Annotated in this window: 93 protein-coding genes and 1 pseudogene (1 of these 94 running past the window's edge); 42 read left to right on the top strand and 52 right to left on the bottom strand. The window is 72.8% G+C overall.

From position 1 onward, the window contains the following. Both ACH34S_RS16030 and ACH34S_RS16025 read right to left on the bottom strand, forming a co-directional pair. Positions 1-1,135, bottom strand: partial view of a BTAD domain-containing putative transcriptional regulator gene (locus ACH34S_RS16030; protein ID WP_395953435.1) — the start only. Its footprint begins 1,991 nt before the window's first position; 1,135 of the gene's 3,126 nt are visible here — the first part of the coding sequence; its start codon is at positions 1,133-1,135; its stop codon lies off the left edge, out of view. Between the two features lie 53 nt (positions 1,136-1,188). Beyond that, complete coding sequence (locus tag ACH34S_RS16025) at positions 1,189-5,484, bottom strand: AAA domain-containing protein (protein WP_395953434.1); 4,296 nt, start codon at positions 5,482-5,484, stop codon at positions 1,189-1,191. Positions 5,485-5,670: 186 nt separating this feature from the next. Between ACH34S_RS16025 and ACH34S_RS16020 the strand changes: the two genes are divergently transcribed. Further along, positions 5,671-5,955 carry a hypothetical protein gene (locus ACH34S_RS16020; RefSeq protein ID WP_395953433.1) on the top strand — a complete coding sequence of 95 codons (285 nt, stop codon included), beginning with the start codon at positions 5,671-5,673 and terminating at the stop codon, positions 5,953-5,955. A gap of 75 nt (positions 5,956-6,030) precedes the next feature. On the opposite strand, the gene ACH34S_RS16015 is transcribed toward ACH34S_RS16020, so the two are convergent. Then, the gene (locus tag ACH34S_RS16015) at positions 6,031-6,456 is read right to left on the bottom strand and encodes an ATP-binding protein (protein WP_395953432.1); all 426 of its coding nucleotides are present in this window, start codon (positions 6,454-6,456) and stop codon (positions 6,031-6,033) included. Positions 6,457-6,513: 57 nt separating this feature from the next. Between ACH34S_RS16015 and ACH34S_RS16010 the strand changes: the two genes are divergently transcribed. From ACH34S_RS16010 to ACH34S_RS15995, 4 genes are all read left to right on the top strand, one after another. Then, positions 6,514-7,377: a helix-turn-helix domain-containing protein gene (locus tag ACH34S_RS16010; RefSeq protein WP_395953431.1), complete on the top strand. Its 864-nt coding sequence runs from the start codon at positions 6,514-6,516 to the stop codon at positions 7,375-7,377. Continuing rightward, entirely contained in the window at positions 7,374-7,568 is a 195-nt protein-coding gene (locus ACH34S_RS16005) for a DUF397 domain-containing protein (protein WP_395953430.1), read from the top strand. Before ACH34S_RS16010 ends, ACH34S_RS16005 begins: the two co-directional genes overlap by 4 nt. Before the next feature lie 138 nt (positions 7,569-7,706). After that, positions 7,707-10,172 (top strand): hypothetical protein, encoded by a 2,466-nt coding sequence (locus tag ACH34S_RS16000; RefSeq protein WP_395953429.1) that lies wholly within the window; start codon positions 7,707-7,709, stop codon positions 10,170-10,172. Next, a complete protein-coding gene (locus tag ACH34S_RS15995; protein WP_395953428.1) occupies positions 10,169-11,152 on the top strand; it encodes a phosphotransferase family protein in 984 nt (327 codons plus the stop codon). The genes ACH34S_RS16000 and ACH34S_RS15995 overlap by 4 nt, the downstream gene beginning before the upstream one ends. Before the next feature lie 38 nt (positions 11,153-11,190). Here ACH34S_RS15995 and ACH34S_RS15990 read toward each other — a convergent pair whose 3' ends face one another. After that, positions 11,191-12,357 carry an epoxide hydrolase family protein gene (locus ACH34S_RS15990; RefSeq protein WP_395953427.1) on the bottom strand — a complete coding sequence of 389 codons (1,167 nt, stop codon included), beginning with the start codon at positions 12,355-12,357 and terminating at the stop codon, positions 11,191-11,193. On the opposite strand from ACH34S_RS15990, the pseudogene ACH34S_RS15985 reads away from it, so the two are divergent. The 5 genes and pseudogenes from ACH34S_RS15985 to ACH34S_RS15965 all read left to right on the top strand — a co-directional run. Further along, positions 12,323-12,580, top strand: a pseudogene (locus ACH34S_RS15985) (helix-turn-helix domain-containing protein); the annotation flags it as partial. The gene ACH34S_RS15990 and the pseudogene ACH34S_RS15985 sit on opposite strands and share 35 nt — an antisense overlap. Positions 12,581-13,323: 743 nt before the next feature. After that, positions 13,324-14,439 (top strand): hypothetical protein, encoded by a 1,116-nt coding sequence (locus ACH34S_RS15980; protein WP_395953984.1) that lies wholly within the window; start codon positions 13,324-13,326, stop codon positions 14,437-14,439. 260 nt (positions 14,440-14,699) lie between these two features. Further along, positions 14,700-16,709, top strand: a complete 2,010-nt coding sequence (locus tag ACH34S_RS15975; protein WP_395953426.1) for an N-6 DNA methylase — start codon at positions 14,700-14,702, stop codon at positions 16,707-16,709. A gap of 75 nt (positions 16,710-16,784) precedes the next feature. Continuing rightward, complete coding sequence (locus ACH34S_RS15970) at positions 16,785-17,327, top strand: serine/threonine-protein kinase (protein WP_395953425.1); 543 nt, start codon at positions 16,785-16,787, stop codon at positions 17,325-17,327. Then, a complete protein-coding gene (locus ACH34S_RS15965; protein ID WP_395953424.1) occupies positions 17,308-18,105 on the top strand; it encodes a class I SAM-dependent methyltransferase in 798 nt (265 codons plus the stop codon). Before ACH34S_RS15970 ends, ACH34S_RS15965 begins: the two co-directional genes overlap by 20 nt. A gap of 814 nt (positions 18,106-18,919) precedes the next feature. Here ACH34S_RS15965 and ACH34S_RS15960 read toward each other — a convergent pair. Continuing rightward, complete coding sequence (locus tag ACH34S_RS15960) at positions 18,920-19,462, bottom strand: hypothetical protein (RefSeq protein WP_395953423.1); 543 nt, start codon at positions 19,460-19,462, stop codon at positions 18,920-18,922. 758 nt (positions 19,463-20,220) lie between these two features. Between ACH34S_RS15960 and ACH34S_RS15955 the strand changes: the two genes are divergently transcribed. Next, positions 20,221-20,652: a PaaI family thioesterase gene (locus tag ACH34S_RS15955; protein ID WP_395953966.1), complete on the top strand. Its 432-nt coding sequence runs from the start codon at positions 20,221-20,223 to the stop codon at positions 20,650-20,652. A gap of 21 nt (positions 20,653-20,673) precedes the next feature. On the opposite strand, the gene ACH34S_RS15950 is transcribed toward ACH34S_RS15955, so the two are convergent. The 4 genes from ACH34S_RS15950 to ACH34S_RS15935 all read right to left on the bottom strand — a co-directional run bounded on the left by ACH34S_RS15950 (position 20,674) and on the right by ACH34S_RS15935 (position 23,678). Next, positions 20,674-21,723: a methyltransferase gene (locus ACH34S_RS15950; RefSeq protein ID WP_395953422.1), complete on the bottom strand. Its 1,050-nt coding sequence runs from the start codon at positions 21,721-21,723 to the stop codon at positions 20,674-20,676. Further along, entirely contained in the window at positions 21,716-22,429 is a 714-nt protein-coding gene (locus tag ACH34S_RS15945; protein ID WP_395953421.1) for a hypothetical protein, read from the bottom strand. Before ACH34S_RS15945 ends, ACH34S_RS15950 begins: the two co-directional genes overlap by 8 nt. 32 nt (positions 22,430-22,461) lie before the next feature. Next, the gene (locus tag ACH34S_RS15940; RefSeq protein WP_395953420.1) at positions 22,462-23,121 is read right to left on the bottom strand and encodes an iron-containing redox enzyme family protein; all 660 of its coding nucleotides are present in this window, start codon (positions 23,119-23,121) and stop codon (positions 22,462-22,464) included. A 101-nt stretch (positions 23,122-23,222) separates the two neighbouring features. Continuing rightward, positions 23,223-23,678: a PaaI family thioesterase gene (locus tag ACH34S_RS15935; RefSeq protein ID WP_395953419.1), complete on the bottom strand. Its 456-nt coding sequence runs from the start codon at positions 23,676-23,678 to the stop codon at positions 23,223-23,225. Positions 23,679-24,259: 581 nt separating this feature from the next. On the opposite strand from ACH34S_RS15935, the gene ACH34S_RS15930 reads away from it, so the two are divergent. Further along, complete coding sequence (locus ACH34S_RS15930) at positions 24,260-25,192, top strand: SAM-dependent methyltransferase (protein ID WP_395953418.1); 933 nt, start codon at positions 24,260-24,262, stop codon at positions 25,190-25,192. Positions 25,193-25,233: 41 nt separating this feature from the next. Continuing rightward, positions 25,234-26,472 carry a cytochrome P450 gene (locus ACH34S_RS15925; protein ID WP_395953417.1) on the top strand — a complete coding sequence of 413 codons (1,239 nt, stop codon included), beginning with the start codon at positions 25,234-25,236 and terminating at the stop codon, positions 26,470-26,472. On the opposite strand, the gene ACH34S_RS15920 is transcribed toward ACH34S_RS15925, so the two are convergent. Together ACH34S_RS15920 and ACH34S_RS15915 are read right to left on the bottom strand one after the other, a co-directional pair. After that, positions 26,469-27,086 carry a DUF6461 domain-containing protein gene (locus tag ACH34S_RS15920; RefSeq protein ID WP_395953416.1) on the bottom strand — a complete coding sequence of 206 codons (618 nt, stop codon included), beginning with the start codon at positions 27,084-27,086 and terminating at the stop codon, positions 26,469-26,471. The genes ACH34S_RS15925 and ACH34S_RS15920 overlap by 4 nt on opposite strands. A gap of 123 nt (positions 27,087-27,209) precedes the next feature. After that, positions 27,210-27,611, bottom strand: a complete 402-nt coding sequence (locus ACH34S_RS15915) for a PPOX class F420-dependent oxidoreductase (protein ID WP_395953415.1) — start codon at positions 27,609-27,611, stop codon at positions 27,210-27,212. 153 nt (positions 27,612-27,764) lie between these two features. Here ACH34S_RS15915 and ACH34S_RS15910 point away from each other — a divergent pair, with 153 nt between their 5' ends. Then, complete coding sequence (locus ACH34S_RS15910) at positions 27,765-28,418, top strand: excalibur calcium-binding domain-containing protein (protein ID WP_395953414.1); 654 nt, start codon at positions 27,765-27,767, stop codon at positions 28,416-28,418. Positions 28,419-28,494: 76 nt separating this feature from the next. Beyond that, positions 28,495-29,817 carry an ADP-ribosylglycohydrolase family protein gene (locus tag ACH34S_RS15905; RefSeq protein WP_395953413.1) on the top strand — a complete coding sequence of 441 codons (1,323 nt, stop codon included), beginning with the start codon at positions 28,495-28,497 and terminating at the stop codon, positions 29,815-29,817. 3 nt (positions 29,818-29,820) lie between these two features. On the opposite strand, the gene ACH34S_RS15900 is transcribed toward ACH34S_RS15905, so the two are convergent. The 6 genes from ACH34S_RS15900 to ACH34S_RS15875 all read right to left on the bottom strand — a co-directional run bounded on the left by ACH34S_RS15900 (position 29,821) and on the right by ACH34S_RS15875 (position 34,175). Next, positions 29,821-30,330: an NUDIX domain-containing protein gene (locus tag ACH34S_RS15900; RefSeq protein ID WP_395953412.1), complete on the bottom strand. Its 510-nt coding sequence runs from the start codon at positions 30,328-30,330 to the stop codon at positions 29,821-29,823. A gap of 10 nt (positions 30,331-30,340) precedes the next feature. Beyond that, the gene (locus ACH34S_RS15895) at positions 30,341-30,481 is read right to left on the bottom strand and encodes a hypothetical protein (protein WP_395953411.1); all 141 of its coding nucleotides are present in this window, start codon (positions 30,479-30,481) and stop codon (positions 30,341-30,343) included. 21 nt (positions 30,482-30,502) lie between these two features. Then, entirely contained in the window at positions 30,503-31,174 is a 672-nt protein-coding gene (locus ACH34S_RS15890) for an NUDIX hydrolase (RefSeq protein WP_395953410.1), read from the bottom strand. A 19-nt stretch (positions 31,175-31,193) separates the two neighbouring features. Continuing rightward, positions 31,194-32,711 (bottom strand): hypothetical protein, encoded by a 1,518-nt coding sequence (locus tag ACH34S_RS15885; RefSeq protein WP_395953409.1) that lies wholly within the window; start codon positions 32,709-32,711, stop codon positions 31,194-31,196. 211 nt (positions 32,712-32,922) lie between these two features. Further along, positions 32,923-33,486 carry a carboxymuconolactone decarboxylase family protein gene (locus ACH34S_RS15880; RefSeq protein WP_395953408.1) on the bottom strand — a complete coding sequence of 188 codons (564 nt, stop codon included), beginning with the start codon at positions 33,484-33,486 and terminating at the stop codon, positions 32,923-32,925. 29 nt (positions 33,487-33,515) lie between these two features. Next, complete coding sequence (locus ACH34S_RS15875; protein ID WP_395953407.1) at positions 33,516-34,175, bottom strand: hypothetical protein; 660 nt, start codon at positions 34,173-34,175, stop codon at positions 33,516-33,518. A gap of 125 nt (positions 34,176-34,300) precedes the next feature. On the opposite strand from ACH34S_RS15875, the gene ACH34S_RS15870 reads away from it, so the two are divergent. From ACH34S_RS15870 to ACH34S_RS15850, 5 genes are all read left to right on the top strand, one after another. Beyond that, positions 34,301-35,056: an IclR family transcriptional regulator C-terminal domain-containing protein gene (locus tag ACH34S_RS15870; protein WP_395953406.1), complete on the top strand. Its 756-nt coding sequence runs from the start codon at positions 34,301-34,303 to the stop codon at positions 35,054-35,056. Between the two features lie 147 nt (positions 35,057-35,203). Further along, on the top strand, positions 35,204-36,550 hold the full coding sequence (gene dctA, locus ACH34S_RS15865; RefSeq protein ID WP_395953405.1) for a C4-dicarboxylate transporter DctA: 1,347 nt from the start codon (positions 35,204-35,206) through the stop codon (positions 36,548-36,550). A gap of 254 nt (positions 36,551-36,804) precedes the next feature. After that, complete coding sequence (locus ACH34S_RS15860) at positions 36,805-42,714, top strand: hypothetical protein (protein WP_395953404.1); 5,910 nt, start codon at positions 36,805-36,807, stop codon at positions 42,712-42,714. Then, on the top strand, positions 42,711-44,720 hold the full coding sequence (locus tag ACH34S_RS15855) for an MBL fold metallo-hydrolase (protein ID WP_395953403.1): 2,010 nt from the start codon (positions 42,711-42,713) through the stop codon (positions 44,718-44,720). Before ACH34S_RS15860 ends, ACH34S_RS15855 begins: the two co-directional genes overlap by 4 nt. A gap of 347 nt (positions 44,721-45,067) precedes the next feature. Next, positions 45,068-45,880 (top strand): SGNH/GDSL hydrolase family protein, encoded by an 813-nt coding sequence (locus ACH34S_RS15850; protein ID WP_395953402.1) that lies wholly within the window; start codon positions 45,068-45,070, stop codon positions 45,878-45,880. A gap of 38 nt (positions 45,881-45,918) precedes the next feature. Here ACH34S_RS15850 and ACH34S_RS15845 read toward each other — a convergent pair whose 3' ends face one another. Then, positions 45,919-46,977 (bottom strand): YbhN family protein, encoded by a 1,059-nt coding sequence (locus ACH34S_RS15845; RefSeq protein ID WP_395953401.1) that lies wholly within the window; start codon positions 46,975-46,977, stop codon positions 45,919-45,921. A 242-nt stretch (positions 46,978-47,219) separates the two neighbouring features. Here ACH34S_RS15845 and ACH34S_RS15840 point away from each other — a divergent pair, with 242 nt between their 5' ends. After that, the gene (locus ACH34S_RS15840; protein ID WP_395953400.1) at positions 47,220-48,416 is read left to right on the top strand and encodes an aminotransferase class I/II-fold pyridoxal phosphate-dependent enzyme; all 1,197 of its coding nucleotides are present in this window, start codon (positions 47,220-47,222) and stop codon (positions 48,414-48,416) included. Between the two features lie 11 nt (positions 48,417-48,427). Here the strand turns inward: ACH34S_RS15840 and ACH34S_RS15835 are convergent, their stop codons facing one another. From ACH34S_RS15835 to ACH34S_RS15825, 3 genes are all read right to left on the bottom strand, one after another. Continuing rightward, on the bottom strand, positions 48,428-49,345 hold the full coding sequence (locus tag ACH34S_RS15835) for an oxygenase MpaB family protein (protein WP_395953399.1): 918 nt from the start codon (positions 49,343-49,345) through the stop codon (positions 48,428-48,430). Between the two features lie 117 nt (positions 49,346-49,462). Then, positions 49,463-50,539 (bottom strand): threonine aldolase family protein, encoded by a 1,077-nt coding sequence (locus ACH34S_RS15830; RefSeq protein WP_395953398.1) that lies wholly within the window; start codon positions 50,537-50,539, stop codon positions 49,463-49,465. A 43-nt stretch (positions 50,540-50,582) separates the two neighbouring features. After that, positions 50,583-51,146 carry a hypothetical protein gene (locus ACH34S_RS15825; RefSeq protein ID WP_395953397.1) on the bottom strand — a complete coding sequence of 188 codons (564 nt, stop codon included), beginning with the start codon at positions 51,144-51,146 and terminating at the stop codon, positions 50,583-50,585. Positions 51,147-51,774: 628 nt separating this feature from the next. Between ACH34S_RS15825 and ACH34S_RS15820 the strand changes: the two genes are divergently transcribed. Next, the gene (locus ACH34S_RS15820; RefSeq protein ID WP_395953396.1) at positions 51,775-53,262 is read left to right on the top strand and encodes a GAF domain-containing protein; all 1,488 of its coding nucleotides are present in this window, start codon (positions 51,775-51,777) and stop codon (positions 53,260-53,262) included. Positions 53,263-53,277: 15 nt separating this feature from the next. Here ACH34S_RS15820 and ACH34S_RS15815 read toward each other — a convergent pair whose 3' ends face one another. Continuing rightward, complete coding sequence (locus tag ACH34S_RS15815; RefSeq protein WP_395953395.1) at positions 53,278-54,009, bottom strand: histidine phosphatase family protein; 732 nt, start codon at positions 54,007-54,009, stop codon at positions 53,278-53,280. A 55-nt stretch (positions 54,010-54,064) separates the two neighbouring features. Here ACH34S_RS15815 and ACH34S_RS15810 point away from each other — a divergent pair, with 55 nt between their 5' ends. Together ACH34S_RS15810 and ACH34S_RS15805 are read left to right on the top strand one after the other, a co-directional pair. Then, positions 54,065-54,427, top strand: coding sequence for a hypothetical protein (locus ACH34S_RS15810; RefSeq protein WP_395953394.1), 363 nt, complete (start codon positions 54,065-54,067; stop codon positions 54,425-54,427). A 127-nt stretch (positions 54,428-54,554) separates the two neighbouring features. Next, positions 54,555-55,025 carry a hypothetical protein gene (locus tag ACH34S_RS15805; protein ID WP_395953965.1) on the top strand — a complete coding sequence of 157 codons (471 nt, stop codon included), beginning with the start codon at positions 54,555-54,557 and terminating at the stop codon, positions 55,023-55,025. A 35-nt stretch (positions 55,026-55,060) separates the two neighbouring features. Here the strand turns inward: ACH34S_RS15805 and ACH34S_RS15800 are convergent, their stop codons facing one another. Next, on the bottom strand, positions 55,061-55,714 hold the full coding sequence (locus ACH34S_RS15800) for a nuclease-related domain-containing protein (RefSeq protein WP_395953393.1): 654 nt from the start codon (positions 55,712-55,714) through the stop codon (positions 55,061-55,063). 387 nt (positions 55,715-56,101) lie between these two features. On the opposite strand from ACH34S_RS15800, the gene hrpB reads away from it, so the two are divergent. Continuing rightward, entirely contained in the window at positions 56,102-58,717 is a 2,616-nt protein-coding gene (hrpB, locus tag ACH34S_RS15795) for an ATP-dependent helicase HrpB (protein WP_395953392.1), read from the top strand. On the opposite strand, the gene ACH34S_RS15790 is transcribed toward hrpB, so the two are convergent. Beyond that, the gene (locus tag ACH34S_RS15790; protein ID WP_395953390.1) at positions 58,701-59,453 is read right to left on the bottom strand and encodes a TetR/AcrR family transcriptional regulator; all 753 of its coding nucleotides are present in this window, start codon (positions 59,451-59,453) and stop codon (positions 58,701-58,703) included. The two genes, hrpB and ACH34S_RS15790, sit on opposite strands and share 17 nt — an antisense overlap. A gap of 94 nt (positions 59,454-59,547) precedes the next feature. Here ACH34S_RS15790 and ACH34S_RS15785 point away from each other — a divergent pair, with 94 nt between their 5' ends. Both ACH34S_RS15785 and ACH34S_RS15780 read left to right on the top strand, forming a co-directional pair. Beyond that, positions 59,548-60,516, top strand: coding sequence for an ATP-binding cassette domain-containing protein (locus ACH34S_RS15785; RefSeq protein ID WP_395953388.1), 969 nt, complete (start codon positions 59,548-59,550; stop codon positions 60,514-60,516). Further along, complete coding sequence (locus ACH34S_RS15780; protein WP_395953387.1) at positions 60,513-61,307, top strand: ABC transporter permease; 795 nt, start codon at positions 60,513-60,515, stop codon at positions 61,305-61,307. Before ACH34S_RS15785 ends, ACH34S_RS15780 begins: the two co-directional genes overlap by 4 nt. Here the strand turns inward: ACH34S_RS15780 and ACH34S_RS15775 are convergent. The 3 genes from ACH34S_RS15775 to ACH34S_RS15765 all read right to left on the bottom strand — a co-directional run bounded on the left by ACH34S_RS15775 (position 61,304) and on the right by ACH34S_RS15765 (position 63,375). Continuing rightward, positions 61,304-62,056, bottom strand: coding sequence for a hypothetical protein (locus tag ACH34S_RS15775; RefSeq protein WP_395953386.1), 753 nt, complete (start codon positions 62,054-62,056; stop codon positions 61,304-61,306). The two genes, ACH34S_RS15780 and ACH34S_RS15775, sit on opposite strands and share 4 nt — an antisense overlap. 78 nt (positions 62,057-62,134) lie before the next feature. After that, positions 62,135-62,890 (bottom strand): anti-sigma factor family protein, encoded by a 756-nt coding sequence (locus ACH34S_RS15770; protein WP_395953385.1) that lies wholly within the window; start codon positions 62,888-62,890, stop codon positions 62,135-62,137. Next, positions 62,887-63,375, bottom strand: coding sequence for a sigma-70 family RNA polymerase sigma factor (locus ACH34S_RS15765; RefSeq protein WP_205717773.1), 489 nt, complete (start codon positions 63,373-63,375; stop codon positions 62,887-62,889). Before ACH34S_RS15765 ends, ACH34S_RS15770 begins: the two co-directional genes overlap by 4 nt. 478 nt (positions 63,376-63,853) lie before the next feature. Here ACH34S_RS15765 and ACH34S_RS15760 point away from each other — a divergent pair, with 478 nt between their 5' ends. Both ACH34S_RS15760 and ACH34S_RS15755 read left to right on the top strand, forming a co-directional pair. Continuing rightward, positions 63,854-64,549 (top strand): hypothetical protein, encoded by a 696-nt coding sequence (locus ACH34S_RS15760; RefSeq protein ID WP_395953384.1) that lies wholly within the window; start codon positions 63,854-63,856, stop codon positions 64,547-64,549. 94 nt (positions 64,550-64,643) lie between these two features. Then, positions 64,644-65,072: a PPOX class F420-dependent oxidoreductase gene (locus tag ACH34S_RS15755; RefSeq protein WP_395953383.1), complete on the top strand. Its 429-nt coding sequence runs from the start codon at positions 64,644-64,646 to the stop codon at positions 65,070-65,072. Between the two features lie 169 nt (positions 65,073-65,241). Here the strand turns inward: ACH34S_RS15755 and ACH34S_RS15750 are convergent, their stop codons facing one another. From ACH34S_RS15750 to ACH34S_RS15715, 8 genes are all read right to left on the bottom strand, one after another. Beyond that, complete coding sequence (locus tag ACH34S_RS15750; RefSeq protein WP_395953382.1) at positions 65,242-67,821, bottom strand: GMC oxidoreductase; 2,580 nt, start codon at positions 67,819-67,821, stop codon at positions 65,242-65,244. Positions 67,822-67,825: 4 nt separating this feature from the next. Further along, positions 67,826-68,920 (bottom strand): alpha/beta hydrolase, encoded by a 1,095-nt coding sequence (locus ACH34S_RS15745; protein ID WP_395953381.1) that lies wholly within the window; start codon positions 68,918-68,920, stop codon positions 67,826-67,828. Between the two features lie 162 nt (positions 68,921-69,082). Further along, positions 69,083-72,169: an AAA family ATPase gene (locus ACH34S_RS15740; RefSeq protein ID WP_395953380.1), complete on the bottom strand. Its 3,087-nt coding sequence runs from the start codon at positions 72,167-72,169 to the stop codon at positions 69,083-69,085. 320 nt (positions 72,170-72,489) lie between these two features. Then, positions 72,490-73,110 (bottom strand): lactate utilization protein C, encoded by a 621-nt coding sequence (locus ACH34S_RS15735; RefSeq protein WP_395953379.1) that lies wholly within the window; start codon positions 73,108-73,110, stop codon positions 72,490-72,492. Next, positions 73,107-74,546, bottom strand: coding sequence for a LutB/LldF family L-lactate oxidation iron-sulfur protein (locus tag ACH34S_RS15730; protein ID WP_395953378.1), 1,440 nt, complete (start codon positions 74,544-74,546; stop codon positions 73,107-73,109). Before ACH34S_RS15730 ends, ACH34S_RS15735 begins: the two co-directional genes overlap by 4 nt. Positions 74,547-74,599: 53 nt before the next feature. Next, positions 74,600-75,316 carry a (Fe-S)-binding protein gene (locus ACH34S_RS15725; RefSeq protein ID WP_395953377.1) on the bottom strand — a complete coding sequence of 239 codons (717 nt, stop codon included), beginning with the start codon at positions 75,314-75,316 and terminating at the stop codon, positions 74,600-74,602. Positions 75,317-75,338: 22 nt separating this feature from the next. Then, positions 75,339-76,247, bottom strand: coding sequence for an acetamidase/formamidase family protein (locus ACH34S_RS15720; protein ID WP_395953376.1), 909 nt, complete (start codon positions 76,245-76,247; stop codon positions 75,339-75,341). Between the two features lie 39 nt (positions 76,248-76,286). Beyond that, entirely contained in the window at positions 76,287-76,634 is a 348-nt protein-coding gene (locus ACH34S_RS15715) for a DUF1801 domain-containing protein (RefSeq protein ID WP_395953375.1), read from the bottom strand. A 108-nt stretch (positions 76,635-76,742) separates the two neighbouring features. Here ACH34S_RS15715 and ACH34S_RS15710 point away from each other — a divergent pair, with 108 nt between their 5' ends. Both ACH34S_RS15710 and ACH34S_RS15705 read left to right on the top strand, forming a co-directional pair. Continuing rightward, on the top strand, positions 76,743-77,207 hold the full coding sequence (locus tag ACH34S_RS15710; protein ID WP_395953374.1) for a MarR family winged helix-turn-helix transcriptional regulator: 465 nt from the start codon (positions 76,743-76,745) through the stop codon (positions 77,205-77,207). A 91-nt stretch (positions 77,208-77,298) separates the two neighbouring features. Next, positions 77,299-77,511: a hypothetical protein gene (locus tag ACH34S_RS15705; RefSeq protein WP_395953373.1), complete on the top strand. Its 213-nt coding sequence runs from the start codon at positions 77,299-77,301 to the stop codon at positions 77,509-77,511. A gap of 6 nt (positions 77,512-77,517) precedes the next feature. On the opposite strand, the gene ACH34S_RS15700 is transcribed toward ACH34S_RS15705, so the two are convergent. Then, a complete protein-coding gene (locus ACH34S_RS15700; protein ID WP_395953372.1) occupies positions 77,518-78,129 on the bottom strand; it encodes a TetR/AcrR family transcriptional regulator in 612 nt (203 codons plus the stop codon). An 87-nt stretch (positions 78,130-78,216) separates the two neighbouring features. Between ACH34S_RS15700 and ACH34S_RS15695 the strand changes: the two genes are divergently transcribed. Genes ACH34S_RS15695 through ACH34S_RS15685 form a run of 3 tightly spaced genes read left to right on the top strand, consistent with a single transcriptional unit; the run spans position 78,217 to position 80,810 of the window. Next, complete coding sequence (locus ACH34S_RS15695; protein WP_395953371.1) at positions 78,217-79,608, top strand: MFS transporter; 1,392 nt, start codon at positions 78,217-78,219, stop codon at positions 79,606-79,608. Between the two features lie 10 nt (positions 79,609-79,618). Continuing rightward, the gene (locus ACH34S_RS15690) at positions 79,619-79,837 is read left to right on the top strand and encodes a hypothetical protein (protein WP_395953370.1); all 219 of its coding nucleotides are present in this window, start codon (positions 79,619-79,621) and stop codon (positions 79,835-79,837) included. Between the two features lie 58 nt (positions 79,838-79,895). Next, positions 79,896-80,810, top strand: coding sequence for a ribokinase (locus tag ACH34S_RS15685; protein WP_395953369.1), 915 nt, complete (start codon positions 79,896-79,898; stop codon positions 80,808-80,810). A 7-nt stretch (positions 80,811-80,817) separates the two neighbouring features. On the opposite strand, the gene ACH34S_RS15680 is transcribed toward ACH34S_RS15685, so the two are convergent. Beyond that, a complete protein-coding gene (locus tag ACH34S_RS15680) occupies positions 80,818-81,246 on the bottom strand; it encodes a PH domain-containing protein (protein ID WP_395953368.1) in 429 nt (142 codons plus the stop codon). Positions 81,247-81,427: 181 nt separating this feature from the next. Here ACH34S_RS15680 and ACH34S_RS15675 point away from each other — a divergent pair, with 181 nt between their 5' ends. Next, complete coding sequence (locus tag ACH34S_RS15675; protein ID WP_395953367.1) at positions 81,428-82,360, top strand: Ppx/GppA family phosphatase; 933 nt, start codon at positions 81,428-81,430, stop codon at positions 82,358-82,360. 84 nt (positions 82,361-82,444) lie between these two features. Beyond that, a complete protein-coding gene (locus tag ACH34S_RS15670) occupies positions 82,445-84,694 on the top strand; it encodes an MMPL family transporter (RefSeq protein WP_395953366.1) in 2,250 nt (749 codons plus the stop codon). Between the two features lie 22 nt (positions 84,695-84,716). Here ACH34S_RS15670 and ACH34S_RS15665 read toward each other — a convergent pair whose 3' ends face one another. The 4 genes from ACH34S_RS15665 to ACH34S_RS15650 form a co-directional block, all read right to left on the bottom strand. Then, the gene (locus tag ACH34S_RS15665; protein ID WP_395953365.1) at positions 84,717-86,720 is read right to left on the bottom strand and encodes a protein kinase; all 2,004 of its coding nucleotides are present in this window, start codon (positions 86,718-86,720) and stop codon (positions 84,717-84,719) included. A 126-nt stretch (positions 86,721-86,846) separates the two neighbouring features. Further along, a complete protein-coding gene (locus tag ACH34S_RS15660; protein ID WP_395953364.1) occupies positions 86,847-90,122 on the bottom strand; it encodes an error-prone DNA polymerase in 3,276 nt (1,091 codons plus the stop codon). Beyond that, positions 90,115-91,626 carry a DNA polymerase Y family protein gene (locus ACH34S_RS15655; protein ID WP_395953363.1) on the bottom strand — a complete coding sequence of 504 codons (1,512 nt, stop codon included), beginning with the start codon at positions 91,624-91,626 and terminating at the stop codon, positions 90,115-90,117. Before ACH34S_RS15655 ends, ACH34S_RS15660 begins: the two co-directional genes overlap by 8 nt. Continuing rightward, on the bottom strand, positions 91,623-92,333 hold the full coding sequence (locus ACH34S_RS15650) for a hypothetical protein (RefSeq protein ID WP_395953362.1): 711 nt from the start codon (positions 92,331-92,333) through the stop codon (positions 91,623-91,625). Before ACH34S_RS15650 ends, ACH34S_RS15655 begins: the two co-directional genes overlap by 4 nt. Before the next feature lie 146 nt (positions 92,334-92,479). Between ACH34S_RS15650 and mtnA the strand changes: the two genes are divergently transcribed. Further along, positions 92,480-93,535 (top strand): S-methyl-5-thioribose-1-phosphate isomerase, encoded by a 1,056-nt coding sequence (gene mtnA / locus ACH34S_RS15645; protein ID WP_395953361.1) that lies wholly within the window; start codon positions 92,480-92,482, stop codon positions 93,533-93,535. Here mtnA and ACH34S_RS15640 read toward each other — a convergent pair. Continuing rightward, a complete protein-coding gene (locus ACH34S_RS15640; protein WP_395953360.1) occupies positions 93,512-95,650 on the bottom strand; it encodes a M28 family peptidase in 2,139 nt (712 codons plus the stop codon). The two genes, mtnA and ACH34S_RS15640, sit on opposite strands and share 24 nt — an antisense overlap. A gap of 123 nt (positions 95,651-95,773) precedes the next feature. Between ACH34S_RS15640 and ACH34S_RS15635 the strand changes: the two genes are divergently transcribed. Together ACH34S_RS15635 and ACH34S_RS15630 are read left to right on the top strand one after the other, a co-directional pair. After that, a complete protein-coding gene (locus ACH34S_RS15635) occupies positions 95,774-98,005 on the top strand; it encodes an ATP-dependent RecD-like DNA helicase (RefSeq protein WP_395953358.1) in 2,232 nt (743 codons plus the stop codon). Positions 98,006-98,207: 202 nt separating this feature from the next. Continuing rightward, positions 98,208-98,951 carry a polysaccharide deacetylase family protein gene (locus ACH34S_RS15630; protein WP_395953357.1) on the top strand — a complete coding sequence of 248 codons (744 nt, stop codon included), beginning with the start codon at positions 98,208-98,210 and terminating at the stop codon, positions 98,949-98,951. Here ACH34S_RS15630 and ACH34S_RS15625 read toward each other — a convergent pair. Beyond that, on the bottom strand, positions 98,941-100,467 hold the full coding sequence (locus ACH34S_RS15625; RefSeq protein ID WP_395953356.1) for an ABC transporter substrate-binding protein: 1,527 nt from the start codon (positions 100,465-100,467) through the stop codon (positions 98,941-98,943). The genes ACH34S_RS15630 and ACH34S_RS15625 overlap by 11 nt on opposite strands. Positions 100,468-100,633: 166 nt before the next feature. Here ACH34S_RS15625 and ACH34S_RS15620 point away from each other — a divergent pair, with 166 nt between their 5' ends. Next, the gene (locus ACH34S_RS15620) at positions 100,634-102,073 is read left to right on the top strand and encodes an LVIVD repeat-containing protein (protein WP_395953355.1); all 1,440 of its coding nucleotides are present in this window, start codon (positions 100,634-100,636) and stop codon (positions 102,071-102,073) included. A gap of 113 nt (positions 102,074-102,186) precedes the next feature. On the opposite strand, the gene ACH34S_RS15615 is transcribed toward ACH34S_RS15620, so the two are convergent. The 3 genes from ACH34S_RS15615 to ACH34S_RS15605 form a co-directional block, all read right to left on the bottom strand. Next, positions 102,187-103,518: an aromatic acid exporter family protein gene (locus tag ACH34S_RS15615; protein ID WP_395953354.1), complete on the bottom strand. Its 1,332-nt coding sequence runs from the start codon at positions 103,516-103,518 to the stop codon at positions 102,187-102,189. Between the two features lie 74 nt (positions 103,519-103,592). Continuing rightward, positions 103,593-104,126 (bottom strand): CGNR zinc finger domain-containing protein, encoded by a 534-nt coding sequence (locus tag ACH34S_RS15610; RefSeq protein ID WP_395953353.1) that lies wholly within the window; start codon positions 104,124-104,126, stop codon positions 103,593-103,595. A 253-nt stretch (positions 104,127-104,379) separates the two neighbouring features. Beyond that, positions 104,380-105,825, bottom strand: coding sequence for a glutamine synthetase family protein (locus ACH34S_RS15605; protein ID WP_395953352.1), 1,446 nt, complete (start codon positions 105,823-105,825; stop codon positions 104,380-104,382). A gap of 104 nt (positions 105,826-105,929) precedes the next feature. Here ACH34S_RS15605 and ACH34S_RS15600 point away from each other — a divergent pair, with 104 nt between their 5' ends. Beyond that, the gene (locus tag ACH34S_RS15600; protein ID WP_395953350.1) at positions 105,930-107,027 is read left to right on the top strand and encodes an amidohydrolase family protein; all 1,098 of its coding nucleotides are present in this window, start codon (positions 105,930-105,932) and stop codon (positions 107,025-107,027) included. 20 nt (positions 107,028-107,047) lie between these two features. Next, positions 107,048-108,430: an FAD-dependent oxidoreductase gene (locus ACH34S_RS15595; protein WP_395953349.1), complete on the top strand. Its 1,383-nt coding sequence runs from the start codon at positions 107,048-107,050 to the stop codon at positions 108,428-108,430. A 19-nt stretch (positions 108,431-108,449) separates the two neighbouring features. On the opposite strand, the gene ACH34S_RS15590 is transcribed toward ACH34S_RS15595, so the two are convergent. From ACH34S_RS15590 to ACH34S_RS15565, 6 genes are all read right to left on the bottom strand, one after another. Continuing rightward, positions 108,450-109,703, bottom strand: a complete 1,254-nt coding sequence (locus ACH34S_RS15590) for a tetratricopeptide repeat protein (protein ID WP_395953348.1) — start codon at positions 109,701-109,703, stop codon at positions 108,450-108,452. A gap of 46 nt (positions 109,704-109,749) precedes the next feature. After that, positions 109,750-110,685 carry an MBL fold metallo-hydrolase gene (locus ACH34S_RS15585; RefSeq protein ID WP_395953347.1) on the bottom strand — a complete coding sequence of 312 codons (936 nt, stop codon included), beginning with the start codon at positions 110,683-110,685 and terminating at the stop codon, positions 109,750-109,752. A 17-nt stretch (positions 110,686-110,702) separates the two neighbouring features. After that, the gene (locus ACH34S_RS15580; protein ID WP_395953345.1) at positions 110,703-111,767 is read right to left on the bottom strand and encodes a rod shape-determining protein; all 1,065 of its coding nucleotides are present in this window, start codon (positions 111,765-111,767) and stop codon (positions 110,703-110,705) included. A gap of 695 nt (positions 111,768-112,462) precedes the next feature. Next, positions 112,463-113,281, bottom strand: a complete 819-nt coding sequence (locus tag ACH34S_RS15575; RefSeq protein ID WP_395953344.1) for an NlpC/P60 family protein — start codon at positions 113,279-113,281, stop codon at positions 112,463-112,465. 245 nt (positions 113,282-113,526) lie between these two features. Then, entirely contained in the window at positions 113,527-114,954 is a 1,428-nt protein-coding gene (locus ACH34S_RS15570; RefSeq protein ID WP_395953343.1) for an aminoglycoside phosphotransferase, read from the bottom strand. Positions 114,955-114,956: 2 nt separating this feature from the next. Further along, the coding region (locus ACH34S_RS15565; RefSeq protein ID WP_395953341.1) for an alpha-glucosidase C-terminal domain-containing protein at positions 114,957-115,343 on the bottom strand (387 nt) is incomplete at its 5' end.

Raw genomic sequence — 115,343 nt, 5'->3', positions numbered from 1 at the left:
GGTGCGCGAGGTTCGCCACCGGGACGACGATGTGCTCGCAGTTGTCGAGGACGAGCAGCATCCGCCGCCCGTCCAGGGCCGTGACCAGCCGCTCCAGCGCGTCCGGCGGACCGCCGGGCACCGGCCGCATGCCGCCTTCCCGGAGCCCGAGCGCCGCGAGCAGCGCCTTCGCGACCTCGTCGCCGCCGACCGGCGCGAGGTCCACGAAGCAGACGTCGCCGCCCTCCCGCCCCGCCGCCTCGACCGCCAGCCGCGTCTTGCCCGCGCCGCCGGGGCCGAGCAGCGTGACGAGCCGCCCGTCCGCGAGCATCTTCCCGACCCGGCGCAGCTCCTCGTCCCGCCCGACGAAGCTGGTGAGCTGCGCGGGCAGGTTCGCCCGGACGGCCTCCGGCGCGGCGCCGCCGCCGGCCTCGCCGCGCAGGATCGCCAGGTGCACCTCGGCCAGCTCCCGCGACGGGTCGGCGCCCAGCTCCTCGGCCAGCACCCGCCGCCCGTCCTCGAACACGGCGAGGGCCTCGGCCTGCCGCCCGCAGCCGTGCAGCGCCCGCATCAGCAGCGCCCGCGCCCGTTCCCGCAGCGGCTGCGCGTCCACCAGGCCGCGCAGCTCCGCGACCACCGCCCCGGCGTCCCCGGCCGCGAGCCGCGCCTCCGCGAGATCTTCGACGACCGCCGCCCGCGCCTCCTCCAGCCGCGCCGCCCGCGCCTCCGCGAACGGGGCGCTCACATCGGCCAGCGCGGGCCCGCGCCAGAGCGCGAGCGCCTCCGCGAAGGCCCCGGCCGCCGCGCGGTGCCGGCCGTCCGCCAGCGCCCGCCGCCCGTCGCGGGCCAGCCGCTCGAACCGGTGGACGTCGACGTCATCGGCGTCGACCGCGATCCGGTACCCGGCCGGGAGGTGCTCGACCAGGGCCGCGTCGCCCAGCCCGCGCCGGAGCCGCGACACCTGCGACTGGAGCGCGTTGGCGGCCCCGACCGGCGGCTCGTCCCCGTACAGCCCGTCGATGAGCCGCCCGGACGGGACGATCCGGCCCGCCTCCAGCAGCAGCATCGCCAGCACGGCCCGCACCGAGGGACCGCCCACCGGCACGGGCGCCCCGTCGATACGGGCCTCCACCGGACCCAGGACGCCGAACCGCATGCCCCGATTCTCCCGCATCACGATGGTTCCGGAGCCTGCGGCGTACGTCCCGTTCAGGGCACGAGCCGGGCCGGGTCGCCGGGCGTGATGCCGAGCCTGCCGAGCAGAGGCCACAGCGAGGACATCGCGGCGTCCGGGTCGCGGTAGAAGACGCTGCCGCGCACGCGCCAGAACCGCCAGCCGAGCCGCTCCAGGACGGCCTGGCGGCGCAGATCGTCCTCCCACTGGCCGGGGCCGTGGAACTTGTCGCCGTCGCACTCGATCGCGAGCTTGTGCCCGCCGCCGCGCACCACCAGGTCGATGCGCAGGTTCCCCACGGGATGCTGCGGCGTGACGAGATACCCGCGGCCGAGCAGCATGCGCAGGACGCGGCGCTCGAACTCCGAATCGCAGCGGGACTCCAGGTCGCGGGCGAGGTCGGTGGAGCGCTGCCCGTCGGCGGCGTAGCGGATGAGCCGGGCCCGCTGGTCCTCGGGGTGCAGCCGGTGCGGCTGGACGCTGTGGAACACCCACATCTGGTCGCGGGCGCGGCTGGCGGCCACGTTGATCCGCTGCTCGTAGCGCCGGGACGTGAACGGCGCGCCGTCCCCGTCCGACACCACGCTGATGAACACCACGTCGCGCTCGTCGCCCTGGAAGCTGTAGGAGTCGCCGCAGCGCAGCAGGCGCCGCTCGTACTCCTCGGGGCCGAGCTTGCCGAGCAGCCGCTCGTCGATGAGCTGTGCCTGGCGGCTCGTCCCGAGCAGCGAGATGACACCCATCGAACGGCCGTCGTAGGCGGGGTCGGAGCAGCACTGGACGACCTGGTCGACGACCGCATCCGCCTCCGCCTCGTTGACGTTCCCGATCGCCAGGTCGCGGCGGACGCCGTCCGGGACGTGCACCGCGCGGACGGCGGGCCCCGGCGGCCGGTCGGCGGACTCCTCCCGCAGCGGCTGGATCTCCCCGCCGTAGTAGTGCTGCGAGGAGAACTCGATGATGCGGGGCAGGCAGCGGAAGTGCTCCCGCAGCCGCACCACGCCCGGGAAGAGCCGCGCGGACGCGTCGTAGAGGCTCGACTCCATGTCCAGCAGCAGCGCGTTGGGGAAGCCCGGCAGGTGGGTGCGGATCAGCTCGTCCACGCGGTCTCGCCGGACGCCGACGGCGGACGGGCTGATCTGCTTGTCGTCGCCCACGACCACGACCTTGTGCCCGAGGCCGAGCAGCCCGATGGCGAACACGTCGCACTGGCTGCTCTCGTCCACGATGACGACGTCGAACGGGGGAGCGGCGGCGGGATCGAACGACTCGGCCACCCGGTAGTACGGCATGATCCACACCGGGACCGCGCCCATCGCCTCCGGCAGCAGCCGCTGCGCCTCGGCGCGCCACTTGTTCGCGTTGACGCCCGTGCCCTTGCCGATCTTCCGGAGCGTCTGCAGCCAGCCCACCAGAGCCTGCCGCTGCGTGTGCCCGAGGCCCCGCTTCATCGCGAGCCACGCGGACCGCCGCGTCAGCTCCAGGGTGAGGCGGCGCTGCTCCTCCTGTGCCTCGTCCAGGCGCCGCTGCACCTGACCGAGGTCGTCGGCGTCGATGATCGCGCGGAGCCAGGTCTCGGCCTGCCGCCACCGCCACAGCGCGTCGAGCCGCGAGGGGTCACCGCAGACCCCGATGTCGCCACCGGACTCCAGAATGAGCCGCGCCCACCCGGGCGCGACGGCGGCCAGCCGCCCGTGCAGCTCGTTCAGCCGTTCCACCTGAGGCCGCAACGCCGCCAGCCGTGCCGCGGTCGCGAGCGCCGCGTCCCAGGCGTCGGCGTCATGACGTTCCAGCGCGGAAACCAGATCGGTCCAGAGAGGACTGGCGCCGTCCCGCGCCCGCCCTTCCCCGAGAAAGGCGGCCAGTGAGTCGAAGTCCGCATGCACCTGCCGCTGCCGGACCCGCGCCTGCAACCCGCCGAGCACGGTCGCGAACCGGTGCAGATCGTCCGGGACGGGACGCGCCGGAACCGCCTCATCGGCGATCACCCGCGCCAGCCGCGCACGCAGCCGCGGCCACCGCTCGGTCTCCCAGTCCAGCGCGGCATGGATCTTCTGGGCCTCCGCGTCGATCCAGACCTCCACCGCTCCCGCGCCCTGCGGGACGGGTGCGCCGAGCGTCGCGACCAGTTCCTCGTGCCACAGCCGCGCGGCCGTCTCGCGCCGCCTGCGCAGCTCCGCGAACGCGGCGATCTTGTCGATGTCGGCGGCGGTGCGGGGCGGCTCGCCGTCCAGCAGCGTCGTCCTGAGGAACTGGGCGAGCCCGCGCTGCACCAGCGGCGACACCCGCTTGCCCTGCGCGAACCGTGCCCGCGCCTGCTCCAGCAGCGCGAGCGTGTCCCGGTAGGGCGCGGCCGACAGCTCGATCAGCGACCCGGCGATCGTGGCCCGCAGCCGCCCGCACTCGGCGGCGTCCTCGGACAGCCGCCGCGCATGCCCGGCCCACAGCTCGCGCCACCCGGGATTCTGCACGACCTGCCCCCGCAGCCGCGTCACCCACGGCTCCTGCAACCCGCCGAGCGCGCGCGCCGCGTGCCCGCACTCCTCGGCCAGCGCCGCCACCTCCTCCGGGGCGACGCCGTCGACACGTCCGAGGTCGGCGCCGTGCTCCTGGAGCCCGGCGAGGATCTCGCCGAGCCTGCGCAGCTCCTCCCACCGGGCGGTGAGCCCGGCACCGGCGGGGAGCCGCCGGGCGGGCGGCAGGTCCAGGGTCGCGCCGACCGCGTCCTGCCGCCCGATCCCGGCGGCGAGCGTGTAGAACTCGGTGATCTCCCGCACGTCCAGCGGGCACTCGGACGCGGTCGTCAGGGGATCCGGGACACAGCCAGTCTCACCCTCATGCTCGGCCAGCCACTCGGCGACCTCGGCCGCCGTCCGCCGGAACCCGCCGGCCTCCAGGCTCTCCTGCTCGCGCTCCAGCGACTCGCGCAGCCGCTTGCGCAGCAGCGCCACGTCCCCCTGCACCCGGTCGAGCCGGTCCCGGAGCGCGGCCGCCGCCCGCTCCTCCCGCTCCTCGTCGACGCCGTCGGCCGCCGCCGTGATCGCCTGGACGGACCGCTGCAGCTCCGTGATCTCCGCTGACGACGACCCCAGCACGGCCATCGACAGGTCCCGCAGCTCCGCCGGGATTTTGTCGCGCAGCACGGCGAGCGCCTGGTCCTTGTGCGCCGTGACCAGCACCCGCTTGCCGTGCGCGACCAGATGCGAGACGAGGTTGGCGATGGTGTGGCTCTTGCCGGTCCCGGGCGGGCCCTGCACGGTCACGCCGCTGTGCCGGGCGAGTTTGCGGGCGATCTGTTCCTGCTCGTCGTTAGCGGCGAGCGGCAGCAGCAGCCGCTCGGCGACCGGAGCCCAGTCGGCATCCCCTTCCGCGACGGTCTGCCGCGCCGCGTCCTCCCCGGCGGCGAGCGCGACCATCGGCGCGGGCAGCCGCTCCCCGTCGGCGACCGCGGCCTTGAGCTGCTCGAAGAACCGCAGGAACATCACCCTGCGCTTGCAGACGAACAACCGCCAGGTCATCGCGATGACCGGCGCCTTCCCGGCCTCCGGCAGCGCGGGCCCGTCATCGAGCCTGTCGTCGAGCCCGAGCGGCGCGAGGATCCGCCGGTACAAGGCCCGAGTCTCGTCCGGCGCCCAGGGATTCACGGACTCGTCCCGCACATGCTCAACGATCCCGTTGAGCTGGTCGAGCCCGGCGACGCCGAGGCCCTGGAGGCAGTCGAGCTCCAGCGCGGGCAGCCCGTCCGGGACGATCGAGATCTCGCCGGACCGCTCGTCGAACGCGATCCGCGCCCGCGTGATCAGCAGCGGGTGGCACACGCGCTGCCCGCCCTGCTTCCAGCCGAGGACCCCGTGGCCCCACACCAGCTCGTGCGTGGCCCCGTCCGTGCGCATCCGCTGCCGGAGCCGGAACAACGTCTCGTAAAGCCGCCGCGCGGCGAGGACGTCCCGAGCCGCCTCCGCCCAGGGCACCCAGACGCTCTCCCGCCACCGCTGGAACGACGCGTGATCGTCGTCTGGGAGAAGCTCGTCCGGAGCCTCCGGCGGCACGTACGGATCGTCCCGCACCACACCGCGGAACCGTTCGCGCAGCTCAAGGGGAAGCCCAGGCGCCAGCGGCTTCGACACCTTCCCGACGCGCAGCCACGCGTCCCCGGCCGCCGCCCCGACGCGCACCGCGGGATGCGTGGGCAGCTCGTCCGGCGAAACGGCGACGTCGTGCTCCCCGACATGCCGGACGGGCTTGGCGTAGATCTCCTGAGCGAGCGCGCCCAGGTAGTCGTAGAGATGCCCGATCCGCTCCCGCGTCATCGCGTCCCCGGTCACCGGCACCCCCACAATCCTCTCGTTTCTCCCCATATACCCACGAACTAGACCTAGATGGGACGCACCACACCGCCTTCCGGTTGCCGTCGCGGTCACATCCCCCGATTTGGCCTATGTAGGTCATCGCCAGTAGCGCCATTCCCCTCCGGCTATGATCGTCCAGTTTTAATCCCGAACACCCGGAGAGGCATCGTGAATATCGATTTCAGTGCCGACGCCACTTTCTCGTGGTACGTCGTATTACTGGGCGTGTGCAGCATCGCCATGCTCGTCATGGCGGCCATCGGACTCGGTCAAGACGTCGTCTCGAGGCTGCTCAACGCCGCGTTCGGCATCGGCTTCCTCGGATACGCCATCTATCTCGGCTTCATCTTCGATGGCACCGAATACACCCTGTTCTTCTACGTGTTCATCCTGCCGGTGCTGATGCTCTTCCGATTCGCGAGAGCCCTATTCGGCCGACGCGAAAGCACCTGAGAAACAAGCCGCGGGAGCGGCCCCTCCCCGCGGCTGCCCATGTACGCCGACCTGGCCACCGGCTCGCCGACCCGGTCACGGTTTGAGGCGGGCCCAGACCCATTTGCCGCTGGACGGGTCGGGGGTGTGGCCGTACTCGACGGCGAGAGCCGCGACGATGGGGAGCCCACGCCCGCCGTTGTCGTCCCACCCCTCTTCGGAGACGTCGAGCGTGTCGATCGTCATCTCGGGCACGGGCCGCGGCTGCGGAACGTCCGGGCTGGAGTCCCACACGGCGATGAGGACACCGGCGGCGTCACGGCTGCACTGGTAACGGATCTCCTTGCCGGGCGTGGCGGCCACGGCGTTGGTGAGCAGTTCCGAGGCGATGAGGAACGCATCGTCTGAAATGTGCTCATAGCCCCACATGTACAGCCGCGTTTGGGTGAGCTGGCGTGCCATACCCGGCGCGGCCTTCGTGCCCGGCAGCGGCATCAGCAGACAGTCCGGCTTCGCGATCATCGCTCGTCCGTCCCTTCCTGGGAGTTTTCACGATTCGTGTCCCCAGGATCACCATCGGTGATTAGAGTGAGTTGTATTCGTAAACATCTCAAACCTCGGGAGATGTCGATGAGTGCTGCGGACGAAATCGATCCAGGGTCCTCGCTCTACGCGTGGCTGGCGTATGACCTGCGGTTTTACCGTCAGAAACGAGGGCTCACCGGTACCGAGGTCGGCAGGATCATCAACTGCGTCCGATCCCACGTTTCGAACCTGGAGGCGGGCCGATCCTGCATCGACCTGGACCAGGCCAGGGCCCTCGACAAGGCGTGGCAGACGGGCGGGCACTTCGAGCGCCTGCTCGGATTCGCCCGGTCGCTGCACAGCCCGGACTGGTTCCGCCAGAGCGTCGAGTACGAGGTGAAGGCCAAGATCCTCCGTATCTACCAGGGCCAGATCATTCCCGTTCCGTTCCAGACGGAGGACTACGCCCGCGCTGGCCTTTCGATGGCACGCGTCAACGACGTCGAGAAGGCGCTAGCGGGCCGCATGGCGCGACAAGAACTGATCATCGGCAGGGAAGACCACCCCCTGATCATGGTTCTCCTCGACCAAGGCGCGCTGGACCGTCCGGTGGGAGGGCCTGTGGTCATGAAGGCCCAGCTCCAGCGATTGCTGGAGCTAGGGGAACGCCCGGACGTAAGCATCCAGGTCATCGCCCGATCGGCCGGATGGCACATCGGGCTGGACGGGTCCTTCCAGGTCATGAGCCTGGAGCGCAGGGACGTCGCCTACACGGGCGCGTTCCATGGCGGCCGGTTGGTTCAGGACGCTGCCGAGGTCAGGGAGATCGCCATAGACTTCGAGTTGATCGGGACGAAAGCCTCATCTGTGGGCGAATCCCGTGCCCTGATCGAGAAGATCATGAAGGAGTTCGCGTGACGATCAACTGGCGCAAGAGCTCGTACAGCGGTGGCTCCACAGACGAGATGTGCGTCGAGGTCGGCGATCTGATCAACGGGGTGGGAATCAGAGACTCCAAGGATCCGGCTGGTGAGCGCCTCGATGTGAGCACCGCGGCGTTCGCCATCTTGATCGACCGGATCAAGCAGGGAGAACACGACCGGGCGTAATCGTGTCAAGGCCGGTCCTGACGCGGTCGACACAACGTCCGCCTTGAGAACCGGCGATGAATTATCGTCGGTCCGGGACTTGTTGCCGTCCGTCCCCGCCGGGCGGAGAGATTCAACCTCGGCCACGGGAGTCGTGTCATGCCCCTCGAACCTCGTTTCCGGCGGGTGGCCGCATTGCACCGGCCGTTCGTGGACCGGGAACAGGTGATGGACGCGTTCGACGAACTGCTCGACGACCACCGCGAAGCCCCTCGCGTGTTCAATCTGGTGGGCGTCGGCGGCATCGGCAAATCACGGTTGCTGCAGGAGCTGAGGCAGCGCTGCGCCGCGACGTGCCGGACGGCGACGATCGACCTCCAGGTTCCCGCGATGCGGCAGCAGGAGGACGCCCTCGCGGTCCTGCGCGTGGAACTCGGGCGGCAGGGCGTCAGGTTCGACCGTTTCGATATCGCCTACGCCGTGCTGTGGCAGCGGCTGCACCCGCACCTGCGGCTGTCCTCGCGGGACCTGCCGTTCGTGGACCAGAGCGAGGCGCTCTCCCAGATCCTCGACGGCGCGGCGGGCGTGCCGGTCTTCGGCACCGGCGTCGGGCTGCTGCGGCTGCTCGGCAAGGCGACGACCGGGATGCGGCAGCGGCACCGGATCAAGGCCGACGACACGCTGAGCCGGCTGGACGACCTGACCAACGCCGAGCTGGCCGACGCGGTGACGTACCTGTTCGCCGAGGACCTGCGGGAAGGCTCCGACCGTCCCTACGCCATCTTCGTGGACGCCTACGAGGCGCTGGTCCCCGCCCCGGCGCGGAGCGGACGGTCCGCCGTGCAGGACGTCTGGCTCCGGGATCTGATCGTCCAGCTCGACCGCGGGGTCGTGGTCGTCGCCAGCCGCGAGCCGCTCGGCTGGGCGTCGCACGACCCCGGCTGGGCGGAGGTGATCCGCGACCAGCGGGTGGACGGGCTGCCGATGGCGGCCCGGCTGGAGCTCCTCGCCGGCGGTGGCATCGCGGACGAGACGGCGCGCCACGCCATCGCGGCCGCCAGCCAGGGGCTCCCGTTCTACCTGCACCTGGCCGTCGACACCCGGACGACCGCGCGGCAATCCGCCGCGGTGTCGTCGGAGGAGATCCTGAACCGTTTCCTCGCCCATGTCGCCGCCGACGAGATCCGCACCCTGGAACTGCTGAGCGTCACCCGCGTCTTCGACTTCGAGATCTTCCAGGCGGTGGCGGACGCCTTCGACCTGCCCCGGCACCGGATGGCATGGGAGTCGTTGACGGCGTACTCCTTCGTCTATCCGGCCGGGACCCGTGGCAACCGCCTGCACCAGCTCATGAAGGCGGCGTTGTATCGGCGGCTGTCGCTGGAGACCGTCCGGGACGTCCAGGCCCTTCTCAAGGACGTGTGGGACGACCGTGCCGCACAGGACCAGATCGCCGAGGACGCTGTCGCCACGAAAGTGCAGGCCGTCCGGGAGGCGGCGTTCTGCGGCCTGCACGGCGACGCCTTCACCGGCGCCGACGTCCTGTCGTACGCGGACCGCGCCATGCTCTACGGCGGCAAGCAGGGTGTGGACGGCCTGGCCCGCGACCTGCGCGAGTACCTGGACGCCGGGAAGGGAAGCGCCGAGCTCGCCCAGACGGCCCGCTGCCTTGACGCCGAGTCGGCGGTCCTGCTCGGGGATGCGGAGGCGGCCACGCGGCTCACCCCGTCCATCGACTGGTCCTTGGACGACACGCCAGGAGCGCGTCTGGCGCTCGCGGGCGCGCACGGACGGCGGATCGCGGGCGCCACCGGCGAAGCCCAGGAACTCTTCCGCCGGATCTGGAACGAGCATGCCGGTCCCGTGCGCCTGCGGGCCGGTTTCTGCGTGGCCGACCTGGACATGTGTCAGGGCCGTTTCGACGACTCGCTGTCCATCACCGAGCAGATCCTCGGCGAAGCCCCGGACGACGACTTCGTGCTCCGCGGCGACGTCGCCCGGCTCCAGCATCTCGGGCACCGGTTCGCGTTCGACCTCGACGCGTCCGGCCGCGCCCTGGAGACCGCGTCCGCCCTCTACGAGCGGGCGGGCGCATTGATCGAGCAGGCCAACATCAAGACCAACAGGGCGGAGCTGCTGGCCTGGACCGACCCGCCGAGCGCTGTCGATTCCGCCGCCGAGGCCATCAAGACGCAGACCGAGCTGGGCGCCCACCATGAGATCGGCAAGGCCTACACCGCGCTGGCCATCGCCCAGCTCCGCCTAGGGCAGTACGCCCCTTCCGCGGCGTCGTTCCAGACCGCCGCCGAAGCGCTGGACCGGGCGCGGTACCGCTCGGGCCGGGCCCGCGCGGAACTCTTCCGCGCCTTCCTGTACGCCCGCACCGGCGACTCCGGCCGGGCGGCCGCGTCCGCGCGCTGGGCTGTCGCCGAACTCGTCGGCGCCGAGGTCTACCCGACCTTGATCATGGTCGCGGGCCGGCTGCTGGAGGTCCTGGACGCCGCCGGCGACGACATCGGCGAGGTGGCCGGTCGCGCTCGCGCCCAGATCCGGCCGCCCGGCCTGCTGGCAGCGTTGGAGATCCGGGCGGGGGAACTCGTGGCGACACTGCTGGAGGGTGCGTGACCTGGCGGGAACTGTACGAGCGGGCGCGCGCGCACGGCGACTCCGCGACCGGGTATTACAACGACAACATCCGCGTCGACACCCCGGACGGGCCGGTCATCGTCCGGATCCCGATCCGCGGCGCCGACATGATGGATCTGCGGCCGTGGCGTGAGGACCGGGTCCTCGCCGCCATCTCCCCGCACGTCCGGCATGCCCCGCGCGTCCTGCACGTCTCCGCCGACCCGCCGTTTCAGGTGCACGAGTTCATCGCCGGGGACGTTCTCAACGACGTGGCGCCGCGCGGCGTCGCCGTCCCCGCTCACGTGCTGGACGACGTCGTCCGGCTCTTCGCCCAGCTCGCCGGCGTTCCCCGGCTGCCGGACGTCCCCGAGTCCTGGCCCGCGGACGGCGACACGACCGCGTTCGCGCGGCGCCTGTCCGCCCTGACGCAGCGCGTGTACGACACCTACAGCGCTCAGTACTCCGATCTTTTCACCGCGCTGGCCATTCCCGCCGATCCCCTCGCCCCGGTGGACGACCTATGGCGCGGCCTCACCGCACGCCCCTTCACCTGCGTCCATGCCGACGTCCACCGCCGGAACATGATCGTGGGCGGTGGCACGACGACGTTCCTCGACTGGGAGCTGGCACTCTGGGGCGATCCCGTCTACGACCTCGCCGTGCATCTCCACAAGATGGGGTATCTCCCGGACGAGCAGCAGGCGCTCATCGACCGCTGGGCCCCCGTTCTGGCGCCCGAGCACACCGCCGGGTGGAGGCGGGACCTTCCCGCCTACCTCACCCACGAGCGGATCAAGTCGGCGATCGTCGACGCGGTCCGCTACTCGCAGCTCTTCGCGCGGAACGGCCCCTACCCGTATCCGGAGCAGCAGCTCATCAGGACGATGGCCGCCAAGCTCAACGCGGCAAGGCGGCACTGGGGCCGGCCCGACCTCATTGATGACCGGACCGTCGAGGCCGCTCTGCGTGCGCGCTGAGCAGCGGGCACGCGGAGCGGCCTTGGATGACGCGGGGGTCAGCGGAGGGGACGGAAGAAGGTGCGGACGTCCTCGGTGAGCAGGTCGGGGCGTTCCATGGCGGCGAAGTGGCCGCCCTCGTCGAAGTCGGACCAGTGGACGATGTTGTTGCCCTGCTCGGCGTACCGCCGGATCGCGATGTCCTCGGCGAACGCGGCGACGCCGGTCGGGGTCGTCGGGGGCTCGGGGTTCCAGTCGCCGGACATGTGCATGTTCTCGTAGTAGATGTTGGCGGCCGAGCCGAAGGTGTCGGTGACCCAGTAGAGCATCACGTCGGTGAGCATCCGGTCCCGGTCGATCGCGGTCTCCGGAAGGTCGCCGGACGGGTACGTCCACTCCTTGAACTTCTCGACGATCCAGGCGAGCTGCCCGGCGGGGGAGTCGGTGAGCCCGTAGGCGAGGGTCTGCGGGCGGGACGCCTGGATGTGGAAGTACCCGCTGCCGTCCGCGGTCCAGTTCGCGAGCCGGTCCAGCCGGGCGCGCTCGCGGTCGTCCAGCGAGGCCCTCTCCTCGTCGGAGACCTCGCCGAACGGGATGAAGCCGTAGGTGGCGGCGTTCACGTGGACGCCGACGACGTGCTCCGCGTCGATGCGGCCCAGGTCCGGTGCGACGAACGCGCCCATGTCGCCGCCCTGCGTCCCGTAGCGCTCGTAGCCCAGCCGGTTCATCAGCGTGGCGTACGCGCCGGCGATGCGGCTGGAGTTCCATCCGGCCTCGCGGGGCGGGCCGGAGAACCCGAAGCCCGGCATTGACGGGATGACGACGTGGAAGGCGTCGGCGGGGTCGCCGCCGTGCGCGCGGGGATCGGTGAGCGGGCCGATCATGTCGAGGAACTCGACGACCGAGCCGGGCCAGCCGTGGCACAGCAGCAGCGGCAGCGCGTCCGGCTCGGGGGAGCGGACATGCAGGAAGTGGACGGTCTGCCCCTCGATCTCGGTGACGAACTGCGGGAACTCGTTGAGCGCCGCCTCCTGGGCGCGCCAGTCGTAGGACGTGCGCCAGTACTCGGCGAGCTCGCGCAGGTAGTCGACGGGGACGCCGCGCTCCCACGCCGCGCCGGGTAGGGGCGCACCCCAGCGGGTGCGGGCGAGCCGGTCGCGGAGGTCCTGCAGCTCGGCCTCGGGAACGTCGATGCGGAACGGACGGATCTCGCTGGAGCCGGTCATGGCGTCTCCTTCGGGAGTATGCGGAACGGATCGTTCTGTTCTCAGTCTAGCAGAACGGAATCATCCATTCCACTACTCAGTCCTCCCGAGGCGGGTCGGGGCGGAGTCCGCCATGGACCAACAGCAGGTTCGGGGTGGGCAGCTCAGGTACCGGTGCCGGCTCTACCCGGACGTCGGTCGGCAGCAGTCACTGGCGCGGGCGTTCGGGTGCGCGCGGGTGGTGTTCGACGACGCCTCCGTCGCTGGCCAGGAAGCGCACGCAGGCACTGCCCGATCTGAACACCGTGTGCCGCGACCTCTTCGCCTCGGTGCCGGGAAGTGGAGAGAGCGCCCGATCGCACCGTCTCGCAACTGGTCCCGCAAGGACGACCGGCAGGCGATCCGGTTCACCCGCAACGCCCGCTTGACGGTCACGGCGGGCGGGAAGCCGTGTCTGTCGAAGGCCGGGGATGTGCGGGTGCGATGGTCCCGTCCGCTGCCGCTCGAGCCGTCGCCGGTGACCGTGATCAAGGACGCGGCGGGCCGGTACTTCGCGTCGTTCATCCTGGACGTCCCGTGCGAGCCGCTGCCGGAGACGGCGGCCGAGGTCGGTATCGACCCGGGGGCGACGTGTTTTGTGATGCCGCCGGACGGCCGGAAGATCAGCCAGCCCGAGGTGTGCCCGATGGGGGACTGTGCTTGCGGGCAAGGGTGTCGGATCGAACGGACAGGAAAAGGGGCACATCTCGCGCTCTCGGGCGAGGGTCGCTTGTGTCGTGCTCTTCAGGGCCGACAGGATGATGGCCTGCCCCATGCAGGATTTATGGACGCTCTGTCAGAACTCGATGGCCATGACGAAGTGAAGGGCGCGCGGGAATGCGGCATGTCAGGGAATCCGATCAGCGGAGTGCCGACCGGTACGGAACGGTCCGCCCCTCTAGATCCGACGGCTCCTCGGAAGGGGCGGCGCCCTCTTCTTTTGGGGTCATGGAATTGCAGAGGCTGGCGGGGAACGCCGCGGTCACCCGGGCGATCCAGGCGGGCCGCGGCGACCGGCCCGCCGCGTCCGCCGCGTCCGCCGTCGCCGTTCAGCGGTACCACGTGGTCGCATCAGACGCCGAGAATTACCCCGCCAAACAGAAGAAGAAGTTCTTTGGCGCTGATGAGGATCTGTCCGCGGACGACAGGTTCTTCGTGCGCCAGGACGCCGACCAGGACGGCGGCTTCTATGCCGAGAAGGATCCGCCCACCGCCAGGCTGGCCTACTCCGGGCGAGTCCCGCTGACGGTATCCGACAACGCCGATCTGGCCGTGGAGGGCGGCGCGCAGCCGAAGCACTTCTTCGCCACCGAGGAGAAGATCAAAGAGTCCGTGGAGCTGCTCAAGGGCAGGGTGAAACTGGTGAAGACCAAGAGGTACCTGCGCATCGAGAGCGAGGGCCGGGAAAGACGCCTGTTCGAAGTCGTTCCCCAGACCACCCTCCTCGAGAATGAACAGCGCGGGGTTGAAGCCCGCACACCCCAGTTGTGCAATGAAATGGCGGAGTACGTCACCGGGAGCCGCAATATCCACTCCGCCTCGACCAAATACTGGTACATCGCCGGTTCGGTGGTCGACGAACTTCGTCCCGGTCGCGATTATGCGAGCAGAATAAAAAGGGCACTTGAGGGGAATGACAGAGACGCATTCGATCAACTAGGGTACACGATCAGCCGGAACTTTCAGGATTTGATGGCACAACATTCCGGTCTGATGGAGGAAATGCTCCAGCAGTTGGGATTCAACCAGTACGCGTCGGCGCCCGGCATCGGCTACTCGATGACCACGATGGGATACGGCGACGAAGCCCAGGAGGCGGCGGAGCGGGCAAGGAGAACCCACTTTGACTATCACTACGGCGCAGTAGTCGCGAGAAGCGGTTCGGACTTCATCACCATGGAGAACTATGCCCGCGACAAAAACGTCCCGACGCAGAGCTCTGGCGACCCCCTCTGGTACTTCCGGATGTACGGCACTGCGCAACCGGAGCAGAGCTGGCACCGGCAGTGGGCCGGAAGCGGGTCGTTCAGGGGGGCCGTCGTGAGCTTCAGCGTCAATCCCTGAGCCCCGGCCAAACGGCGGCGCGGCGGACGGGGGCGCGTGCGCGTCGGGCGGCTGCCGTGGTGGGCACCATCGGACTCTCGCGGGGGCCGGTCGGCACGTGCATTGCCCTAGGAGACCTCAGCGTGCGGGCTAGGGGACGTGAACCAGATCAACCGGTGTAATGGTCGTGGTGGGCGCTAGGGTGAGATCGTCCGCACGGCCCCCCGGCCGGGCGGAGCTCGTCGTTTGAACGGTGGGTGGGGCAGGAGGGCGGTACGGAAGTGCAGGCGTCGAACGACGCGACGGTCACCGCGGCCGACATCGCGCGGCTGGCCGCGGTCGGCCGCGCCGCGGTGAGCAACTGGCGCCGCCGCCACGACGACTTCCCGCAGCCCATCGGCGGGACGGCGGTCAGCCCGACCTTCTCCCTCGCCGAGGTGGAGGACTGGCTCCGCGGCCAGGGCAAGCTGTCCGGATCGCCCGTCCGCGAGCGCGTGTGGCAGACCCTCCGCCAGGCGACCGCCGGCGGCGCCGAACTCGCCGACGTGCTCACCTACGCGGGCGCGTTCCTCCTCGACCTCCGTGCGGACGAAGCCCGCCAGATCGATGTTCCCCCCGGAGTGCGGGCCGACGTTCCGGCCGGCGTCCCGGGCGACGTCTCGATCGCGGACGCGCTCGCCGACCTGGTGGACGAACGCGGCGTCGCGGAGGCGTTCGAGTTCCTCCGCACCCGCTACCTGGAGCACCACAGCCGCCGCGTCTACCTCACGCCCGAGCCGGTCGTCCGGCTGATGCTCGAACTCGGAGCCGCCGCCCCCGCCGGGCCCGTGCGGACCGTCCTCGACCCGGCGTGCGGCACCGGCGCGTACCTGAGCACGGCGAAAGACCTGTTCAAGGGCGTCGAGCGGCTCCTCGGCCAGGAGATCGACGACACGACCGCCCGCATGACCGCGATCCAGCTCGCGCTGCGCGGCGCCCCCGCCGAAATCCATCCGGGCGACTCGCTCCGCACCGACGCCTTCCCCGGACGGACGGCCGACCTCGTCGTCACCAACCCGCCGTTCAACGACCGCGGCTGGGGCTACGAGGAACTGACCGGCGACCCGCGCTGGGAGTACGGCCTGCCGCCGCGCATGGAGTCGGAGCTGGCGTGGCTGCAGCACGGCCTCGCGCACGCGTGCCCCGGCGGGACGGTCGTCGTCCTCATGCCCCCGGCCGTCGCGAACCGCCGTTCGGGCCGCCGCGTCCGCGCGGAACTGCTCCGCCGCGGGACGCTCCGCGCCGTCATCGGCCTGCCCCCCGGCGCGGTGCCGAACATGGCCGTCGCGCTGGCCGTGTGGGTGCTGCGCCGTCCGTCCCCAGGCGACCAGCCCGCGGACGACGTCCTGATGGTCGACACCTCTGCCGACCCGGAGAACTTCCACGACATCGCCCTGAACGCGTACCGCCGCTACCTCAAGGGCAAGGGCGACGGGACGGATTCCAGCGCCGTCGTCCGCATCATCGACCTGCTGGACGACGAGGTCGACCTCACCCCGGCCCGGTACCTCCCGCAGCGCAGCGCTCCCGCATCGGAGGGCTCGTTCACCGCCGCCCGCGAAGCCCTGGAGAGGAAGGCGGCGGAACTGCCGCGGACGGTCGCCGAACTGTCGTCCCTCACCGGGGCGCGGGCGCGCGACGACGTCCCGATGACGACGGTCGGCGAGCTCGCCAAGGCGGGCGTGGTGCAAATACTCCGTCCACCGGTCAGGGTGCGGATGGGCGAGGGAACCGTGCCCGTCCTGACCCTCGACGACATCGCCGTGGGGCGGGGCGCCACGGGAACCGCCGGACCCGACGCCGACCACGTGTGGATCTCCGCCGGGGACGTCGTCGTCTCCATCGCCGCCCGCCACCCAGTCGCGCGCGTCATGACGGAGGACGCCCTGCCGAGCGGAGCTCGCCCGACGAACGGCGGTGAGCGGGGGCCGGAGGACGGTATGGCCCTCGGCCCCGGCCTCGCCCTGGTGCGGGTCGATCCGTCCCGCACCGACCCCGACTTCGTCGCCGGATGGCTGCTGCTCGGCGCGCAGGGCGCCCGGCTCCGCAGCTCCACCTCCTCGGCCCGCTTCGACGTCCGCCGCGCCCGCCTGCCCCGCCTCACGCTGGCCGAACAGGCCGAGCTAGGGAAGGCGTTCCGCAAGCTCACCGAGCTGGAGACCGCACTCCGCGAGACCCACACGCTCGGCGCGGAGGTCCTGCGCCTGGGCCTGGAAGGGCTGGGCGCAGGCGCCCTGCGCCCGTCCGTTTGACCTGCGGCCCCGCCATCCGCCCGGCCGCGGCTGCCTGCGGGACGGCGGCCGGAGGGTGGTGGGCGTTGCGGCGGGATGGGCGAGGTGTGGCGTGCCTACGACCGGTTCCTCGACCGGCGGGTGGCCGTCAAGTTCACCCGGGTCATGGACGAGTCGCTCGTCGAGCGGTTCGAGCAGGAGGCCCGCAGCACCGCGTGGTTCGAGCATCCGGGCGTCCCCACCGTTTACGACTTCGGTAGCCACGACGGCTGCTTCTACCTGGTGATGCAGTACGTCGAGGGCATGACGGTCGATCATGTCCTCGACGCTCAGGAGAGGCTGCCGGTTTCGTGGGCCGCGCTGATAGCCGCCCAGGTGTGCGCGGTGCTGAACGTCGCGCACCGGCGCCCGCTCGTCCACCGGGACCTGAAGCCCAGCAACCTGATGCTCTGCCCTGACGGATCGGTGAAGGTTCTCGATTTCGGTGCGACCACGTCCGGAGACGAATCAGCGCCGCCAGATCGGACACCCGCATGTCTACACTGTGAAATTCCGATGTTTCACATGCCCGGCCTTTCGGGGCCGGCTCCGACATCCTGGCCGGACGGATGCCGAACCGATGAGCGACGACCCCTCTGACCTGCTGGCCCGCGGCTGGGACGGCGCGGCCGAAGGCTATGACCGGTACTTCGTCCCCAGGTTCGCGCCGTGGGTCGCCACGGCCGCCTCGGCACTCCACGCGCGGACGCTCCCACCCGGCCCCATCCTCGTTCCCTGCTGCGGCACGTTCCCCGAACTCCCGGCGATCGCCGCCACCCACCCCGACCGCGAGATCGTCGGGATCGACCTCTCTCCCGGAATGCTCGCCCGCGCGCGCCGCCGCGTCGCCGCCCACCCGCGGGCCCGCCTGGTGCGCGGCGACGCCGTCGACCTCGCGTCCCGCTGGCCGGGCGAGGCGGCCGCCGTCGTGTCGGTGTTCGGCCTCCAGCAGCTCCCCGACCCGGCCGCCGCGATCGCCGGCTGGGCGTCCGCGCTGCGGCCGGGCGGCGTCCTGTCGGTTGTGTCGTGGCCGGACGAGACCGAGACCGACGGCCCGTTCGCGCTGCTCAGCGCGGTACGCGCGGAGGCCCAGCCGGACGGCGCGGACGGCTCTGCCCGGCACCTCCGGCTCGCCGAACGAGCCGCCTCGGCGGGCGCCCTGGTCGAGCGCGACGAGCCCGTGTCCCACCCCATCGACCACCCAGACGCGGAGTCGTTCTGGACGGCCATGGTCGGCGGCGGGCCGCTCCACAAACTCGTCCTCTCCCACGGCGAGGCGTTTATGGCCGAACTCCGCGAACAGTTCCTGAGCCGCGCCCCGTCCGGCCCCTGGCGCCACCGTCCGACCGCCCACTGGATCGTGGCCCGCGCCACCTGACACCGAACGACGGCCCAGCCGAAGGGTCCGCGGCCCGGCGTCACTGCTTCTTGGCCGCCTTCTTTCGCCGTGATGCCCAACGCGGCGAGGACGGGCAGTCGCCGGGATGCGGGCCATGCCGGAGCAGGATGAATGCCCGTCCACCCACTGCAGCAGTTCGGTGAACTTCCGGTACGCGGGTCCAGGGCCAGGACGGCGCCGGGATCGGCGGATGGGACACGATGAGCCGCCCGCGTGGAAACCCACCGGAACCAGCGCGACCGTCCGTCCGCCGCGCCGAGCGCCTGCACCACGCCGGACGAGCCGCCCCGCACGGAACGCGTTGATCCCCTCGTTTTGCCGCTGCACCGCTGCCACACCGTCTTCCCTTGCTCGACGTCAACGACCTGAACGCGATCGCACTTGTCGCCCCCGCCGCCATGCAGAACGGCGACTCGGTTTCGGCTTGCGCGTTCGCGGGCCGGCGGTCTCGGGGTGTTGGGGTGCCGGTGTCTTTGGGCTCGGCCGGTTGGGAGTTGTCGTCCTGCTGTTCGCCGCGTGCGCGGGCACGACTCTCCGGGCGGGACGGCTGGCCGGGGGCGCCGGGGTTGTTGGGCAGGAAGCGGCGGGGGTTTGCCGTCGGTCTCCGTGCGGGTGTCGGTTCGCCTGGGGGAGAACCGGGCGTGCACTCGACGCGCAGGGCCTACATCGGCACGCAAACCAGCGGACGAGCCCTCCGGTGCGTCACGCGATACGACGATGCGGCGTTTGTTCGACTTGGCGTGGACGGCCCTATGGCCGGCCGCCGGACCCATCGGGCGTCGGCCGGGTGGCGTCAGGGGCGGTGTGCCGTGTGCGCCTCGTCGGGGCTGTCGTTGAGCAAGTAGGTCGGTGGTGTCGGGCGCTGTGCGGCGAGCCAATCCCTGGTGTAGGCCGCCACGTCTTCGACGAACTGCTCCAGGTCCGCCCTCGTGAAGCCGGCTTCGGCGACGAGATGGAGGAGGACGTAGACCTTGGTGTTCAGGACGGTGGTCAGCTCGTCGTCCGACTCGGAGTCCTTCATCAGCGGCGGGGCGTCGACGGCGCGGCGGATGGCGTCCTCGGTGAGGAGCAGGTCGAGGGGGACCGCTTCCTCCTCGGCCTTGATCCGCAGCTCGTCGACGAAGCGGGCGATGTCGTCCAGCGTGTAGGCCGTCGAGAACTTGCGGCGTACGGCGACGCTGAAGGCTCCCAGGAGCAGCGACACGTACCCTGCGGCGGTCTCGTCGTCTTTCTGCAGTTCGTATTTCAACGGCACCCAGGCTTGCGGCCCCTCCAGCAGGAAGTGCCGCAGCGCTAAGACGTTGTTCTCGCGGATATCAACCAGTAAGTAGTTCATTGCTCAATGAGATATCGGAGGTGGACTGCATGATCGGCACCGGATGGCGGTGCCTGCCTTCTCGTCATTGAGTCGGCTCTGCGTTGGCGGGGCGGCCCCGATCTTGAGACTTTCTTACCACGGTAGCCGTCCGGAGTATCGTAGCTTGCGTGAGTTTCTACCGGTTCAGGGTTACGGGCCGGAGTTATCTCACACCGTGCGGACGGGGCGGGCCCCTGGCCCCTGACCGTGGCTTCGATCGGAGCGGCGACGTCGCCGGGGTCCCGCAAGGTGGCCGATCCTGGACGCATGTCGCGGATCCCGGTGGCGGGCCGGTCGGCTCCTTCGGTCCGAGGAACCCACGGGTCCGCCAGCGGCTGCGTCGTGGCGATATCGTTCGGTGGACGAGGCATTCCTCCTGATCAGAGAGGTTCGGCGTGGAGCCACCAACGTGCCTGGTCTGCAGGCGGACTCTTGGCGACCTCCCGTTTTCCTCGTTCACGCTCGTTCAGTTCGCGATCAGCGCGGAGGAGGAGGCGCTGCAACGGGAACTGGATCGCGAGGGCTGGACCGGTCATCACCCGTGGCATGTGTGGTTCTGCGACGAGCACACGGCACCGGCGGAGGAAGTCGCGCACTTGCACTGGCGTGAGGCCATGACGCGCTTGCAAACCTCCCGGAAGTAGACGTTGAAGGTCAGGTGCTCGCTTGGCGTATTCACGCGTCGTTGTGGGGCTTTGTTCCTTTCTCAGGTGGGGGCTTAGGGTCTGGGCGTGACCATGGATCGGCAGAGGCGCGGGGTTTTCTGGGACGTGCTGGCGGGCCGGGTTCCCGCCCCTGCGGCGGCGGTGACGCTGGGGTGGGAACTGATCGAGGTCGATCCCGAGGCGGGCACCATCGAGGTCGCCTTCGCCGCAGACGAGCGGTTCCTGAATCCGACGGGCGTGATCCAGGGCGGGTTTCTGGCCGCGATGCTCGATGACACGCTGGGGCCGGCCTTGGTCGCGACGCTGGACGAGGGACAGTTCGCGCCGACATTGGATCTGCATGTGCAGTTCTTGCGGCCCGCGCTCCCCGGCCGTCTGGTCGGTCGTGGACGCATCGTCAAGCGCGGGGCCGATGTCTGTTTTCTCGCCGGTGAGCTCCTCGGCCCCGATGGACGGGCGGTGGCCGTGGCGTCGGCCACCGCGCGGATCAAGTCCCTCGGATGAAGGGCGCAGAGGCGTCGCGGGTCAGGCCGGTGAGGCTTCTATCAGGCGGTAGCCGAATGGTGGGAACGGCTCGGAGACCCGGTCCGCGTTGAAACCGGCGGCCTTGAGCAGCAGCCGGAACTCGTTCTCGGTGCGTTCGCGTCCACCTGTCACGACCAGCATCAGCAGGTCGCGGAGGTACCAATGGGTCTCGTCGAACCCGGCGACGGCCTTCTCCGGAAGCGTTCGTTCGACTAGGAGCACCCGGCCGTCCGGCGGAATGGCGGCGCGGACGCTGCGGAGGATCGCCATGGACTGCTCGTCGTCCCAGTCGTGCAGGATCTCCTTCAGCAGGTAGGCGTCGGCCCCGTCCGGAACCTTGGTGAAGAAGTCGCCCGCGACGACGCGGCAGCGCTCCCTGACGCCCGCGGCGGCCAGGGTGGCGTCGGCGTCGGCGAGGCCGGTGCGGACGTCGAAGAGCACGCCGTTGAGGTCGTCGTGGGCGCGCAGGATGTGGGTGAGGAGGGTGCCGTCCCCGCCGCCGATGTCGACGACCTCACGGAATCTCTTGAGGTCCGCTGCCGCGAGGATGCCGGGCGCCGCATCGCGGGTGTGCTCCGCCTGCGACCGGTTGAAGATCATCGCGCGGCCGGGATTGCGCGCGTAGTACTCGGTCCAGCTCATGCCGTGCGCCAGGTCCCAGCCCGGGGTTCCGGTCCGCAGGCTGGGTACGAGCCGGTCCCAGCTCCGGGAGGTCTCCGGGCCGCAGGCCATCAGCAGCGTGCTCCGGATCGAGTCGGGCGCGTCCGTGCGGAGCGGCTGCCCGGATTCGGTGAGCGCGTAGCGGTCGGTCCCGGTCTGGGTGAGGATGCCCTGCCCGGTGAGGGCGTGGAGGAGCCGTCGCAGGGACGGCGCGTCGGTGCCGGTCCGCTCCGCGAGTTCGGCGGTGCTGCGCGGGCGGGTGGCGAGCAGGTCGGCGATTCCGAGTTCGGCCGCCGCGTACAGCGTCTTCGCCGCCATCATCTGGAGCAGCGGTGCCAGGAGCAGCACGGACGGGGGGAAGGCGGCGGCGTCGGCCGCTGGGTCAGCCATGGAGCGCCAGCTCTCCGTCGGCGGCGCGCCGGCGGGCGCGCTTCATATCGGCCTTGATGTTTCTCATCGTCACCTTCCGATGGAAGTAGTGGTATCCCCGGGTTATCGCGTAGTCGACGTATTCCCTGCTGTCGGTTCTGAAATAGGTGACGAAGTCGTTGACGGTGTCGTCTCCGAGGAGGTGCAGCGGCTCATGCCGGACCGGAATCGTCCCGAAGTCGGTGAACCACGAGAGGATCTCCTCCCTGATCACACCGGCGACGAAGTCGAAGCCCATCGTGTGGGATAGCACGGCGCAGTTGCGGAGGATGATGCCCAGCAGGAGATCACCGCGGAACGCCTTGTCGACCGCGATGTTGTTCACTTCGAGGACGCTCTTCCCCGTGGCGCCGGGAATGATGTGGTGCAGGGTCGAGTCCGGTGCCATTGGGGTGAGGCGGAAGATGGCGACTAGCTCGCTGTCGAACGTCACCCGGTAGCAGGTGGACGCGATGTCGGGGAGAAACTCGTCGCTGTAGAGGCCGAGCGGTCTCAGGGCGTTCTTCAAGAAGTCGCGGTATTCGTCGAGTTCTTGCGCTTCCGCGACTTCGTGGGTCTGGTACTGGCGCAGTTCCCGTAAGACCTCGTCGTCTTCGGGGGCCGCGGCGTAGGTGGTCGTGGTCGTCGGGTTGCCACCGTCAAGGACGGCGATGGGTTCGAGTGGCAAGAGCCTCTCCCTTGTGTCCGTGGCGGTGGGGTTCAGGCGCTGGCGAGGACGTCGCGGAACATCTGGGCGTAGTAGTAAATGGTCATCCGGCGGCCGTGGACGACCTCGTCCAGGTCGGAGTCCTTGAGCAGGAGGTCGTTGACGGCGAGCTTCACGTCCTCGATATGCCGTGCGTCGAAGCCGGCGTGGCTCTTGATGAAAGTGACCTGGTTCTTCTCCAGGCCGTACGTCTCCCGCAGCAGCTGCGCCATCGACTTGCCGAGGTCCGCGCCGAGCCCTTCGGTCAGGCTCGCGACGCCGAGAATTCCGAGCGGGTTCCCGTAGGTCGCCATGTAGTAGTTCTGTGCGACCAGGCCCCACGATCCCTGCTTCGGCGGAATCGCCAGGACCTCCGTGGCGTTCTCGCCCAGATTCTCCAGGTCCTTGATGCAGAAGAGGTCGTGGTTGTTCTCTTCTTGGACCTGCTCGAAGAACCAGTCGCGCAACCCGCGGTAGTCGTCGCCGAGCCTGGCCCCGGCCAGCGACAGCATGCGGGAGGTGTGGCGGACCATGTGGTAGGTCTCGCGCAGATAGGCGACGTAGTGCTCCCGCTTCATCTGGCCGCCGGCGACGGTCTCGATGAGCGGGTTCTGCCCGATCTCGCTGTCGAACTCGGTCTGGGTCGCGGCGAGGAGCTTCTCGAAGTTGGTCATGGCGATGGGTCCTTTCGGTTGGGTTTCCGGAATGGTGGTGTGGACGGCGGCGTCCAGCGGTGGCAGGTGGCAGGTGGCAGGTGGTCGGCGGCCGGCGGCTGTCAGGCGGGTGTGGGGCGCAGGTGCTCTGGCCAGGGCAGCAGGCGGTAGACGCCCGTCGCGCGGGCCAAGGTCTGGCCTTGCGCATCCGTCAGGCACGCTTCGAGAAAGGCCGACTTGCCGAGCATCGCCGTGATGCGGCCTTGGCTGAAGACCTTTCCGACGGGAACCGGCCTGATGAAATCCGTGCTCATGGAGACGGTGACGGGCAGGAACTGCGCCTCATGGAGCCCGACGACCGCCGACCCCATGCATTCGTCCAGCATGGCGGTGATGAATCCGCCGTGAACCGTGCCGTGGGGGTTGACGAATTCGGCCGCGGGCTCGAAGGAGAGGTGAACGGCCTGGGCTTCCCTGTCGAGCCTCAGCAGGGTCCAGCCGATCATTCTCGGCACGGGAGGAACCTCGCCGGGCAGCCGGTCGTACACCGTTTCTTCGCCGCTCTTCAGCTCGACCAATACGGGTGCTCCTTGTCTCTTGTCTCCGGGCATGCCGCACGCTCAGGAGTGCGGGGGTGGGGGAGGGTAATGCCGTATCCGAGTAGCTGGTCCGGATACAAAACGGATCATCGATTGCGGCTGTTGGTCATGTCAATGGATTCGGCTGGGCGTCTTTCGGCTGAGGACGAGCTGAGCGAATTATCGGCAGGTGGCAGTGGTGCACCTTCTGTGTGCGGATTTTGGCACCTTGACCCCAGTGGCGACGGCTGCTAGCGAACCGGTCTTATGCGTGCAGGTTCCGGCACTTTGTCTCGTCAGGCCGTGGGGCCGCGCCGCGCGAAAGTATGGGGGCCAATACCAATGGCCACGAATTGCCTCCCGTGCGGCCGCGAGCCCGAGAGCGATCCGGTCGGTCTCGTGGGAAGGGCTCGGGTGCAATCGGCTCCGCTTGCCATTGTGGCTCTGACCTGGCGGAGGTGACTCCACGCCCGATTCCGGCGACAAGGCGTGATCATCTGCGCGTTTGTCGTGCGGTGACAACCCCTGTCATGATGAGTTGATCAGTGTCGGCCGCTCTGTTCGGACGAAGGGTTCCGTCCATGGGGGAAGTCAGCCCGCCGTCGGGCGTTGACGTCACCATGCCGAATGTCGCCCGTATGTACGACTACTACCTGGGCGGAAAGGACAACTACGCCGCCGACAGGGAGGCGGCGGAACAGGTCATCGCGGTGATGCCGGGGTCGCAGGCCGGTGCGCGGGCCAACCGGGCGTTTCTCGTGCGGGCGGTGCGATATCTGGCCGCGGAGGCCGGAATCACGCAGTTCCTCGACCTGGGCGCGGGGCTGCCCACCCAGAACAACGTGCACGAGGTCGCCCTTTCGGTGAACCCGGACGCCCGCGTCGTCTACGTCGACTGGGACCCGGTGGTCTGCGCCCACAGCCGCGCGCTGGTGCGGACGCCGCACAATGTCGGCGTGGTCGAGGCGGATCTGCGGCGTCCGGACGCGATCCTGCGGCATGAGACGACCCGGGCGCTTCTCGACTTCGACCGTCCGGTGGCGGTGATGATGGTGTCGATCCTGCATTTCGTCGACGGTTCCGACGACCCGCAGGGCGTCATCGCGCAGTACCGTGACGCGACCGCGGCGGGAAGTCACCTGGTCGTTACCCATCTGACCGGGGACCTGCTGGAGAAGGCCCGGCCAGAGGAGACCGAGCGGGCCAAGGAGATCTACCGCCGCACGGCGACCCCCGTCCATCTGCGGGCACGCCAGCAGATCCACGAGCTCTTCAAGGGTTACGACCTGGTGGATCCAGGGCTGGTGTGGCTGACCGACTGGCGCCCCGACGAGCCCGGCCTGTACGGCCACGACGGTTACGACGGCCACGACGGCGACGGTCACGACGGCGCGGACGCCTCGGGCGGCCCGACTTTGCTGCGTCCTGATGGCCCGCGCAGCGGGGTCGTGGAGGAGGCGCCCGGTTACGGTGGTCGTATCCCGGCGTACGCGGGTGTGGGCCGCAAGCTCTGAGCGTGCGGGCAAGCAGCAGGAGGCGGGAGGCAGGAGGCGGAGTGCCCGGATCGGCCGGCATCGACCTGTCCACGGGGGCCTTCTGGGCCGCGCCCTACGCCGAGCGCGCCGCGGCGTTCGCGGCGCTGCGGCGTGAGAAGCCGATCGGGTTCTTCGCGGAACCGCGCGTCCGGTGGGCGAAGCGAGGCCCCGGCTTCTACGCGGTGACCCGCCACGCGGACGTGGCCGAGGCGAGCCGCAGGCCGGAGGACTTCTCCAGCGCCGAGGGCGTGATGGTGTTCGACCGGCCGCCGGAGTCGATCGAGTTCTTCGACTCGATGATCAACATGGACGACCCGCGGCACGCGCGGCTGCGCCGGATCGTGTCCCGGGCGTTCACGCCGGGCATGATCGAGCGGCTGGACGGCGAGATCCGGCGGGTGGCGGCCGAGATCGTCGCCGGGCTCCCGGCGCGCGGCACGTTCGACTTCGTCACCGAGGTCGCCGAGCGGCTGCCGCTGACCATCATCTGCCGGATGATGGGCGTCCCGGAAAGCCGGCACCGGTTCGTCGCCGAACGCACCAACATCATTCTCGGTGCGGGCGATCCCGAGTTCACCCCGGACAGGACCGAGACCGAACCCGTCACCCTCCTCACCGCCGCGGCGGAGCTCGCGGGAATGGTCAAGGAGCTGGCCGCGGAACGCGCGGGTGTTCCCGGCGACGACCTGACGTCCAAGCTCGTCAACGCCAATATCGACGGCGAGAAACTGTCCGCCCGGGAACTCGGCTCGTTCTTCGGCATCCTGCTGCAGGCGGGCAACGAGACCACCCGAACGGCGATCTCGCACGGCCTGATGCTCCTCACCGAGCACCCCGAGCAGAGGCGGCGGTGGGCCGAGGACTTCGAGCGCTACGCGGCCACCGCGACGGACGAGATCGTCCGCGTCGCCTCGCCCATCATCTACATGAGGCGCACCGCGACCCGCGACTGCGAACTGAACGGCCACCATTTCCGCAAGGGCGACAAGCTGCTGCTGTACTACTGGTCGGCCAACCGCGACGAGACCGTCTTCGACGACCCCGAACGGTTCGACATCACCCGCTCGCCCAATCCGCACCTCGGCTTCGGAGCGCCCGGCCCGCACTACTGCCTGGGCGCGCATCTGGCCCGCAGCGAGATCACCGCCCTGTTCAGGGAACTGCTCGCCCGCGCGCCCGGCGTCCGCGCCGCCGGAGCCCCGGATCGGCTCCGCTCGAACTTCCTCAACGGGATCAAACATCTCCCGTGCGCCTTCTAACCGGGCTTCACCTTCGCGAATGTCTGCGGGCGGGCGAACCAGCCGGCATCGAGGCTCACGCCCGTCAGCGACTCCAGGGTGGCCATCGCGGTCTCCCAGTCCGGGGCGGGGCCGGAAAGGGTGCCCGCCACCACGCCGGCGCGGAGATCGCACATCGCGCCGAGGCGATCGGTCAGCGCCTCCGGATCGGTGCCCCGCCGGTTCTGCGGGGCCAGCGTCTCCACCTCGGTGATCAGCTCGCCGTCCGCCAGGTAGGAGAGCATGCTGAAATTGTTGATCAGCCAGAACAGCGAGTGAACCGTGGCGTCCCGGCTGAGCAGGCGCAACACGTGCGGCTCGGCGGTGGCGCTGCCGTACGCCACGATGACGACCGCGTCGCCGCGCTGTTCTAGGAAGACCTCGTCATCGTCGTAGTCGACGTCGGCCGGCCGGCGGGTGGTCAGCGCCTCCGGGTCCCCACCCAATCGGCGTACCACGTCGTGCACCGACAGCCCTGCCTTATGCGGACGGATCACCGTCCAGCACAGGTTCTCCGGGTAGTACACCGAAGTGCGCCGCAGGTGGTCGATCAATCGCACATAGTGCTCGATCCGCTCCGGTTCCGGGCCCGCCATGGTCGGCTCCTCTCGCGGTCAAGGATCGCCAGACCCTACCGCCGAGATCAGCCGGGCGTGCTCCAGTTCGTCCGAGCGCTAGGGCGCGGACATGTTCATCTCGCCTTCTGCCCGCCCCGGTGCTCAGGCGGCGGTTCGCTTGGTCATGCCCTGGGCGCCGGGGTCCAGGCCCCACGTGAAGATCGTGTGCGGGTGGATGCGGATCAGGTCGACGCCGGAGCCGGTGCCCCGGGGATCGTCCACGACGACCGTCTCGGCGCGGCCGCGGATCTCGATGCCGCGCACGTGCCACGGCCGGACGGACGCCAGGTCGTCGATGACGAGCGCCACCTGATCGTTGCCCTGGACATTGCGGTACTTGCGGGATTTCGCGAGGTTCCAGCCGCTGATGTCGAACGTGCCGGTGTCGGCGTTGTAGGCGTACCCGACGGGATTGTTCTGCGGGTCGCCCTTGGGTCCGACCGTGGCGAGCCGGGCGAGGCGCTGCGTGGCCAGGTACTCGCGTTCGCTGTCAGTCAGGATCATGGCCCCAGCTTGCAACCTCGACTCATCTTGAGGTCAAGTGCGCCATTTGGCGGAAAGTTGGGTCCCGCGATAGGTGCCGATTCTGTTCTTATCGGGGAGTTTGCGGTGGACTGAAGTTCTGGTGCGACGGACGCCACTCGCGAAGGTCGTGCCATGCCAGAACCATCCCGTCCACCGCCTGACCGCGCCGGGCGCCGGCGCCGGGGCCTCCTCCCGGTGCTCGCGGCCCTGGCCGCGGTGCTGCTCTTCGGCCTCGTGACGTCGTGCGGGTCTGGCTCCGGGGAGTCCGAGCAGGTCGCCCCGCGCGATACGAGCTCGCCGCCCGTCACCGTCCCGCCGAGGACGCCGGAGACGCCGCCGCCCCGTGAGCCGTCGACGCCGGAACCGGGCGCGGCGGACGGCGTCGATCCGCATTTCGCCACGTGCGCGCAGGCCAACGCCCACGGGTACGGCCCCTACTACAAGGGCTGGGACCCCGAGTACTGGTGGTACGAGGACCGTGACAACGACGGTGTCGACTGCGAGCCCTGGTGGCCGTGGGAGCCGCCTCCGACCTGGAGCCCCGACCCCGAGCAGAGCGAGCCGCCGTCGCCACCGCCGTTGCCGTCGCCGCCGTCCGAGCCGCCGTCCGAGCCGCCGACGGACGTTCCGCCGCCGTCCGAGCCGGGTGACGAGCCCACCGATCAGGAGCCGAGCACGGAACCGGCCCCGCCGCCGAGCGAGGAGCCGTCGGCGCCGGAGCCCGAGCCGCCGCCGGAGCAGGATTCCGGCGAGCCCTCGGCCCCGGGTTCCGGCGAGCGGCCATAGGCCGTCGGCCGGACGTGCCGTTCGGCCATTGCGTCCGCCCCCTTCCCGAGCGGTGTCCCGCGCATAATGGGGCATTGTGGATCTCGACACCGCCCAGCTGGATCGTGCGTGCGGGGTTCTGCTCGCCGCTGCCGCCGGTAACGCGCTCGGCGCCGGACACGAAGCCGGTGCGTCACCTCAGAGCATTCCCGTCCAACGGAGTGGTGGCCGGATCGACGGCACCTTGAGAATGCTCGCGGTCGCGGAGGTGGCCGCGTCCGGCGCTGATCTGCGCGCCGCGTCCGCCCACGAGGTGATCCGCGCCCGTTGGGCGAACCGGGGGAAGGGCGTTGGTGGGCCCCTCGTGTGGACGGTCCCCGTCGCGCTTGCGTATCTCGACGATCCCGGCGGCCTCACCGAGGCGGCGACCGCGATCAGTGCCCTCACGCACGACACCCCCGAGGCGGGCGAGGCCTGCGTGCTGTGGTGCCACGCCATCCGGCACGCCGTCCTCACCGGCTTCCTCGACGCCCGCGCCGGCCTGAAGCGCCTGCCCGAACCGGCCCGTGCCCGGTGGGCCGACCGCCTGAGGAGCGCCGAGCGCGCCCGGACACGGGACTTCGCCGCGGCGGAGGCGCTGCAGGCGGCGTGGTGCGCCATCACCACGACCGAGGTCCCGCTGGACGAACCCGTCACCGGCACCTTCCGGGTCGATCATCTGCGTCTGGCGCTGGAGGACGCGGCGCGCGGTGGCCGGGAAACCGCCGCGATCGCCGGAGGTCTGCTCGGCGCGGCCTATGGGGCGTCGGCCGTCCCCGCGCGCTGGCGGCTGGAGCTCAGCGACCGGCCAGACCCGCGCTCGCCGGACCCGGTCGCCCTGGCGGCCGCGATCGCCACCGGCGGGACGTACGCGCGCCCGGTCTACGGCGGCGGGGACCGTCCGGCGGTCGCCGTGCCGCATCCCGACGACCCCGGTGTCGTGCTCGGCGACCTGGACGCCGTGCGCGACCTGCCCGAGGGAGTGACCGCGGTGGTGTCGCTGTGCCCGGTCGGCGAGACGGAGCGGCGGGCGATCCTGGCGGGGACGCGGCACTGGATCGAGGTCCGGCTCGCCGACCGCGATGAGCCGGAGGAGAACCCGAACCTGGACTTCGTCCTGCACGACACCGTCACCGCCGTCGAACGGCTGCGCGCAAGCGGGCACGTGGTGCTCGTGCACTGCGTTGGCGCCTACAGCAGAACCCCCACCATCGGCGCCCTGTACGCCATGCGCCGCACCGGCGCCGACCCGGACCAGGCCATCGCCGCGATCGAACTTGCGCTGCCCGAGGCCGACCCCACCGACGCCTTCCGGGACGCCCTGCGGCGAGGACGGCCGGACCACGGGCCGCGCCCCAGACGGCCGGACACCGTGGGCTGAGTCCTACGCGGCCGGACGCCGTGGGCCGAGTGAGGTGATCAGGTCGCGGAGTGGCCGGGACATCTCGCCCGGCAGGTCGTCCAGCGGATACCAGCGCGCCTCAAGGATCTCCGCGGGGTCGAGGGCGAGGCGCCCGCCGATCACGCGGGCCTCGTAGTACGCCTCGACGCGGTGCCGGAAGCCGCTGGCGAGCGCCACCGGCGGGCCGCTGACCTCCACATCGAGGGACGTCTCCTCCCGCACCTCGCGGGCGACGCCGTCCTCCAGCCGCTCACCGGCCTCGACGTAGCCGCCCGGCAGGCCCCACGCGCGGTAGGCGGGCCAGAGCCGGTGCCGCAGCAGCAGGATCCGGCCCTGATCGTCCCGGACGATCCCGCCCGCGTACACCAGGAACGTCCGGTGCCGGAGCCGGGCGAGCCGCCACTGCACCCGCCCGCCGAGCCGCATCCAGGCCCGCGCGCTCAGCCGGTGCACCACCGGGCGCGCCCGCAGCGCGGCGAACCGGATCTTCATCACCGAGATGCTAGCCCCGGCCACCGCCCCGCCCGGCCGCCGCCCCGCCCGGTGCGCCGTCCCGCCCGGCACGCCGCCGCCCCGCCCGGTGCGCCGTCCCGCCCGGCACGCCGCCGTCCCGTCCGGTGCGCCGCACCACACCGTCTGGCACGCCGCTCCGTCCGGCGCAGGGTCAGGACGAGAACGGGGCGAGGCCGCGCAGCCTGGCGTGCAGCAGGGCCGCCAGGGTGAACGAGTCGGTGATCTCGCCGCCGGCCAGCATCCGGTCGAGCCGCCGCGGGGGCACCAGCTCGATCCGGTCGATGCCCTCGTCGAGGTGGGCGGCGTGCGGGTGGTCGACGTCCGCCCAGAAGAGAGCGGCCTTGCTTCCCGCGACTCCGGTGTCGGCGTAGAAGTCGCCGAGGAACTCGATCGACCGTGCGGGCACGCCGATCTCCTCCTGCGTTTCCCGGCGGGCCGTCTGCTCCGGCGTCTCGCCCGGTTCCGGGGAGCCGCGGGGAATCTCCCAGTGCCACAGCCGGGTGGCGTGCCTGAAGTGCCGCATCAGGACGACCCGGCCGTCGCACACGGGGAGGACGGCGGCCCCCGCCTGCCCGTTGGCGTGGAGCGTCCGCATGTAGCCGCCGGTCTGGCCGTTCGGGAACATGACCGGGTCGCGCAGCAGCATGACGTACCGGTCGCGGTAGCAGATGCCGTACGGGCCCCCTTCGGCCGGGAACTCCTCCAGGATCGGGGTCCACGCGCCCGGCGGGTTGGCGAACAGCTCCGGGCGGTCCCGGCGGAGCCGTTCGTACTCCTCTTGCGGCGACTCGCCGGGGGACGTCTCCTCGTGCCGCGCGGTCATGGGCCCTCGCTCGACGCGGTCATGGGCCCTCGTTCGACAGGTCCATGCCGTCATCGTCGCCGTCGCGCGCCAATGCCTGCTTCGACAGATACTCGATCAGTTTCTTCGCCTCCCGGTACGGATCGTCCATCCGCATCTCGAGGAGCTGTGCGGTCGTCTCGATCCGGTGTTGCGTCCTGTTCGCCAGAAACCGGCCGAGGCCCAGCCGGAGCGTGACCCGCGCCGCCCGTTTCCCGGCCAGGTCGGCGACATCACCGAGAACCTCGTACCCGATCTCATTGTCGGGCATGTAGAGGACGTTGAGGGTGAGCGCGCCGATTTCGATGGCTATCTCGGTCAGGGCCCGGAACCGCTCGGGGGAGCGGTCGTTGCGGATCTGCTCCGCCTTGTTGAGCATCGTGAGATAAGCCCTGCTGATCTCGACGATTCCGGCGACGGGGTCGATCAGGGCGTCGATGGACGGCGCGTTGACGACGCGGGCGAACGCGGTGTTGTACGCCTGCCATTCCTCCTCGTTGCGGACCTGCCAGATGTCGGCGAGGGAGAGACGGTCCAGCGTGGGCACCGCTTCGAGCAGGGCCTGGACGTTCTCGAAGGCCAGATTCCGCAGCAGCCTGATCAGCTCGTCGGCGTCCGTCGATTCGGCGGCCTCCCCCTGCCGCTGCCGGAACCGGATGTCCTCCTGCAGCGCGGTGCGCCGCGGCGAAAGGCTCGGCGTCAGGGTGAAGACGTCGATCGCGTCCGCGACGTTCGTCGCGTACTTCAGGTCGATCAGCTGCTTCACGACGGCCATGTGCGGACGGCCGGGGTCGTACTGCCGCTTCGCGACGTCCCCGCCCTCACCGACCACGAACTTCTCGTAGAGACCCTGCCGTACCACCGGACGCCCGGCGTCCAGTTCGTCGTACACCCACCGTCCGACCTCCTTGAGCCGGGCGAGCGTGCTGAGCGCCTCCTCCTCGCCGAGGCGGAAGTCCCGCTCCAGCGCGGGCGCCTCGAACTGGACGAATCTCGTGAAGAACAGGCCGAACGTCTTGTACACGTTCTTGGTGAGCATCGTGTTCTCGTCGTCGTCCCAGGACATGCGCAGGCACGACATCATGGTGTTCTCCGCCACCTCGCGCCATGCCGCGAGCCCCTCGGTGACCTGGAAGTCCGGATCCGTGGCGGGAAGCGGGCCGTCCTCCGTCAGGAGCAGCGGGATGATCACGCCGTTCTCCAGCATCCGGCGGAAGGCGTCGTGGTCGCGCCCGCGCTTCGCGTAGTCCTGGTAGACCTGCGGGTTGTTGTACAGGAAAGCGCGGTTGATCAGTACTTTCTCGGCGTTGAGGAGGGCGCGCAGATACTCGCGCCGCGACCTTGCGGCCTGCTCCCGAAGAATGGCCTTGCCGATCCCGCCCTCCCGCTGCGCCCGCTCGAGCAGCTCCCGGTCGAACCACTGGTTGTCGAGCGACTGCGGCACCGCGGTGATCGTCTGGCGCAGATCCCCGGCCATCAATCTGTTGAAGCTGACATTCCCGGCATGGGCGACGGACATCAACCGCTCCTGGCTTTTGGGGAAACATCGCCTGATAACCCTAATTCGCCGGGGTCCCGCTTCGTCCGCATTCGCGGCCGGCGACCGACCGTGGCCAACCGGACGCGGCCCGCACCGAACCCCGAGCAGTTCGCATATATAGGTAGGTGGGCAGGCCGGTCTCCGCCCCGGGGCTCCATGGAACAGGCGGCGCGGAATTGGGTGACGCTGGTCAGTCGGTCACGCGGAGGACGCGGAGCTGGTCGGCGACCATGCGGTAGTAGCCGACGAGGGTGACCAGCTCGTACAGGCGGGTGAGACCGAGGGTGCCGGTGGCCTCGGTGAAGCTGTCGTCCGTGAGGTCGCCGCTGGCGACCAGCTCGCGGGCGGCGGCGAGGACGGTGGCCTCCAGCCGGTCGTCGAGGCGGCAGTCGGCGCCCGTGCGGACGGCGGCGATCTGCTCCTCGGTGAGCCCGGCCTCGAGAGCCGCGTGGCTGTGGACGGCCCACTCGTACTCCGACCGCTCGTGCGCCGCGACCGCGAGGATCGCCAGTTCCTTCTGCCGCGGGGTGAAGCCCGTCCCGTAGCGGACGACGGTGCCGAGCTCCTGGAGGGCGTTGCCGAGTTCCGGGCTGAGCAGCATGCCGTTGAACGGCCCGCGCAGCCGTCCCTCCGCGTCGGCGAGCGGGAACGGGCGGCTGCCGCTGGCGCGGGCGCTGTCCAGGAGGCGGTCGTAGAGCTCGCGCTGTTCGGCGGTCAGGTCGGCGGGCCGGAACGCGTCGACGCGGGCAGGCATGGATGTCCCCCGATGAGTGCGGTGGCGGGTCATTGAGCGGTGGCGGGCGCGCCGCTCGTCCGGAAGGTGCTGTGGTGGGTGAAGGCGCGGCGCTCCTCGGCGGTCACCGTGCGCATGACCTCGGCGCGCCACGGGGTGCTGGTCGCGGCGCGGTAGGCGGCGGTCTCGAAGACGCCGGGGTCGTCGATCTCGTGCAGGGCGAGGAAGCGGGGCGCGTCGCCGTCGACGAGGACGTAGCGGCGGGTCCGGCGCCAGCCGGGAAGCGCGTGCAGGGACGGGATGTGCTCCTCCTCGTACCAGGAGTGGAAGCCGGGTTCGCCGGCGGGCTCGACCGTCATGCCCCGCGCCACCAGGAGCGGTGGCGGCGCGGCGGCGGGCGTGCCGTGGTCGTCCAGCAGCCGGTAGATGCGGCGGTCGAGGGTCTCCAGCGCGGCCATGACGGCGGTCTCCCGCGCGCTGCGCTCCGCGCGCAGCCGCCGGTAGCCGGGCGTGTGGAGAACCTCCAGGTCGAGGTCGTACCATGCGAGCCAGGACGGCGCCTCGCCGTCCGCGGCGCGGTACCGGTGACCTTGGCGGACGCCCGGCAGGGCGAGCCTGGCGGGGCCGTGCTCGTTGTCGTACCAGTCGTGGAACCCGGCCTCGTCGCCGTCGCGCGGTTGCGACAGGACGTAGAGCAGACCTTCCGTCACGATGGGCCTTCCGTGTGCCGGAGACTAGGAGCCGTCCGCCGGGATTTGTTCTACTGACGAACGTTCGTGCGTCGGTAGTTTACTTTGGAGTCGGGAGTCAAGGAATGTCAAGGCAGGATCCGGATGTGATCGACTCGGTCGAGAAGGCGTTCCGCGTGCTGGAGGCCTTCTCGGCGGACCATCCGACGCTGACCGTGAGCGAGGCCGCCGACCTCACCGGCCTGTCCCGGGCCACCGCCCGGCGCATCCTGCTGACCTGCGTCCGGCTCGGGTTCGCCGAGGTGGACGACCGGCGGTTCCGGCTCCTGCCGCGCGTCCTGCGCCTCGGTTACGGGTACCTCGCCTCGCTGCCGATCTGGGAGCGGGCCCAGCCGCACATGCGCCGGCTGGCGGAGGAGGTGCGGGAGTCGTGCTCGGCGGCCACGCTCGACGGCGAGGAGATCGTCTACGTCGCCCGCGTGCCGGCCAAGCGCAGCATGTCGATCGTCCTGAACGTGGGCTCGCGGCTGCCGGCGCACCCGACGTCCATGGGCCGGGTCCTGCTCGCCGCGCTCCCTCCGGACCGCCTGCGTGAACGCCTCGGCGAGATGCGGCTCGACCGGCTCACCCCGCACACGATCACCGACCCGGACGCGCTCGCGGCGGAGCTCGCCAAGGTGCGCGAGCAGGGCTTCGCGGTCGTGGACGGCGAGCGCGAGGAGGGCGTGCGCTCGGCCGCGGCGCCGGTGCGCGACGGGTCGGGCGCGGTGATCGCGGCCATCAACGTGTCGGCCAACGCGGGCCGGGTCTCGGTCGCCGAGCTGCACGAGCGGTTCGTCCCGCTGGTCGTCCAGGCGGCCGACGCAATCTCCCGCGACATCGATTTCGTCCCGTCGAGCTGACGCCCGCGCACCCTCGCAGGGCCCGTTCACGCTCGCAGCCCAGGTTCAAAGTCGTGACCTGCCCGGCTCTTGACCGGTGGTGGCGTGTCGGTCACACTCGCTCTCTAACCGGCGTACATCTGTGCGACAGACGAACAGAGGTGACCGATGTCCAGTGCCATGTCCGCCCTGCGGACCGCCTTCACCAAGAAACTCTGGCTCACGGTGCTGATCGCCCTCGCCCTCGGCGCCCTGCTCGGGCTCGTCGCGCCGGACACCGGAGCATCGATGCAGCCCCTCGGCGACGGCTTCATCTCGCTGATCCGGATGCTCGTCGGCCCGGTGATCTTCTGCACCATCGTGACCGGCATCGCCTCCGCCGGCGCGCTCGCCGGGATGGGCCGCGTCGGCGTCAAGGCCCTCGTCTACTTCGAGATCATCACCACGATCGCGCTGGTCATGGGCCTGGTGGTGATGAACGTGCTGCGCCCGGGCGACGGCGTGCACGCCGATCCGGACGCGATCAAGCTGACGGGCAAGGCGAGCCAGTACGCCGCCGAGGGCCAGCATCAGCACTGGTACGACTTCCTGGTCAACATCATCCCGGAGAGCGTGGTCAGCGCCTTCGTGGACGGCAACGTCCTGCAGATCCTGCTCGTGTCCGTGCTGTTCGCCATCGCGCTCAAGATGATGGGCGAGCGCGGCGCCCCGATCGCGCGCGGCGTGGAGCGGGTCGGCGAGGCCGTGTTCGGGATCGTCCGGCTGATCATGTACCTGGCCCCGATCGGCGCGTTCGGCGCGATGGCCTACACCACCGGCAAGTTCGGCACCAAGACGCTGACCAGCCTCGGCACCTTCGTCGGGCTGTTCTGGGCCACCGGCATCGTGTTCTGCCTGCTCGTCCTCGGCGCCGTCGCCAGGCTGTGCGGCATCCGCATCATCCCGCTCTACCGCTACTTCAAGGACGAGCTGCTCATCACCCTCGGCACCGCCAACTACGAGGCGGTCATGCCGCAGCTGATCGAGAAGCTGGAGCGGCTCGGCTGCCCGCGGCCCATCGTCGGGCTGGTCGTCCCGTCCGGGTACGCGTTCAACTCCGACGGCGTCTGCCTCTACATGGGGTTCGCCGGCCTCTACATCGCGCAGGCCTTCGACATCGGCATGTCGTTCTGGCAGCAGCTCGGACTGCTCGCCGTCTTCCTGATCACCTCGAAGGGCGGCGCGGGCATCGCGGGCGCCGGCTTCGTCCTGCTCGCCGCCAGCCTCTCCACCACCGGCGCCATCCCCATCGCCGGGATCATGCTCATCTTCGGCGTCGACCGGTTCCTGTCCATGGCGCGCGGCCTCGTGAGCCTGTGCGGGCAGATGCTGGCCAGCATCGTCGTCAGCAAGTGGGAGGGCGTCTTCGACCGCGACCGCGCCAGGCTGGTCCTCGCGGGCGGCACCCCGGCCGACGACTCCGCACCGCCCACCGACGCCGTCCCGGCCCCCGCCCCCGCCACCGGAAAGGCGTGACGGAACCGAGCCAGAGTGATGTGAACTCGATCAACATCAACTTTGCGTATTGATGGCTATGACTTTGACTCTGCGTTAGGCTCGCGTCACTGGGCGCCTCGGATGGGGCGTGGAGGCGGCGGTGAGAGAGGGCGGGGTCGGTCGGGATGGGGCACGGCTCTCGGTGTGAAGGGTGTCATGAAGGGACCGCTCCGTTCGGGTCTCTTGGGGAACTGGACGGGCTGGCGGAGCTGGAAGACGCGGCGCTGGCGGCGGTGTCAGCCGATGACGTGCGGGAATACCTGCGGCTCAGCCCGCCCGAGCTGGTCCGGGCCGTGCTCGACATCGTGCGGCTCGGCGGCAAGAAGAAGACGTCCCCGGCGGCGGCCGGCCTGGTCCTGCGCACGATGCGGCACGGCGAACCCCGGCGGCGGCACGATCTGCGGTTCCTCCTCGGCGGCGTGTACGTGCACGGGTTCCGGAACGTCGACGGCCTGGACGCCGACGACTGCGTGAGACTGCTCGGCACGTCCACGGCCGCGGGCGTGCTGAAGCGGGCGCCGGGTCTGCGGGTCCTGCTGAACTGGGACGCGCCCGAGACGCTCGCGCGGTGGGGGCTGGTGCGCGTCGTCCAGGACGATCGTCCGCTCGCGGCGGTGGCGCTCGGCCTGCTGGCGGCCGAACCCGAGGAGCGGGCGCCCGGGGCGCGGGCCATGTGGGAGGCGGTCAGGGAACGCCATCCGGAACTGCCAGCCCGGCCCGCGAGCCTGCTTGAGGTGAGAGAGCTCGCCGGGCGGGGGCCGGGGGAGGGGCCGCCCGCCCCCGAGCTGCTCGCCGCCGAGCTTGACGAGCTCGGCGGACGCTTCCACGACGCGGCCGGAGCGAGTGACCGCATCGCCGGGCACCTGCGCGCCGGGCACCGTCCCGGCGACGCCGACCTGGCGCTCGTCCAGCGGGTCGTGGCCGACTTCGACGGCGTCCGGACGCGGATCGACGCCCTGCTCCCGGGCGAGCGTCCCGCCGAGCTGCCCGCGCTCGCGGAGGCCGTCCAGACCGCGATGGAAGCGGGCCGGAAGGACGACCGCGTGCGCGCGCTGCGGCGCGTCGAGGGCCCGGAGGTCGTGGCCGGGCTGCTGGAGGAGGTCCGCCAAGCCGCCGGGCAAGCGGCCGGTTCGGACGAGGCGGGCGAAGGGCTGGCCGTGCTCGCCGAGCTCATCGAGGCCCGCCTGGAGGAGCCGCCGCTGCGCGCCCTGGAACTGGCCGAGCGGGCGCGCGGCGCATTGCCGGCGGCCTGGCACCTCCTTGTCGACATGGCGCTGATCGGGCAGCTCGCGATCGCCGACGAGGCAGACGAGGCCGAGGAAGAGCCCACCGATGCTCCAGAGCCCGAAGCGGTGAAGGTGCCCGCTCCCCGGGAGGCGCCGCCGGAAGAGAACGTGCCGGACGAGAGCGGTGGCGACGAGCCTCCCCCGCCACCGTCGGACCAGTCCGAGCTGTCCGAACTCGACGCCTTCATCGAGCAGGCCGTCCCCGAGAAGGCGGAGCCCCCGCCCGCTCCGGCTCAAGCTCCGGTCCGGGCGGCTCGGGAGCAGAACCATGATGAGGCGGCCGAGGCGGAGACGCCCGTCCAGGAGGCTCAGACTTCGGAACAAGAGGAGTCGCCGGCCTGCCGGGTGCCGGGGGTGGCCGAGGCGGAGGTCGGCGCGCTGCGGGCGGGCCGGTTCGGGCTTGCCGGGTGGCTGCGGCGGGCGGCGGGCCGTCCGGACGCGGAGGTGAACGCGCGGTGGTGCGCGGCGCTCGCGGCGGAGATGGCGGTGTTCGCCGGGCCGCTATCCGCCGAGTTCGCCGCCGCTTCCCGCGACCTGGACGCCAAGGCGCTCGCCGACGATCCGGCGGGCGGGGTGCTGGCGTGGGCCGCCGCGATCCGGGCCGGGCTGGTGTTCCCGGAGGCGACACGGCTGGTGGACGCCCTGAACGTCGTCGTGTCCGGCCATCCCGTCCTGAAGGAGTGCGGGGAGGCGTTCGCGCAGGCGGCGCGGGCCGGGGTGTACCTGAGCCCCGGCATGGACGGCTGGATCCGCGGCGCGGCGGGGCTCGCGGAGGCCCGCCGCGAGGCGTCCGGGGAGGCGGCGCGGCTGCTGGCGGAGGCGCCGCACCGCACGATCAAGCTGGCCCGCGCCACCGAGGTGTGGAAGGCGCTGCTGCTCAACGACGGCGCGGTCCGCCGGCTGCTGGAACCGGCGGCGGGCGACGATCCGGCGCGGGTGGACGCGGCCGTCGCCCGGATCGTCCGGCTGCGCGCCGGGACGGAGATCGACCGCCTGATCGACGAGACCGACAATCGGGTCAACGGCCCGAAGAAGGGCAAGCCGATCATCGCGGGCGCGCGGGCGAAGCTGCACGCCTTGATCGGCGATGCGCTCGACACGGCCTGGCGGTGGGCGATGGCCGTCAAGGAGGCCAACGGGGCGGAAGGAGCGGCCAAGGACAACGCGGACGCGGCCGGGAACCGTGACTGGCGGGTCGGGCCGCTCCGCCAGCTCCGCGACACCGTCAGCGGCCGGCGCCGGGAGGCCGAGGCCGCGCTCGCCGAGATGGCGGGCACCGCGGGGGAGGCGGCCGCGCAGGCCGCGTGCACCCTGCTCGGTGCCGCGTTCGCGCTGCTGGACGGGGCGAAGCTGGCCGAGACCGAGCCGCCCGCCGCCCGCGTCCTCAACCGGGACCTGCTGCCCGCCGCCGAGATCCCGCTCGACCCGCACACGCTGCGGCCGTGCGGCGCGGTCCGGCCGGAGGCGCTCGCGGCCGTGGCGCTCGCCGGGCCGCCCGACTGGGCCGCGGTGTTCGAGGCGCGGGCCGCGCGGCTCGACCACGAGGGCACGGGGGCGGTCGTCTCCGTCCTGCGGGCGCTCGACCCCGAGGCCGCCGCGCGGCTCGGGGCCCGCCGCGACGACCTGGTCCGGGCCGCCCGCGCCGCCCGCGACGAGCGGGTCGAGCACGTCCGCGACCTGATCGCCAAGTCCCGGCGGGACGGGCTGCTCACCGAGGGCCAGGAGCGGGAGGCGGAGGAGACGGTGCGGCTGCGCACCACCGACCGCCACGACTTCGACCGGATCGGACGCGACATCGACGCGCTCCTCGCCCGCATCGAGGAGTGGTGCGCGGCGAGCGTCGCGGCCGAGCGCGCCGCGCTCGCCGCCCGGGCCGGTGACTTCCGCCCGGCGGACGTGCGCCGCGTCGAGCGGCACATCGCCGACGGCGACCTCACGACCGCCCGCGAGTTCCTGGCGCAGCTGAAGGCGGGCAAGCAGCTCCCCGAGAAGTCGGAGGACACCGATTTCGCCCGGTTCTTCCCCGCGTTCCCCGACACGTTCCACCGCCGGTCGCTGCTGACCGGTAAGCGTGCCCGCAAGCAGGAGACCAGCGGCTACATCGACGAGCTCAAGGACGCGCTGATCGCCGGCCGCGATGTCGCCGAGCCGGAGCTGGACGCGCTGCTGACCGGCGCGGGCATCGACATCGCCTCGATGCGGGAGGCGAACCGGCGGGTCGCGGGGGAGGGGCTGCGCAAGTGGCTGAACCTGCGCGAGGGCCGGACGAAGACCGCCGGGAACATGCGGTCGCTGATCGGCGCGATCCTGAAGATGGTCGGGCTGGAGGGCACGCAGGGCGACACCGACACCGGCCCGGACCGGATGTGGATCGGGCTGGAGGACGTCCGGCACGTCGGGTCGGTGGACGGGGCGCTGCTGCCGGCGTTCGGGTCGCAGAAGAGCCCGTCGGGGCGGCGGCTGCGGCTGCTGCTCTTGTGGGGGCGGCCCGGCGGCGAGCAGCTGATCGACCTGCTGTCCGGGCAGCCGGAGGGCGAGACGGTGCTGGTGTTGTACTTCGGCGTCCTGTCGGCCGACGACCGCGAGCGCCTCGGCCGCGCCGCGCGGGGCCGTCCCGCGCCGGTCGCCGGGGTCCTCGACGACGCCGCGGTCGCCTACCTGGCGTGCCGCCCGCAGGACTGGACGGTCACGGTCGCGCTGATGGCGCCGTTCACCGCCACCGACCCCTACACCCCGGCGGGCGACGTCCCGGAGGAGATGTTCTACGGGCGGTCCGAGCAGATCCGCAAGGTCACCGACCGGATGGGGCCCTCGTTCGTGTTCGGCGGCCGGCAGCTGGGCAAGTCGGCGCTGCTGCGCAAGGCCGAGCGGTCCCTGGAGAGCGACCCGAACCGCACGGTGATCCTGCTGAACGTCCAGACGGTCGGGAAGGTGCGGTCGATCTCGCTGTGGCCCAAGCTCGGCGACCGGCTCGCGAAGGCGGGCGTGATCCGGGCGGGGCAGGTGCGGCGCGAGCAGGTGATCGAGGCGGTGCGCGCGTGGGCGGACGCCGATGTGAACCGGCAGCTGCTGATCCTGCTGGACGAGGCCGACGGCTTCCTCAACATGGACGCCGACCGGGGCCGCTTCGAGGACGTCACCGCGCTGCGCACCCTCATGGAGGACACCGGCCGCCGCGTGAAGGTGGTGTGGGCGGGCCTGCACCAGACCGCCCGCTTCCACGGCCTGCCCAACCAGCCGCTGGCCCAGCTCGGCGACCCGGTCGCGATCGGGCCGCTGGAGCCGCAGGACGCCTTCGACCTGCTGGTGCGGCCGCTGGCCACGCTCGGGTTCGTGTTCCCCGAGACGCTCGCCGCCCGCGTGATCGCCGAGGCCAACAACGCCCCGGCGCTGGTCCAGCTGTTCGCGGCCAAGCTCCTGGCGCGGCTGCGGGAGAGCCCGCGCAGGCTCCCGTACGAGATCACTCGTGAGGACGTCGCGGAGGTGTGGCGCGACCACCGGCTCGTCCGCGGGTTCCAGCGCTGGTTCGAGCTGACGCTCAACCTCGACAAGCGCTACACCGTCATCGCCTACACCGTCGCGTTGCACGCGCTCGGCGACGGCGCCGACGAGACCCTCACCGTCAAGCAACTGCGCGAGGAGTGCCGGTACTGGTGGGCGAAGGGCTTTGAGGACTGCGGCGGCGACGACTTCCGCAGCCTGCTCGCCGAGTGCGTCAACCTCGGCGTCCTGGGCGTGGACGAGGGCCGCTACCGGCTGCGCACCCCGCACATCCTGCGGCTGCTCGGCGGGGTCCGCGAGGTCGAGAACGCGCTGGAGAACGCCGGCGACTTTGAGGACCCCGACCATTTCGACGCGCACTCCTACCGGATGCCGCACCGCGAGGGCCCCGAGCGCGCACCACTGAGCATCGGGCAGATCACCGGGCTGCTGCGGCCGGGACGGCTCGTCCACGTGGTGGCCGGGTCGGCGGCGCTGCACGCCGAGCGGGTCGTCGCGGCGCTGCAGGCGATGCCGTCCGACCGCCCCGACCTGGAGGTCCAGACCGTCCTCCAGCCCCCACCCACCGCCATTCAACGGACGAGCTCCGCTCGGCGCTCCGTCTGGCCAGGGGACGGGACGTTCGGCGCCGCGGTGCTGCGCGCCCGCCGCCACCCCGGGCACGACGTGATCGTCGTCGACGTGCACGCCGCCCGCGACCGCGGCCAGTTCGAGCGGCGGTTCGCCGAGGCGCGCGCGGCCGTCGCCGACACCTCCGGCGAGGGGACCCTCGCCGTCGTGCTCGTCGCGGGCCCGGCGTCGGCGGCGGGCTGGCTCCACGGCACCGAGGCCGCGGATGTGGAGCTGGTGCCGCTGCGGCGCTTCGACCCGCCCGCGATCCGGCAGTGGATGCTGGAGGACGCGCTCGGCTTCCCCGACGACGCCGGGCAGCGTGACCTCGTCCGCCGTACCGGCGGCTGGCCGGTGCTCGTCGGCCGCGTCGTCACCGGCCTCGCCGGTCCAGGCCGCGACCGCGACCAGGTGCTGGAGAGCGTCCTGCGGCACGTGCGCGACAAGCCCGGCATCCTCCTGGACGACGCCGGCGTCCGCGCCGACCCGTGCCTGGCCGCCGCGTGGCGCACGCTCGTCGCCGAGGACGCCCGCGAAACCGCCGAAGACCTCGCCGCCCTCCTCGCCCTCTTCGGCGAAGAAGACACCCCCGGCCTCACGCCCCCGGACCTGCGTGAACACGGTTACACCGGAACCCACGACCTGGTCGAGGCGCTGCGGATACTCGGCGCGCTCGACTCCACCGGCGGCGCGCTGGCCTGCGAACCAGTCCTCGCCGCCGCGGCCCGATGGGAGGCGGGCGCATGACCGCCGCGCCCCCGGCCCCGATGCAGGACGCGGTCGCGCCCGTGCTGCGCGCGGTCGCGCTCGCGGTGCTCGACCGGCCCTCCGCCGGGCGGCTCCCGTCCGACCCGGACGTGCTCGTCAAGGAGCACACCGAGATGCTGCTGTCGGCGCTCATCCGGTTCCCAGCGCTGCGCCGCCGCGCCGAAGACCACCTGGCCGAGGCGGAGAGCGGGACGCGCGCGCTCGCCGCCGTCCTGCTGAACCCCGACGACGGGATCGTCCGGGCCGGGCTCGCGTGGATCGCGCCCGGCCCCGACCGGACGGCGGAACGCGCGCACCGCGACGCCGAACGCGCCGCCCGCAAGATCGACCGGCTGAAGGCGCGGCTCAGGACGGCCCAGGGACGGCTCGACTACGCGCAGCGGGACGCGCAGGAGGCGACGCGGCTGCTCGCCGGAACCCGCGAGGCGCTCGCGGAGCAGCAGGAGCGGGCCGACGGCCTGACCCGCCGCCTCGCGATCGAGCACCGCAGGTGGCGGGACCCGCGGGCGCTCGCCGCCGCCCTCCTCGGCGTCCTCGAACGGGCGGGCGCGGCCGGCGGCGAGCACGTGCGCGCCGCCGCCCGCGCCGCCGGCACGAGCCCCGAGGAGGTCCTGTCCGTCGTGCGCGCCGTCGTGGACCCGGCACCGCCGCCCGCCGCCGTCACCGCCGAGCCCGGGCTGCGGGTCGTCCCGCTCGGCGGCGACGACCACATCGGCGGGTCGTGCCTGCTGGTCGAGGCGGGCGGCACCCGCGTCCTGGTCGACGCGGGCCTGCGGCCCGGCGACCGCGCCGAACCGCCCCGCGACATCGCGCAGGCGCTCGACGGCCCGCTGGACGCGGTGATCGTCACCCACGCCCACAACGACCACTGCGGCTACATCCCGGCCCTGGTCGCCGGACGTCCCGGGCTTCGCGTGCTCGCGACGCCCGAGACCACGGTGCTGATGCCGGTCATGTGGGCCGACACCGCCAAGGTGATGGCCGCCAGGGCGCGGGGACGGGCGCGGTGGGGCGGCAGCGGCGGCGTCCTCTACGGGCCGCGGGACGTCGACGTCGCGGCCCGGCGCTGCGAGGAGCTCGCGTTCGGCGTGCCGCGCCGGATCGGCGCGCTGACCGTGGAGCTGTTCCCGGCCGGGCACATCCTCGGCGCCGCCGGTGTCGTCGTCCGCGCGGGCGACCGGCGCGTCGCCGTCTCGGGCGACATCTCCGGGTTCCGGCAGGAGACCGTCGGCGGCTGCGCCGTCCCGGAGTCCGCGCGCGGCGCTGACCTGCTCGTCATGGAGTCGACCTGCTGCGCCGAAGACCACGACGCCCGCGACCTGCGCGTGGACGGGCTCGTCCGCGCCGTCGCCGGGATCTGCGGGGACGGCGGCCGGGTGCTGATCCCCGCGTTCGCGCTCGGCCGCGCGCAGGAGATCGCGCTGATCCTGCGGCGGCACCTGCCCGAGGTGCCCGTCCGGATCGACGGCATGGCCGCCGACCTCGCCGCCGTGTACGAGTCGCTGGACCCGGGCCTGCGGGTGCTCGAGGGCGCCGCCGCGGTCACCGACCGTTCCGCCGAGCTGGACGCGTTCCGCACCGGCGTCGTGATCTCCACGTCCGGGATGCTGGCCGGCGGGCCCGCCGTCGAGTGGGCGCGGCGGATCCTGCCCGAGCCGGGCGGCGCGGTGTTCCTGTCCGGCTACCAGGACGAGGAGTCCCCCGGCCGCGCGCTGCTCGACGTCGCGGGCCGGGGCGGCGACTTCACCTTCCGCGACCACGACGCCGAGGTCACCGTCCCGGTCCGCGCCCGGGTGGACACGGTGCGCCTGTCGGCGCACGCCGACCGCCGGGGCCTGCTCGGCATCGCCGACGAGATCGCGGCGCGGGAGATCATGCTCGTGCACGGGATGCCGGGACGCCAGCACACCTTCGCCGAGACCCTTCGCGTCCGCGGCCACCGGACGGCCGGCACCCGCGCCTGGCACGCGGGCACGCCCGCGTGATCGGGCACCGGAAAGCGCCGCGGCCGGACGCCTGCAAAACCGCACGGCACCCCAAAAGCAATTTGATCTTCGATTTCGCCCGGCGGCGCTCTGCCGCCACCACAATCTGCTAAGGGCGAGGTCGTCACCCCAAGGCAGGCCAGAACGGCCGTGCGAGCACAAAGGAGCAGGTGAGCGACCTGTTGCCGGTGGTGCTCCCGGCGGCGGACGAGTCAGTACGGACCGCTCTAAACCAGGTTTCAATGGCGAATAGTGCCCAAAACGTATTGATCAGATCGTCGATTCGGAGAATTGTGTCGCGGGTATTATGCCCGCGACACAATTCGATACTTCGCTCCGGAGTGCAGATGCGCCTCTCCCGCTCTTATCTCGTCGCTTTCGGTGCGGTGACCTTCGCCGCCGGTTCCATCGCCTGGCCCGCGTCCGCCTCGGCGGCCGCGACGAACTATGTCGCGCTCGGTGACTCCTACTCCTCCGGCACCGGTGCCGGTAGCTACCACCCTGACAGTGGAGCGTGCAAGCGCAGCGCCAACGCCTACGCGCAGCTGTGGGCGGCGGCCAACAAGGCCTCGTTCAAGTTCGCCGCGTGCTCCGGCGCGACGACCACGACCGTCATCAGCGGCCAGCTCGGCTCGCTCAGCTCCTCGACCACGCTCGTCAGCATCACGGTCGGCGGCAACGACGCCGGGTTCTCCGACGTCATGCAGACCTGCGTGCTGAAGTCGGAGTCGACCTGCAAGACCAGGGCCGCGCAGGCCGAGACCTACATGAAGGACACCCTGCCCGGACGCCTCGACTCGGTGTACTCGAAGATCCGCGCCAAGTCGCCGTCCGCCCGCGTGGTGGTCCTCGGCTACCCCCGCCTCTACAAGATCGTCAACGTGTGCGCGGGGCTGAGCAACGGCAAGCGCACCGCGCTCAACCACGCCGCCGACACCCTCGACGGCGTGATCGCCAAGGCCGCGGGCCGGGCCGGGTTCACCTGGTCGGACGTCCGGGACGAGTTCAGCGGCCACGAGCTGTGCTCCGGCGACGACTGGCTCAACGCCGTGACGATCCCGATCGAGTCGTCCTACCACCCGACCGCGCGCGGCCACCGCCTCGGCTACCTCCCCGCCCTGACCGGCTCCGCCCGCACCGCCGTCAAGCAGGACGCCTGACCCGGCCCGCCCATTAGTGATCTACAACGTAAAGGTGCTCACCTGCGGAGCGTTCTGCAGGTGAGCAGGCCGACCGGGACCGGCGCCCAGAACGTGATGCCACGGAACAGCAGCACGGCCTGCAGCGCCGGTCCGGCGGCGATGCCCAGGGAGGCGAGCGCGGCCACGAGCGCGGCCTCCGTGGAGCCGACGCCGCCGGGCGAGGGGATCGCCGCGCCCGCGGCGGCTCCCACCAGGTAGGCGGCGACGAGCGCGAGGACGTCGCCGGGCCCCGCGCCCGTCCCGGGCACGGCGAGCACGCTGAGCGCGAACGCCAGGCCGAGCACGAGCGTGGTCGCGGCGGACGCGGCGAGCGTGACCGCCAGGTCGCGGGGGCGGCGGCACAGGTCGGCGAACCCGGCGACGGCCCGTCCGACCACGGCGGACCGGGCGGCGCGGCGCCCCCACAGCGCGGCGGCGGGCAGCAGGACGCCCACGGCGATGAGCAGCGGGACGGGCGGGACGAGCCCCGCGGCCTGGGCGGCGTGGTGGCCGAGGGCGTCCATGACGCGTCCGTCGCCTGCGCCGAGGACGAGGACGACGCCGAGGAGCAGCAGGTCGGCGGGGAGGCCCGCGACCTGCAGCACCGCGACGGCGATCGCCGCCCGCGACAGCGGCAGCCCCTGGCACACCAGGTAGCGCGTGTTGACGGCGACGGCGCCGAGCCCGCCGGGCGTGACGCGGTTGGCCGCGGCTGCGGTGAACTGCGTCAGCGTCGTCTCGTAGAGGGGGATGGGCCGCCCGGACGCCCCGCGCAGCGCGACCGCCGAGCAGACGTAGTGCAGCACGGACAGCATGACGAGCGCGGGCAGGAACTCCCAGCGCATGTGCGCCAGTGCCGAGGCGGCGCCGTCGAGGTTGGACGGGCGCGGCACGGCGCCGGTCAGCAGCGCCGTCACCGCGGCGGCGATCAGTAGAACCCCGAGGAAGGCCCAGCGGGACCCGCGAACCCGTCGGACCGGGGAGGGTGTCGCGGCGGGCCCGTCTCGGCCCCGCTCGCCAAAGCCGGGGAGTTCGGCGGGCGCCGCGCGTTCAGCGCCGGCGGCGATCGTCTCCACACCTCAGTGATCGGCTATTTGATTGAAGGGTACGCGACCGTCAGGTCTGCGCGACGCGAACGATGGGGGACGTTCGTGTCCCCCGCGGGCGCCCGGGCCGGACATCCGGCCGGAAGATTTCTTGTCGGGCACGCCTCTTTGGTCTGCGCAATAGATTCTTTTCACCCTATGATTAGGATTCGCTACAGGAAGTGACGGCCGATGGAGGCCGGAGAGTGCAGGACCGGGGGAGAGTGACCACCATGAGCAGCGCTCACCAGCGGCTGGGCGAACGCATCAGGGACTTCCGGGTCAGCCGGGGCGTGCGGCGACCGTGGCCGGCCAAGGCGCCGGGCGGCCGTGCGATCGTGCTGACCTGTAGCGACTATCTCGCGATCGCCGAGCATCCGGCGATCGCCGACGCCATGATCGCCAGCCTCCGGTCGGCGGAGGGCGCGCCGCCGGTGCCCGGGCCGTGCCTGCCCGACGACCATCCGCAGTTCCTTCTCGGCGCGGAGTTCGCCCGGCACATGGGCGCCCGCGCCGGGGTGCTGTGCCCGTCGGGCTGGGCGGCCAACACCGGGCTGCTGCAGGTGGTCGCCGGTCCGGACGTGCCCGTCTACCTGGACGTCCTGGCGCACATGTCGCTGTGGGAGGGGGCGCGCGCGGCGGGCGCCGAGCTGGCGTACTTCCGCCACAACGACCTCGCCCACCTGCGCCGCCGGATCGAGGTGGGCGGCTCCGGGGTGATCGTCGCCGACGCCGTCTACAGCACCGACGGGACGGTGGCCCCGCTGCACGGCCTGGTGGAGATCGCCGAGGAGTTCGGCTGCCTCCTGGTCGTGGACGAGTCGCATTCGCTCGGCACGCACGGCGGGCAGGGCGAGGGCCTCGTCGCGGCGCTCGGCCTGACCGGGCGGGTCGACTTCCGCACCGCGAGCCTGGCGAAGGCGCTGCCCGGACGTGCCGGGCTGATCGCCTGCGACCGTCCCGGCTTCGCCGACTACTTCACCCACACCGCGCTCCCGGCCGTGTTCAGCTCGACGCTGCTGCCGCACGACATCGCGGGCCTCGGCGCGGCGCTCAAGGTCGTCCGGGAGGAGAACCGCCGCCGCGACCGCCTGCACGCCGTCACCCGCCGCCTCCGGGACGGCCTTACCGACCTCGGGCACCGGCTCGTGGAGTCGGACACGCCGATCATCGCGCTGGAGAAGGGTTCGGAGGCCGAGGCGACGCTCCTGCGGGACGCGCTCGTCACGCGCGGCATCTACAGCGCGGCCCTGTTCCCGCCGACGGCGTCGGTGGGTCGGACGCTGGTGCGCCTGTCCGCGCACGCGGGGCTCAGCGACGGTGACGTCCGCCGGGTCCTTTCGGTGTTCGCGCAGCTCCGCGGTTCGGTGGCGGCCCCGTCCCGGACGGGCCGGGCCGGCCGTTCCCGCCACAACGCGAGCCGCTCCTGACCGGGGCGGGGTCAGGCGGCGGGCTGGTAGCGGTCCTGGCGGGTCTGGGCGCCGATGTAGCGGAGCATGCTGCGCAGGGCCCAGTGGTTGATGCCGGTGGGCATCATGCGGTAGCCGTGCCGGTGGGCCATCGCGAGGGCGCTGAACCGGGCCTGGTCGAGGACGCTCCAGGGGATGTCGAAGCGGTCCCGGACGATCGCGGGCAGGCAGCCGAAGGTGATGAGCCGCAGTGGCCGTTCGATGACGAGCCGTCCGGCGCGGTCGAGGCGGGGTCCGCCGACGGGCAGGAGCGTGACCGTGTCGGACCCGTGCCTGGCGATCTCCAGTGCGCGGGCGGCGGCGGGGGTGAGTTCGAGGCGTTCGGCGCAGACATGCCAGAACTTGGACTGGAACGCGGCGTAGTCGGCGGGGACGGGGCGCATGCTGACGCCGTAGCGGGAGTACCAGGTGACGGTCTCGGCGTACATCCGCTCGTGGTCCTCGGCGGTGAGGGTGCCGGGGTGGAAGGTCTCCGCGGCCTTGAAGATCTCCCAGGTGAAGGTGGCGTGCGCCCACCAGAACGTCTCGGGTTCGAGGGCGTGGTAGCGGCGGGCGTGCTCGTCCGCGCCGCCGATGGTGCGGTGCAGGTCGCGGATGGTGCGGGCGCGGGGCCCGCCGTCGGGGGCGAGGATCGTCGCCCAGATCTGCGGGACGGACCGGTGGATCCGGTCGAACGGCGCGTCGAAGAACGCGGAGTGCTCGGCGACGCCGGCGCCGATGGCGGGGTGCATGAGCTGCATGAGCCCGGCGGCGGCGCCCGGGAGCAGCGAGCGCAGGTCGGCGGCGTGCCGCCAGAGGAGCGTGCCGGGGCCTAGCGGGGCGCGGGCGGCGCCGCGGGGGGCGTCGGGGTCAGCGGTGACGATCGCCGGGGGCGGTGAGGGGGCGGGCATCGCACCTCCTGGAAGTGACCACTTACGTCCAGCCTAGCCGCGCTGAGACAAGAGTCAACATTTGTCGCACGACTCGCCCGGGTCGTGTCCGGGGGTTCCAGGGGTCGCCCCTCTGGGTCAACCAGCCATCTCTTCGGCGAGGGCGGTGGTGAAGGCGTCGACGTCGGTCTCGGTGGTGTCGAAGGAGCACACCCAGCGGACCTCGCCGGTCCGGTCGTCCCAGGTGTAGAAGGGGAACCGCTTGCGCAGCCGCTCCGCGGCGCTCCTCGGGATGATCGCGAACACCGCGTTGGCCTCCACGGCCTGCGTGACCTCGACGCCGGGGACGGTGCGGGCGGCGGCCGCCAGGCGGCGGGCCATGGCGTTGGCGTGGGCGGCGTTGCGCAGCCACAGGTCGCCGTCCAGCAGCGCGGCGAGCTGCGCGGACACGTACCGCATCTTGGACGCCAGCTGCATGCTCGACTTGCGCAGGTAGTCCACCCCGCGCACCGCGTCCGGGTTCAGGACGACGATCGCCTCGCCGAGCAGCAGCCCGTTCTTGGTGCCGCCGAACGACAGGACGTCCACGCCCGCGTCGGTGGTGAGGGCGCGCAGCGGCACGCCGAGCGAGGCCGCGGCGTTGGCGATCCGCGCGCCGTCCATGTGCACGGACATGCCGCGCTCGTGGGCCGCGGCGGCGACCGCCGCGGTCTCCTGCGGGGTGTAGACGGTGCCGAGCTCGGTGCTCTGGGTGATCGACACGACGGCGGGCTGCCGCCGCTGGACGTTGCCGAACCCGGTGGCGTGCGCCTCGACCAGCTCGGGCGTCAGCTTGCCGTCCGGGGCCGGGACCGTGACCAGCTTCAGGCCCGCGATCTTCTCGGCCGCGCCGCACTCGTCGGTGTTGATGTGCGCGGACTCCGGGCAGACGACCGAGCTCCACCGCTCCGACATGGCCTGCAGCGACACGACGTTCGCGCCCGTCCCGTTGAACGTGGGGAACACTTCGGCGCGCTCGCCGAAGTGCCGGCGGACGATCTCGCGGAGCCGGGCGGTGACGGCGTCGGCGCCGTAGGCGGGCTGGTGACCGTCGTTGACGGCGGCGAGCGCCGCGAGGATGTCGGGGTGGACGCTCGCCTGGTTGTCGCTCGCGAACGCCCTCGCGGCGGTGGGCCGGGGGGTGCCGGTGGTGCTGTCGTTCGGCGGCTGGGTCATGCGGCCATTGTCCAGGACGTCCGGGCGCCGGGCCCGGGCCGGGTCACGCGGGCCGGTCGGTGATGTTCTGCACCGGCGCGGGCGCGCTCTCGGACGGCGGTTCGGCGGCGCGGAGGGGGATGCGGGAGCGCATGGCGTCCAGGTCGTCGCCGAGCCGGGCCATGTTGGACTGCAGGTCGCGCCACAGCCCGGATCGCTGCTCCAGCTGCGCGATCTTGGTGCGCAGGTCGCCGATGCGGCGTTCGGCGGCCTCCAGCCGGGCGCCGTTGCCCGCGGTGTCGCGGCCGGTGCGGATCAGGCTGGTGGCGACGGCGGCCAGGTCGCGTTCGGTGTCGTCCATCCGCTCGTCGATGCGGGGCAGCAGCCGGTCGTTGAGCTGGCCGACCAGCGAGTCGAGGTCGGCGCGCACCCGGCGCAGCTCGGCGTCCTGGTCGCGGACGGTCTCCTCTAGTATCTTGAGGCGTTCGGTGAGGGCGGGAAGGAGCCGCCCGAGTTCCGCCGACCGTTCCAGATCCCGCCCGAGTCTGACGAGAAGGCCCACGCCCTCGCGCAGCTGGCGCTCCGCCTCGGCGGCGGCGCGGCGGACGAGACCCGGGATCACGGTCATGGCGCTCCCTCCAAGGGGACCGGTTCGGTTGGAATCTCCCTAAACTCTAGGCGAACCGCCCATGAACATTTTGTGGACTCAGGTGTTTATTTCGGCGCGCCGGCCGGTTTTCGATCAGCTTCCGTCCGGGTCCGCTCGGCGGGTTCCGGCGCGCTGCAGGTGCACAGGCCGCGGCTGACGATGAGCAGGGCCCGTTCGGCGGTGTAGTCCGCCCGGTCGAGGGCCGGCCGGACACGGTGACAGGTCAGGCAGAGCATGCGTTCTTCGTCCTCCCCGTAAAGCCAGGGGGGTCCGGTGGCCGTGCGGCCCCGTCCGGGAGACGCCCCCCGCGTCCCCCGGACGATGGTGGCCGCACGCGAGCCGCCACGGCGTGCGGCCCCGGTTCCGCGCCCGGCGCGCGTTCCCCCCGGACACGCGCGCCGGACAGCGGAACCCCTGGAACAGCCACTTCGGCCTCCAGCGCCGATTACAGTAAGCGCTCCCACGTTGCATGCACGTTGCGATCACTCTGTCACTCACCGTGCCGGAAATGATCGCGAGAGAATCTCAGGAAAACGGTTGCGCCGCCCCGCGGATCGGCCGATCCTCAGACAACGCCAGGTTCTCTCCGGGGGAAAGGACTACTGGTATGCGGAACCTGTTGGCCGTCCGGCCGGCGATCTCCGAGTCATGGCGCCGGTCCGAGAACGCGGGCGTCGACTCGGGCGTGCAGGAGGCACCACTGGTGTTCGACCGCGACGTGCTCGCCGACGCCCGGCTGGCCCACCCGCTCGATCCGCATCTGCCGATGCTGGAGGGCCTGCTGCGCAACGTCGCCGACGAGACCGAGCACCTGATGGTGATCACCGACGACGCCGGGCACGTGCTGTGGACGCAGGGTCCGCCCGGCGCGCGCCGCGACGCCGACCAGATCGGGCTGACCGAGGGGTTCCGCTGGTCGGAGGACACCGTCGGCACCAACGGGATCGGCCTCGCCCTCGCCACCGGGCGGCCCGAGTTCGTGTACGCGGCCGAGCACGTCGCGCACGTCCTGCACCGCTGGTCGTGCGCCGCCGCCCCGATCACCGACCCCGACTCGGGCGGGGTGATCGGCTGCATCGACGTGAGCGCGACCGTGGAGGCGCTGCATCCGGCGACCGTCGCGCTCGTCGGCGCGGCGGCCCGGCTGGCCGAGTCGCGGCTGGAGAACGAGATGCGCCAGCGCGACGAGCTGATCCGCGAGCGGCTCCTGCCGCACCTGAGGGGGCTGCGCGAGCCCGGCCTCCTGGTCACCGCGACCGGCCGGATCATCGGCGCCGGTCCCGGCGAGCCGGGCCTGGCCGGCTGGCGCGGGCGGCGCGTGCCCGTGCCCGAGTCCGGCGGGACGGTCGCGCTGCCCGACGGCCGCGCCGCCGTCGCCGAACCGCTCGGCGAGGCGTTCCTGCTGCGCCCGCCCGCCGTCCGCGCGCGGCGCGGCCAGAGCGCCCCGCGCTCGGGAACCCGCTCGCCGGGATGCGCCCCCGCCGCGGCCGGTGCCCCGCCCGCCGCAGGTGAGGGGCCGCTGCTGGCGCTGTCGTTCCTCGGCGACGGCCGCCCGCACGCCCGCCTCGACGGCGGGCCGCTGACGCTGTCGCTGCGGCACGCCGAGATCCTCGCCCTGCTCGCCCTGCACCCGCGCGGCCTGACCGGCGACCGGCTGGCGTTCTACCTCTACGGCGACGACGGCAGCCCCGCGACGGTCCGGCCGGAGATCCACCGGCTCCGCCAGCAGTTCGGCGGCATCGTCCGCGCACGGCCCTACCGGCTCGAATGCGCGGTCGAGGCCGACTTCATCACCGTCCGGCGGCTGCTGGACGACGGCGACGTCGCCGGGGCCGTTCGGCTCTACACCGGGGAGCTGCTGCCCGGCTCGGACGCGCCCGCCATCAGCGCCGAACGCGACGAGCTGGCCGTGCGGGTCCGGCGGCAGGCGCTCGACCGTGGCGGCGCCGACGCGTTGTGGACCTACGCGCAGACCGAGCCCGGCCGCTCCGACCTGGAGGCCCTGGAGCGGCTCAGCGCGGTCCTGCCGCCCGGCGACTCGCGGCTCGCGGCCGTCGCGTCCCGCAGCGACCGCCTCCTCAACGACGACTTCTAGCGGTCCGGCGGCAGCTCAGGGGGAGACGCCCGCGTTGATGAGGTGTTCGCGGTCGTTGTAGGTGACGGCCCGCAGGCCGGAGGAGCCGTCGTGCCGCCACCGGGTCACCGACGCGTTCGCGATCGGCGTCTTCTCGATCTCCAGGATCTCCCGCTCCGACAGGCCCTCCACCAGGTAGCGGGTCATCACCACGATCGCGTCATGGGTGACGACCAACACCCGGCCGCCGGGCGCCTCGGCCTCCAGGTCGCGGTAGAAGCTGCGCAGCCGCAGCGCGAGGTCGGCCCACGACTCGCCGCCGGGCGGCCGGTAGTAGAACTTTCCGAGGCGGCGCAGCAGTTCGGCCTCGGCGGGGAAGCGGCGGCGGACGCCGAGTTCGGTGAGGCCCTGCAGCGAGCCCTGCTCGCGGTCGCGGATCCGCTCGTCCACCCGCAGGCGCAGGCCGTCCGGGTCCTGCGGCGCCGCGTAGGACGTCTCCGCGAGCGCGATCTTCGCGGTGTCGAGGGTGCGCAGGTAGGGGGACGCGACGACCATCGTCGGGCGCTCGTCCTCGGGGAGCGCGGCGAGCCAGCGGCCGAACGCCGCCGCCTGCGTGCGGCCCACGTCCGACAGGGGCACGTCGGCGTCCCGCTCCGGGATCCCGGCCTCCTCGGCGTCGGTGCCGAGCACCTTCTGGTACGCGACGTTGCCGGTGCTCTCACCGTGCCGGGTCAGGATCAGCCACTGCAGCGCGTTCACCCCCGCCATGCTGCCACGCCACCGCCGTGCGCCGTGCTCTACAGCCGGTAGTACTCTTTTGCCCGTGACGGACGTGCTGACCATCGCGATCATCGTGGTGGCGCTGCTGGTCGCCGCGTACTCCGTGGTGACGGCGCTGCGCAACCGGGCGATGGACGCCGCCCATCTCGCCGCGCTCGGCGTCCTGGAACTGCTGCTGATCGCGCAGGCCGTCACCGGGTTCGTGAAGCTCTCCGGCGACGAGGGCCCGGACGGATCCGTGACCTTCGTCGGCTACCTGCTCGGCATCCTGCTGATCCCCCTCGCGGGCGCGGGCTGGGGACTGCTGGAGCGCACCCGGTGGGGCTCGGCCGTGATCGTCGTCGCCGGGGTGGCCGTCGCGGTCATGGTCGTCCGGCTCGATCAACTGTGGAGCGCGAATGGCTGACGGCCGCGCTCACGACGACGCCCGCGCCGACGACGCTCCCGTTGCGGGCGACGCCTCCATCGCCGACGACGCCTCCGTCGCGGACGGCCGGGCCCGTGCGGACGACGGCGCCCGCGCCGGCGCCGAGATCCGCACGGGCGGCGCGGGCCGTCCCGGCACCGGCTCCAGCACCGGCGGCGGGCCGGGACGGCTTCTGGTCGCCGTCTACGCGATCTTCGCGCTCGCGGCCGGCGCGCGGGCGGGCGTCCAGATCGCCACCCGGTTCTCCGACGCGCCGGTCGCGTACGCGCTGTCGGCGTTCGCCGCGGTCGTCTATGTCCTGGCGACGGTCGCGCTGGCGCGGGGCGGGCGGACGTCGTTCAGGGTCGCCGTCGCCGCGTGCTCCGTCGAGCTGGCCGGGGTGCTGGTGGTGGGCACGCTCAGCGTCGCCGACTCCGCGGCGTTCCCCGACGAGACCGTCTGGTCCGGGTTCGGGCGCGGCTACTGGTTCGTGCCGCTGGTGCTGCCGGTCGCGGGACTGCTGTGGTTGCGCCGCACCGCCCGCCAGGGTGGCGGGCCCGTAGCGGGCGGTGGGCGCCCTGTGGGCGGCGGCGTGTGAGCCCTCCGGCCACAGGTGTCGGATGACCGTCACGGTCAGGCGGCCGTGACGCCGGCCGCGGGCGGGGTGAGCCGGCCGCCGATCGGCAGCGCGTGGACGGCGGCCCTGGCGATCGCCTCGATCTCGTCGGGGGAGTAGTCGGCGGACGGGTTGCGGCTCATCCAGCGGACCAGCCGCAGCGGCGGAGCGAACACGATGCCGTCCGCGGTGAACGGCGTGCGGACGAGGTGGCCGCCGTGCACGGCCAGCACCGGCGTCACCTTCACGGGCACCTCCGCGACCCGTGAGATCAGCTCGGCGGCGGCGCCGGCCTGCGCGGTCAGCCCGCCCACCAGCTTCGACCGGGTCCGCCCGTCGATGAACAGCCGGCCGCCGTGGTGGGAGATCTCCGCGTCGGGATGCCAGGCCTCGTTGTGCACCAGCCACACGCCGCCCGGCCCGATCACGAGCTGGTCGGCCGGCCCGTGCTCGGGGACGACGCGCCCGTACAGCACCCGGTACCCGCGCCGCTCCAGCGTGTGACGCAGCACCCGGGTCATCCGCTCCTCGCCGCGCAGCCCGCGCCGCCACACGCTGGACGCGTGATGCACTCGCCAATGCACGAACGTGTCCGCGGCAGCGATCAGCAACGCCATCACGATTCCGAATGCGGCGTTGACCAGCAGCCCGCACAGGATCAGCGCCGCCACCGCCAGAATTGCGCGGGTCCGCAATCTACCCTTTCGGCCGCGCTGCCACAGCTCTTCGTATACCGCCTGAGGTGAACCGCCGGTGAACGCCGCCCTGTCCCTCAGATAGATGGAGCTGCCGATCATGACGAAACCCTCCCGGCACGCTGCGATGACGTCCTCATTATGTGGATACCCACCCTATTGCCGCTACAGTTCACACGGTGACGTAAATCAAACGCGGAAGCAACTTTCAGTCTTGAAAGCATTGCCTACCTGGTCTTTTGGCGAGGTTGTCCGGTCGAATCCCGGGAAAACATCTGAAGACCTCATGAGAATGGCTGAAAGGCTCGGTGCAACTATCACCGCAACGCGCAGAGCCCTTTTCGTGTAGATGGCATTTCCCGCATGGCCGATTACGCAACGGCACGGCCCGCCCCCGGGTGCGGGCAGACTGGGGCGGTGCACATCGACGCCGCCGAGAGCCTTCCCGCCGGCCGTGCCGTCCCCGCCCTCCGCGCGGCCCTGGACGGTCCCGGCGCGGCGGTGCTGGCGGCCCCGCCCGGCACCGGGAAGACCACCCTCGTCCCGCTCGCCCTCGCCGGCCTCGCGCTCGGCGGGCCCGCGCCGGCCGCCGGGAAGGTGCTGGTCCTGGAGCCGCGGCGGCTCGCCGCGCGGGCCGCCGCCCGCCGCATGGCCTGGCTGCTCGGCGAGCGCGTCGGCGGCCGGGTCGGCGTGACCGTCCGCGGCGAGACGCGTCCCGGCAGCCGCGTCGACGTCGTCACGACCGGTGTCGTCCTGCAGCGCCTCCTGGCGGATCCGTCGAGCGGAGCTCGTCCGTTGAATGGCGGTGGGTGGGGGCTGGAGGACGGTCCCGACCTCGACGGCGTCGGCACCGTGATCCTGGACGAATGCCACGAGCGGCACCTGGACGCCGACACCGCGCTGGCGTTCCTCCTCGACGTCCGCGCGACGCTGCGGCCCGACCTTCGCCTGGTCGCCGCGTCCGCCACCGCCGACACCGGCCCGTGGGCACGCCTGCTGGGTGACGCCCCGGTCGTCGAGACCGATGCCGCGCTGCACCCGGTGGAGACGGTCTGGGCGCCGCCGCGGCGTCCCGTCCCGCCGCCGCACGGCATGCGCGTCGACCCGGCGTTCCTCGCGCACGTCGCCGCGACCGCCCGCCGTGCCCTGGCCGAGCGCGACGGCGACGTCCTGTGCTTCCTGCCCGGCGTCGGCGAGATCGCCCGCGTGGCCGGGCTGCTCGGCGATGTGCCCGCCGACGTGCTGCAGGTCCACGGGCAGGCGCCGCGGGCGGTGCAGGACGCGGTGCTGGCGCCCGCGTCCCGGCGGCGGATCGTGCTCGCCACGTCCGTCGCCGAGTCGAGCCTCACCGTCCCCGGCGTCCGGACGGTCGTGGACTCCGGCCTCGCCCGCGAGCCCCGCACCGACCACGCCCGCGGGCTCGGCGCGCTCACCACCGTCCGGGCGTCGCGCGCCACCGCCGCCCAGCGCGCGGGCCGCGCCGGACGGGAGGCGCCCGGCGCGGTCTACCGCTGCTGGACGCAGGCCGAGCACGACCGGCTGCCCGCCCGGCCCCGTCCCGAGATCGAGCTGGCCGACCTCACCGGCTTCGCGCTCCAGGCCGCCTGCTGGGGCGACCCTGACGCGTCCGGCCTCGCCCTGCCCGACCCGCCCCCGCGCGCCGCGCTCGACGCCGCCCGCACCACTCTCGACGCCCTAGGCGCCGTGAGCGGCGGGCACGTCACCGACCGGGGCCGCCGCCTCGCCCGCGTCGGCCTGCATCCCCGGCTGGCCCGCGCGCTGATCGACGGTGCGCCCGAGGTCGGCGCCCGGCGCGCCGCCGAGATCGTCGCGCTGCTGTCCGAGCCGCCGCCGCGCGCGTCCGGCGACGACCTCACCGCCGCCTGGCGGGCCCTGCGCGGCCCCGGCCGTCCCGCAGACGGCCACGCGGCGCGCTGGCGCGACGAGGCCCGCCGCCTGCAGAAATCCCTCCCCGGGGCGGCCGAAGACCCGGCGCGGCGCGGAGACGACCACGCGGCCGGGCTGGTGGTGGCGCTGGCGTTCCCGGAGCGGGTGGCGCGGGCGCGGCGGGGGAGCGGATACCTGATGGCGTCCGGGACGGGCGCGGCCCTCGCCGACGGCTCCGCGCTCGCCGGGGCGCGGGCGGAGTGGCTGGCCATCGCGGCGGCGGACCGGCCGGCCGGGGCCGCGTCGGCGCGCGTCCGGCAGGCCGTGGTGATCGACGAGGACATGGCACGGCTCGCCGCCGCGCCGCTGCTGGAGACTGTCGAGGAGGTCGCCTGGCGGGACGGGGACGTCGTCGCGCGGCGCGTCGAACGCCTCGGCGCCATCGAGCTGGACGCGCGCCCCCTCCGCGACCCCGACCCCGGCCTGGTGCGGGCGGCGCTCCTGGACGGCGTCCGCGCCGAAGGGCTCGGCCTGCTGACCTGGACGCCGGCCGCCCGCGCCCTCCGCGACCGGCTCGCGTTCCTCCACGCCGCGCTCGGCGAGCCGTGGCCCGCGGTCGACGACGCGGCGCTGCTGGAACGCGTCCCGGAATGGCTCGCGGGCGCGCGGCGCCGCGCCGACCTCAGCAGGATCGACGTCACCGCCATGCTGCGCGGCCTCCTGCCCTGGGAGCAGGCGAGCAGGCTGGACGCGTACGCGCCCGAGCGGATCGAGGTGCCGTCCGGGTCGCGGATCCGGGTCGACTACGCGCAGGAACGGCCCGTCCTGGCGGTGAAGCTGCAGGAGCTGTTCGGGTGGGACGCGGCGCCGCGCCTCGCGGGCGGACGGGTCCCGCTGGTCGTGCACCTGCTGTCCCCGGCCGGACGCCCGGCGGCGGTCACGGCCGACCTCGCCTCGTTCTGGCGCGAGGGCTACAAGGCGGTCAGGGCGGAGCTGCGCGGACGCTACCCCAAGCACCCGTGGCCAGAAGACCCGGCGCAGGCCGTGCCGACCAAACGCACGAACGCGCGCCGGTCTAGCGGGAGTCGATGAGGACCTGGATGCCGTCCAGGATGCGGGCCAGCCCGAACTCGAAGGCGCGGCGCGGGGCGACGGCCGAGTTGTACTCCTGCCCGGCGGCGGTGCCGACGCGCGTCCCGATGGGGTAGTCGGCCTCGTTGACGTAGGTGTCGAGGAAGGGGGCGGTGGCCTCCCACCACTGCGCGTCGCTGATGCCGCTGCGCCGCTCGGCCTCGGCGGCGTTGACCGACACGCGGGCGGCGCTCTCGGCGAAGCCGGTGATGAGCGCGGCGACCGAGTCCATCTCCAGGTCGGTGAGGCCGACGCCGTCCACGGCGCGCAGCTCCTCCTCGTACTTGGCGATCGTGTTGGGGCCCATCGGCGGCCGGACCACCGTGATCTGCAGCAGCCACGGATGGCGGTGGAACAGCGCCCAGTTCTCGCGGGCGATGTGCTCCAGCCGGGCGCGCCAGGTGTCCTGGCCGGGGGGCGCCAGCTCGCCGTACGCGCGGTCGAGCATGACGTCGACCAGCTCGGCCTTGCCCGGCACGTAGGTGTAGATCGACATGGGGGAGACGCCGAGCTCGTCGGCGATGCGGCGGATGGACAGCGCGTCCAGGCCGTCGGCGTCGGCGATCTCGATCGCGGCCGTGACGATCTGGCCGGCGGTCAGCCGCGGCTTCGGGCCGCGCTTGGGCCGCTCCCGCACGCCCCACAGGAGTTCCAGGCTGCGCCTGGGGTCGCCGCCCCCGCTGTACTCGGTCGTCACATCGCCGATCCTCTCAGGGATGAAACTCTGTACGTCGTACGTTATATTGTCCGTGATGGTAAATCCGTACGGCGTACATAATTTTGGAGGGCGCGTGACGGAACCACGGTTCGCGGTCGTCGCCGAAGGGCTGCGCAAGCGATACGGCGGCACCGAGGCGCTGGCCGGGCTCGACCTGCGCGTGCCCGCGGGCACCGTGCACGGGCTGCTCGGGCCGAACGGGGCGGGCAAGACCACCGCCGTCCGCGTGCTGGCCACGCTGGCCAGACCGGACGGCGGCACGGCCCGCGTCGCCGGGCACGACGTCGTCCGCGCGGCGGCCGAGGTGCGCACCAGGATCGGGCTCGTCGGGCAGCACGCGGCGGTCGACGAGGTGCTCGGCGGGCGGCAGAACCTCGTCATGTTCGGCCGCCTCTACCACCTGGGCGCGAAGGACGCGCGGCGGCGGGCGGACGAGCTGCTGGAACGCTTCCGGCTGACCGACGCCGCCGCCAGGCCCGCGGGGGAGTACTCCGGCGGCATGCGGCGGCGCCTCGACCTGGCCGCGTCCATGATCCTCGCACCGCCCGTGCTGTTCCTGGACGAGCCCACCACCGGCCTCGACCCGCGCGGCCGGAACGAGGTCTGGGACGCGATCCGCACCCTCGTCGGCGGCGGCACGACCGTCCTGCTCACCACCCAGTACCTGGAGGAGGCCGACCGGCTCGCCGACGGCATCTCGGTGATCGACCACGGCCGCGTCATCGCCGAGGGCACCCCGGACGCCCTCAAGACCCGGCTCGGCGGCGACCGCATCGAGGTCGTCCTGGACGACCCCGCCGCGCTGCCCGCCGCCGCCGAGATCGTCGGCCGGGTCGCGTCCGGCGAGGTCGACGTGGACGCCGAGACCCTGCGCGTCGGCGCCCCCGTCACCGGGCGTGCCCCCGTCCTCACCGAGGCGGTCCGGGCCCTGGACGACGCGGGCCTGCGGGTCGCCGACATCGGCCTGCGCCGCCCCACCCTGGACGAGGTGTTCCTGCACCTCACCGGTAAGGACGACGAGAAAGAGGAGGTGCGCTCGTGAGCGTTCAGACACTGCGCTGGGCCGTCGCCGACGCCCGGGTCCTGACCGCGCGCGCCCTCGCCCACTGGGCGCGGCGGCCCGGCGAGGTCGCCATGGCGCTGCTGTTCCCCGTGATGGTCGTGCTGATGATGGGCTACCTGTTCGGCGGCCAGATGGACGTCCCCGGCGGCGGGAACTACCGGGAGTTCATCGTCCCCGGCATGTTCGCGCTGACGATGGCGTTCGGCGTCGAGACGACGTTCACCGCGATCGCGAGCGACGCCGCCAAGGGGGTCGCCGACCGGTTCCGCGCGATGCCGATGTCCTCGTCCGCCGTCGTCGTGGGCCGCGCCACGGCCGACATGCTGCACTCGGTCGTCGCGCTGGCCGTGATGGCGGTGTGCGGGGTCCTGATCGGGTGGCGCGTCCACGACGGCGCGGCCAAGGCGCTCGCCGGGCTCGGGCTCCTGCTGCTCCTGCGGTTCTCGCTGATCTGGCTCGGCATCTACCTGGGCCTGATGGCGAAGGGGCCCGAGTCGGTCGCGGCCGTCCAGGTGCTGGTGTGGCCGATCGGGTTCCTGTCCAGCGCGCTGATCGCGCCCAGCACCATGCCGGGCTGGCTCGGCGCGATCGCCGAATGGAACCCGATGTCGGCGACCGTGACGGCGTGCCGCGAACTGTTCGGCGACCCGGTCTCCGGCGGATCGTGGGCGGCGCAGCACAGCGTCCTGATGGCGGTGGTGTGGCCGCTGGTCATCGCCGCGGTGTTCATCCCGCTGTCGGTGCGCCGCTACCGCGCCCTCGGCCGCTAGGGCAGCAGGCCGGCGCGGTGGCGGGCGAGCGCCACCGCCGGATAGCACGCCTCGGGCAGGGGCTCCGAGCCTGTTTCCTTGTGGGGGGACGACCCCCCACGCCCTCCGGGCTCCGCGTTGTTGAGCGCGGCGCGGAGCCTCCGCCCGACGGCGGCCGGATCGTAGGGCTGGACGACGCACAGCTCCGCCCGCATCGCCTGCCGCGCCGCCGCCATCAGCGCCGGGACGTCGCCGACGATCACGACCTCGGACGGCACGTCGCCGTGGCCGAGCCGCACCGCCGTCGCGTGCAGGCCCCGGGTGCCGGCGTCCTCGTAGCGGAACTCGCAGATCAGGCGGTCGCCGTCCAGCGGGCCCTCCTGGATGAGCCATGCCTGGCCTGGGACGGCCCGTCCGAGCGACCCCTCCCACGGCGCCGCCGCGGCATCGCCGAGACCTTCGGCCGCCCGGCCCGCCGCGCCGCGTCCCTCCACGGGGCCGATCGCGGCGAGCGCCGCCAGGAACGCCCGCGCGCCCGGCGTCGCGGCGGCCCGCAGGCAGGTGATCAGGTCGGCGAGCGCCGCCCGCCGGGCCTGCGCGTGCGGGGCCGCCGACTCCAGCGCGCCGAGCCGCGCGGACGTCCACACCTCCGCCTCCAGCGGTCCCGGCAGCGCCGGAAGGGCGTCCGCCTCCCGGACGAACGCCGCGTACACCTCGCGGAGGCCCGGCAGCATCAGCCCCGGCCCCGCGGACGGCCGCGTCGCACTCATCGCCCCAGCGTATGAGACGGGGGGAGCGGCGCGTCCCCGCCGCCGGTGCGGCCGGGCCGCGGGGACACGCCGCGGGCCCTACGAGGGGACGGCCAGCAGGGTGCGGGCCCCGCCCGGCGCCCGCCCGGTCGTGCGGACCTCGAACCGGCTGATCTCCCCGGGCCGCAGCGCGGTCCCGCCCTGCAGCGCGAGCCGCGGCTGCGCCGACCCCGGCAGCCCGTACCCCGCCGCCGGGACGGCCCAGCCCGCCACCGTGTGGGCACGGCCCGCGCGGTCCACGGCGACCAGCTCGCACTCCAGCGGCCCGCGGACCTTGCTCAGCTCCAGCGCGATCCGGCTGCCCCACGCCTTGTCCTGCATCGCGACCGTGCCGGTGACGCCGCTGCCCGCGTCGGTGGCGGACACGCGCCGCCCGTCGCGCAGCAGCGCGGCCGTCCCGCCGTCCGCCTCGGCCGAGGCCGCCGTCCCGCCGCCTTCGGTGCGGTCGGCGCCCAGCGTGTAGCCGGTGCCGACCGCCCCGCCGAGCAGCACGATCCCGGCGGCGGCCGCGGCCAGCGCCCGCGTGGAGCGGTGCCGCCGCTCCCGGCGGATCCGGTGCCGCAGCAGGTCCGACACCACCGCGGGCTCGGGCGGCGGCGGCGCGGCGGGCGCGTCCGCCGGTTCGGCGATGGGGCCGATGCCGTCGAGCGTCGCGGCGATGCCGCGCAGCTCGCCCAGCTCCGCCCGGCACGCCGCGCAGCCCGGCAGGTGGGCCTCGAACGCGCGCCGGTCCGGGGCCTCCAGGAGGCCGAGGGCGTAGGCGCCGACGTCGATGTGCAGCATGTCCGCGCTCATGGCGTCACGCCCCTCTCCTCCAGGGCGACGCGCAGCGCCCTGAGCGCGTAGTAGACCCGGGACTTCACCGTGCCGACGGGGATGCCGAGCTGCTTGGCGGCCTCGTTCACCGACCGGTCCCGGAAGAAGGTCTCGTTGAGGATCTCGCGGTGGGCCGGGGACAGCGCGAGGAGTGCTTCGGACACGACGACGGAGCGCAGCAGATCCTCCAACCCGTCGGGGACGCGCATGTTCTCCAGCGGGCCCTCGCCCGCCTCCTGCGGCCGGGCGTTCTTGCGGCGCTGGTCGTCGATGACGATCCGGCGGGCGACCGTCGCCAGCCACGGCAGCAGCGAGGTCGCGTTCTCGTCGAGCTGGTGCGCGCTGCGCCACGCGCGGATCATGGTCTCCTGCACGACGTCCTCGGCCCAGTGCCGGTCACCGCCGGTCAGGCGCAGCACGAACGACAGCAGCGGACGGCCGTACACGCGGTACAGCTCGGTCACGATCACCTGGTCGTCCACGGCGCCCGGTGGCCGCGGGCCGCGGAACCAGCTCCACGGGCCGGCGGCGGGACGTTCTCGCGGGGCCGGTACGGCGGTCGGTGATCTGTGGGCCATCGGGGGTCTCCGGCGGAAGCGGGGGCGGACGGCGCGGTGACCGTGAGCCAGGTGTCACGTCGGGAGGCAGTACGCGGCCCGGGTCGCCGGAGGTTCAACCGGGCCGCCGCCGGGACGGATTTTCCAGCCCTACCCTTACCGGTTCGACACCGTTTCCTTACCCCCGGCGCGGACGGCGCGCGGGCCGCGTCCTAGTTCCCGAAGTCGGCATGGGACCACGCCGCGCCGGTCCCCAGAAGGGCAACGCTCACTCCACGCATTGGAGCGAATGCGGGCATCGGGCCCATTTGCCCAGCTAAGGACCGAGGGGCGGATCGGCATAGTGAAAGGGAACGGCGACAACAGACTGAGCTACCGCCTTCTGATGGCGGTGGACATCCAGGGCTACAGCAAGCGCGACACCCGCGAGCAGCTGCTCGCGCAGCGCGACCTGTGCGCGGCGCTCGACCGCGCCGCGCGCGGCACCGGCCTTGACCGCGGCCACTGGGAGAAACAGGTCGGCGGCGACGGGGAGCTCGCCACGCTGCCGGACGGGACCGACCCGGCCATGGTGGCCGGCGAGTTCGTCATCGGCCTCGCCGAGGCGCTGCGCGACCTCAACCACGAGGTCGAGGGCGGCACCGCCGGCGGGGAGGCCGGCCGGCACCGGTTGCGGGTGCGGCTCTCGCTGCACCACGGCACGCTGACGGCCGGGCCGTTCGGGCCCGCCGGCGACGCGCCGATCGTCGTCCAGCGGCTGCTGGACGCCGCGCCGCTGCGCCGGCTGCTGGCCCGCGACGCGGGCCGCGACCTCGCCTACGTCGTCTCCGACTCGCTGTTCGAGGACGTCGTGCGGACCGGGTTCTGCGCGCTGCCGCCGGAGGCGTTCCAGGCCATCAAGGTGACCGCGAAGGGCGCGATCTTCCGCGGCCACATCCTCACCGGCCGCGCGGTCCGGCGCGGCGGCCTGCCGGACGGGCGGGGACGGGGCGAGGACGGGGGCGAGCGGGGCGGTCCGCCGGGCGACGCGGCGGGCCCGGACGCCCGCGTCCTCGACTTCCCGGCCCTCGCCTTCCGGTAGTCCAGGCCTGGCCCGGCCGTCTCGTCCCGGCGGGAAGTGATCGGGGCGGCGCGCGGTTGACGCCTGGAAACCGGACTTTCTGCGGAGGCGGACGATGGCGGACGACGCTGCACTGGCCAAGCTGGTGGCGGGGCACGACCTCGGGGTGCTGATCACCCTCAAGCGGGACGGGCGGCCCCAGTCGTCCAACATCAACTACCACTTCGACCCGGACCGGCGGCTCGTCCGGATCTCGGTCACCGCGGACCGGGCCAAGGCCCGCAACCTGGCCCGGGACCCGCGGGCGAGCCTGCACGTCAGCACCGGCGACGGCTGGTCGTACGCGGTCGCCGAGGGCACCGCCGAGCTGTCGGCCGTCGCCGCCGACCCCGGCGACGCCGCCGTGGCCGAGCTCGTCGAGGTGTACCGGGACATCCGCGGCGAGCACCCCGACTGGGACGAGTACCGGCGCGTCATGGCCGAGGACGGCCGCCTCGTCGTCCGCCTCCACGTCGAGCGCCTCTACGGCCACGTCCGCGACTGACGCTCCGCCCGCCCGTTGCCCCCGCTGCCTCCGCTTCCGCGCCGTGAAGACGGCGCGGGGCCGGAGGCCGCGCGACCCCCCGCGCGGCCCCCGGCGAAAAGGGTGCAGGCCGAGAGCACCCCGCAGTTCCCTCGGCCTGCACGTTCTGGTGGCCCCGATGGACCTCCGCCTACACGGGGTCCGGGCCATAGACCTCCCACAGCTCGCCCGCGAAGAACCTGCCGAAGTTCAGCAGCGACTCCGCGCCGGCCGGGCCCTTCGTCCGGAACGTCGTGAGCTGCCGCGCGAAGTCCGTCAGCCGGATGTGCAGCACGCCCGCCGCGACGACCTGCGCGCCGTCCTCCCCGTCCTCGCCGACGTGCCCGTCCAGCAGCCGCACGTAGAGCGTCGAGGTCTCCGGCCAGATCCGCGTCGGCGGCCCGTGCTTGACGTTCTTCACGCCGCTGAGCGTGCGGGCGTTGCCGTCGCCGTCGGTGTAGAACAGGCGGTACTTCATCAGCCGCCGGTCCTCGTCGTCGACGCCCGGCGTGGGGTCGACGAACAGGTTGAACGTGCCGTGCTCGACGACCCGCCGGCCCCCGTGACCGGACGCGTCGACCCACCCCTCGGCACGCGCCTGGTGGCCCGGCTCGCGGACGAACCGGTCGGTGTCGTCGGCCGTGATCGTCAGGCGGAACGACAGCGGCCGCCGCCCCTCCGCCTTCTCACCGGCGCGCGGATCGGTCTCGCCGTAGGTGACCGACCCCTTCATCTCTTCGGTGAAGGACAGCGACGTACGGTCCGGAGTCACCGCGGAGGGTCCCCGCGACCCGCCGTGGTCCCCCGAGACCGGACCGTACGCCACCGCACCGTTCCCCGCGGAGCCGTTCCCCGTCGAACCGTGCCCCGCGGAGCCGTTCCCGGCCGGGCCCTGTCCTGCCGGACCGGGACCCGCCGGAACCTGCCCCCCGCTGCCATGCCCCGCCCCGTCTGGCGAGCCGGATCCCCCGGCCGGCTCGGCCCCCGTGGCAGACGGGGCGGTGACGGCCGGGCCGCCCGCGCCCCCGCGCGCGGACGCCTTCTCCAGCAGCCGCGTCGCCAGCCGGTCGGCCTGCGCGGCGATGGTGAGCGAAGGGTTCGGGCCCACCGGCCCCGGCATCGCCGCCCCGTCGGCGATGTAGAGACCAGGGAACCCGAACACCTCGCCGAAGGCGTCGCAGACGCCCTCGCCTGGGTGGGCGCCCATCGGGGCGCCGCCGAGTGGATGGACGGTGATGATGCGCTTGCGGAACCACATCGGGTTGTCGGCGTAGTCGGCGCCGAGCACGTCCGCGATGCCCCGCATCGTCTTGCGGACGCGGTTGAACAGCTCCTCGCTGGTCTCCGTCGTCCAGTCCGCGGAGAGCCGGCCGTCCTTGAGCCGCAGCCGCCCGTCGGCGGTGTCGCGGCCCATGCCGAGCAGCGGCAGCGAGCTGACCGTGAGCGCGCCGTCGCCGATCAGGTCCGAGATCTCCTTGGACAGGTTGGTGTCGGGCGCCTCCCGGAACAGCGCGGTGAACCGGTCCCACAGGAACTTCACCGCGCGTTCGAGGTCGTTGCCGACGTCGAAGCCGTCGACGATCCAGTCCGTGAAGCCGGGGTAGCCGCCGTCCTGGATGTAGGCGCCGCGGCCCGCGCCGGGCACGCCGTCCAGGTCATCGGGCAGCCGGATCGCGGTCGTGATCACCGGGCCGCGGCTGGCGTTTAGCGGCCGGACGCGGTTGCGGTCGGTGGCGCGCATCAGGAACGTCAGCAGGTCGCCGTTGCCGCTGAAGCGGGTGCCGAGCGCGTCGCTCAGGCCCGGGAACGCCTCCCGCGACTTCAGCAGCAGGAACGTCGTGCCGTAGGTGCCCGCGCCGAGGATCAGCCGGTCGCAGGTGATCGTCCGGACGCGCGGGCGGCGCCGCTTCTTCAGCGACACCCCGGGCGGCGGCGGCTCGTGGTGGACGTAGTCGACCTCGTACCCGCCCTCCGGCCGCGGCCGCAGCGCCTTCACCTCGTGGGAGGTGCGGATGTCGGCGCCGTGGTGCGCCGCCGCCGACAGGTAGGTGTGGTCGAGGCTGTTCTTGGCGCCCTCGTTGCAGCCGATGTCGCACTCGCCGCACAGCCGGCACGTCCGCCGCGGGACGCCGTGGATGTTGCCGTAGCCGCCGGTGTCCACGATCGGCAGGCTCATCGCGGGCTTGCCGCCCGGGTGGGCGGCGAAGCTGACCGCGAGCGGCGGCAGCGTGCACTGCAGGCCGAGCTCGGCCGCCGCGTCCTGCATCGCGTGCGTCTTCGGGGTGTCGTCGAACGGCACCTGGTCGAGCGGGTAGGGCGTCGCGCCCATCATCTTCTCGACCTTGTCGTAGTGCGGGTCGAGGTCGGCGCGGGAGATCGGCCACGGGTCCTGCGAGCCGTCCGGGCCGTCGGTGACGAACCAGTGCTCGTCCTTGCGCAGCAGCACGTTCGCGTAGATCAGCGAGCCGCCGCCGAGCCCGGCGGACACGACCGAGTCGCAGCCCTTGAAGCTCCACACGTCGAACATGCCGTGCAGCCCGGCGGCCGGGTCCCAGAACGCGCGGCCCATCTCGGCGGGCGAGCGGGGGAAGGACCCCGGCGGGTAGGGCTGCCCGCGCTCCAGCAGGACGACCGAGCGCCCGGCCTCCGCCAGCCGGTACGCCGTGACGGACCCGCCGAACCCGGACCCGACGACGACCGCGTCCACATGTTCCATGGCGTCGTGTTCCATGACCTCAGCCCGCCTTCCGCTTCAAGAAGTCCAGAATCTGCGGGAACACCTCGGTGTCGGCGTGCGCGCCCATGAGGGCGTCCTGGTGGCCGTAGCCGGGCAGGATCGCCAGCTCGTGCAGGCCGGGCGTCGTCGATTCCAGCAGGCGGTGGCAGGCGATGTTGGAGTCGGTGAACACGTGGTTGCGGTCTCCGGTGAGGAACAGGATCGGGGTCGTGACGTCCGCCGCGTTCGCGAGGTAGTCGTCCGGCAGATCGGCGTGCCGCTCGTCGCGCCGGTCGAACTTCACGGCGCGGCCGGCCCGGACCATCTTCAGGATGTGCCGGTAGTAGTTGACGTTGGCCGCGCCGAACAGGTCGGGCAGCCGGGCGTGGGTGACCGGCGACATCTTCTCGTGGGAGAAGATCGGCTTGCCGCCGCCCCACATGAAGCTGAGCATGTGGCAGGCGGGATCGTCGCACGCGCGGTGGAACGGCCCGACGGCCTTGGCGAGCAGCCAGCCGCGGGTCAGCGGCGGGGCGTTCCCGTAGCGCGGGTCGAGGTGGCACGGCCCGACGAGGTACTCCATCAGCGGCGGCCCGTAGGCCAGCTTCACCTTCGACCATCGCGGCGTCCGCGGCACCATCGAGACGCTGTTGCACGTCAGGCTGGTGATGCCGGTGACCGTCCCGGCGAACACGGCCATCGAGAACGACACCGCGCCCAGGCAGTGCGTGATCACGTGGACCCGCCGGTCGCCGATGTGCCGGCGCAGCTCGGCGAGCGCGGCCGGGTGGTCGTAGTGCGCGACGTCGTCGAGGGTGTACCGCTGGGTCTCGGCGTTGTAGGGGTAGCGGCCGCTCAGCCGGTAGTCCAGCGTCCACACGTCGCCGAACCCGGCGTCGAGCAGGGCGGTCGTCAGATTGGTGTGCTCCGGCATGATGAACATGTCGCTGGAGGTCGTCAGCCCGTGCACCAGCAGGACCACGTCGTCGCAGTCACCGCGGCGGAACCGGGTGAGGGCGAGGCCCAGCCCGTCCTCGGTGGTGAAGGGATGCGCGGAGACCTCGGCGTCGGCGACGCCCGCGAGCGTGAAGCGCGCGATCCGCTGCTGGTCCATGGCATCCCTCCGGGTTCTCTGACGCCCCAACCCTGCCAAGCGCGGCGGTCCGCGCGGCATCGTGGAGAACTCGTACTTATGTGAACGTCAAGGCCACGCGTCCGTGCGGGACCTACGTGAAGTGAGAGTCGGAATCAGCCCAGGTGGTTCGCGATGTCCGATTTATTCGGTTTGTTGGGCGCGGTTCATCGCCGTCGCGACCCCGACCCTGGAGGTGACGTCGATCTTGGCGAAGACCCGTGAGAGGTGTGTTTCGACGGTCCGGACGCTGAGGAACAGCCGCTCGGCGATCTGCTGGTTGCTGCATTCCTCGGCGACGAGCAAGGCGATCTCGTGCTCGCGCGGGGACAGCCCGAACGGCAGGTCCTTGCGCGGGCGCTTGGCCGGAGCGGTGCCCCCGGACGGCACCCGCACCCCGAGCCGCCGCTGCTCCCGGACGGCCTGGGCGTGCAGCCCGCGCATCCCGCACGCCTCGAAGACGTCGGCCGCGGCGCGGATCCGCTCGCGGGCGGCGGTGCGGTCGCCGGCGGCGGCGTGCGCGAGCCCGGCGGCCAGCTCGGCGCGCCCGGCGTCGGGCCGGCGGCCCGCCTTGGTGAGCAGCCCGGCGGCCTCGGCGGCCAGCGCGGCCGAGGCGGCCGGGTCGCCGGCGCGCAGGGCGTGCGCGCGGGCGAGGCGGGCCATGCCGACGTCGCCGGTCAGCGCGGGGTTGGCGATCGCGTCGGCGATGTCGGCCCAATAACCGGCGTCGTTGTCGTCCTTGCGCGGCGCGGTGTCCTTCTTGCGTGGTGCGGGAACCTTCTTGCGCGGGGCGGTGTCGTTCTTGCCCGGTGCGGCGTCGGCCTGTGCGGCACGGACGTACGCCAGCGTCTCCGCGCACATCACGAGGGTGCCGAAGTCGAGCCCGAGGGTGCCGTCGCCGCACGCGGCGATCAGCGCCTGCGCGCCCTCGTCCGGGCGGCCCGCGTTGATGATCGCGATGGCGCGGGCGACGTGGGCCATGTGCGTCCACCACTCGCCCGAGCCGGTGTCGTTGGCGACCGCCTCCTCGCCCGCGCGCAGCGCGCGGTCGTGGTCGCCCATCCAGCTGGCGGTCAGGCACTGCTGCGTCAGCCCGTAGGCGAGCACTTCCTGCGAGCGCAGCTCGCGGGCGACCGCGGTCGCCTCGTCGGCCAGCGCGGCGGCCTCGGCCATCCGGCCCTGCTGGGCCAGGATCCGGGACTGCCCGGCCAGGAAGTAGCCGAGGATGTAGGTCTGGCCCGTCGTCCGGGTGATCGACACCAGCCGCTCGACGTGCCGCAGCGCGCTGTCGTACATGCCCAGGAACGCCTCGGCGAAGATCAGCCAGGCGAAGCTGTCCAGGCAGTCGGTGAAGTCGGTGTCGGACGCGGCGGAGATCAGCCGGTCGGCCTTCTCGGCGTAGGCGATCGCCTCGTCCACCTCGCCGCGCCCGTAGGACACCATCGGCCGCATCGACACGACCGCGGCCGTCAGCCCGGGGCTCCAGCCGGGGGCGCTGTCGGGGATGGTGTTCAGCACGGCCTGGGAGCCGCGGGTGTCGATCCGCTGGATCCGGTCGGCGACCAGCCGGATCCGCAGCAGCACCGCCTCGGGGGTCTGCCGGTCGGTGATGCGGCGCAGCTCGTCCAGGACCAGCGCGCGGGCCTCGTGGATCCGGCCGAGCTGGCGTTCCATGATCGCGCAGAACAGCACGGCGCGGGCGCGGCGGACGGTGTCGTCCAGCGGCAGCAGCCCGAGCAGCGTGCGGGCGGTCTCGCGGCCCGCCTCCGCGTGCCCGCTGACCGCCTGCACCTCGGCCAGCTCCAGCAGCAGTTCGACCCGGTCGGGAAACCCGCCCGCCCCGGCCTCCGCGCCGTCGGGCATCAGCTCGAGCGCGGCCTCCAGCCAGTACGCGGCGGTGCCGGGCGCCTGGTAGGCGATGCCCCGGGCGGCCTCCACCAGCGTGCGGATCGCCTCCCCGTCGCCGAAGCGCGCCGAGCGCACCACGTGGTGGGCGCGGACGGCCGCCGGCGCGCCGAGCTCGGCCAGCCGCGACGACACCCGCGAGTGCGCGGCGATCCGCCAGCCCGCGGCCGTCGAGGCGTAGGCGACGTGCCGCACCAGCGGATGCCGGAACCTGAACCGCCCGCCCGGCGCGGCGCGCACCACGTCGTGGCCGGTCAGCACGTCCAGCGCGGTGAGCGCGGCGGCCTGCTCCATCTCGGCGGCGACGGCGGCGAGCGCGGGCTCGAACACGTCCGCGGCGACGGCGGCGCCGCGCGCCATCCGCAGCGCCTCGGGCGGCAGCGCGCTCAGCTCCACCTGCAGCGCGGCCCGCACCGCCGGGGGCAGCTCGGTCAGGTTCGCCACGCCCCGGCTCCAGTCCTTGCGGTCGGCGCCGCCGACGACGGGCGCGGCCCCGGCGCCCATCTTGGCCAGGGCCTCCAGGTAGAACGGGTTGCCGCCGCTGGCCTTGAACAGCGCCTCGCACCGGGCCCGGCTCACCTCGGGGCCGAGGAACTCCGCCACCTCGCGCTGGGTGAGCGGGCCGACCGTGACCCGCAGGCCCTGCGGGCCGGCCGCGTCCACCAGCGCCGCGAGCCGCGGCGAGGCCTGCGCCGGCCGGTAGGCGACCGCGACCAGCACCCGGGCGCGCGGCGGGTGCCGGACGAGATGGTCCAGCAGCTCGATGGTCGCGTCGTCGGCCCAGTGCAGGTCGTCCAGGATCAGGACGAGGCCGTCCGGGCCGGCGAGCGCGTCCAGCAGATGCCGGACGGTGCGGTGCAGCTGGTACCGCGCGACCTGCGAATCGGGTGAGGCGGCCGGGGGATGGTCGCTGATGTCGGCGAGCGCGGGGAACACCGTGCCGAGGAGGCGCAGCGCGGCCGGGGGAAGGTCAGGCTTGTGCTCTTCGAGGTGGTCGTCGAGGGAGTCGACGACGGCGCCGAACGGCATCTCCTGCTCGAACTCGGCGGCGCGCCCGGCCAGCGGGCGGAGCTTGCGGGACTCCGCGGCGGCCCACAGCTCGTTGAGCAGCCGGGACTTGCCGGCGCCCGGCTCGCCGGTCAGCGCCAGGAAGCGGAACGCGTCGGTCGCGGTGGCGTCCAGGGCCTCGTCGAACGCGCGGAGGACGTCGTGCCGTCCGACGAGCGGGACGCCGTCCGGCGAGGCGTTGCCGTGGGACGCCGCAGTGCCGTGGGACGGCAGGTTGCCGTGGGACACCGCGTCGCCGCGGCCGGTACGACCCTCCATGTCCACACCCCAACAGTGACAGGCGGTCGATTCGCCGTGATCGTACTTCTCGGTTGTGGTTACGAGAATTGGCGGGTTTCACCCTATAGGCTCGAACGTCAATAAGCAGGGGCAACACGCGTCCGCCCTGCGGCACCCCGCGGACGGCGCTTCTTCGTCACCCTGACGTTCCACCCTGTTCTTCAGCGTGTCGTCTCCTTGCTATCAAGAGTCCTGGCGAGCGCGCTGTCAACCTCGCGGGCATAAATCGTTCCGCCGTCGTGACATCCGCGCTGATCTGCGGGCGGACGTCCGGCCGGGGCCACAGGTGGACACCGCGCTCACTCGGCGAGCAGGACCTCCAGCGTCCGCGGACCGTGCACGCCCTCCACGCGGGACAGCTCGATGTCGCTCGTCGCCGACGGCCCGGAGACGAACGTCAGCGGCCGGTGCGGGTCGAGCCGCTCCAGCGCCTCGGGCACGTCCGCGGCGACCTGCGCGGCGCGCACCACGATCAGGAGGAAGTCGGGGACGAGCGACAGCGCGCGGCGCCCCTGGCCGGTGCCGTGGTCGAGGACGATCGTGCCGGTCTCGGCGATCGCGGCGGCGCAGCCGGTGACCGCGCCCGCGAGCCCGTCGAGCGCGCCGGTGGACGGGTCGCGGACGAACGCGGCGTCCGACGCGGCGAGCCATTCCGGAGGCAGATCGCCGGGGACTCCGTAAGAGCCGGGCAGGGCCGCGAGCCGCTCCGCGACCGTCCCCGGCACCCCGGACTCCGGTACGCGCAGCACCGTCGCGCGGTAGTCGGCCACGCGCTCGGCGAACAGGTCCAGGACGCCGGTGTCGTGATGGCGGCGCAGGTAGCGGCGGTCGATCCGGTCGTAGGCGGCGGCGACCTCGGCGGCCGGGCGGGCCGGCATCACCCGGTCGACGCGGCGGAGGATCTCGTCGCGGGCGCTCATTCGCCGCCCTCCTCACGGCCGCCGTTCGTGCGGGACCACCAGGCGCGGAACGACTCCGGCGGCGGCGCGGGCGCGTCGCGCGTCTCCGTCCAGGCGCCGAGCGGGCCGGGGAGCCGGCGGATCCGGCCCCGGCGCGCGACGGCGCGGCGGGACGCGGACGCGGCGCGCTGCGCGAGCGCGAGCCGGGTGGGGGAGCGCAGCGTCCAGCCGGCGGCGGCCATCGCGACCCGTTCCAGCGGGTGCCGCGGCCCCTCCTCCACCGCGCGGGCCCGCAGGTGGACCAGCACCTCCGGGATGTCGATCGCGACGGGGCACGCCTCGAAGCACGCCCCGCACAGCGTCGACGCGTACGGCAGCGAGGCGTCCACGTCCGACCCGATGCCCCTGATCTGCGGCGACAGGATCGCGCCGATCGGCCCCGGGTACGGCGACCCGTAGGCGTGGCCGCCGGCGCGCTGGTAGACCGGGCACACGTTCAGGCACGCGGAGCAGCGGATGCAGCGCAGCGCCTGCCGCCCCACGTCGTCGGCGAGGGTGGCGGTGCGGCCGTTGTCGAGCAGGACGAGATGGAAGTCGCGCGGCCCGTCGCCCGGATGCACGCCCGTCCAGGCGGAGGTGTAGGGGTTCATCCGCTCCGCCGTGGACGAGCGCGGCAGCAGCTGCAGGAACACCTCCAGGTCCCGCCAGGACGGCACGATCTTCTCCACGCCCATGACCGAGATCAGCGTCTCGGGGAGCGTCAGGCACATCCGGCCGTTGCCCTCCGACTCCAGGACGACGAGCGTGCCGGTGCCGGCGACGGCGAAGTTCGCCCCCGACACCGCGACCTTCGCCGACAGGAACTTGGTGCGCAGATGCCGCCGCGCCGCCTCCGCCAGCGCGGCGGGGGAGTCGGTCAGGCCGGGCGGCGCGTCGTCCATGGCGCGCAGGAAGATGTCGCGGATGTCGGACCGGTTGTGGTGGATGGCGGGCACGAGGATGTGCGACGGGCGATCGTTCCCCAGCTGGACGATCAGCTCCGCGAGGTCGGTCTCGTAGGCGGTGATCCCCTGCTCGGCGAGGAACTCGTTGAGCCCGATCTCCTGCGTCGCCATCGACTTGACCTTGACGACCTCGGTCTCGCCGGTCGCCTTCACCAGGTCCGCGACGATGCGGTTCGCCTCGGCGGCGTCCCGCGCCCAGTGGACCGTTCCGCCCGCCTCGGTGACCTTCTCCTCCAGCAGCCGCAGGTAGTGCCCGAGGTTCGCCAGGACGTGGTCCTTGATCTGCTTGCCCGACTCGCGCAGCGCGGCCCAGTCGTCCAGCTCCGCGACGGCCCTCGCGCGGCGGTCCCGGATCGTGGTGGTCGCGTGCGCGAGGTTGCCGCGCAGCCGCGCGTCCGACACCGCGCGGCGCGCCGCGTCCGGGAACGACGGCATCCCGACGTAGGTCGGCATGGCACCGCTGTCCCGTGGGGGGACGGCCCCCCACACCCCCCGGTTCGCTTCGCTCATTCTTGGGGGACCTCCTCGGTCGAGGCGAGGATCTCGGCGAGGTGGACGGTCCGCACCCCGGCCCGCGTGCGGGTGAGCGCGCCGCCGATGTGCATCAGGCACGAGTTGTCGGCCGCGCACAGCGCCTCCGCCCTCGTCTCGCGGACTGCGGTGACCTTGTCCGCGCACATCGCGGCCGAAACCTCGGAGTTCTTCAGCGCGAACGTGCCGCCGAACCCGCAGCACTCGGCGGCGTCGGGCAGCTCGGCCAGGTCGATGCCGCGGACCTCGCGCAGCAGCCGCAGCGGGCGGTCGCCGATGCGCAGCATCCGCAGCGAGTGGCATGTCGGGTGGTAGGTGACGCGGTGCGGGTAGTAGGCGCCGACGTCGGTGACGCCGAGCACGTCGACCAGGAACTCCGACAGCTCGTACACGCGGGACGCCACCCCGGCCGACCGCGGCGCGAGCCGCGGATGCCAGTCGCGGATCATCGCGCCGCACGACGCGGACGGCGTCACGATCGCGTCGTACGGCTCGAACGTCTCCGCGAACCCCTTCACCAGCGGCAGCGCCTGCCGCCGGTAGCCGGTGTTGAGGTGCATCTGCCCGCAGCACGTCTGCCCGGCGGGGAACTCGACGTCGTGGCCGAGCCGCCGCAGCAGCCGCACCGCCGCCTTCCCCGTCCCCGGGAACATCGTGTCGTTCACGCAGGTCAGGAACAGCGCCAACCTCATCGGAGGCCTCCAGGGTCTTCCCTCACGACAGGTAGGACAGCTCCAGGTGGGCCGAGACGATCCAGTTGGGGACGTCCACCACCTCGGAGATCTTCAGGTCGGCGGCGATGCTGGCCAGAAGGTAGGCGTCCACGGGGGCCATGCCGGTGCGCGCGGCGACCTCGTCGATGAGGGCGCGGGCGGCGTCCTTGGCCGCCTGCATGAGGTCGGGCCCGACGCCGGTGGTCGCGAGTGCCGCGCCGGTCCGGTGGGTGCGGGGGTGGGTCTCGATCATCGGGGTGGGCGGGGCCGCGCCCTTGCGGACGTCCACGCGGAGCCGCACGACGCCGTCGGTCTCGACGCCGGTGCCGCACACCTCGCCGTCGCCCATCGCGGCGTGCGCGTCGCCGAGGGACAGCAGGGCGCCGTCCACGCCGACCGGCAGGACGAGCCGCGCTCCCGGGCCGATGTGCCGGACGTCCATGTTCCCGCCCCAGCGGCGCGGCGGGACGATCGAGTGCGGGCCGGGCTCCGGCGGCGCCACCCCGATCGTGCCGACCATCGGGACGACCGGGACGCGCAGCCCGGGCAGCGGCTCGGCGAACCCGTCGGAGATCTTGGAGATGCGCAGGTGCGCGTCGGGGAAGTCGTCGGCGAGCAGGCCGAAGCCGGGGATGCAGGCCGTCCAGCCCCACTCGCCGGTCTCCATCTCCAGGACGTCGATCACCAGCGCGTCGCCGGGAGCGGCGCCCTCGACCAGGAACGGCCCGGTGACGGGGTTGACGCGGCCGAAGTCGAGGGCGGCGACCTCGGCCGTGCCGGACCCGGCGCCGAGCTGGCCGCCGCTCGCCTCGGTGGTCTCGACGGTGAGCTCCTCGCCCGGTGCGACGGTCGCGATCGGCGGGATCGCGTTGTCCCAGGCGTGGTGCGCGCTCGTGCGGCGGATGTGCATCGCTCCTCCAGCGGGTGTCGGCCTACCCCGAGCCTATGATCACCCTTGGTCGAGGCGGACGGCCTGGGCGATGTATCCGCGCAGGGCCTCCTCATTCATCCCGTCCAGCGTCTTGATCTTGACGTGGCGGGTCTTCTTGCCGACGCCCTCCAGCAGCCCGTGCTCGTCGTCGAACTCGGCGCCGCGCTCGAAGGCGAAGGTCAAGTGCGTCTTGCTCTGGCTGATCACCGCGAGGATCTTCGTGCCGCGCCAGGCGGGCGAGCCGTAGGTGAGGCATTCGGTGGCGTCCGGCGCGGCTTCGGCCATGAGCTTGCGGAGCGCGGTGAGGATCTCGGCGTACTTGGGGTCGAGCTTGGTCGCGGCGTAGGTGTCGATCTCGTTCGCCATGGTGGGCTCCCTTTCGCGGTGCGCCGGAGGCTCCGGTGCGGATGGGGAGTACGCTATAGTCACAAGTCTTGATAGTCAAGATCCGTGACTAAAAAAAAGGAGGCGGGCATGGACGCGGCGTCCACGGGAGCCGGCCGAGCGGCCCCCGACCTGGGCATGCTGGCCGGGCAGCTGATGCGGGCCCTGCAGGAGGAGCTGTTCCAGCGGCTGGCCGAGCAGGGCCACCCGGACGTCCGGCCGCGGCACGGGACCGTCCTGGCGTTCCTCGACCGGGACGGGCTGCGCGCCACCGAGCTCGCCACCCGGTCCGGCCAGCACAAGCAGATCGTCGGGACGATCGTCGACGAGCTCGTCGCGCTCGGCTACGTCCGGCGCGAGCCCGACCCCGTCGACCGCCGCGCCAAGCGCGTCGTCCCGACCGAGCACGGCCTCGACGAGATCGCCAAGGCCCGCGCCATCCTCGCCGCCATCGAGCGGCGGCACCGCGAGGAGCTGGGGGAGGAGCGCTTCACCGCCTTCAAGGACGCCTTCCAGGAGGTCGCCCGCGGCCAGCGCCGGTGGAACCGGTCCTGACCTGGGCTCCCGCCACCGCGCGAGCCCGGTTCGGACGCCCCTTCCCGGGGCAGGATCGCCCGCGTGCCATGGCAGGCCGAGAGGGGGAACCGTGACCGTACCCAACGTTGATCTCATCGACGGGGCCGCGATGCCGCAGGTCGGCTTCGGGGTCTTCCAGGTGCCGGGCGACGAGGCGGAGCGCGCGGTGACGGCGGCGCTGCACCCCTACCTCCAGCAGGACGGCCTGCGCGCGTTCCACCGCGACCACGGCATCCGCACCGAGGCGTGGGCACCCGACCCCGCCACCTTCGGCGTCGCCTGAGCGTGTTCACTTCTTGACGAACGTCCCCTCGTAGAGGGCGACGAGGTGGTCGGCCAGGGCTTCGGGCGTCCAGCCGCGGCCGGAGAGCAGGCGCTCGAAGATGTCGGTGGCGATGAGGCCCCACAGCATGTCGGCGGCGGTCTCGACCGTCCAGTGCGAGGCGAGGCGGCCCTCGTCGTGGAGCCGCTCGGCGAGGCGGCGGCAGGTGCGGAACTGGTTCTCGTCGACGGTGGCGCGGTGCCGGGCGGCGTCGGGGTCGGCGTGCCGGACGCGGTCGATCGCGCGGTCGACGGTCATCAGGCGCGGGTGGTAGGCGGCCAGGTGCCGGGCCCAGGCGCGCAGCGCGGACACCGAGTCGGGCGCGGCCCAGACGGGGGCGAGCGAGTCGCGCAGGCCCTCCTGCTCGGCGATGAAGCCGAACAGCGCGGTCACGAGCTCGGTGCGCGAGGCGAAGTGCAGGTAGACGCCCTGCCGTGACACCCCGGCGTGCCTGGCGACCTCGGTCATGGTGAGCGCCTCGAAGCCGTCGCGCTCCAGGATCTCGCGGGTGGCGGCCAGCAGCGCGTCCCGGGTGCGCCTGCTGCGGGCGTTGCGCGGATCCTCGATCGACCTGGTCATTGATCACCACTTGCCTGGAACTTGTCAGCGTGTCTATGTTAGCGGGCGAGAAGAAGTAGACATGCTGTCAAGTTTTGGTGGTGGATCATGAACCGCTGGCGGCTGGTGGCGGCGACCGGGATCGCCGTGTTCATGGCGCAGCTCGACGTGACCGTGGTGAACGTCGTGCTCCCGACCATCGAGGACGAGTTCGGCGCCGGCCCGAGCGTCGCCGAATGGGTGGTGCTCGGGTACGTCCTGCCGCTGATCGCGCTGACCCTGCCCGCCGGGCGGTGGCTCGACCAGGTGGGGCGGCGCGAGGCCCTCGCCGTCTCGGTCGCCGGGTTCGCGGCGGCGAGCGTCGCGGTCGGGCTGGCGCCCGGGATCGGCTGGATGATCGCCGCGCGGGTCGTCCAGGGGGCGTTCGCGGCGGTGCTGCTCGCGCTCGTCCCGGTGCTGACCACGATCGCGGTCCGGCCTGAGGTGCGCGGCCGGGCGATGGCCGTGGTGATGACGCTCGGCCCGCTCGGCGGGGTCACCGGGCCCGCCCTCGGCGGCCTGCTCATCGAGCGGGTGGGCTGGCCCTGGATCTTCATCCTGAACGTGCCGGTGAGCGTGCTCGTCATCGCGCTCGGCTGGTCGTCGCTGGCCGCCGGGGACAGGCCCGCCCCGGCGCAGGCCGGCGACCCCGCCAAGAGCTGGGTTCCCGGACGGGCACGGCTGGTGGAGACCGCGCTGCTCGGCGGCGCCGCGATCGCGCTCATGCTGGCGCTGTCGCTCGGCGCGGGGCACGGGCCCGGCTGGCTGGCGCTGGCCGCGGCCGCCGTGCCGCTCACCCTGGCCTGGTGGCGGCTCCCGGACGGCCGTCCGGTGCGCGAGCTGCTGCGGGCGCCCGGCATGTCCGGGCCGCACCTGGCGCTGCTGGCGGAGATGGCGGCCGTGATGAGCGTGCAGTTCCTGATCCCGTTCCAGCTGCAGCGCTCCGGGACGGCCACGCCCGCCGAGATCGGCCTGACCATGCTCGCGTTCCCGGCGGCGGTGATGGTCACCGGCCCGATCGGCGGCGCGCTCGCCGACCGGTTCAACGGGCGCGCGGTCGCGATCGGCGGCGCGGCGGCCGTCACCGCCGGGCTCGTCCTGCTCGTCCCGGTCGGGGCGGGCTGGGGCCCCGCCGACCTGGCGTGGCGGCTGGCCGTCGCGGGCGCGGGGGCGGGGCTGTTCGCCGGCCCGAACCAGACCATCGCCATGGGCCGGGCACCGCGCCACCTGCTCGGCACCACCGGCGCCACGACCAGCCTCGCCCGCCAGCTCGGCGTCGCGCTCGGTCCGGCCCTGGCCGTCACGACCTGGTCGCTGACCGGCTACGGCATCGAGGGGATGCGCGCGGCGCTGGGCCTCGCGGCCCTGCTGGGGGCGGCGAGCGTGCTCGTCCAGGTGCGCGGTGTTCGGTCCCGTCCCGTCGTCGAGGCCGCTCACGTCACGGAAAGTAACAGAGCGTAACGTTCTGTGCATGGGGGATGATCAGCGGAGCTGGACCGGGCCGGGCGGCCTGCGGGTGACCGCCGTCCGGCTCAGCGGGGCGCACCGGGTATGGGCGGAGTTCGCGGGGGTGCACGGCGACAGCGCGCTGCTGGTGACGCGGGACGGCGCGTTCGTCGGCCGCGGCTACTACCCGTCGGTGGCGGAGCTGGGCGAGGTGGTCGACCTGGCCGAGCTGCACATGCGATGACCGGGCGGAACGCCGGAACGGTTGCGCGAGCGCGCCCGCCGGGGTAGTCGGTTGAACCGTGCGCTCACAGGACTGGGACGTCGTCGTGGTCGGATCGGTCAACGCGGACCTGGTGGTCGGCGTCGGCCGCCGGCCCGCGCCGGGGGAGACCGTCCTCGGCTCCGACCTCGCCACGCATCCGGGCGGCAAGGGCGCCAACCAGGCGGTCGCCGCCGCCCGGCTCGGCGGCCGGGCCGGGCTCGTCGGCAGGGTCGGCGACGACGGCCACGGCGAGCTGCTGCGCGGCGCCCTCGCGGCGGACGGCGTCGAGCTCACCCACCTGACCACCACGCCGGGTGTGCCGACCGGCGTCGCGCTGATCACGGTCGGTCCGGACGGCGACAACAGCATCATCGTCTCGCCCGGCGCCAACGCCCGGCTATGCCCGGACGACGTCACGGCCGCCCGCGCGATGATCGCCGCCGCTGCTGTCGTGTCGTTCCAGCTGGAGGTGCCGCTGCCCGCCGTGCAGGCCGCCGCCCGCGTCGCGGCGGAGGCGGGCGGGCGGATCGTCCTCAACCTCTCGCCGCCCGCGCCCGTCCCGGACGAGCTGCTCGCCCGCTGCGATCCCCTCGTCGTCAACGAGCACGAGGCCGCCTATCTCCTGGGCGGGACCGGTGATCCGGAGGCCATGGCGGCCGGGCTCGCCCGCTCCGGGCCCCGGTCCGCCGTCGTCACGCTCGGCGCGGACGGCGTCGTGGTCGCGGACGGCGCCGCGGCACCGGTCCGGATCGCCTCACCGGAGGTGGCGGCGGTCGACACCACGGGCGCGGGCGACGCGTTCACCGCCGCGTTGTGCCTGCGGCTCGCGCGCGGCGACTCGCCGCCGGACGCGGCCCGCTACGCCGCCCGCGCGGGCGCCGCCGCCGTCCGCAAGGCGGGCGCGCAGAGTTCGTTCCCCACACCTGATGAGCTGCCCCCGGCGGCCCCGTGAGAGCGGGTCAGGGGCCGGTGCGGGCGCGGAGCCGGTACAGCTCGTCGGCCACGTCGTGGACGTCCGCGCCCAGATCGAACGCGCTGAGCAGGTGCAGATCGTCCGCGGTCTCGATCTCCAGTATCCGGGTCTGCAGCAGGAGGCGGCGCCGCTCGTCCACCCGCATGGCGGTCACCGCGTCCCACGGCACGCGGCGGCGGCTCGCGTACCCGGTCACGATGGTGACGCCGTCGCCGTCGGCGGCGAGCCGCACCGGCGCGAGCAGATCGCGCAGCGCGAGCGCGTTCAGCCCGACGGCCGCCGCGATCGCGAGGAACAGGAACTGGGGGTCGTGCCTGTAGAAGACGGCGAACGCCGTGACCACCGCCGCCCCGGCGCACTTCGCCGCCACCTGGGCGTGCGGCACCCGCCATCGCCGTTCCGGTCCCGCCGCCATGCCGGCACCCCCTCCTGCCCGACACCGTAGCCGCAGCCCGGTGCCGCCCCACCCGCGGGGGACCCGAGCCGTCACACTTTGGTGTCCGGTCCGTCACCCCGCGTGGAGAATATGCCGGTCGGCGTCGTTTTGCCGCCGGGCGGCCCTGGCATCCCGGGGACCGTCCGCTAGCTTCGTAGGCATGCGACTCGGCGTGCTGGACGTGGGCTCGAACACCGTGCACCTGCTGGTTGTGGACGCTCACGAGGGGGCCCGTCCGCTGGCCGCGTTCTCCCACAAGGCCGACATGCGCCTCGCCGACCATCTGGACGACGACGACCGCCTGTCCAAGGGGGGCGAGACGCTGCTGCGCGACTTCGTCGACGACGCGCTGCAGATCGCGGAGGACAAGGGCGTCGAAGACCTCGTCGCGTTCGCGACCTCCGCCGTCCGCGAGGCGGCCAACGGCGAGAAGATCCTGGAGCGGATCCGCGCCGACAAGAACATCGACATCAAGGCGCTGTCCGGCGAGGAGGAGGCGCGGCTGACGTTCCTCGCGGTGCGGCGCTGGTTCGGCTGGTCGTCGGGACGGCTGCTCGTCGTCGACATCGGCGGCGGGTCGCTGGAGATCGCCTCCGGCCTCGACGAGGAGCCGGACGTGGCGATCTCGCTGCCGCTGGGCGCGGGCCGGCTCACCCGGGACCGGTTCACCGCCGACCCGCCGCCCCCCGAGGAGGTCCGGAGCCTGCGGCGGCACGTCCGGGCGGAGATCGCCCGCCGGGTCGGGGACGTCGCCCGCTACGGCTCGCCCGACCACGCGGTCGCGACGTCCAAGACGTTCAAGCAGCTCGCCCGCATCGCCGGGGCCGCCCCCTCGGCCGATGGACCGTACCAGCGCCGGACGCTCGCGGGCGACGACCTGACCGACTGGGCGGAGAAGCTCGCCGCGATGCCCTCCGCCGAGCGGGCCGAGCTGCCCGGGGTGTCGGAGCGGCGCGCCGAGCAGCTGCTGGCAGGCGCCATCGTCGCGGACGCCGCGATGGACCTGTTCGAGCTGACCCAGCTGGAGATCTGCCCCTGGGCGCTGCGCGAGGGCGTGATCCTGCGCCGCCTCGACATGATCACCGGGTCGTGAGCGGCGGGGCGGGATCATAAATCATGATCAATGGGTGGTTTTCCAGCGGCTGACCGGAAGCGGTCTCCGGCCACACTCGCACACGTGTTCGGCTTGCCGAGCGAGATTCGGCGGCGGATGATCATAGCCCTCGAAAACTGGGGGTTCCTGATGTCGCGTGCCTACAAGTTCGCCTCCCTGCCCTGCGGGCGGGTCGGGAAATGGATCGTGCTGGGCGTCTGGCTCGTCCTCCTCGTCCTGGCGATGCCGCTCGCGGGCAAGCTGACCGGCGCGCAGACGAACGACACGTCGGCATGGCTGCCGAAGGACGCCGAGTCGACGCGGGTCGTCGAGCTGTCGGAGCGGTTCGTGCCCGCCGACACCTTCCCCGCCGTGGTCGTCTACCACCGCGACGGCGCCGCGCTCACCGCCGCCGACCGGGCGAAGGCCGCCGCCGACGTGCCGCGCCTCCAGGCCGTCACCGGCGACCCCAACGGCTCGGCCCCGCCGCGCAGGCTCGCCGTGAGCGTCCAGGGGCCGATCCCGTCGCAGGACGGGAAGGCGCTGGAGACCCTCGTCAACGTCAAGGCCGGCGACGACGGATGGGAACTGCTCGGCCCCGCCGTCGACGACTACCGCGACATCGTCCAGAAGGGCGCCCCCGGGCTGCAGGCCCACGTCACCGGGCCCGCCGGGTACGGCGGCGACTTCAGCAACGTGTTCGCCGGGTTCGACAAGACGCTGCTGTTCATCACCGCCGCGATCGTCATCGGGATCCTGCTGCTCACCTACCGCAGCCCGATCCTTTGGCTCGCGCCGCTGGTGTGCGTGGGGTTCGCGCTGTTCGCGGCGCAGGCGCTCATCTACCTGCTGGCCGAATACGCCGGGCTCACCGTGAACGGGCAGGCCGCGTTCATCCTCACCGTGCTCGTGTTCGGCGCGGGCACCGACTACGCGCTGCTGCTCATCGCCCGCTACCGGGAGGAGCTGCGGCGGCACCAGGACCGGCACGAGGCGATGGCGGTCGCGCTGCACCGCGCCGGGCCCGCGATCGTCGCGAGCGGGTCGACGGTGGCGCTGAGCATGCTGTGCCTGTTCGTCGCCGTCCTCAGCTCCACCAAGAGCATGGGCCCGGTGATGGCGATCGGCGTCGCCGTCGCGCTCGCCGCGATGGTGACGCTGCTGCCCGCGCTGCTGGTCATCTGCGGGCGCTGGATGTTCTGGCCGCGGCGCCCCGCCTTCGGCACCGACGAGCCGACCGAGCGCGGCACGTGGGCGCGGGTCGGCGCGGCCGTCGCCGTCCGGCCCCGGATCACCTGGCTGATCACGGCCGTGGTGCTCGGCGCGCTGAGCGTCGGGCTGTTCGGGCTGCGGACGGGGTCGCTGCCCGCCAGCGAGTCCTTCAGCACCGGCAAGCCCGACTCCGTCACCGGCGAGGAGGTCCTCGGACGGCACTTCCCGGCGGGCAGCGGCTCGCCGCTCCAGGTCGTCACCAAGGACGGGACGCAGGACGCCGTCCGCGCCGCCCTCGCCAAGGTCCCCGACGTCGCGGACGTCAAGCTCGCCGGCAACAACCCGGGGCGGGCGTCCGGCGGGCTCGTCTACCTGGAGGGCACGCTCACCGCGCCGCCCGACAGCGACCGCGGCTTCGCCGCCGTGGAGAACGCCCGCGCCGCCGTGCACGCCGTGCCGGGCGCGAACGCCCAGGTCGGCGGCGGGTCGGCGGTGACGCTCGACATCAACGACGCGACCCGCCGCGACCAGAACGTCGTGATCCCGCTCGTCCTCGTCGTCGTGTTCGGCATCCTCGCGCTGCTGCTGCGCGCCCTCGTCGCGCCGCTGATCCTCGTCGCGACGGTCGTGCTGTCCTTCGGGGCGGCGCTCGGGGTCAGCGGGCTCGTGTTCGACCACGTCTTCGGGTTCCACTCGGCCGACCCGTCGTTCCCGCTGTGGTCGTTCGTGTTCCTCGTCGCGCTCGGCACCGACTACAACATCTTCCTGATGACGCGCGTCCACGAGGAGTCCAGACGGGTCGGGACGCGGCGCGGCGCGGTGATCGGGCTCGCCGCGACCGGCGGCGTCATCACCTCGGCGGGCGCGGTGCTGGCCGGGACGTTCGCGGCGCTCGGATCGCTGCCGCTGGTGTTCGTCGCCGAGCTCGGCTTCGCGGTCGCGTTCGGGGTGCTGCTCGACACGTTCGTGGTCCGGTCGGTGCTGGTCACGGCGCTGAACCTGGACGTCGGACGGCACATGTGGTGGCCGAGCGCGCTGGCCCGCGTCCAGGACCCGCCCGCCACCGCCACGGCGGCGCCGGAGACCCCGGGCGAACCCGCCTCCGCCGCCCGCAGCGACTAGGGCCCGTGGCCGCCGGGCCGCCCTACAGCCAGTACGGGTGGCCCAAGGTGTGGTTCGCCGGGGTGAGGTCGCGGTCGTCCGGGCCGGCCGCGCGGCCGGCACGGACCACCGGGTTCCCGACCGGGCCGCGCACGTAGCAGAGCCAGCTGCCGTCGCGGGACCACGCCGGGTCCATGTCGTCCTCGGTGCCGGTGGTCAGCGCGCGCAGGCCGCTGCCGTCCGCGTTCATGACCCAGATGTTGCTGTGCTCGTCGGGGCCGCGGGTGAAGGCGATCCTGCGGCCGTCGGGGGACCACTCCGGGTCGACCGAGCGGATGCCGTCCTTCGTCAGCCGCGTCCACGGGGAACCGGGATCGCCCGGGTCGAGGGAGTAGATCTGCTCGTCGCCGGTCTGCCTGCTCCAGAACACGAGCCGGTTCGTGGACGACCACATCGGGTCGTCCTTCAGCGAGGGGTCGGTGGTGAGCTGGGTGGCCGAGCGCCCGTCCAGGCCGCCGGCGAAGAGCTGCCGGACGCCGTTCTTCTCGGCCACGTAGGCCAGGCGGGTGCCGTCCGGCGACCACGTCACCCGGGTGCCGCGCGCGATCGCGGTGACCTTCCGCGGGTTGCTGCCGTCGGCGTTCACCACCCACGCCTCGGCCGTTCGCTCGTACTGCCGGGTGAACGCGATGCGCTTCTTGTCCGGTGACCGCTCGGGGAGGATGTCGCACTGCGGACCGGTGACGAGCGGCGACGGGGACGGGTCGCCCGGCTTGTAGAGCCCGAGGTCGGCGTGGCACTCCTTCGGCCAGCCGGGCGCGGTGTCCATCCGGACGAGCATGGCCCCGGACGGGAACGCCGTCGTGGCCTGGCCGCCGGAGCCCGTCCCTTTGCCGTCCGGGCGGCTGAAGTAGTAGAGCCCCGCGGCGGCGGAGGCGGCGACGAGGGCGGCCGCCACGGCCGACATGGTGACCGTGGTGCGCCTGCGCCGCGAGGGCCCGTACCCGGCCCGGCCGCGGGACGGTGTCGTGAGCGGGACGGGCGACGGGCGGGGGACGGGCGGCGGGCCCGATGAGGGGCCCGGGATGGGCGGCGGGACCGGAACGGTGACCGGTGCCGGTGCCGGGGTCGTGGCCGGGGCGGGAGTGTCCCTGGACGTGACGTTCGGATCCGCGGCGGGCGGCGCCGCCCACGTCTGGCCCAGCTCGGAGGTCACGGCCGCCTCGCCCGCGCCGCCGACCAGGGCGAGCAGCAGGTCGCGGGCGCTCGGCCGCTGCGTGGGGTCCTTGCGCAGCGCCGACCCGACGAGCCCGGCCAGCGACCCCGGCAGGTCCCCGACCTCCGGCTCGGCGTGCACGGCACGCGCCGCCAGGACCTGGAACGAGCCCTGCCCGAACGGGTTCCGGCCGCTCGCCGCGTACGCGACCAGGCAGCCCCACGCGAACACGTCCACGGCCGAGGTGACGTTCTGCGTCGTGATCTGCTCGGGCGCGATCCAGCCGGGGGTGCCGACGACCACGCCGGTGCGGGTGTGGGACGACGCCACGTCCAGCGCGCGGGCGATCCCGAAGTCGATCACGCGGGGGCCGGAGATGGACAGCAGCACGTTGCTCGGCTTGAGGTCGCGGTGCACCAGCCCGGCGCTGTGGATCGCGACCAGCGCGGCGGCCACGCCGACCGCGACGCCGTGCAGCATCCCCGGCGACAGCGCGCCCTTCTCCGCGACATGGTCGAGCAGCGACGGGCCGTCGATGTACTCGGTGACCATGTAGGCGAGGCCGAGGTCCTCGCCGTGCTCCAGGACCTGCGCGGTGCAGAACGACGCGACGCGCTGCGCGTTGGCGGCCTCGTCGTGGAAGCGCGCGAGGAACGTCGCGTCGCCCGCCAGCGCGGGCCGCACGACCTTGACCGCGACCGGCCGCTCGTCCGGGTCGCGGCCGAGGTACACCGCGCCCATCCCGCCCTCGCCGATCTTGGCCTCGATGCGGTACCGGCCGATCCGCGTGGGATCGTCCGGGCGCAGCTCCCGCAGCGAGGTCGCGTCCATGGAGATCACCTTCCGCCCCCATGAGCCGCGCCTTGGCGACCGCACCCACGGCGGCACGCGGCCCCAACGATCCATACGATGACAGAGGACGGGTCCAGGTTCTACCTGGCGGCGACGCGCCGCACGTCAGTGGAAGTTGCGGGCGCGGACGCGACCGGGTACGGGCAGCCGCCGCAGCCGGGTCGCGCGGACGTTCGCGACGCCGTCCGCGCGCTCCAGCCGCCCGCTGACCAGCAGCGCCTGCGAGTCGACTGCGAGGCCGCGGTGCCGCTGGAACACCTGCGGCGGGCACACCACGTTGATGATGCCCGTCTCGTCCTCCAGCGTCATGAACACGATGCCGCCCGCGGTCGGGGGCCGCTGCCGGTGCGTGACCAGGCCCGCGACGACGACGTTCGTCTCGCCCGGCGTCCCGGCGAGGCGGGCCGACGACAGCGCGCCCAGCTCGTCGAGCGCCTCCCTGACGTGCGCGACCGGATGGGTGTGGGACACGCCGGTGGCCCACAGGTCGGCGAGCGTCTCCTCGATCGGCGTCATCGCGGGCAGCGGCGGCGCGGCCGCGCCCGGCGTCACGCCCTCCAGCTGGCCGGGACCGGACCCGGCCAGCGCGCCCGCCGCCCACAGCGCCTCCCGCCGCGACAGCCCGAACCGGTCGAACGCGCCCGCCGTCGCGAGCGCCTCCAGCGCCCCCGCCGACAGCGGGACGCGCCGCGCGAGATCTTCCATGCTCGTGTAGGGGCGTCCCGCCGCGATGGCCTCCGCCGGGCCGTCGCCGAGGTTGCGGATGCCGGCGAAGCCGAGCCGGATCGCGGGCTGCGGCTCGGACGGCGCGTGCGGATGCCCGGACTCGACCGCCACGGCCTCCTCCAGCGTCGGGTGGACGTCGCTGGCGTTGACGTCCACTCCCCTGACCACCACCCCGTGCCGCCGGGCGTCGGCCAGGAGGCTCTGCGGGGAGTAGAAGCCCATCGGCTGGTTCCGCACCAGCGCGGCGGTGAACGCGGCCGGGTAGTGCCGCTTCAGCCAGGAGCTCGCGTACACCAGATGCGCGAAGCTCTGCGCGTGCGACTCGGGGAACCCGAACCCGGTGAAGCCGAGGATCTTCTCGTACACGCTCTCGGCGATGCCGGCGGGGATGCCGCGCTCGGCCATGCCCTCCAGCAGCCGCGCCTTCAGCCGCTCGACCCGCTCGGGCGCCCGCTTGGCGCCCATCGCCTGCCGGAGCTGGTCGGACTCGGCGGGCGTGAACCCGGCGCAGTCGACGGCGAGCTGCATCATCTGCTCCTGGAACAGCGGGACGCCGAGCGTCCGCGACAGCGCGGGCTCCATCAGCGGATGCGGGCAGGTGGCCGGTTCCAGGCCCTTGCGGCGCCGCAGGTACGGGTGGACGGACCCGCCCTGGATCGGCCCCGGCCTGATCAGCGCCACCTCCACCACCAGGTCGTAGAACACGCGGGGCCGCAGCCGCGGCAGCGTCGCCATCTGCGCCCGCGACTCGACCTGGAACACCCCGACCGTGTCGGCGTCGCACAGCATGTCGTAGACAAGGCCGTCCTCCGGCGGGATCGACTGGAGGTCGAAGCGGCGGCCGTGGTGCGCCTCGACCAGGTCGAAGCAGTCGTGCAGCGCCGCGAGCATGCCGAGGCCGAGCAGGTCGAACTTCACCAGCCCGGCGGCGGCGCAGTCGTCCTTGTCCCACTGCAGGACGCTGCGGTTCGGCATCGTCGCCCACTCGATCGGGCAGATCTCGCCGACCGGACGGTCCGCGATCACCATCCCGCCGGAGTGGATGCCGAGATGCCGGGGGAGCCGCTGCATCCGGTCCGCCAGCTCCAGCACCGGGCCCGGGATGTCGGCCTCCGCGCCGACCGGGTCGCGCGGGTCGATGCCCTTGGACCAGGCGTCCTGCTGGCCGGGGGAGAAGCCGAGCGCGCGGGCCGCGTCCCGGACGGCCATCCGCGGCCGGTAGCTGATGACGTTCGCGACCTGCGCCGTGCACTCCCGCCCGTACTTTTCGTACACGTACTGGATGGCCTCCTCGCGGCGGCGGTGCTCGATGTCGAGGTCGATGTCGGGCGGGCCGTCGCGGCCGGGGGACAGGAACCGCTCGAACAGCAGCCCGTGCCGGACGGCGTCGACGCCGGTGATGCCGAGCGCGTAGCAGACCGCCGAGTTGGCCGCCGACCCCCGGCCCTGGCACAGGATCCGCTCGCGGCGGCAGAACTCGACGATGTCGTGGACGATCAGGAAGTAGCCGGGGAAGCGGAGCTCCTCGATGACGTCCAGCTCCCTGGCGATCTGCGCGTACGCGCCCGACACCTTCTCCCGCTCCGGCGGCCCGTACCGCTTCAGCGCGCCCTCGGCGACGAGATGCCGCAGCCAGCTCGCCTCGGTGTATCCGTCCGGGACGGGCCAGTCGGGCAGGCGGGGCGCGACGACGTCGAACCCGAACCGGCACTCCTCGGCGAGCGCGACCGTCCGTTCCCGGACGCCGGGGAAGCGCGCCAGCCGCCGCGCCATCTCCGCGCCGCCGCGGATGTGCGCGGTGCCGCTCGCGGGGAGCCAGCCGACCATGTCGTCCAGGCTGCGGCGGGCCCGGACGGCGGCCAGCGCCTGCGCCAGCCGCGCGTCGGCTCCCGGCGCCGCGAAGTGCACGTTGTTGGACGCCACGACGTCGACCCCGGCGCGCCGGGCCAGCTCGAACAGGACGTCGTTGCGGTGGTCGTCGTCGGGCTGGTCGTGGTCGATGAGCTCGGCGAACACGTTCTCGCGTCCGAACATGGCGACGAGGTTCCGCAGCTCGCGCTCGGCCGCGCCGGGGCCGCCGGCCTCCAGCGCCGCCGGGACGGGCCCCTTCCGGCAGCCGGTCAGCACCGCCCAATGGCCCTCGTGCGCGTCGGCCAGCGCGTCCAGGTCGTAGACGGGGCGGCCCTTCCGCCCGCCCGCGAGCTGCGCGGCCGTGATCGCCGAGCAGAGCCGCGCGTAGCCGGGGGCGCCGCGCGCGAGGACCAGCAGATGCCGTCCGGCCGGGTCGGGCTCGCCGGTCTGCGGGCCCGGCAGGCCGAGGCTCAGCTCGGCGCCGAACACCGTCCCGATGCCGGAGCCGCTCGCCGCCTGCGCGAACTGGACCGCCCCGTACATGCCGTCGTGGTCGGTGATCGCCATCGTCTCCACGCCGAGCCGCGCCGCCTCCCGGACGAGCGAGGCCGGGTCGCTGGCGCCGTCCAGGAAGCTGAACGAGGAGTGGCAGTGCAGCTCCGCCCAGGCCACGTCCGTCTCGGCGAGCCGGGGGAGGCGAGGCGGCTCGGGCGGCTCTTCCTTCCGCTGCGGCCCGGACGGCCGCCACGACAGGCGCTCCTCGAACTCGCGCCACGGGATCGGCGGGTTGTGCCAGTTAGTCATAGACGCCCTCGATGTGCCAGCGGCCGCCCTCGACGGCGAGGAGGTAGGCGGCGCCGTCGTCCGTGGTGACCTGGAATCTCGCGCGGCGGCGGGAGCGGTCGGGATCCCACCAGCGTTCGTCGGCGGGCCACGGGCCGGTCCACCCGGTGATCGCGGCGGGACGCCCCCGCACCGCGAGCACGGCGGGCGGCGCGGACACCTCGCAGCGCGCCGACACCACCACCGGCTCCCCGGCGGCGTCGATCACCTCGACATCGGGCGGCGCCGCGAGGACGACCGCCGGAGCGGGACCCGTCACCTGCCCCGGCCACGGCCCCTCGGGCAGGCCGGCGGGCGGGAGGTCGCCGACCGGCACGCGCACGACCCGCTCGCCCGGCCCGCGCCCGCCGACGAGCACCGGACGCGTGATCCCGTGATGGCCGAGCAGGGCCTGGATGCGGTCGGCGGCCCGCGCGATCCGGTCGGTGACCGACGTCCGGCCCCACAGCCCCTCCTGCCGCCCCTCGTCCGGGGCGAGCTGGTCGGGCGCCAGCTCCAGCCACGCCACCCCGCCCCACACCTGCTCGGAGTCGCTCGCCTGCCAGGCGGACAGCTGCCAGCGCACCCGCTCGGCCACCGCCAGCGCCGACAGGCCGTCGTGCCGCCACAGGCGGCGCAGCACGTGCCCGTCGGCGAACCCCGCCGCGACCTCCAGCCGGACGCACGCGAGCCCGCCCGCCGCGAGCGCCTCGTGCAGCTCGCCCGCCAGCCGCTTCGCCGCGAACACCACCCGCTCGGACTGCTCGGCCGGCGGATCGAAGTCGGCGCGCACCGTCAGGTCTTCGGCGCCCTTCACCGGCGCGAGCGGGCGCGGCTCCTCGCCCCTGGCCATCCGGTGCGCGAGCGCGCCGTCCGCGCCGAACCGCCCCGCGACGTGCCCGGACGGCAGCGCCGCGAAGTCGCCGAGCGTCTTGATCCCGAGCCGCCGCAGCAGGTCGGCCAGCTCCGGCCGGTCCAGGACCGGCAGCGGATACGGCGCGAGGAACGCCGCCGCGCCGCCCTCGGGCACCACCACCCCGCCCTGCCCGGCGCGGGCCGCCAGCTCCGCGGCGAACAGGCCGTCCGCGACGCCGGAGCCGCAGTCGTGCCCGGCCTCGACGACCGCGTCCTGGACGAGCACGCGCAGCGCCTCCTCGCCCCCGTAGAATCGGGCCGGGCCGCGCGCCGGGATCGCGCACAGCCCCGGCCGCACCACCTCCACCCGGGGAGTCAGCGCCGCGACCGCCGCCACGACCGGCTCGAACAGCCGCGCCTCGGCGTCGAGGTCGCGCTCCCGGACCACCAGCTCGGGGCAGCGGCGCTGCGCGTCGCGGAGCCGCTGCCCGCGCCGCACGCCCTCCGCCCGCGCCGCCGCCGTGCACGCCGCGACCTGCCCTTGGACGATCACGGCCCCGGCGGTGGCGGCGTCCACGCCGGCGGCGGTGGCGGGCCAGTCCGGGCACCACACGACCAGCACCCGCGTCATGCGATCGCCTTGTGTTCCACGGGTGGCGGGACGAGTTCCAGCGGCGGCCGGACGGTCTCGTCCGGCATGACCGTGCCGTCGGCGGCGGGCAGCCAGACGCGGGCCCGGCGGCCGGGGCCGGGCGCGTCCCGTCCCTCGGCGACGATCTCGGCACGGCGGCCGGTCAGCCGGCCGTGCCCGCCCGCGAGTCCCTCCCAGGCGACGTCGTCCAGCCGGAGGCGGAGCCGGGTGCCGGGCCACTCGCGCGCGAACGCGCCGGTCAGCGTGAGGACGCAGCCGTGCTTGCGCGCCAGCGCCGACAGCCGCCGGACGGCGGCCGGGCCGGGACGCTCCGGCGGGCACAGCAGGATCAGGTCGACGGCCTCGGCGAGCGCGGCGACCACGTCGGGCCAGCGGTCGCCGGGGTCGTCGACGAGGAGGAGGCGCTCGGGGGCCGTGCCCATCCCGGCGGCGGCGACGACGCCGAAGCCGGGGACGCCGACGACGGCGCACCAGCCGCCCGTGCCGTCCGCCCCGCCGTGCCGGGACACGCCCGCGACGAGCGCGAGCCCGAGCGACGCGGCGCCGGGCCCGTCCAGGCCCACGATCGAGCCGGGCCGCAGCCCGCCGCCGGGCAGCACGGGGCGCAGCGCGGGCAGCACGGGCACCGAGTCCCGGGGTGCCGTCTCCAGCGCCGTTTCCAGCTCCCGCAGCGCGGCCTCCGGCACGGTCGTCCCTCCTTTCGGCCCTCCGGACTAATCTCGAACACAGGTTCGACTCATGTCAAGTCGTCGCAGGTCACGGAGCGAAACCGGGAATGCGGAATGCCCGAGGGCATAAGGGTTTGTTCGATTTTGCGGGCATCATGGGCGGTATGACCGGCGACGTGCGGACCATCGAATGGACGGGCGGCGCGCTCCGCCTCCTGGACCAGACACTCCTGCCCGCACGGGTCGGGTACGCGGACGTCGGCGACGTCGACACGCTCGTGGACGCGATCCGGCGGCTCGTCGTGCGCGGCGCGCCCGCGCTGGGCGTGGCGGGCGCGTTCGGCGTCGCGATCGCCGTCCGGCAGGCCGCCCGCGAAGGCTGGGACGGCGCCCGGCTCGACGCGGCGATCGCCCGCGTCCGCGAGGCCCGCCCCACGGCGGTGAACCTCGCCGCCGGAGTCGACCGCGTCCTGCCGTTCGTCGCGCAGGGCGTGGACGCGGTCGTGGCCGAGGCGCAGGCCATCCTGGACGAGGACGTCCGCGGCAACCGCGCCATCGGGGCCTTCGGCGCAGACTGGATCCTCGACCAGCTGGGCGCCGACCGGCCGCTCCGCGTCCTCACGCACTGCAACGCCGGAGCGCTCGCGACGGCCGGGTGGGGCACGGCGCTCGGCGTCGTCCGGGAACTGCACGGCCGGGGCCGCGTCGAGATCGTCTACGCGGACGAGACGCGCCCGCTCCTCCAAGGCGCGCGGCTGACCGCATGGGAGCTCGACCAGGCCGGGATCCCGTGCGTCGTCCAGGCGGACGCCGCGGCGCCGAGCACGATCCTGCGCGGCCTCGCCGACGTCGCCGTCATCGGCGCCGACCGGATCGCCGCCAACGGCGACACCGCCAACAAGATCGGCTCGGTCGGGGTCGCGCTGGCGTGCGCGGCGGCCGGGATCCCGCTGGTCGTGGCCGCGCCGTGGAGCACCGTCGACCTGGCCGTCCCGGACGGCGCCGCGATCCCCATCGAGGAACGTCCCGCCGAGGAGGTCCTGACCTGGGGCGGCGCGAGGACCGCCCCAGGCGGGGTGGGCGCGTTCAATCCCGCGTTCGACGTCACCCCCGCCCGCCTCGTGACCGCGCTGGTCACCGAGACGGGCGTGCTGGAGGTGTCGGCGGGCGCGACCCCGTCGGCCGCGTCCGCGCGGTCAGCCGTCGCCGCGCGGCGATAGCGTGCGGGTCGCCGCCCGCAGGCTGCGGTACAGCCGGGCCTCGTACTCCTGCGCGGCCTCGACGTCCTCGTCGACGAACAGCGCGTCGTACAGCGCGGGGAGCCGCTGCGTGGCGTAGCCGGTGTCGAGCCCGGGCGCGTAGATCTGGTGCTTGTACCACGGGCGGCCGGGCAGGCCCGCGTCCGTCAGCAGGTCCCGCTCGGTCTGCATGATCTTGGCGTTGAGCCTGCGGAACGCGTCCGTGTCGCCCTCGCGCAGGGCTTCCTTCGCGCGTGCCTGCAACGCCTGCGCCGCCTCCTGCCACGCCTCGGCCTGCTCAACGCTGCGGGACACGTCCACGACCACCTTCCCCAGCCGCTTGCGCTGCTCCTCGGTGAAGGCGGCGAGGTACTGTGCCGTCTCCGCCGCGTAGGGCCGGTACCCGAGCGCGACGACGTCGGCGTTCGCGAGCCGCAGCGCCGCGATGCCGGCCAGCCGCGACATCGCCGTGTGGTACTCCCAGGTCGGGTCACCGAAGTTGGACATCCAGTAGTTGTCGTCGCATGCGCAGTGGTACTGGCCGGCGCTGCCGGGCGTGGACGAGCCCAAGTCCATGGCCGGGACGCCGTACCGCTGGAAGAACGCCTGGAAGTCCGAGCCGCCGCCGATGCGGTCGATCGGCGTTTCGCCGTCGTTCTGCTTCTTCCACGCCTCGTACAGGGTGCCGTCCGTGCCGGGCCACTGGACCTCCTTCGTCGCGTCGATGACGGACTGGTCCAGGGCCGGGGTCGTCGCCGGGCCGAAGTGCGAGCCTCCGGCGCCGTCCATGTTCAGGTACGCGACCGCGTTGCGGAGCTGCCCGGCCCGCTCCTCGGCGTACTCGGTCGAACCGAACAGGCCGTACTCCTCACCGTCCCAGGTGGCCAGGACGATGGTGCGCTTGGGCCGCCACCCCTTCTTCAGCAGCGTGCCCAGGCCGCGCCCTATCTGGAGCACGTTCTCGGTACCGGAGAGGTTGTCGCTGCTTCCGTACGTCCAGGAGTCGTGGTGGGCGCCCACGATGACCTCCTGCTTGGGGCGCTCGCTGCCGGGGATGCGCACGATCACGTCCCACAGCGGGCGCACCTCGAAGGTGTTCTCCAGGTCCAGGTGGACCTGCGTCCCGCCCGGCCCGAACCGGTACGGGAACGGCAGGCCGCCCTGCCATTCCTTCGGGACCTCCGCGCCCTTCAGCGCGCGCAGCAGCGGCTCGGCCGCCCCGTAGGAGATCGGCGTCGTCGGGACGAGGCCCTTCAGCATCGGCGCCTGCGACGGCGGGATCCGGCGCGCGCCCTTCACCGCGGGCCAGCCGGGCGTCTGCGGGTCACCGGCGGCGAGCTGGATCTGCGCGATGCTGCCGCGCTGGATGCCGTCCGGCGCCCGCCACGGCCCCTTCGGGTACACCTCGCCCCTGGTGAAGCCGTCGTCGGCGGGGTCGGAGTAGATGAGCACGCCCTTGGCGCCGTGCTTCGCCGCCTCGCGCGGCTTGACGCCGCGGAACACGGCCCCGTACCGGGCGAGGACGATCTTCCCCTCGACGGAGATGCCCCGCTTCTCCAGCAGCGCGAAGTCCTCCGGCCGCCCGTAGTTGGCGTAGACGACCTCGCCCCGGACGTCACCCGACGGCGACAGCCCGTTGTGCCCCGGGATGACGTCGTCGTAGTGCTTCTGCCAGGGCTGCTTCTTCTCCTTGACCGGCAGCGTCCGCCGGTCCGGCGCGGTCATCTCCACTTCCACGCGCTTCGGCATCGAGAGGTAGGCGTAGTAGGTCTTGATCTCGGGCTTGAGCCCGTACGACTCGAAGTGCTTGACGATGCGCTGGACGCGCCGCCAGTCGCCGCTCGTCGTGGTGAGCCCCGGCTCGCGCGCCAGCTCGGCGTCCAGATCGCGCGCCACCTCCGGGGACGGGACGGAACTGAACGCCTTCTCGTACTGCCGCTGCCATTTCGCGTTAGCGGCGGTGAAACCGGGGATCGGATCCTTCCCGGCCGCCGTCGGCGCCGGTGCGGCGGTGGCGGGAAGCGCGGAGAGGGTGAGGGACAGGGACACGGCGGAGGCGGCCAGCGCCGCCAGTGCCTGGGTTCGGGAGCGGAACACCAGGGATACCTCCGAGTACGGTCGGTGCGGGTGCGCCCGGACCGTACGTCGGGCCCGCGCCAAGATCTAGATCGCCTGCCGGATCCGGCCATCCTGTCGGCGGGATCGGCCATCATGGTGACCGTGCCGACCTCCCCGACGCCCGACGCCGCGCCGCGTCCGGCGGAGCTTGACGCGGTCTTGGAAAGGATCACCTACGCCAACGAGGACACCGGCTACACCGTCGCCCGTGTCGCGACCGCCAAGAGCGGCAGCGACCTGCTGACCGTCGTCGGGGCGCTGCTGGGCGCGCAGGTGGGGGAGAGCCTGCGCCTGGTCGGACGGTGGCGCTCGCACCCCAAGTACGGCAAGCAGTTCGAGGTCGACTCCTACACGACCGTCCTTCCGGCGACGATCCAGGGCATCCGCCGCTATCTCGGCTCCGGGATGATCAAGGGGATCGGGCCGGTGATGGCCGACCGGATGGTCGGCCACTTCGGCACCGACATCCTCCGCATCATCGAGGAGGAGCCGGAGCGGCTCGTCGAGGTCCAGGGCCTCGGCCCCAAGCGGACGAAGCGGATCGGCGAGGCGTGGGAGGAGCAGAAGGCCATCAAGGAGGTGATGGTCTTCCTCCAGGGCGTCGGGGTGTCGACGTCTCTGGCCGTCCGCATCTACAAGCAGTACGGCGACAGGTCGATCGACACCGTCCGGAAGCAGCCCTACCAGCTCGCGTCCGACGTGTGGGGCATCGGGTTCAAGACGGCCGACACGATCGCGCAGGCCGTCGGCATCCCGCACGACAGCCCCGAGCGGATCAAGGCGGGCCTCCAGTACACGCTGTCGGAGGCCGCCGACGACGGCCACTGCTTCCTGCCGGAGCCGAACCTCGTCACGGCCGCGGAGAAGATCCTCGGCGTCGGGCGTGAGCTGATCGTCCCGGCGCTGGACGAGCTGGCCCGCGACGAGGGCGTCGTCCGCGAGCCCATCCCCGGCGAGGGCGAGGACGCCGCGACGATCCCCGCCGTCTACCTGGTGCCGTTCCACCGCGCCGAACGCTCCCTCGCCCGCGGCCTCCTGGAACTGCTCGACGCGCCCACCGACAGGCTCAAGGCGTTCGCCGACGTCGACTGGGGCAAGGCGCTGCCGTGGCTGCGGCAGCGCACCGGCCAGGAGCTGGCCCCCGAGCAGGAGGAGGCGGTCAAGCTCGCGCTGACGTCCAAGGTGTCGGTGCTGACCGGCGGGCCCGGCTGCGGCAAGAGCTTCACCGTCCGGTCGGTGGTGGAGCTGGCCGCCGCGAAGAAGGCGAAGATCGTCCTGGTGGCGCCGACCGGGCGGGCCGCCAAGCGGCTCGCCGAGCTGACCGGGCACGAGGCCGCGACCGTCCACCGGCTCCTCCAGCTCCAGCCCGGCGGCGACCCCAAGTTCGACCAGGACAACCCCCTCGACGCCGACCTGGTCGTGGTCGACGAGTCGTCCATGGTCGACCTCATCCTCGCGAACAAGCTCGTCAAGGCGATCCCGCGCGGCGCGCACCTGCTGCTCGTCGGGGACGTCGACCAGCTCCCGTCCGTCGGCGCCGGGGAGGTGCTCGCCGACCTGCTCGGCGCCGAGGTGATCCCGCGCGTGCGGCTCACGAAGATCTTCCGGCAGGCGCAGCGGTCCGGGATCGTCGTCAACGCGCACCGCGTCAACTCCGGCGACCATCCGCAGACGCACGGCTTCCCCGACTTCTTCCTGTTCCCCTGCGACGAGCAGGACGAGGCCGCCGAGCTGACCGTGGACGTCGTCGCCAACCGCGTCCCGCGCAGGTTCGGCCTCGACCCGCGCCGCGACGTCCAGGTCCTCACCCCGATGCACCGGGGCGCCGCCGGGGCAGGGGAGCTGAACGCCCGGCTCCAGGAGGCCCTCACCCCGCACGACGACGCGCGCCCCGAACGCCGCTACGGCGGCCGCGTGTTCCGCGTCGGCGACAAGGTCACCCAGCTGCGCAACAACTACGACAAGGGCGAGGCCGGGATCTTCAACGGCACCGTCGGCGTCGTGACCTCCGTATCGCTGGAGGAGCAGTCGCTGACCGTCCTCACCGACGAGGACGAGAGCGTCGGCTACGCCTTCGACGAGCTGGACGAGCTCACCCACGCCTACGCCATCACGATCCACCGCTCGCAGGGCAGCGAGTACCCGGCCGTCGTCATCCCGCTCACCACCGGCGCGTGGATGATGCTGCGCCGCAACCTCCTCTACACGGGCATCACCCGCGCGAAGAAGCTCGTCGTGCTGGTCGGGTCACGCCGGGCGCTCGCCGCCGCCGTCCGCACCGCGGGCGCGGGCCGCCGCCACACCGCCCTCGCGCACCGGCTCTCTCAGCGGTAACGAGCCAGCTCCCAGGGGGCGTGGGCGATCTCCCATGGTGGCGAGCCCGCCGTGCCCGTCCGGCGCGGCGCTGAACCACTACTTGATCAACAGAATGAAATTTCACAAATCAAGCGGGCCGTCAGTAATTGTTGACATGGCTTTCGGGGGTGTTTTCACAATTGGGGGCCCGCCCGCCGGACGATCACCAGAGGAATGGACCATGCCCCGACACGCTCCCGCGCCCGGAAGATTCGCCCCCGCCTTCCGCCGTCCCGTCCTCGCCATGGCCGCGGCGCTCGCGGCCGGGCTCCTGACCGTCGCGACACCCTCCGCATCTGCGGCGGCCACGTCCGGGAACGGCCTCTGCGAGGCGGGCTATGTGGGCCTGACCTACGACGACGGCCCCACCCCCGAGTACACCCTCCCGCTCCTTTCCGCCCTCCGCGAGAACGGCGTCCGGGCCACCTTGTTCAACATCGGCGAGAAGGCGGAGAAGAACCCGGAACTGGTCGCCGCCGAGAAGAAGGCCGGCATGTGGATCGCCAACCACAGCTGGTCGCATCCGAACCTGACGCGGCTCCCGGAGGAGGAGATCGAGTCCGAGCTCGGCCGCACCCAGGACCTCCTTGAGGAGATCACCGGGACGGTGACGACGCTGTTCCGGCCCCCGTTCGGGAGCACGGACGCCACCGTCAAGGGCGTCGCCGAGAGCCTCGGCATGACCGAGATCATCTGGGACGTCGACACCCGGGACTGGAGCGGCAGGTCGGCCGAGGAGATCGTGGAGGAGGCCGTCACCGTGCAGAGCGGCGAGATCATCCTCATGCACGACGGCTATCCCGCGACGATCGAGGCCATCCCGGCGATCGTCGAGAACCTGCGCAGCCGCGACCTGTGCCCCGGCATGATCTCGCCGACCACAGGTAAAGCCGTGGAGCCGGCGGACGACCCCATCAGTCCTTGATGGTCAGGGTCGTGAGGCGGAGGCCGGTGAAGGCTCCGGCGGTGACGCCGCGGACGCGTTCGGACCACACCAGGTGGTCGTGGCGGGACCACAGCGGCATCGCCGGCATGTCCCGCAGCATGGCGGTCTCGGCGAGCCGCGCCGGGATCACGCCGTCGTCCGCGGACGCCGCGCGCTCCGCCTCGGCGACCAGGCCGGTCGTGTAGTCGTCGTCGAAGCCGGTCCCGGCGTCCAGCAGCGGCGCGAGCGCGGCGACGGGCGCGGGGTAGGCGGCGGTGGTGTGCACGACGAACGGGCCGTCCACCTTGCGGTCGGCCAGGGCCTCGGCCAGGCCGGTGACGGGGTGCGGGCGCGCGTCGAGCTTGAGTTCCTGACGGAGCTGCTCGGCGACGGTCCTCACCCACGCGTCGTCGCCCCGGTTCGCCTCGTACCAGAGGTTCACCGGCCCGGCCAGCCCGCCCGCGTCGGCCAGCGCGGCGACCGCGGCCTTCGCGTCGTGCAGGCACAGGCGGCACTGCCCGTCGCGGCGGCCGGGGAGGATGCCGGGCGCGACGAGCGCGTCCGCGGGCGAGTACTGGTGGCCGAGCGGCCCCTCGGTCACGGCGGGCCGGTCGATCGCCATCGACAGCGCCTGCCGGACGGTCGGCGACGCGAGCCGCTTCTCCCAGCCGGGAAACGCCAGGTAGGTCACGTGCCGTCCGGGGACGGCGAGGTGGCGCTCGCCGAAGTCGGCGTCCATCGACTCGTGCCGCTCGGCCGGGACCTGCGTGGCGACGTCGAGCTCCCCGGCCTCGGCGGCGGCGTACTGGCTGCGCGCGTCCGGCATCTGCTTGACCACGACGGAACGCCCGCCCTTCACGGGCGCGAGCACGATCTCCTGCGCGCTTCGCGACCTCAGCCGGAACGGGCCGTTGCCCACGGGCGCGCGCCCGTATGACGCCCAGTCCCGCGAGGTCAGGACGCTCTCGGGCAGCGGGAAGAACGCGGGGTCGCCGAGCAGCGCCGGGAACCCGGCCAGCGGGCGGTCGAGCGTCACCTCGAACGTCCGGTCGTCCTTCACCTTGACGCCGGGGATGCCGTCCGCGCCTCGCTCGGCCCCCTTGATGCGGGCGACGTCGGTGAACAGCCGCGCCCCGGCCCAGCCTTCGCGCAGGACGGCCGTCCAGGCGCCGGTGAAGGAGCGGGACGTGACGGGCGTGCCGTCCTGGAACGTCGCGCCGGGCCGGAGCCGGATCGTCCAGACCTTCCGGTCCGGGCTGGTGATCGACTCGGCGGCGGCGTTCGCGGGCGCGCCCGTCTTCGGGTCGAAGGCGACCAGGCCCGTCCACACCGCGTTCGCGATCATGCGGCCGGTCGTGTCGCGGACGTCGCCGGGCAGCAGCGTCGCCGGGGCCGCCGCGCCGACCGAGATCCGCGGGTCGTCCGGGCCGCTCGCCGCCCGGAGCGCCGCGATCGGCGCCAGCAGGACCACCACGGCTCCGGTGACCAGAGCCGCGGTGCGGGTGGAGCTCTTCAAGGGCCTCTCCCGGGAGCAGGGCGGGGACGCACGGGAGGGTACGGCAGGACGACAGGTCCGACCAGTCCTTACGGTGCTGAGTCCATTTCGTGATGCGCGTCCCTGTTGATCAACGTTCCGGGCTCGTTCACACTGGCGCCTGAGATGATCACTCCTTGGAGGTGCGATGGCTCCCCGCACATCCGTTCCCGTCAGGCGCCTGCTCCAGGGCTGCGGCGCGGTCGCGACGGCCGCCGTCCTGATGGCCGGGACCGCCGCGGCATGCCCGCCCGAGCCGCCCGGCGCCCGGACGGCGACGTCCGCGTCGGAGGGTGAGGGCACCGGTGGCGGACGGCACGCCGGGCACTACCACCGGGCGACCGCCGCGAAGACGGAGTCCGAGGCGATCAAGGGCGTGCGGCGCGTCGGCGGGGTGACCGACGCCAAGGGCGCGATCTCGCTGATGTTCATCGACTACGGGCACGGCCGGCACAAGCGGACGATCATGTACGCGACCGGCGAGTTCGGGCTGAAGGCCTACGACGTCTCCGCCGACCCCCGCTCGCCCAAGCTGGTCGGGCAGCTGAACATGCCCGGCATGTGGGAGACCGAGGACACCGACTACGACCCCGAGCGGAAGATCATCTACCTGTCGCGGGACCCGCGCGCGTTCGGCGGCGACACCAAGACCGGCGAGTCCGGCATCTACGTCGTGGACGCGTCCAAACCGGAGAACCTGCGGCACATCACCTACGTGAAGGTCCCGGCCGGGCACACCACCACCTGCGTCAACGACTGCAAGTACCTGTGGACGGGCGGCCCCGCCAAGGCGGACTGGATGCCCGCGGACTGGGGCGGGCGCCCCGTCTGGGTCACCGACGTCCGCGACCCGGCCAAGCCGAAGGTGTACGAGAAGCCCATCGACACCGGCCGCAACGACGGCAAGACCGACTACACGCACGACATCCAGGTCGACTCCGACGGCGTCGCGTGGGCGTCCGGGCGCGGCGGCGTCCGCGGCTACCACACCTCCGGCAAGCACTACGACCCGGTGGCGAAGAAGTGGCGCAGAGCGACCGCCTACGACCCGGTCCCGTTCGCGGGCGGCGGCCTCGACGAGGCCACCACCAACTCCACCTTCATGCACAACAGCTACCGCGCCACCGGCCGGACCCGGAACCAGGCCGCCGACCCGCGCAGGTGGGGCAACGGCAAGCTGATCTACGTCACCGAGGAGACCTTCAACGACGGCTGCGCCAACGACGGGCTGCTCGTCATCGCGTCGCTGGAGGGCTCCTACCGGGGTGAGGGCTGGCGCTCCACCCCGCAGGACCCGTTCCGGCTGCGCACCGTCGGCACGTGGGGCGTCGCGGGCAAGGAGGGCAGCGACCCGAAGAGCCTGGACTGCTCGGCGCACTACCTCGACGTCCGGGACGGCATCGTCGTCCAGTCGTTCTACGCGCAGGGCACCCGGTTCCTGGACGTCCGCGACCCGACGAACCCGCGCCAGGTCGCCTACTACCGCCCGGCGGACGCCTCCTCCTGGCAGCCGTACTGGCATGGCAAGTACGTATACGTCGCCGACAACACGCGTGGCGTCGACGTGCTGGAGCCGACCTTCCGCTGACCGGCCCCAGCTGAGGTCCATCCGCGCAGAGGCCCGTTCCTGACCCCCAGGGGGCAACCCCTCAGGAACGGGTCTCTGCCTTGCGTCCGGCCTCGAGGCGCCAGGGGCCTTCGTCAGCGCCGCCGCCAGTAGTCCTCGCCGGACTCGCGGGCGGACCGCTCGGCCGCGCCCGCGGCGGACCCGGCGGCCCGGCGGAGCTGGTGCCCGGCCCGCTGGACGGCCCGGACGGGACGCGCGGGCAGGTGCCGGGACGCGCCGCGGTGCCGCCGCCAGTGCTCGCGGGCGCGGGCCCGGTGCTCGACGCGCAGGTTCTCGATCAGCCGGTCGACGTCCATGGTCACCTCGCCGTACAGCGGCCACGGGTCCCCGGCCACGGCCCGCTCGTGCAGCCTGCGGGCGAGCCGGGCGCGGCGCTCGCGGGCGACGTCCACGCGGACCTCCAGCTCGTGCTCGGCGAGGAACGGCCGCGCGTCGCGGGTCAGGTCGGCGCGCGCCAGCCGGCCGTACGCGGCGACGCTGGCGGCGATCCCGGCGAGGGCGTCGCCGAGTTCGCGGCGCAGCGACCCGTCGGTCAGCAGCCGCCCCCGCTCCCCGAGCCGCTCGTCGTCGGCGAGCGCCCGGGTCAGGCCGCGCAGCGACAGCGTGAAGTGCTCCATCGTCTCCATGGCGTTGCGCAGCGCGACGCCCGCGTCGATGAGCCGCCGCGCCCGGGTCCGCGGGTTCAGCCGGACGCTCTCCTCGGCCGCGCCGAGCTCCTGGTCGGCGCGGCCGATCTCGCGGGCGAGCCGCTCGGCGCCGTCCTGCCAGCGGGCCGCCTCGTGGCCGGTCCGCTCGCCGCGCAGCCCGTCGGCGATCTCCTCGATCAGCGCGCGCAGCTTCTCGGTGACGTCCTGGACGGCCTCCTCCGCCGGGCGGACCCGCACCGACGGCGCGAGCAGCGTCGCGGCCAGCCCGGTGGCGGCGCCGATCAGCGTCTCCAGGACCCGCTCGGCGGCGCCGCTCTCGCTGGCCGCCCCCAGCGCGAAGATCAGCATCGCGGAGATCGGCGCCTCCAGGACGTGCTCGCGCAGCCGCAGCACGTGCCCGATGACGAGCGCGGCGAGGATCGTCAGGCCGAGCGTCCACCAGGAGAACCCGATGGTGCTCGCGGCCATCACCGCGACCAGCACCCCCGAGGTGACGGCGGCGACCCGCAGGACGCTCGCCCTGATCGTCTGGTAGACGGAGAACTGGACGACGAGCAGCGCCGTCAGCGGCGACAGCAGTGGCTTCGGCCCGCCCTCGGGCAGCAGCTGCAGGGCCAGCACGTAGGCGGCCACGGCGGTGATCGTCAGCCGCGCGATGCGGTACCCGTCGGAGCGCGCCTCCCGGCGGACGATCGCGCGATCGGCCCGCCGGGTCCGGCGGAACCGATCGGCTCGGCGGCGGAAGAACCCGGACGACATGCCGGACGTCCTTCCCGAAACTCGGCAATGCCTCGGCAAAGCCGCTGAAAGCGAGATAGATCACCCGGAGATGATCAGCTGCGGCGGCGGGCGCGGAAGGCGGCGACGTTCGTCCGGTTCGCGCAGGACTCGGAGCAGAAGCGGCGCCGCCCGGCCCGGGAGGTGTCGGCGTACACGCGGTCGCAGCCGTCGGCCGCGCAGACGCCGGTCCGGGTGAGCCCGTGCTCGACGATCAGCTCGGCGAGGTTCATCAGCGTCGTCGCGCGGAACCGGTCCGGGAGCCGGGACGACGGCGGCGCGTAGTGCATGTGCAGGCCGTGCGGCTCGTGGTCGGCGAGGTGGGGGTGCATCGGGACCTGCAACAGGAGCCGGTTGAGCAGGGCCATCGCGTCCTCCACCCGCTCGGCCTCGAAGAACGGCCGCAGCGTCCGGCCCCAGATGCGGAAGTCGGGGGCGTCGTCGTCCCGGAACTGCCGCCAGAAGAACTCGTTCTCGCGCAGGATCCGGCGCAGCGCGTCGGCGGAGTCGTCACCGCCGGTGCTGGTGACGGCGTTGACCAGCGCCGCCGCGGCGGCCACCCCGTGGCTCTTGTATCCAGTGATCCGCATTGCCGTGGCCTCCGGTGGCATGCCATGCTGTAAACGACATCCTAATTACAACCCTTACAGACTTCCATGGGGATGTGCGCGGTGGAGGAATGCCCACGCTGTGGCTGGCCCGAGTCCGAGGCGTACGAGGTGCTCTCGCGCCACCTGACGTCGGAGGGCGTGGTGACCTACACCCGCTGCGCCTGCGGCGAAGTCCAGGTGCGGGTGCGGCGGTTCGAGCCGAGCCGGGCGGCGCCTGCGCATCGGCCGCGTCCTAGTGGCGCCAGCGGGTGACGGCGGCGATCTCCTCCGGCGACGCGCCGTCCAGCAGCGCGATCTCCCCGCGCCGGACCGCCGACACGGTGTCGGTGACGGCCTCGCCGAGCGCGTCCCGCAGGACGGTGTCCGCCTCGAACGCCGCGACCGACTCCGCCAGCGTCGCGGGCAGCCGCTCGATCCCCCGGGCCGCGCGCTCCTCCTCCGGAAGCGACGCCGGGTCGACCTCGACCGGCTCCGGAAGCCTCAGGTCGGCGCCGAGCCCGTCGCGCCCTGCGGCGAGCAGCGCGGCCAGCAGCAGGTACGGGTTGGCGGCCCCGTCCAGGCACTTGACCTCCAGGTTCGCCGCGCGCGACTGCTCGCCGTCCGCGCCGGTGACGAACCGCAGCGCCGCCTCCCGGTTCTCCAGCCCCCAGCACGCGAACGCGCCCGCCCAGTGCGACGGGACGAGCCGCAGGTAGCTCGCCACCGCCGGCGCCCCGACCGCCAGCAGCGCGGGCAGCCGGCGCAGGATCCCGGCGGCGAACGCCTCACCGGCGGCCGTCATCCCGTACGGCCCGTCGCCGCCCGCCATCGCGTTCACCGCCCCGGACGACCCGTTCTCCTTCCACAGGCTCAGGTGAACGTGCGCGCCGTTGCCGACCGAGTCCGCCTCGACCTTCGGGGAGAACGTGGCGGCCAGGCCGTGCGCCATCGACACCGCCCGGATCGTCTCCCGCACCAGCACGGCGGTGTCGGCCGCGCCGACCGGGTCCTCCGCCGTGACCGACACCTCGTACTGCCCGGCCGCGTACTCGGGGTGCAGCTGCGCGACGGCGACCCCGGTCTCCTTCAGCGCGGACAGGACGTCCCGCAGGTATCCGGCCAGCTCCGTGACCCGCGTCATCCCGTACGCCGGGCCGCGGCACGCCGGGACGAAGCCGTCCCCGCCGCCCTTCGGCCCGTCCCGCAAAGACACCGCCCATTCGATCTCGACGGCGGCCTTCACCGACCAGCCGCCCTCCGCGAGCCGCTCGGTCTCGCGGCGCAGCAGCGCCCGCGTGTCCAGCGGGTGGACGCCGCCGTCCTGCGCGTACCGGAGCGCGGGCGCGTGCGCCCAGCCCGGCAGCGCCGACATGATGCGGAGGCGGCCGAGGTCCGGGTGGAGCCGCAGGTCACCGGCCGGGCCGCCGATGTGCTTCCCGGACGTGATCGAGTCGTCCAGCAGGAACACGTCGAACACCGGCGACATCCCGACGCCCCAGGTCGCCGCGTGCTCCAGCCGCTCCACCGGGACGGTCTTGGTCCGCGTGATCCCGCTGACGTCCACCCAGGTGAGCGCGACGGCCACGATGTCCTGCCCGGCCAGCCGCCGGGCGGTCTCGGCCGCCCGCCTGCCGAGCCGGGCACGGGCGTGCGCGTCCAGGCTCTGCCCGGCGGTGACGATCTCAGGGGTCTGTTCCACGGTGCTGGCTCCCGATCGGAGTGGCGTCGGCGTGACGGGGCGACGAGTGACGTCCCGCACAGGCATCGTAGGGAGATCATCCCCTCTCAGGGAGGAGACGGGCCGTGCTGGAATTCCTGGAGTCGCTGCCGCTGGCCGACCACCACTGCCACGGCGTCCTCGACCGCGACCTGGACCGCGCCGGGTTCGAGGAGCTGCTGACAGAGGCGGACTCCGCGGGCCCGCCGGGCGTCAGCATGTTCGACACGCAGGTCGGGTTCGCGCTGCGGCGCTGGTGCCCGCCCGTCCTGGGCCTGGACGCGCACGCGGAACCGGACGCCTACCTCGCCCGCCGCGCCGAGCTGGGCGCCGCCGAGGTGAACCGCCGATTCCTGGACGCCGCCGGGCTGGACGCCCTGTGCGTGGACACCGGGTACACGCCGCAGTCGCTCCTGGACCCGCCCGAACTCGGACGTCTCGCGGGCGCGTCGGCGCACGAGATCGTCCGGCTGGAGAGCGTCGCAGAGCAGGCCGCGGCGTCCGGCGTCGACGCCGCGCGCTTCGCCGACGAGGTCCGCGCCCGCGTCCAGCGGCACGACGCGGTCGGCGCGAAGTCGATCGCCGCGTACCGGGCCGGGCTGGAGCTGTCGGGCGACCGCCCGTCCCCGGCGGAGGTCACGGCGGCGGCCGGACGCCTCATGAGGTCGGACGCACCGCGCGTGCACGACGAGGTCCTGCACCGCTTCCTCGTCTGGTGCGCGGTCGACGCCGGGCTGCCGGTGCAGTTCCACGTCGGGCTCGGCGACGTCGACGCCGACCTGCGCCGCGGCGACCCGCTGCTGCTCGTCGAGCTGCTGCGCGCGATGGACCCCGTGCCCGCGATGCTCCTGCACAACTATCCGTTCCACCGGAACGCGGGCTACCTCGCCCAGGTGCTCCCGAACGTGTACGTCGACGCGGGCCTCGCGACCCACAACCTCGGGCACCGCTCGCCCGTGCTGATCGCCGAGTTGCTGGAGCTCGCGCCGTTCGGGAAGGTGCTTTACTCGTCGGACGCGTTCGGGCTGGCCGAGCTTTTCCACCTGGGCGCGCTGCTGTTCCGGCGCGGCCTCGCGGGCTTCCTCGCCGGGGGAGTGGAGGACGGCGCCTGGACGGCCCGGGACGCCGAACGCGTCGCGGGCCTGATCGCGTCCGGCAACGCCCGCCGCGTGTACGGGATCTGAGAACCCGAGGGGGATGCGTCATGGCAGCACGGGAACGGCTGCTCGTCATCGGGGGCGACGCGGCGGGGATGAGCACCGCGTCCCAGGCCCGCAGGCTCCGGGGCGCCGACGACCTGGAGATCCTCGTCGTCGAACGCGGGCATCACGTGTCCTATTCGGCGTGCGGCATCCCGTACTACGTCGGCGGCGTGGTCGAGGAGCTCGACGACCTCATCGCCCGCACGCCCGCCCAGTTCCGCGACCGCGACATCGACGTGCGGCTGCGCACCGAGGCCGTCGAGATCGACGTGTCCGGCGGACGGGTCCGGGTACGCGACCACGAGAGCGGCGGCGAGCGCTGGGAGCCCTACGACCACCTCATGGTCGCGACCGGCGCCGTCCCCGCACGGCCGCGCCTGCCCGGTGCGGACGCGCGCGGCATCCACGGCGTCCAGATCCTCGACGACGGCATCGGCATCCGCCGCGTCCTCGAACGGGACAGGCCGCGGCGCGCGGTCGTGGTCGGCGGCGGCTACATCGGCCTGGAGATGGCCGAGGCGATGGTGATGCGCGGCCTGGAGGTGTCCATCGTGGACGCCGCCGACCAGCCCATGCGGACCCTCGACCCCGACATGGGCGCCGTCATCGCCGACGCGATCCGCGACATCGGCGTGGAACTGCACCTCGGGGAGCCGGTCGAGGCCTTCGACACCTCCCCCGACGGGCACGTCACCGCCGTCCGCACCGCGAACGGGACGCACCCCGCCGACATCGTCGTCCTCGGGCTCGGCGTGCGCCCGGCGTCCGACCTGGCCCGCGCCGCCGGGATCGAGACCGGCCCGACCGGCGGCATCGTCACCGACCGCCGGATGCGCACCCGCACCGACCGGGTCTGGGCCGCGGGCGACTGCGTCGAGACCCGGCACCTCGTCTCCGGCGCCCCCGTCGCGATCGCGCTCGGCACGCACGCCAACAAGCAGGGCCGCGTCGCCGGGATCAACCTCGGCGGCGGCTACGCCACGTTCCCCGGCGTCGTCGGCACCGCCGTGTCGAAGATCTGCCGGATCGAGGTCGCGCGGACCGGGCTGAACGAGCGCGAGGCCGCCGCCGCCGGGTTCGCCACGCTGAGCGCGGCCGTCGAGTCCACCACCCGCGCGGGCTACCACCCGGGCGCCACCATGATGCGGACCAAGCTGATCGCCGAGCGCCGCTCGGGACGGCTGCTCGGCGCGCAGATCGTCGGCGAGGAGAACGCCGCCAAGCGCGTCGACGGCCTCGCGATCGCGCTGTGGAACGGCATGACCGTGGAGCAGATGACGGGCCTCGACCTCGGCTACGCGCCGCCGTTCTCGCCCGTCTGGGACCCGGTCCTCATCGCCGCCCGCAAGGCCGCCGAGGCCGTCGAACGCGACATGACCGGCTAGTCGGCGGCCTACCCGGCGGCTAGGCGAAACGGCTGCTCGGGACCGGGCCGGGGGAGCGGACCGCGTCCCGGGGGCCGGTGAGCCACCGCCCGGAGACCGCCCGCGTGAATTCGGCGAGGGCCTCGTCGGGGTCGGGCGGTGTGGCACCGTCGCCCTCGTCGTCCTCCGGGACGGCCCGGACGATCTCGTCCGCCAGCTCCTCCGCGGGCCGCTCGTCCGCCGGGACGGTCTCGGTCTCGCCCTCGGGCGTCACCCGAAGCTGCTCGCCCCACGGCGCGACGACGATCTGGTGCAGGAGGCCGGTGACGTCGGCGCTGACGGCGGGCGGATCCGTCCAGCAGGTGGCGCGCTCGAACAGGATCTGCCCCTCGGCGCGCTCCCGCAGCCAGTCCGCCTCGGTCTCGTTCAGGTCGTAGGCGACCACCAGGACGTCGGGGCGCCCGGGGGCGTACGGCTCCGCCGGGAGCCCGAGCACCTCCGCCGCCGCCAGCCCGAGGATCCGGCTCGACCGGTCCGGCAGGAGCCCGACCGACGCGGGCCGCCGTCCGGCCGCGTCCAGGATCACCCGCAGCCGGTCGAGGACCCGGCGGCATGTCGCGAAGCTGTCGGACATGTACGCGAAGCGCCCCGTCATCCCCTGGTCGAACCCGTACGGAGAGACCGTCGCCAGGATGCTGCCGCCGAGCGCGAAGTGCCAGCCCCGCAGAGCCTTGGAGTCCAGCGGGCCGGCGTCCCGCGCCGCGCGCGCCCTGGCGAGCATCCGCGCGAGCCGGTCACGGGCGGGCGCCCAGTCGGCGTCGTCCGGGACGGGCAGCGCCGTCGCCTCCCGGTCCGCCCGGACGAGATCCCCGGCCAGCAGCGCGTTGTAGGCGAGCAGGTACCGGGCGGGCCAGGGCTCCAGCGACACCACGCGCGGCTCCAGCGCGGCGACGGCCTCGGCGTGCCGGTTCTCCCGCTCCAGCGCCGAGACCAGCTCCATCAGCAGCGCCGGCTCGTCGGGCATCAGCTCCAGCGCCCGCCGCAGCGCCGGGATCGCCAGGAACGGCACGCCGCGCTCGATGCACGCGTACCCGAAGTCGTACAGCTCCTGCGGCCCCCGCGCGCGGACCATCGCGGCCGCCGCCTCCCGCATGTCGTCGAACCCGGACCGTGCCGCCGCGCCCTCCATGAGCCCCGCCACCTCGGCCAGGTCCATGTCGTCCGCGTTGAACCGCAGATGCCGGATGAGTCCGGCGATGTCCCCGTTGTCGAGAAGTGCCCGCGCTTCGCTCATGAGCGGCCACGCTACAACCGGCACTTGCCGAGATTCACGACATTTTCTAGGCGCGGCAGGTCAGCGGGCGCCCGCCGTTGAACTCGATCATGTCGTCGAGCGCGGCGACCAGGTCGATCGGCGCGCCGGGTTCGAGACCGTCCAGCTCGGCGTAGGCGCGGTGCAGGTTGCCGACGAGCCGCTCGGCGTCGGTCAGCTCCGCGAACGGCCCGAGATCGGCCTCCCGCGCGGCCTCCAGCGGCGCCAGCCCGGCCGCCTTCCCCGCCCGCGCCGTCGCCTGGACGAACCGGGCATACGCGACAACCCGATCGATCAGCTCCGGCCCCGCCACCGGCCCGTGCCCCGGGACGATCACCTCCGCGTCCAACGGCGCGACGACCTCCTCCAGCACCTTGATCGCACCGGCCACCGACCCCTGCATCAGGAACGGCGTCCCGCCGTTGAACAGAAGATCCCCGCAGAACAGGACCCGCCGATCGGGAATCCAGACGATCGAGTCATTCGTCGTATGCGCGGGCATCCCGACATGCCGGACCTCGCACCGCAGATCGTCCACCCAAAGGGTCACGCCATCGCGGTAGGTAAGGAACGGCGGCTCAAGCTCGACCGCGCCCCAGTCGACCTTCGTCCAGAACGGCTCGTCGAACGGCTTGCCCCACGCGATCGCGCCCGCCCGCGTCTCCTCGTGCCCGACGACGGTCGCGCCGGAGAACAGGTAGTTGCCGAACGTGTGATCGCCATGATGATGCGTGTTGACCAGCGTCCGGACAGGCGCCCCCGTGACCGACCGGATGGCCTCCAGATAGGCACGGGTCCTGCGCTCGGTGGAACAGGAATCGACACTGATCACGCCCCGCGCCCCGGCGAGGAAGCCGGTGTTGTTGATCCACCAGGTGCCGTCCGGCTGGACGTAGGCGAACACCCCGTCCGAGACCTCCTGCAACCGCGGGCTTCCGGGACCCTCGCCGGGTGCGTCGCTCATGGGACCCGGAGTCTAGGTCAGTACTCGAACTCGGGCACGGTCGTCACGACATGCGGCCGCGGGGAGCTCTCCCTGGCGGACGGCTCCTGCGAATGCGCCGACCGCAGCACCTCCCCGGCGCCGAGCACGGCCGCGTCGCCCGTCTCGTCCCCGATCCGGGCGGCCAGTCCGGTCCGCTCACGGATCAGCCGCTCCAGCCCCGGCAGCCGCGCAGAGCCCCCCGTCAGCGTGATCCCGACACTCAGCAGATCACCAGAGATCTCCGGAGAGCACCCCGCGAGCCCTTCACCGATCGCCTCGACGATCTCGGCCACCGGCCCGGCGATCGCCCGCCCGACGTCCACGGTCGTGAGAACCACCTCGCGCGGCATCCCCGTAGCGACATCGCGCCCGTGCACCACCGTCTGCCGCACCGGCCGCCGCCCGAGCGGCGGCACCGCCCCGACCGCCAGCTTCGCGGCCTCCGCCGCCGACACCGACAGCGCCACGTTCTGCTCCCGCCGCACCAGCGCCACGATGGCACGGTCCAACGCGGCCCCGCCGACATGCGCGGTATGGGACGTGACGAGCCCGCCGAACGCGATCACGCCGACATCGGTGACGTCCGCGCCGATGTCGGCGATGACCGCGACCTCGGGCCGCGCCGACGACGTCATGCCCATCCCGATGGCGGCGGCGATCGGCGTCGGCACCAGCGTGAGCCGCCGCGCGCCCGCCTGGTACGCGGAGAACTGCAGCGCCCGGTAGTGCACCGAACTCAGCCCGCTCGGCACCGTCATCACCAGCCGCGGCCGCGCCGTGTAATGGCGCCGGTGATGCTTGCGCACGAGGTGGCGCATCAGGTACTCGGCCTCATCGGTTTCGGTCGGCGCGCCCCTCCGAATCGGCCGGACGAGGGTCACGTCGGGATTGCGTCCCGCCATCTCCTGCGCCGACCCCCCGAGCGCGAGGATGCGCCCGGTCCGCCGGCATCGGGCGAGCAGCGACGGTTCCCGGCAGACGACGCCGCGGTCTCGGACATGCATCCGCACGGTGGCGCTGCCCAGGTCGATAGCGGTGTCCCGGCCCGCGAAGTCCCACATCGCGTTCCCTCCCAATCGCCCCGAAAGTCGCAAGAGCCCTGATGATGCCCGTGCGCCCGGTCCCGATGCCCACGCCGGAGTAAGCGAATGGCAACGTCCTAGCGATCAAGCACCCGAAATACCCGGAACGCCACCCACCCCCGCACACCAAACCGCCCACCAGTACCGCCCAGCCACCAAGAGATCATGTAGAGACGGTGTCAATCCCCGCCCGTTGGACGGGACCTACTCCCCGAGCCGGGCCAGGGCGCGGGACTCCCAGCAGTACAGATGCCCGACCCTCTGCTGAGCCACCAGATGGACCCGCGCGCCCCACAGCAACGCGCCCTCGGGACGGGGCGCGAGCGCGTCGATGACAGGCGTAGCGTCAGCATCGGTGTTGCTAAGCAGCGGAGATGTGCGGCGTCCACCCAGGCTGGTCGTCGAGCTGACGGGCGCGCACGGCGGCGGCCACCGCCTCACGGATGGGTCGCGCGGACCGGGTCGAGAGCTCGCGGCGACCTGATGCCGAGCATGACCCCGCAGTCATCACGCCGGCCTCGTCGTCGGAGGTCATATGGAGCCACTCGGCCGGGACCGGCTCCAGGCCGCTTCTTCCGCGCTAGCTGTGCGTGGCTCGATCTCTCGTGGGAGGCGCACCGGGGGTTCGCCACCGCCATGGGCGTCGAGGACGTCCATGGCGGTGGGCCTGGTGGTTAGTGGGGTTCGTGGCCTGGTGCTGTTAGTTCTTCTAGCGGGCCTACGTATTTTTCCCAGGCGTCCGGGTTGTCGGGTTTTGCCTTGTATCTCGGGCGGGGTTCTGGCTTGGTCTCTGTTGGTGGGGAGTCGTCGGGGAGGGTGGGTGATGTATCGGATGGTGGCGGAATGTCGGGGGTCCGCTGCTTATCTGGGGGCTTGTTGGCCACGCGTTCGTCGGAGCCCATCCGGTCGATTTTCTCGACGAGCTCCTTCACCGACGGCGACCACTCCTTGTAGGCGGGAGCGCCCGGGCGTACCGCGCCCGCGAATTGCTGCTTTCGGCGTGCGTTGAGCTTGTCGATTCTCACTCGCGCGCCGGTGTACGGGGCGTGCAGGTAGCGGTTCTTGCCGACGTAGAGCCCGACGTGGTTTCGGTTGCGGAAGAAGACCAGGTCCCCGGGCTTGAGGTCCTTCAGAGCCACCTTCCGCTTCACTTGGCGGTACTGCGCGTGGGTGACGCGGGGGAGATCGACGCCCGCCTTTCGCCACGCTGCCATCGCGAGGCCGGAGCAGTCGTAGCCGCCAGGGCCTTCCGCGCCCCACCGGTACGGCTTGCCGATCTGCTTGCGCGCGAACGCCAGGGCCTTGCTCGCGCCCTCGCGCTGCGACGCCTCGCGTGTGCGGTACCGGTCGTACGCCCGGACCTTCTTCAGCGTGGCGGAGTCGAGGTGCAGGCTCTTCAGCACCGTGGGATTGAGCGCGGCCAGCGCCTGCGAGCCCGTCGGGACCACCAGCGCGAGCCCGGCCACCGATACGGTGACGGCCGTCCGGAGCATTCTCTGTTTTCGGACGCCCGCCCGGGCACGGCCGGTATGGCCGACGGCTGTTCCGTTTCCGTGTGCGTGTCCTGCGGTGGACATTCGGGTGCTCTCCCGTTCCCTCGTCGTCCGGCCTTTCCGCCGGGGCAGGTGATCTCCCTGCCGAAGGTTCGGGTACCCGTTGATCGCGCCGTGATTTTTCCGAGCGTGCTGATTTTACATGATCATGAACTGGAATTAGCGGCGGCCTTTGGTGTCTTTGATCATGCGGTCAGATGGGCGAGCGATTTCAGCGGGACGGGCAGCCAGGCCGGGCGGTTCTGTGCCTCGTACCGCACCTCGTAGACGGCCTTCTCGAATTCGAAGGCGCGAATGAGCACCGAATGCGCCGCCGGGTCGGGGCCGCCCGCCGCCGCGTAGCCGCGGCAGAACGCGGCCCTGTTCCGCGCCGCCCACGCGTGCGCCCGCGTCTCCAGCCGGCCGCCGGGTTCGGGCGGAATCGTCCCGGGCTTGGCGATGAGGAAGCGGGCCGCGTACTCGAAGGAGCGCAGCATCCCGGCGACGTCCCGGAGCGGATGCGCGAGGGCGCGGCGCTCGTGTTGGGTGCGGGCGGGCTCGCCCTCGAAGTCGAGCAGCGTCCAGCCGCTTTCGGTGCGCAGGACCTGGCCGAGGTGGTAGTCGCCGTGGACGCGCTGGACCGGCAGCGGCTCCGCCTGCGCCGCGAGGTCGAGAAACGCTCCGGTGAGCGACTTGGCGTGCGGCGCCAGGCGGGGCACGGCGCGGCACGTCCCGGTCAGTTCGGCGTTCATGCGGGCGGCCATCGCGCGGACCTCGGCGGCGGGCAGCATCGTCACGCCGAACGCGTCCGCGAGCGCCCGGTGCACCTCGGCGGTCGCCGCGCCGAGCCGCTCGGCCTCGGCCGCGAAGTCGCCGCCGGCGGCGCTCGCGTCCAGCTCGGCCCACTCGCCCTCCCAGCCGGTGTCGCACGGCGGCGGGGTGTGCGCGAACCAGTCCCGGACGCTCGCGATCGCGAGGCTCCAGCCGTCCGCGCCTGTGTGCAGGTAGTCGGACAAGAGGCCGAGCGTGACCGGTTCTCTGTGCGGGGCGGGCTCCAGTTCCAGCCAGCCGAGGACGGCTGGGACGTGTGCGCAGCCGCCTTGGGTCAGTGCGAGGTTGACCTCCAGGTCGGGGTTGAGGCCGGGGGAGAGGCGGCGGAAGAGCTTGCAGATGTAGGCGTCGCCGAAGAGGAGGGAGGTGTTGCTCTGCTCGGCTGTGATGGGAAGGCTCGTCAGGTCCGTGCGGATGCGGGCGCCGTCGGCGTGGCGGAATCGGAGCGGGCCGATGGACGCGCCGGCGGCGAGCTCGTCCAGCAGTGTGCGGGTGAGGTCGGGGTCGTGGGCGGCGTCGTAGAGGTGTGCCTTCCGGGCGTTGTGGGTGGACGCGCCTATCTCGACGTGCCTGAGCCGGTCGGGCAGGTCGTGGCGGACGCCGAGAAGCAGCTGGTAATGGTCGACGGTGCCGTTCTGGTGGACGTCGAGGATGAGGTGGTGCATGGCGGGGTCGCCGGTGCGGAGTTCGGTGGCGGTGCCGATGGTGAGGTCGTCGATGGGGCCGTCTTTGCCGCCGAACCAGCGTTGTCTCGGGAGCCATTCCGCGAGGGCACGTGTGAGGGTCGGATGGGGTGGCAGCACGGTCAGGGGGTCCTTTCCGTGCGGGGGGACGGTTCCGTGTCGTCGTCTGGTGGGTTCAGCTGGAACCAGAAGAAGCCGTGTCCGGGAAGCGTCATCAGGTAGGGGAGTTCGCCGATGGCGGGGAATTGGACGCCGCCCATGCATTCGACGGGGGAGTAGCCCTCGAATCGGCGAAGGTCGAGTTCGACGGGCTGCGGGAAGCGGGAAAGGTTGCTGATGCACAGGACGGTGTCCATCTCGCCCCACGGGCTCTCGTCCTCGGTGATTTCGCGGGTGAAGGCGAGGACGGAGGGGTTGGAGGCGGAGAGTTCGACGTAGGTGCCGACGCCGAAGACGGGGTGGCGTTGGCGGATTTCGATCATTTTGCGGGTCCAGTGCAGGAGGGAGCC

This window comes from Actinomadura sp. 3N508 (assembly GCF_044326375.1).
Taxonomy (GTDB): Bacteria; Actinomycetota; Actinomycetes; order Streptosporangiales; family Streptosporangiaceae; genus Spirillospora.
The sequence above is the reverse complement of the archived record's forward strand: the minus strand, read 5'-3'. Positions and strand labels throughout refer to the sequence as shown.

What these genes read in the sequence shown, in the direction of transcription:
- ACH34S_RS16015 (WP_395953432.1), bottom strand. Translation starts at nt 6,456, where the DNA reads ATGATCGCGAAGCCGGACTGTCTGCTGATGCCGCTGCCGGGCACGAAG.
- ACH34S_RS16000 (WP_395953429.1), top strand. Translation starts at nt 7,707, where the DNA reads ATGCCCCTCGAACCTCGTTTCCGGCGGGTGGCCGCATTGCACCGGCCG.
- ACH34S_RS15990 (WP_395953427.1), bottom strand. Translation starts at nt 12,357, where the DNA reads ATGACCGGCTCCAGCGAGATCCGTCCGTTCCGCATCGACGTTCCCGAG.
- ACH34S_RS15980 (WP_395953984.1), top strand. Translation starts at nt 13,324, where the DNA reads ATGGAATTGCAGAGGCTGGCGGGGAACGCCGCGGTCACCCGGGCGATC.
- ACH34S_RS15970 (WP_395953425.1), top strand. Translation starts at nt 16,785, where the DNA reads ATGGGCGAGGTGTGGCGTGCCTACGACCGGTTCCTCGACCGGCGGGTG.
- ACH34S_RS15965 (WP_395953424.1), top strand. Translation starts at nt 17,308, where the DNA reads ATGAGCGACGACCCCTCTGACCTGCTGGCCCGCGGCTGGGACGGCGCG.
- ACH34S_RS15960 (WP_395953423.1), bottom strand. Translation starts at nt 19,462, where the DNA reads ATGAACTACTTACTGGTTGATATCCGCGAGAACAACGTCTTAGCGCTG.
- ACH34S_RS15955 (WP_395953966.1), top strand. Translation starts at nt 20,221, where the DNA reads ATGGATCGGCAGAGGCGCGGGGTTTTCTGGGACGTGCTGGCGGGCCGG.
- ACH34S_RS15950 (WP_395953422.1), bottom strand. Translation starts at nt 21,723, where the DNA reads ATGGCTGACCCAGCGGCCGACGCCGCCGCCTTCCCCCCGTCCGTGCTG.
- ACH34S_RS15940 (WP_395953420.1), bottom strand. Translation starts at nt 23,121, where the DNA reads ATGACCAACTTCGAGAAGCTCCTCGCCGCGACCCAGACCGAGTTCGAC.
- ACH34S_RS15930 (WP_395953418.1), top strand. Translation starts at nt 24,260, where the DNA reads ATGGGGGAAGTCAGCCCGCCGTCGGGCGTTGACGTCACCATGCCGAAT.
- ACH34S_RS15920 (WP_395953416.1), bottom strand. Translation starts at nt 27,086, where the DNA reads ATGGCGGGCCCGGAACCGGAGCGGATCGAGCACTATGTGCGATTGATC.
- ACH34S_RS15915 (WP_395953415.1), bottom strand. Translation starts at nt 27,611, where the DNA reads ATGATCCTGACTGACAGCGAACGCGAGTACCTGGCCACGCAGCGCCTC.
- ACH34S_RS15910 (WP_395953414.1), top strand. Translation starts at nt 27,765, where the DNA reads ATGCCAGAACCATCCCGTCCACCGCCTGACCGCGCCGGGCGCCGGCGC.
- ACH34S_RS15900 (WP_395953412.1), bottom strand. Translation starts at nt 30,330, where the DNA reads ATGAAGATCCGGTTCGCCGCGCTGCGGGCGCGCCCGGTGGTGCACCGG.
- ACH34S_RS15890 (WP_395953410.1), bottom strand. Translation starts at nt 31,174, where the DNA reads ATGACCGCGCGGCACGAGGAGACGTCCCCCGGCGAGTCGCCGCAAGAG.
- ACH34S_RS15885 (WP_395953409.1), bottom strand. Translation starts at nt 32,711, where the DNA reads ATGTCCGTCGCCCATGCCGGGAATGTCAGCTTCAACAGATTGATGGCC.
- ACH34S_RS15880 (WP_395953408.1), bottom strand. Translation starts at nt 33,486, where the DNA reads ATGCCTGCCCGCGTCGACGCGTTCCGGCCCGCCGACCTGACCGCCGAA.
- dctA (WP_395953405.1), top strand. Translation starts at nt 35,204, where the DNA reads ATGTCCAGTGCCATGTCCGCCCTGCGGACCGCCTTCACCAAGAAACTC.
- ACH34S_RS15855 (WP_395953403.1), top strand. Translation starts at nt 42,711, where the DNA reads ATGACCGCCGCGCCCCCGGCCCCGATGCAGGACGCGGTCGCGCCCGTG.
- ACH34S_RS15850 (WP_395953402.1), top strand. Translation starts at nt 45,068, where the DNA reads ATGCGCCTCTCCCGCTCTTATCTCGTCGCTTTCGGTGCGGTGACCTTC.
- ACH34S_RS15840 (WP_395953400.1), top strand. Translation starts at nt 47,220, where the DNA reads ATGAGCAGCGCTCACCAGCGGCTGGGCGAACGCATCAGGGACTTCCGG.
- ACH34S_RS15835 (WP_395953399.1), bottom strand. Translation starts at nt 49,345, where the DNA reads ATGCCCGCCCCCTCACCGCCCCCGGCGATCGTCACCGCTGACCCCGAC.
- ACH34S_RS15830 (WP_395953398.1), bottom strand. Translation starts at nt 50,539, where the DNA reads ATGACCCAGCCGCCGAACGACAGCACCACCGGCACCCCCCGGCCCACC.
- ACH34S_RS15825 (WP_395953397.1), bottom strand. Translation starts at nt 51,146, where the DNA reads ATGACCGTGATCCCGGGTCTCGTCCGCCGCGCCGCCGCCGAGGCGGAG.
- ACH34S_RS15820 (WP_395953396.1), top strand. Translation starts at nt 51,775, where the DNA reads ATGCGGAACCTGTTGGCCGTCCGGCCGGCGATCTCCGAGTCATGGCGC.
- ACH34S_RS15815 (WP_395953395.1), bottom strand. Translation starts at nt 54,009, where the DNA reads ATGGCGGGGGTGAACGCGCTGCAGTGGCTGATCCTGACCCGGCACGGT.
- hrpB (WP_395953392.1), top strand. Translation starts at nt 56,102, where the DNA reads ATGGCCGATTACGCAACGGCACGGCCCGCCCCCGGGTGCGGGCAGACT.
- ACH34S_RS15775 (WP_395953386.1), bottom strand. Translation starts at nt 62,056, where the DNA reads ATGAGTGCGACGCGGCCGTCCGCGGGGCCGGGGCTGATGCTGCCGGGC.
- ACH34S_RS15770 (WP_395953385.1), bottom strand. Translation starts at nt 62,890, where the DNA reads ATGAGCGCGGACATGCTGCACATCGACGTCGGCGCCTACGCCCTCGGC.
- ACH34S_RS15760 (WP_395953384.1), top strand. Translation starts at nt 63,854, where the DNA reads ATGGCGGTGGACATCCAGGGCTACAGCAAGCGCGACACCCGCGAGCAG.
- ACH34S_RS15755 (WP_395953383.1), top strand. Translation starts at nt 64,644, where the DNA reads ATGGCGGACGACGCTGCACTGGCCAAGCTGGTGGCGGGGCACGACCTC.
- ACH34S_RS15750 (WP_395953382.1), bottom strand. Translation starts at nt 67,821, where the DNA reads ATGGAACACGACGCCATGGAACATGTGGACGCGGTCGTCGTCGGGTCC.
- ACH34S_RS15745 (WP_395953381.1), bottom strand. Translation starts at nt 68,920, where the DNA reads ATGGACCAGCAGCGGATCGCGCGCTTCACGCTCGCGGGCGTCGCCGAC.
- ACH34S_RS15740 (WP_395953380.1), bottom strand. Translation starts at nt 72,169, where the DNA reads ATGGAGGGTCGTACCGGCCGCGGCGACGCGGTGTCCCACGGCAACCTG.
- ACH34S_RS15735 (WP_395953379.1), bottom strand. Translation starts at nt 73,110, where the DNA reads ATGAGCGCCCGCGACGAGATCCTCCGCCGCGTCGACCGGGTGATGCCG.
- ACH34S_RS15730 (WP_395953378.1), bottom strand. Translation starts at nt 74,546, where the DNA reads ATGCCGACCTACGTCGGGATGCCGTCGTTCCCGGACGCGGCGCGCCGC.
- ACH34S_RS15725 (WP_395953377.1), bottom strand. Translation starts at nt 75,316, where the DNA reads ATGAGGTTGGCGCTGTTCCTGACCTGCGTGAACGACACGATGTTCCCG.
- ACH34S_RS15720 (WP_395953376.1), bottom strand. Translation starts at nt 76,247, where the DNA reads ATGCACATCCGCCGCACGAGCGCGCACCACGCCTGGGACAACGCGATC.
- ACH34S_RS15715 (WP_395953375.1), bottom strand. Translation starts at nt 76,634, where the DNA reads ATGGCGAACGAGATCGACACCTACGCCGCGACCAAGCTCGACCCCAAG.
- ACH34S_RS15710 (WP_395953374.1), top strand. Translation starts at nt 76,743, where the DNA reads ATGGACGCGGCGTCCACGGGAGCCGGCCGAGCGGCCCCCGACCTGGGC.
- ACH34S_RS15700 (WP_395953372.1), bottom strand. Translation starts at nt 78,129, where the DNA reads ATGACCAGGTCGATCGAGGATCCGCGCAACGCCCGCAGCAGGCGCACC.
- ACH34S_RS15695 (WP_395953371.1), top strand. Translation starts at nt 78,217, where the DNA reads ATGAACCGCTGGCGGCTGGTGGCGGCGACCGGGATCGCCGTGTTCATG.
- ACH34S_RS15690 (WP_395953370.1), top strand. Translation starts at nt 79,619, where the DNA reads ATGGGGGATGATCAGCGGAGCTGGACCGGGCCGGGCGGCCTGCGGGTG.
- ACH34S_RS15680 (WP_395953368.1), bottom strand. Translation starts at nt 81,246, where the DNA reads ATGGCGGCGGGACCGGAACGGCGATGGCGGGTGCCGCACGCCCAGGTG.
- ACH34S_RS15675 (WP_395953367.1), top strand. Translation starts at nt 81,428, where the DNA reads ATGCGACTCGGCGTGCTGGACGTGGGCTCGAACACCGTGCACCTGCTG.
- ACH34S_RS15665 (WP_395953365.1), bottom strand. Translation starts at nt 86,720, where the DNA reads ATGGACGCGACCTCGCTGCGGGAGCTGCGCCCGGACGATCCCACGCGG.
- ACH34S_RS15660 (WP_395953364.1), bottom strand. Translation starts at nt 90,122, where the DNA reads ATGACTAACTGGCACAACCCGCCGATCCCGTGGCGCGAGTTCGAGGAG.
- ACH34S_RS15655 (WP_395953363.1), bottom strand. Translation starts at nt 91,626, where the DNA reads ATGACGCGGGTGCTGGTCGTGTGGTGCCCGGACTGGCCCGCCACCGCC.
- mtnA (WP_395953361.1), top strand. Translation starts at nt 92,480, where the DNA reads ATGACCGGCGACGTGCGGACCATCGAATGGACGGGCGGCGCGCTCCGC.
- ACH34S_RS15630 (WP_395953357.1), top strand. Translation starts at nt 98,208, where the DNA reads ATGCCCCGACACGCTCCCGCGCCCGGAAGATTCGCCCCCGCCTTCCGC.
- ACH34S_RS15620 (WP_395953355.1), top strand. Translation starts at nt 100,634, where the DNA reads ATGGCTCCCCGCACATCCGTTCCCGTCAGGCGCCTGCTCCAGGGCTGC.
- ACH34S_RS15615 (WP_395953354.1), bottom strand. Translation starts at nt 103,518, where the DNA reads ATGTCGTCCGGGTTCTTCCGCCGCCGAGCCGATCGGTTCCGCCGGACC.
- ACH34S_RS15610 (WP_395953353.1), bottom strand. Translation starts at nt 104,126, where the DNA reads ATGCGGATCACTGGATACAAGAGCCACGGGGTGGCCGCCGCGGCGGCG.
- ACH34S_RS15595 (WP_395953349.1), top strand. Translation starts at nt 107,048, where the DNA reads ATGGCAGCACGGGAACGGCTGCTCGTCATCGGGGGCGACGCGGCGGGG.
- ACH34S_RS15590 (WP_395953348.1), bottom strand. Translation starts at nt 109,703, where the DNA reads ATGAGCGAAGCGCGGGCACTTCTCGACAACGGGGACATCGCCGGACTC.
- ACH34S_RS15585 (WP_395953347.1), bottom strand. Translation starts at nt 110,685, where the DNA reads ATGAGCGACGCACCCGGCGAGGGTCCCGGAAGCCCGCGGTTGCAGGAG.
- ACH34S_RS15580 (WP_395953345.1), bottom strand. Translation starts at nt 111,767, where the DNA reads ATGTGGGACTTCGCGGGCCGGGACACCGCTATCGACCTGGGCAGCGCC.
- ACH34S_RS15575 (WP_395953344.1), bottom strand. Translation starts at nt 113,281, where the DNA reads ATGCTCCGGACGGCCGTCACCGTATCGGTGGCCGGGCTCGCGCTGGTG.